General features: G+C 48.5%; 81 protein-coding genes, 1 pseudogene and 1 riboswitch. Of the genes and pseudogenes, 61 read left to right on the top strand and 21 right to left on the bottom strand.

Annotated elements, in window-relative coordinates; genetic code table 11:
• Window positions 1-194: PASTA domain-containing protein (locus ACFQI7_RS08760; protein ID WP_377516742.1), on the top strand; the 194-nt coding region annotated here is incomplete at its 5' end.
• A 375-nt stretch (window positions 195-569) separates the two neighbouring features.
• Complete coding sequence (locus ACFQI7_RS08755; RefSeq protein WP_218098898.1) at window positions 570-884, top strand: hypothetical protein; 315 nt, start codon at window positions 570-572, stop codon at window positions 882-884.
• Window positions 885-1104: 220 nt separating this feature from the next.
• Here the strand turns inward: ACFQI7_RS08755 and ACFQI7_RS08750 are convergent, their stop codons facing one another.
• On the bottom strand, window positions 1105-2481 hold the full coding sequence (locus ACFQI7_RS08750; RefSeq protein WP_218098897.1) for a DJ-1/PfpI family protein: 1377 nt from the start codon (window positions 2479-2481) through the stop codon (window positions 1105-1107).
• Window positions 2482-2995: 514 nt separating this feature from the next.
• On the opposite strand from ACFQI7_RS08750, the gene ACFQI7_RS08745 reads away from it, so the two are divergent.
• The 7 genes from ACFQI7_RS08745 (at window position 2996) to ACFQI7_RS08715 (ending at window position 14220) form a co-directional block, all read left to right on the top strand.
• A complete protein-coding gene (locus ACFQI7_RS08745; RefSeq protein ID WP_218098896.1) occupies window positions 2996-3595 on the top strand; it encodes a TetR/AcrR family transcriptional regulator in 600 nt (199 codons plus the stop codon).
• Window positions 3596-3658: 63 nt separating this feature from the next.
• Window positions 3659-4867, top strand: a complete 1209-nt coding sequence (locus ACFQI7_RS08740; protein ID WP_218098895.1) for an MFS transporter — start codon at window positions 3659-3661, stop codon at window positions 4865-4867.
• A 119-nt stretch (window positions 4868-4986) separates the two neighbouring features.
• The gene (locus ACFQI7_RS08735; protein ID WP_218098894.1) at window positions 4987-5907 is read left to right on the top strand and encodes an AraC family transcriptional regulator; all 921 of its coding nucleotides are present in this window, start codon (window positions 4987-4989) and stop codon (window positions 5905-5907) included.
• Window positions 5908-6605: 698 nt separating this feature from the next.
• The gene (locus ACFQI7_RS08730) at window positions 6606-9596 is read left to right on the top strand and encodes a fibronectin type III domain-containing protein (RefSeq protein WP_218098893.1); all 2991 of its coding nucleotides are present in this window, start codon (window positions 6606-6608) and stop codon (window positions 9594-9596) included.
• A gap of 200 nt (window positions 9597-9796) precedes the next feature.
• Window positions 9797-11233, top strand: a complete 1437-nt coding sequence (locus ACFQI7_RS08725) for a sulfatase family protein (RefSeq protein ID WP_218098892.1) — start codon at window positions 9797-9799, stop codon at window positions 11231-11233.
• Between the two features lie 104 nt (window positions 11234-11337).
• Entirely contained in the window at window positions 11338-12633 is a 1296-nt protein-coding gene (locus ACFQI7_RS08720; RefSeq protein WP_218098891.1) for an ABC transporter substrate-binding protein, read from the top strand.
• A 192-nt stretch (window positions 12634-12825) separates the two neighbouring features.
• Window positions 12826-14220, top strand: a complete 1395-nt coding sequence (locus ACFQI7_RS08715; protein ID WP_218098890.1) for a sulfatase — start codon at window positions 12826-12828, stop codon at window positions 14218-14220.
• 98 nt (window positions 14221-14318) lie between these two features.
• On the opposite strand, the gene ACFQI7_RS08710 is transcribed toward ACFQI7_RS08715, so the two are convergent.
• Window positions 14319-14498: a hypothetical protein gene (locus ACFQI7_RS08710; protein WP_218098889.1), complete on the bottom strand. Its 180-nt coding sequence runs from the start codon at window positions 14496-14498 to the stop codon at window positions 14319-14321.
• A 270-nt stretch (window positions 14499-14768) separates the two neighbouring features.
• On the opposite strand from ACFQI7_RS08710, the gene ACFQI7_RS08705 reads away from it, so the two are divergent.
• The 3 genes from ACFQI7_RS08705 (at window position 14769) to ACFQI7_RS08695 (ending at window position 16876) form a co-directional block, all read left to right on the top strand.
• A complete protein-coding gene (locus tag ACFQI7_RS08705) occupies window positions 14769-15356 on the top strand; it encodes a VOC family protein (protein ID WP_218098888.1) in 588 nt (195 codons plus the stop codon).
• Between the two features lie 368 nt (window positions 15357-15724).
• On the top strand, window positions 15725-16147 hold the full coding sequence (locus ACFQI7_RS08700; RefSeq protein WP_218098887.1) for a hypothetical protein: 423 nt from the start codon (window positions 15725-15727) through the stop codon (window positions 16145-16147).
• Window positions 16148-16300: 153 nt separating this feature from the next.
• Complete coding sequence (locus ACFQI7_RS08695) at window positions 16301-16876, top strand: dihydrofolate reductase family protein (RefSeq protein ID WP_218098886.1); 576 nt, start codon at window positions 16301-16303, stop codon at window positions 16874-16876.
• A 103-nt stretch (window positions 16877-16979) separates the two neighbouring features.
• On the opposite strand, the gene ACFQI7_RS08690 is transcribed toward ACFQI7_RS08695, so the two are convergent.
• Window positions 16980-17963, bottom strand: a complete 984-nt coding sequence (locus ACFQI7_RS08690) for an aldo/keto reductase (RefSeq protein WP_218098885.1) — start codon at window positions 17961-17963, stop codon at window positions 16980-16982.
• A 261-nt stretch (window positions 17964-18224) separates the two neighbouring features.
• Here ACFQI7_RS08690 and ACFQI7_RS08685 point away from each other — a divergent pair, with 261 nt between their 5' ends.
• From ACFQI7_RS08685 to ACFQI7_RS08650, 8 genes are all read left to right on the top strand, one after another.
• On the top strand, window positions 18225-19280 hold the full coding sequence (locus tag ACFQI7_RS08685; RefSeq protein WP_218098884.1) for a tartrate dehydrogenase: 1056 nt from the start codon (window positions 18225-18227) through the stop codon (window positions 19278-19280).
• 151 nt (window positions 19281-19431) lie between these two features.
• Window positions 19432-20439, top strand: coding sequence for a LacI family DNA-binding transcriptional regulator (locus ACFQI7_RS08680; protein ID WP_218098883.1), 1008 nt, complete (start codon window positions 19432-19434; stop codon window positions 20437-20439).
• Between the two features lie 139 nt (window positions 20440-20578).
• Complete coding sequence (locus ACFQI7_RS08675) at window positions 20579-21616, top strand: sugar phosphate isomerase/epimerase family protein (RefSeq protein WP_218098882.1); 1038 nt, start codon at window positions 20579-20581, stop codon at window positions 21614-21616.
• Between the two features lie 149 nt (window positions 21617-21765).
• Window positions 21766-23448 carry a TIM barrel protein gene (locus ACFQI7_RS08670; RefSeq protein ID WP_218098881.1) on the top strand — a complete coding sequence of 561 codons (1683 nt, stop codon included), beginning with the start codon at window positions 21766-21768 and terminating at the stop codon, window positions 23446-23448.
• 37 nt (window positions 23449-23485) lie between these two features.
• Window positions 23486-24214 (top strand): SDR family oxidoreductase, encoded by a 729-nt coding sequence (locus ACFQI7_RS08665; protein WP_218098880.1) that lies wholly within the window; start codon window positions 23486-23488, stop codon window positions 24212-24214.
• Window positions 24215-24253: 39 nt separating this feature from the next.
• Complete coding sequence (locus tag ACFQI7_RS08660) at window positions 24254-25330, top strand: Gfo/Idh/MocA family protein (RefSeq protein WP_218098879.1); 1077 nt, start codon at window positions 24254-24256, stop codon at window positions 25328-25330.
• A gap of 77 nt (window positions 25331-25407) precedes the next feature.
• Window positions 25408-26697: an ABC transporter substrate-binding protein gene (locus ACFQI7_RS08655; protein WP_218098878.1), complete on the top strand. Its 1290-nt coding sequence runs from the start codon at window positions 25408-25410 to the stop codon at window positions 26695-26697.
• 554 nt (window positions 26698-27251) lie between these two features.
• Window positions 27252-31229 carry an OmpL47-type beta-barrel domain-containing protein gene (locus tag ACFQI7_RS08650; RefSeq protein ID WP_218098877.1) on the top strand — a complete coding sequence of 1326 codons (3978 nt, stop codon included), beginning with the start codon at window positions 27252-27254 and terminating at the stop codon, window positions 31227-31229.
• A 168-nt stretch (window positions 31230-31397) separates the two neighbouring features.
• On the opposite strand, the gene ACFQI7_RS08645 is transcribed toward ACFQI7_RS08650, so the two are convergent.
• Entirely contained in the window at window positions 31398-32696 is a 1299-nt protein-coding gene (locus ACFQI7_RS08645; protein ID WP_218098876.1) for an ABC transporter substrate-binding protein, read from the bottom strand.
• Window positions 32697-32923: 227 nt separating this feature from the next.
• Here ACFQI7_RS08645 and ACFQI7_RS08640 point away from each other — a divergent pair, with 227 nt between their 5' ends.
• The 3 genes from ACFQI7_RS08640 (at window position 32924) to ACFQI7_RS08630 (ending at window position 36045) form a co-directional block, all read left to right on the top strand.
• Window positions 32924-33751, top strand: coding sequence for an AraC family transcriptional regulator (locus ACFQI7_RS08640; RefSeq protein ID WP_218098875.1), 828 nt, complete (start codon window positions 32924-32926; stop codon window positions 33749-33751).
• A 385-nt stretch (window positions 33752-34136) separates the two neighbouring features.
• The gene (locus ACFQI7_RS08635; protein WP_218098874.1) at window positions 34137-35009 is read left to right on the top strand and encodes an AraC family transcriptional regulator; all 873 of its coding nucleotides are present in this window, start codon (window positions 34137-34139) and stop codon (window positions 35007-35009) included.
• Window positions 35010-35061: 52 nt separating this feature from the next.
• Window positions 35062-36045: a phosphotransferase enzyme family protein gene (locus tag ACFQI7_RS08630; RefSeq protein ID WP_230414929.1), complete on the top strand. Its 984-nt coding sequence runs from the start codon at window positions 35062-35064 to the stop codon at window positions 36043-36045.
• Between the two features lie 237 nt (window positions 36046-36282).
• Here ACFQI7_RS08630 and ACFQI7_RS08625 read toward each other — a convergent pair whose 3' ends face one another.
• Complete coding sequence (locus ACFQI7_RS08625; RefSeq protein ID WP_218098873.1) at window positions 36283-36651, bottom strand: beta/gamma crystallin family protein; 369 nt, start codon at window positions 36649-36651, stop codon at window positions 36283-36285.
• Window positions 36652-37129: 478 nt separating this feature from the next.
• Window positions 37130-37594 (bottom strand): MarR family winged helix-turn-helix transcriptional regulator, encoded by a 465-nt coding sequence (locus ACFQI7_RS08620; RefSeq protein ID WP_218098872.1) that lies wholly within the window; start codon window positions 37592-37594, stop codon window positions 37130-37132.
• Window positions 37595-37710: 116 nt separating this feature from the next.
• Here ACFQI7_RS08620 and ACFQI7_RS08615 point away from each other — a divergent pair, with 116 nt between their 5' ends.
• Window positions 37711-38238, top strand: coding sequence for a hypothetical protein (locus tag ACFQI7_RS08615; RefSeq protein WP_218098871.1), 528 nt, complete (start codon window positions 37711-37713; stop codon window positions 38236-38238).
• A gap of 460 nt (window positions 38239-38698) precedes the next feature.
• On the opposite strand, the gene ACFQI7_RS08610 is transcribed toward ACFQI7_RS08615, so the two are convergent.
• The gene (locus tag ACFQI7_RS08610; RefSeq protein WP_218098870.1) at window positions 38699-39532 is read right to left on the bottom strand and encodes an AraC family transcriptional regulator; all 834 of its coding nucleotides are present in this window, start codon (window positions 39530-39532) and stop codon (window positions 38699-38701) included.
• 246 nt (window positions 39533-39778) lie between these two features.
• Here ACFQI7_RS08610 and ACFQI7_RS08605 point away from each other — a divergent pair, with 246 nt between their 5' ends.
• From ACFQI7_RS08605 to ACFQI7_RS08590, 4 genes are all read left to right on the top strand, one after another.
• A complete protein-coding gene (locus ACFQI7_RS08605; RefSeq protein WP_218099032.1) occupies window positions 39779-40096 on the top strand; it encodes a sulfatase-like hydrolase/transferase in 318 nt (105 codons plus the stop codon).
• 118 nt (window positions 40097-40214) lie between these two features.
• The gene (locus tag ACFQI7_RS08600) at window positions 40215-41708 is read left to right on the top strand and encodes a sulfatase family protein (protein ID WP_218098869.1); all 1494 of its coding nucleotides are present in this window, start codon (window positions 40215-40217) and stop codon (window positions 41706-41708) included.
• 373 nt (window positions 41709-42081) lie between these two features.
• Window positions 42082-43710: an ATP-binding protein gene (locus tag ACFQI7_RS08595; RefSeq protein ID WP_218098868.1), complete on the top strand. Its 1629-nt coding sequence runs from the start codon at window positions 42082-42084 to the stop codon at window positions 43708-43710.
• A gap of 373 nt (window positions 43711-44083) precedes the next feature.
• The gene (locus tag ACFQI7_RS08590; protein ID WP_218098867.1) at window positions 44084-44638 is read left to right on the top strand and encodes a DUF3231 family protein; all 555 of its coding nucleotides are present in this window, start codon (window positions 44084-44086) and stop codon (window positions 44636-44638) included.
• Window positions 44639-45111: 473 nt separating this feature from the next.
• On the opposite strand, the gene ACFQI7_RS08585 is transcribed toward ACFQI7_RS08590, so the two are convergent.
• From ACFQI7_RS08585 to ACFQI7_RS08575, 3 genes and pseudogenes are all read right to left on the bottom strand, one after another.
• Entirely contained in the window at window positions 45112-46023 is a 912-nt protein-coding gene (locus ACFQI7_RS08585; RefSeq protein ID WP_218098866.1) for an acetamidase/formamidase family protein, read from the bottom strand.
• A 58-nt stretch (window positions 46024-46081) separates the two neighbouring features.
• Window positions 46082-46294 (bottom strand): annotated as a pseudogene (locus ACFQI7_RS08580) (MFS transporter); the annotation flags it as partial.
• Between the two features lie 532 nt (window positions 46295-46826).
• On the bottom strand, window positions 46827-47831 hold the full coding sequence (locus ACFQI7_RS08575; protein ID WP_218098865.1) for an aminoglycoside phosphotransferase family protein: 1005 nt from the start codon (window positions 47829-47831) through the stop codon (window positions 46827-46829).
• Between the two features lie 236 nt (window positions 47832-48067).
• Here ACFQI7_RS08575 and ACFQI7_RS08570 point away from each other — a divergent pair, with 236 nt between their 5' ends.
• Together ACFQI7_RS08570 and ACFQI7_RS08565 are read left to right on the top strand one after the other, a co-directional pair.
• Window positions 48068-48535: a hypothetical protein gene (locus ACFQI7_RS08570; RefSeq protein WP_218098864.1), complete on the top strand. Its 468-nt coding sequence runs from the start codon at window positions 48068-48070 to the stop codon at window positions 48533-48535.
• Between the two features lie 156 nt (window positions 48536-48691).
• Window positions 48692-49114: a hypothetical protein gene (locus tag ACFQI7_RS08565; protein WP_218098863.1), complete on the top strand. Its 423-nt coding sequence runs from the start codon at window positions 48692-48694 to the stop codon at window positions 49112-49114.
• Window positions 49115-49185: 71 nt separating this feature from the next.
• Here the strand turns inward: ACFQI7_RS08565 and ACFQI7_RS08560 are convergent, their stop codons facing one another.
• Together ACFQI7_RS08560 and ACFQI7_RS08555 are read right to left on the bottom strand one after the other, a co-directional pair.
• Window positions 49186-49626 carry an RrF2 family transcriptional regulator gene (locus ACFQI7_RS08560; RefSeq protein ID WP_218098862.1) on the bottom strand — a complete coding sequence of 147 codons (441 nt, stop codon included), beginning with the start codon at window positions 49624-49626 and terminating at the stop codon, window positions 49186-49188.
• Window positions 49627-49769: 143 nt separating this feature from the next.
• A complete protein-coding gene (locus tag ACFQI7_RS08555; protein ID WP_218098861.1) occupies window positions 49770-50423 on the bottom strand; it encodes a nitroreductase family protein in 654 nt (217 codons plus the stop codon).
• Window positions 50424-50676: 253 nt separating this feature from the next.
• On the opposite strand from ACFQI7_RS08555, the gene ACFQI7_RS08550 reads away from it, so the two are divergent.
• The 6 genes from ACFQI7_RS08550 (at window position 50677) to ACFQI7_RS08525 (ending at window position 59259) form a co-directional block, all read left to right on the top strand.
• Entirely contained in the window at window positions 50677-50838 is a 162-nt protein-coding gene (locus ACFQI7_RS08550) for a hypothetical protein (RefSeq protein ID WP_218098860.1), read from the top strand.
• 263 nt (window positions 50839-51101) lie between these two features.
• Window positions 51102-52295, top strand: a complete 1194-nt coding sequence (locus ACFQI7_RS08545) for an S-layer homology domain-containing protein (RefSeq protein ID WP_218098859.1) — start codon at window positions 51102-51104, stop codon at window positions 52293-52295.
• Window positions 52296-52486: 191 nt separating this feature from the next.
• A complete protein-coding gene (locus ACFQI7_RS08540; RefSeq protein WP_218098858.1) occupies window positions 52487-53638 on the top strand; it encodes an NADH-dependent flavin oxidoreductase in 1152 nt (383 codons plus the stop codon).
• Between the two features lie 220 nt (window positions 53639-53858).
• Entirely contained in the window at window positions 53859-54443 is a 585-nt protein-coding gene (locus tag ACFQI7_RS08535) for a class I SAM-dependent methyltransferase (protein ID WP_218098857.1), read from the top strand.
• Window positions 54444-54613: 170 nt separating this feature from the next.
• Entirely contained in the window at window positions 54614-58594 is a 3981-nt protein-coding gene (locus tag ACFQI7_RS08530; RefSeq protein ID WP_377516739.1) for a X2-like carbohydrate binding domain-containing protein, read from the top strand.
• A 173-nt stretch (window positions 58595-58767) separates the two neighbouring features.
• Window positions 58768-59259, top strand: coding sequence for a hypothetical protein (locus ACFQI7_RS08525; protein WP_218098855.1), 492 nt, complete (start codon window positions 58768-58770; stop codon window positions 59257-59259).
• 72 nt (window positions 59260-59331) lie between these two features.
• Here the strand turns inward: ACFQI7_RS08525 and ACFQI7_RS08520 are convergent, their stop codons facing one another.
• Entirely contained in the window at window positions 59332-59745 is a 414-nt protein-coding gene (locus ACFQI7_RS08520) for an Lrp/AsnC family transcriptional regulator (protein ID WP_218098854.1), read from the bottom strand.
• A 123-nt stretch (window positions 59746-59868) separates the two neighbouring features.
• Between ACFQI7_RS08520 and ACFQI7_RS08515 the strand changes: the two genes are divergently transcribed.
• The 3 genes from ACFQI7_RS08515 (at window position 59869) to ACFQI7_RS08505 (ending at window position 62303) form a co-directional block, all read left to right on the top strand.
• On the top strand, window positions 59869-60624 hold the full coding sequence (locus tag ACFQI7_RS08515) for an MBL fold metallo-hydrolase (protein WP_218098853.1): 756 nt from the start codon (window positions 59869-59871) through the stop codon (window positions 60622-60624).
• 61 nt (window positions 60625-60685) lie between these two features.
• The gene (locus ACFQI7_RS08510; RefSeq protein ID WP_218098852.1) at window positions 60686-61666 is read left to right on the top strand and encodes an EamA family transporter; all 981 of its coding nucleotides are present in this window, start codon (window positions 60686-60688) and stop codon (window positions 61664-61666) included.
• A 136-nt stretch (window positions 61667-61802) separates the two neighbouring features.
• Entirely contained in the window at window positions 61803-62303 is a 501-nt protein-coding gene (locus ACFQI7_RS08505) for an NUDIX domain-containing protein (RefSeq protein WP_218098851.1), read from the top strand.
• Window positions 62304-62446: 143 nt separating this feature from the next.
• Here the strand turns inward: ACFQI7_RS08505 and ACFQI7_RS08500 are convergent, their stop codons facing one another.
• The gene (locus ACFQI7_RS08500) at window positions 62447-62872 is read right to left on the bottom strand and encodes a YkvA family protein (RefSeq protein WP_218098850.1); all 426 of its coding nucleotides are present in this window, start codon (window positions 62870-62872) and stop codon (window positions 62447-62449) included.
• A 110-nt stretch (window positions 62873-62982) separates the two neighbouring features.
• Here ACFQI7_RS08500 and ACFQI7_RS08495 point away from each other — a divergent pair, with 110 nt between their 5' ends.
• From ACFQI7_RS08495 to ACFQI7_RS08485, 3 genes are all read left to right on the top strand, one after another.
• On the top strand, window positions 62983-63564 hold the full coding sequence (locus tag ACFQI7_RS08495) for a Chromate resistance protein ChrB (RefSeq protein WP_218098849.1): 582 nt from the start codon (window positions 62983-62985) through the stop codon (window positions 63562-63564).
• A 6-nt stretch (window positions 63565-63570) separates the two neighbouring features.
• A complete protein-coding gene (locus tag ACFQI7_RS08490) occupies window positions 63571-64104 on the top strand; it encodes a cysteine hydrolase family protein (protein ID WP_218098848.1) in 534 nt (177 codons plus the stop codon).
• Window positions 64105-64187: 83 nt separating this feature from the next.
• Window positions 64188-64700: a YdcF family protein gene (locus tag ACFQI7_RS08485; RefSeq protein ID WP_218098847.1), complete on the top strand. Its 513-nt coding sequence runs from the start codon at window positions 64188-64190 to the stop codon at window positions 64698-64700.
• 102 nt (window positions 64701-64802) lie between these two features.
• Here the strand turns inward: ACFQI7_RS08485 and ACFQI7_RS08480 are convergent, their stop codons facing one another.
• Window positions 64803-66143, bottom strand: a complete 1341-nt coding sequence (locus tag ACFQI7_RS08480; RefSeq protein WP_218098846.1) for a sensor histidine kinase — start codon at window positions 66141-66143, stop codon at window positions 64803-64805.
• Window positions 66140-66826, bottom strand: a complete 687-nt coding sequence (locus ACFQI7_RS08475) for a response regulator transcription factor (protein WP_218098845.1) — start codon at window positions 66824-66826, stop codon at window positions 66140-66142. The genes ACFQI7_RS08480 and ACFQI7_RS08475 overlap by 4 nt, the downstream gene beginning before the upstream one ends.
• A gap of 209 nt (window positions 66827-67035) precedes the next feature.
• Here ACFQI7_RS08475 and ACFQI7_RS08470 point away from each other — a divergent pair, with 209 nt between their 5' ends.
• The 3 genes from ACFQI7_RS08470 (at window position 67036) to ACFQI7_RS08460 (ending at window position 68801) form a co-directional block, all read left to right on the top strand.
• Window positions 67036-67485: a DUF6220 domain-containing protein gene (locus tag ACFQI7_RS08470; protein ID WP_218098844.1), complete on the top strand. Its 450-nt coding sequence runs from the start codon at window positions 67036-67038 to the stop codon at window positions 67483-67485.
• A gap of 186 nt (window positions 67486-67671) precedes the next feature.
• Complete coding sequence (locus ACFQI7_RS08465; protein WP_218098843.1) at window positions 67672-68055, top strand: VOC family protein; 384 nt, start codon at window positions 67672-67674, stop codon at window positions 68053-68055.
• A gap of 137 nt (window positions 68056-68192) precedes the next feature.
• Window positions 68193-68801 carry a DUF6223 family protein gene (locus ACFQI7_RS08460; RefSeq protein ID WP_230414911.1) on the top strand — a complete coding sequence of 203 codons (609 nt, stop codon included), beginning with the start codon at window positions 68193-68195 and terminating at the stop codon, window positions 68799-68801.
• Window positions 68802-68968: 167 nt separating this feature from the next.
• On the opposite strand, the gene ACFQI7_RS08455 is transcribed toward ACFQI7_RS08460, so the two are convergent.
• Window positions 68969-69505 (bottom strand): hypothetical protein, encoded by a 537-nt coding sequence (locus ACFQI7_RS08455; protein WP_218098842.1) that lies wholly within the window; start codon window positions 69503-69505, stop codon window positions 68969-68971.
• Window positions 69506-69623: 118 nt separating this feature from the next.
• A riboswitch (ZMP/ZTP riboswitch) is annotated at window positions 69624-69704 on the bottom strand.
• Window positions 69705-69927: 223 nt separating this feature from the next.
• Between ACFQI7_RS08455 and ACFQI7_RS08450 the strand changes: the two genes are divergently transcribed.
• The 6 genes from ACFQI7_RS08450 to ACFQI7_RS08425 all read left to right on the top strand — a co-directional run bounded on the left by ACFQI7_RS08450 (window position 69928) and on the right by ACFQI7_RS08425 (window position 75133).
• Entirely contained in the window at window positions 69928-71670 is a 1743-nt protein-coding gene (locus tag ACFQI7_RS08450) for a LamG domain-containing protein (protein ID WP_218098841.1), read from the top strand.
• Window positions 71671-71991: 321 nt separating this feature from the next.
• Entirely contained in the window at window positions 71992-72666 is a 675-nt protein-coding gene (locus tag ACFQI7_RS08445; RefSeq protein ID WP_218098840.1) for an RNA polymerase sigma factor, read from the top strand.
• A gap of 17 nt (window positions 72667-72683) precedes the next feature.
• Window positions 72684-73679 carry a hypothetical protein gene (locus tag ACFQI7_RS08440; RefSeq protein ID WP_218098839.1) on the top strand — a complete coding sequence of 332 codons (996 nt, stop codon included), beginning with the start codon at window positions 72684-72686 and terminating at the stop codon, window positions 73677-73679.
• 26 nt (window positions 73680-73705) lie between these two features.
• Entirely contained in the window at window positions 73706-74071 is a 366-nt protein-coding gene (locus ACFQI7_RS08435; protein WP_218098838.1) for a VOC family protein, read from the top strand.
• A gap of 73 nt (window positions 74072-74144) precedes the next feature.
• On the top strand, window positions 74145-74429 hold the full coding sequence (locus tag ACFQI7_RS08430; protein ID WP_218098837.1) for a hypothetical protein: 285 nt from the start codon (window positions 74145-74147) through the stop codon (window positions 74427-74429).
• A complete protein-coding gene (locus ACFQI7_RS08425) occupies window positions 74354-75133 on the top strand; it encodes a S41 family peptidase (protein ID WP_218098836.1) in 780 nt (259 codons plus the stop codon). The genes ACFQI7_RS08430 and ACFQI7_RS08425 overlap by 76 nt, the downstream gene beginning before the upstream one ends.
• 128 nt (window positions 75134-75261) lie before the next feature.
• Here the strand turns inward: ACFQI7_RS08425 and ACFQI7_RS08420 are convergent, their stop codons facing one another.
• On the bottom strand, window positions 75262-76539 hold the full coding sequence (locus ACFQI7_RS08420) for a sensor histidine kinase (protein ID WP_218098835.1): 1278 nt from the start codon (window positions 76537-76539) through the stop codon (window positions 75262-75264).
• Entirely contained in the window at window positions 76539-77216 is a 678-nt protein-coding gene (locus tag ACFQI7_RS08415) for a response regulator transcription factor (RefSeq protein WP_218098834.1), read from the bottom strand. Before ACFQI7_RS08415 ends, ACFQI7_RS08420 begins: the two co-directional genes overlap by 1 nt.
• 336 nt (window positions 77217-77552) lie before the next feature.
• Between ACFQI7_RS08415 and ACFQI7_RS08410 the strand changes: the two genes are divergently transcribed.
• The 6 genes from ACFQI7_RS08410 to ACFQI7_RS08385 all read left to right on the top strand — a co-directional run bounded on the left by ACFQI7_RS08410 (window position 77553) and on the right by ACFQI7_RS08385 (window position 82620).
• Window positions 77553-78299: a polyphosphate polymerase domain-containing protein gene (locus ACFQI7_RS08410; protein ID WP_218098833.1), complete on the top strand. Its 747-nt coding sequence runs from the start codon at window positions 77553-77555 to the stop codon at window positions 78297-78299.
• Complete coding sequence (locus ACFQI7_RS08405; RefSeq protein WP_218098832.1) at window positions 78296-78976, top strand: DUF4956 domain-containing protein; 681 nt, start codon at window positions 78296-78298, stop codon at window positions 78974-78976. Before ACFQI7_RS08410 ends, ACFQI7_RS08405 begins: the two co-directional genes overlap by 4 nt.
• A gap of 18 nt (window positions 78977-78994) precedes the next feature.
• Window positions 78995-80965 carry a carbohydrate-binding domain-containing protein gene (locus ACFQI7_RS08400; protein ID WP_218098831.1) on the top strand — a complete coding sequence of 657 codons (1971 nt, stop codon included), beginning with the start codon at window positions 78995-78997 and terminating at the stop codon, window positions 80963-80965.
• A 121-nt stretch (window positions 80966-81086) separates the two neighbouring features.
• Window positions 81087-81389 (top strand): PepSY domain-containing protein, encoded by a 303-nt coding sequence (locus ACFQI7_RS08395; RefSeq protein ID WP_230414908.1) that lies wholly within the window; start codon window positions 81087-81089, stop codon window positions 81387-81389.
• Window positions 81390-81771: 382 nt separating this feature from the next.
• On the top strand, window positions 81772-82230 hold the full coding sequence (locus ACFQI7_RS08390; RefSeq protein WP_218099030.1) for an NUDIX hydrolase: 459 nt from the start codon (window positions 81772-81774) through the stop codon (window positions 82228-82230).
• A 30-nt stretch (window positions 82231-82260) separates the two neighbouring features.
• On the top strand, window positions 82261-82620 hold the full coding sequence (locus tag ACFQI7_RS08385) for a winged helix-turn-helix transcriptional regulator (RefSeq protein WP_218098830.1): 360 nt from the start codon (window positions 82261-82263) through the stop codon (window positions 82618-82620).
• A gap of 72 nt (window positions 82621-82692) precedes the next feature.
• On the opposite strand, the gene ACFQI7_RS08380 is transcribed toward ACFQI7_RS08385, so the two are convergent.
• The gene (locus ACFQI7_RS08380) at window positions 82693-83256 is read right to left on the bottom strand and encodes an NAD(P)H-dependent oxidoreductase (RefSeq protein ID WP_218098829.1); all 564 of its coding nucleotides are present in this window, start codon (window positions 83254-83256) and stop codon (window positions 82693-82695) included.
• Between the two features lie 238 nt (window positions 83257-83494).
• Here ACFQI7_RS08380 and ACFQI7_RS08375 point away from each other — a divergent pair, with 238 nt between their 5' ends.
• From ACFQI7_RS08375 to ACFQI7_RS08360, 4 genes are all read left to right on the top strand, one after another.
• Window positions 83495-84577, top strand: a complete 1083-nt coding sequence (locus ACFQI7_RS08375; RefSeq protein WP_218098828.1) for an endospore germination permease — start codon at window positions 83495-83497, stop codon at window positions 84575-84577.
• Window positions 84574-85977 carry a spore germination protein gene (locus tag ACFQI7_RS08370; protein WP_218098827.1) on the top strand — a complete coding sequence of 468 codons (1404 nt, stop codon included), beginning with the start codon at window positions 84574-84576 and terminating at the stop codon, window positions 85975-85977. Before ACFQI7_RS08375 ends, ACFQI7_RS08370 begins: the two co-directional genes overlap by 4 nt.
• Window positions 85974-87080 carry a Ger(x)C family spore germination protein gene (locus tag ACFQI7_RS08365; protein ID WP_218098826.1) on the top strand — a complete coding sequence of 369 codons (1107 nt, stop codon included), beginning with the start codon at window positions 85974-85976 and terminating at the stop codon, window positions 87078-87080. The genes ACFQI7_RS08370 and ACFQI7_RS08365 overlap by 4 nt, the downstream gene beginning before the upstream one ends.
• A gap of 281 nt (window positions 87081-87361) precedes the next feature.
• Complete coding sequence (locus ACFQI7_RS08360) at window positions 87362-88345, top strand: SGNH/GDSL hydrolase family protein (RefSeq protein ID WP_218098825.1); 984 nt, start codon at window positions 87362-87364, stop codon at window positions 88343-88345.
• Window positions 88346-88689: 344 nt separating this feature from the next.
• Here the strand turns inward: ACFQI7_RS08360 and ACFQI7_RS08355 are convergent, their stop codons facing one another.
• On the bottom strand, window positions 88690-89679 hold the full coding sequence (locus ACFQI7_RS08355) for a helveticin J family class III bacteriocin (RefSeq protein WP_218098824.1): 990 nt from the start codon (window positions 89677-89679) through the stop codon (window positions 88690-88692).
• Window positions 89680-90253: the final 574 nt, after the last annotated feature.

Raw genomic sequence — 90253 nt, 5'->3', positions numbered from 1 at the left:
GTATTGTCCCGGATTTGGTCGCTCATACAAGGGAGGATGCCGAAAAGATAGCAATTGCCTCTGGGCTTCGATATCAGTTTTACCTGGAATCGAATGCCGCCGACAAAGGGGTCGTGTTCAAGCAAGATCTTACTCCCGGTAATGCCGTGAAAAATGGCGAACGCATCACGTTCTGGGTGAGCAAAGGAAAGTAGATCGGCGGCAAAAGGCGGCCATAAGGCTCGTAACACCACAGACAAAGAAAAAAATGCAGCACCTTGTTATATTAATTATTTGATACGCCTCCTAGGTGTGAGTTCAGAGGGCTACAACCCAGTACATACTCATCCTAGTGGTGCGTCTCTTTTTCTGCAAATGAATCTATTAACGCCTACAGGAGTTAACGGAGAACGTTAGCGCGGGACGACGGAACTGATCCATCGCTTTTTCTTAATATGGTGCACTTTGGAAAGCACTCATTAGTTATGCATATTATTCGTTGGCGCTAAAGCAGCCCGCTTGAGTATAAAAGCTTGTAGATGAAGGTATAATGTAAGCAGATTATGGCAGTGGAAGGGAGGGAAACCTTAATGTTCGATTTATCGGAGCTCGAGCATATTCATGCGGATATCCAAGCGGTGCTTGAGATCGTCTCGTCGTTTAAAGCTCGCATTGATGGTAAAGAAATTGGAATTCGAATTTTAAGAAACCGGATGGACGATTACTTTTATGAGCTCAGCCACTATTATCGGGGAGCAGATCAGGCTGATCCGGATTTTTCAGAGGAAAACCGCTTTCCTACCGTGGAAGCTGCAGTAAAAGGGGCCCTTCGATCGGCATCGATGTTCTACCGGAGTACGGACGAAGGAGGAGCCTGGGTAGCCAACGAGTCCTACATTCATTAATAGCACTAATAAGCTTAGACTAGGACCTCCTTTCGGTCCAGCTAAGCTTTTTTTTACAAAAAGTAACTAACAGAATACTGATCATTAACCTAACGGGATACAATAGCGCAGTAGCACATACTAATGGAGGCTGCTGGCTTGTCGGCAGCCTCCATTACGTTAACGGGCAGGAGAATGGGATACCGGATTCTACTTACTTCCACGTAAGTGAATATTCCTCCTATGAACGTGCTAATGATTGATGACGACCGCTCTTCACTTTTCGAATGAATCGTCTATCAATATAGGAAGCAATAAGCAATGCTGCTAAACTAAGCAAAACGGGTATACCGAAAGCTTCATAGGAAAACGGTTTGCCTTCTATGTTTAGATTGGTTGCACGGTATTCCAATCGCTTTGCGCCATATATAGCGGTTAGGACATCTTCTTGCTTGGCTAAATCCTCAAGCGGAGCATCAAAGATAAATCTGTCAGCGGAGCCGCTGTGAATGAACTCAGGCAACACGTTATTTCCCTTTTCGTTCCACTGTTTGACATCTGCCGCAGCGAAAGATTCCGCTTCCACTCCCGGAACGAACATTCGATCCAGCTTCGGCGCATTCGACATTTGATATCGGGTGACAAGGTTAAGATGATACTTCGTAACGATTGGCTGCTTGGCTTCTGAGATGGTGTAAACCTTTGTTGTTCCGGAAGCGGCATAGGTATCAAAAATCGTTGTAAGTGCTCCGTCATCCATCCCGTTATATAACAATACCCCTGCGCTTTTTTTGTTCCATTGGAATGCTTGGTTAAACATAAATATCAATTCGGTTCGATCTACATAATAAGGGTCTACCTTCGGATTCTTTACGAAATGATAGGAAGGGTAATTCATCTCTTTCGCTATTTTCTCCGCCATAGGTTCGCCTAATTGCTGTGAGATCACATAGAGGACGGCATCGATTCCTGAAGTGAGAGCTGCTGAAGCGACGATGTTCCCGTCTGCGACATAACGCACATCCCTTCTCCACTTTGTTTCAGGATATTTATCGATTTCATGATAATCAAAACTTTTCCAGTCGGTAGTTGCTTCTTTCCCTTTTAATAAACCTGTATCGGCCAGATTCAACCCTCCAGCGCAAATGCTTAACAACTTCGTATCAGAATGTTTTTGTATCCAATCCCGGACAGGTTTATACTTTGCTTCGTCTACCATTGGCATGGCCGGAATCACAATAAGGTCGGGACTTTTTCCTAATAATCGATCCAGTTCATCCAAAGAATAGTGCGGCATCAGATCCAAACCGCCAGAGAGTGTTTTCATGTTTTTGTCCGGGGCAACTGCGTATACGTTATAAGACTCAGTCATGGCGAACATTTCATACGGAACCATAAAATCGAACACTTCTGTCGTCGGATTGGATAAAAGGACAGCTACTGTAGGTTTTTTCGGATTATGTTCAGGGACGCTCACGTCTTGTAAGGCAGGCATTGGTGTTTGCCGAGTGGGAATCCAATATGCATGATTTGAGTGAATATACCCAAACGCACCGAACCCTCCGAAAAGTACAACGAAAGTCATTACATAGACAACGACACGTAATAATAACTTCATCTTAGAATTCTCCTCTGACCCATATTTTTGCTTTTTATGCCGCAGCGATGATGCTCCTTATCGCTATTATCGATATTCTCATCATAAGGTGGAATGCAGCTTTGCCGCGCGCAAATATCAGGTACAACCGCGCAAAGTTTTGCGTTCATCACGCAAAGTTCAGCAATTTAGCTTGCTGCTGTTGTCTTCAACATCATGGGGGTGAGCAGCCCTGACATGATGAATGCCATGATCGAGGGAGAGGAAGATCCGGAAAAGCTCGCAGCCTTCGCGCGACGGACACTCAAGAAAAAGAAAGAAGAACTGGAATTGGCCTTACGCGGTAACATGAGTGCCCACCAGCGAAGGCGATGTGGATCAATGTGATGATTATCAAAAGGGTGCGATAGAGCGGCGATGGATCTAAGGTTTGCAAAGACTTCACTCATCGCCTATAATACTGAATATATGTTCAGTATTGTAAGTGGATTTTCATCTTAAAGAATCTATCGGCCAGAAAGTGGTGAATTTTTGCGTGAATAAAAAGAAGCAGCAAACCGAGCAAACGAAGAAGAAGATCGCTGATTCAGCAAGATCTTTATTTGCTCAAAAGGGCTATAAAGCAACTTCCATTGAAGACATTGTTAAAGCGACCGGGTGCAGTGCCGGTAACATTTATTATCATTTTAAGAACAAAGAAGGACTTTTTTTATATTTACTTGAAGACTGGAACAGGGAATGGGATAAGACATGGCTGGCCAAGGAAAAGCTGTACGCTACCACAACCGAGAAATTATATGGCATGGCCGAATATTTGGCGCTCGATCAACTGAGTCATCCGCTGACGAAGGCCGCTGATGAGTTTTTCAACAATTCAGAGAAAGCCCCGGAGGTGGAGGAGCGAATCAACGAAATGGTAAAAGGATACATTGACTTTAATCGGCAGCTGCTGCAGAGGGGAATCGATCATGATGAATTCGAAATTGCGAATGTTACCGGGCTCGCCATTATTTTGGACGGTCTGATGCTCGGGCTAAACCAACATAGCCGGAGAATGGATCGAGAGGAAGCGCTGGCAGCGTATCGGTTGGCTATGGATGTGTTTCTGCTCGGCATTGCCAAGCGGACCCGCTAGCCCCTTTTTTTTGGTATTATCCTGAATGAATATTCAGTATTTGTGATTATGGAGGAATTACGAATGGCATTATTGACAAAACATCGGGGAGCCTTACTGATTCTCATGTTCAATCTACTTCTGGTTTTCTCGGGGATCGGCCTTGTCATCCCCATTATGCCTAAATTCATGGAGAGTCTGGGCATTACCGGGGGGATCCTCGGCCTAATGGTTGCCGCTTTTTCGCTAACGCAGCTTCTTTGTTCGCCATTGGCCGGCCGGTTGGCCGATTCCTTCGGCAGAAAAAGGATGATTGTTATCGGCATGATCGTTTTCGCCTGCTCTGAGGGGCTGTTCGGGTTAGCCAGTTCACCGACTCTGCTCTTTGTTTCGAGGATGCTCGGTGGTATCAGTGCCGCTTTGATTATGCCGGCCATTATGGCTTATGCGGCGGATATCACGACGCAAGAAGAACGCGCGGCGGGGATGGGGTACATTACCGCAGCAATTACAACAGGGTTTATAATCGGACCAGGAATTGGCGGTTATATTGCAGAATTTGGCATCCGCGTGCCCTTTTACGCCGCGGCTGCTGCGGGGATTTTTGCAGCATGTCTCACATTGTTGATACTTCGGGAATCGCTCTCCTCAAAAGAAAATATATCGGATACTGCACCTAACGCAGTGGAACGGAGAGGTCTTCTTTCACAATTGAGGTATTCCTATAGAGAGCCCTATTTTTTAAGCTTGATCATCGTTTTTGTTATGTCGTTCGGGCTTGCTAATTTTGAAACGGTCTTTGGACTGTTTGTGGATCAAAAATTCGGGTTTGAGCCAAAAGATATCGCCTTTATCATAACGTTCGGGTCCATAGCCGGCGCTGTGGTTCAGGTTACTGCCTTCAGCTGGATATTGAAGCGTTTAGGGGAGCAGCGGGTCATATCCCTGTGCCTTTTCTTTGCGGGTCTGTTTATTCTGATGACACTTTTCGTTCACCAATTCTGGATGATTTTTGCCGTTACCTTTATTGTATTTTTGGCGATCGATATCTTACGACCGGCGATCAGTACGCAAATGTCAATGCAGGCTAAGGATCAGCAAGGCTATGTTGCTGGCTTGAACTCTGCCTTTACCAGTCTTGGCAATATTGCAGGGCCTATTGCAGCAGGTTTTTTATTCGACTTGGATGTGAGTTACCCATATATGCTGGCGTGCCTAACCTTGTTTATTAGTTTAGTCTTATCGCTTAGAGGTAAAAAACGCAGCTTGCAGGATGCCCATACGGCCTCCTGATCGTTGCTGAAATGAGGGGTTTTGATGGAGCTAGGAGGCAGCATCCGGATCATCTGGTAGTCTTCTTGTGAAAACATTATAATAGAATGTAAATGTTGCTTCAAAAGAGGTGCCGGAATTTGGGACACATTCAAGCTGTAAGTTTTCTCAAAGAGCTCTCCTTGAGATTGAACTGGATTATTGAATGGAAATTCAGGCCGGATGAAGGTATCGGCAAAATCGCCTATCCTCACACGATCATTTGGCTCATATTGGGCGGCAGAAGGCATATTATGATTCGTGAGAAGACGTATGAAATCAAACGTGGCGATTTGGTCGTCATCCCTCCACATACGATACGCAACGTAGAGGCGGATGCGAACGACCGTGAGCTATTTCAGTATATTACAGTTTGCTGCGACCTGAGGCTTGGCTCGCTTGAATTTGTGGACATGCATAGGTTTCCGATCTCGACGGCCATTCAGGACCAGACTCGTTTCCAGGAGCTTGTCGATTTATCTTACTCGCTTCTGAAAGAGACGAATCACATTTTGTGCCAGTTGGGCATCAAGGACATCTCGGAGCTCGAAGCCCAGAAAAAAGCTGCAAACGTCAGTACGGAGGAGACCGAGGCGCTACTGTACGTACAAAGCTTGTTCGTCACCTGGTTTTATCAATTTTACAGGCTGATGCGTCCGTTGCTGCTCGAGCAGCCGGTGACGATCGATCCGAGACTTCAGGCGGCATGCAGCTATATTGAGAGACATATGAATCAAACTATGAAAATCGGAGATTTAGCGCGATACATCTATATTAGCGAGAGTCATCTGCGGCTACTGTTCCGCAAGACGTTCGGCATATCGCCTATGGAATATTTGCAGCAGGCCAGAATGAAGCGGACGAAGGAGTTACTCGTCAATACGCAAATTCCAATCCGCGACATTGCGGAAATGATCGGCTATCAGAACCAAAATATGTTCAGCCGATCGTTCCTCAAATTGGAGGGCTTGAGTGCTAGAGAGTACCGAAAACGGTACAGGGAGGAAGCTGATAAGCATTAACATATACAGCGGAAGAGAGAAGTGTTCGCATCCGAAAGCGTGAATGGACTGAAAGGTCAAATAATGGATTCGTCTCAAGAGGAGATTGGAGGTGGAAGCTTCTGCCGCTAAAGTAACGATTATTCATGAGACTGGGAAGAACCTGCGATATTCGATTTTCGCCAGGTTCTTCTTTTTTTACGCCGCAAAGTTAAAGTTCGCTTAAGAGTAAAAGCAACGAGAACTTTCTGCACGCAAGAACATTCATGTTTTTCCATCATACCTCCTGCATGATAGTTTGGGGCTTTATCATCACCAACACACTCCAATACTGATTCTGGCCAAATGTGTACAGTAAAGGCAGTTCTATAGCGTTCTAGCGTTCATTCGTGCATCTCAAACTTCACAGAAAAAGCCTCCGTTAAAGAATCGAACAAGCCCATAGCTATGCTGTACAGCACCTCCGGGGAACTTACTTGCATTAATCGATATAGAGAAATTAGTAATCGGAATTGTTATATCTTTCGATCGGGCAAGGTGGTACATTGATAAACAAATCTTGGCAGGGAGGTATTGTAAGCGGTAATAATAAGCGGACTCTAGCGGTCGGTTCATACATCGGCTCAACGGGAGCATGTCAGTCATGTTTAGGCGAATATGCCGCAAAGCCCGGCGGGAGCGCCGAGAAACTGTACGAAAATGACGGAGGTGTCACAGTAATGGACAAACGGAGCTTTTTTTCCTTTCGCATATTTCTGGCAAGGAGCAAGCTCGTATTTTATGTGTGCCTGACGGCAAGTCTCGTTGCCATAACGATGCCGACTGCGAGGGAACAGGTCGCCGATGCGGCAGGTTGCACGACGGCTCCCTGTGCCGTAACGATTAATGTCAATACGGGCAGCGAGGACCATTATGCATATGGCTACCGGGGGTTGAACAACGAGTTTCAGAAAGGAATTGTCGAATTTACCGACCAGAACGTCATTGATTGGACCAAGGCGCTTGATCTCGGCTGGATCCGTTGGCCGGGCGGCACGAACGTGAACTTTTTCAACTGGAAGACAGGTTTGACGGATACGGAATATTTGGCGCAATATTACCAGCACAACGAGCATGCCGAAGCGAACTACTACAAGTATATGGACTTCTATAAAATGCAGCGGTCTACGCAAATTCCGGAAAGGCTATCCGATTTCAAGGACTTTCTCCAAAAGGTAGGCGCGCGGACGGCCATAGCGATCAATCCGGCGATGGACCCGGTCAGCAAGGTATACGATTTGGCCAAGTTCGTCAAGGACAACAACATCCCGGTCCTTTACTGGGAGCTCGGCAACGAGCCGTTCTTCTACCAGAGCGACCCGAAAATATATGCGAACACCCCCGATTATTTGGCGAAAATGAAGCCTTATCGCGATACGATCAAGGATGTGCTGCCCGACGCTAAAGTACTCATCTCCTACCATAACACACCGGACTCCAATTGGAACAATGCGATCTACAACTATTCGAATCCATATTGGGACGGCATTAACTTCCATCGCTACAAGGGAGGCGTTGCAACTGATTTGAAGGACACCAATGAAGCGATTGCCACCCACGTTTCGGTTATTAATAATGGGTACATTGCCAGAATGCAAAATACGAGTCAACCGGCGTTTATCCCCGAGAACGGGGTCGATCTCGGTGGAAAAGTCGGCGAAACGGCCTACCACGGCATCTACAATGCAGAGACACTGCTGCGTACGCTGCTGCAGCGGTACGGGACGAACACGAGCTCCAATATTAAGTACATGGGCGGATTCCGGTTGTTTAACGGATACCTGCAGCCTGCCAACCGGTATATGAACGCGTCAATAGACCTATATCAGCGGGGGCAGAAGGCGGACGCGACCGGCTACGATTTCGACTTCTATTTCGCCGCTCCTGCCGTGTATACGCATATCATGGATTTGGCGGTGAACAACAGCTCGTCCTATTGGGGTACAACCGTTACGGGCGGGGCTGATGTAGACCGGCTGAACAGCGCCGCGATGCCGGCGATCTATGCGCAGGCGTTCCGCGGAAGCTACGGCAACAAGAACTATCTTGTCATTACGAACAAGTCGGACAAGGCTCATACGGCTGCTGTGCAACTGAATGGGACTCCTTACGGCGGTACGTTCACCAAGGTATACGCGGCGGCGCCGAACGGCAATCCGCTTGCCCGAAATTCTGCTGCGGCTCCGCAATTGGTGCAGGAGCAAACGGCGAGCGGCGCAGCCAATCCGATATCGATTCCGGCGTACGCGATCGTGCGTCTGGAATGGTCGCCGGCGAGCCCGCAAGCGGACAAGATGCCGCAAGAGCCGTGGATTACGCATGCTGACGCTGTGACAACTGGCGCAGCGAGCCTGAAATGGCTTCCGGCCGACGGAGCGAATTCTTACACGATCAAGTACGGCACGTCTCCGTCAAGCTTGACGAATATGATTCCGGAAATTTCCTCCTGTATATCTTCCTACGTGGTAACGGGCTTGTCGGCCAATACGACCTTTTACTTCAAAGTTGAGGCAGTTGGAACGAGCGGCACGACCGCTTCGGCAAACGTTCTGAGCTTGACGACGGCCGTGCCGGCGACTCCGCTGCTGCGTTCCGCTTACGTCGAAAGAAGCGGCGCCGTAGGTGTGGAGTGGCAGTCCGTTCCGGGAGCGACCGGATACAAGGTCCGCTACAAGCTGGACGGCGGAAGCTGCGGCTCGCCGATCGATGTCGACAACGCTGTAGGCACACTGGTTGAAGGATTAAATAACGGGCAAAAATATTGGTTCCAGGTTGCCGCTTACAACGCGTATGGAACGAGCGCGTACTCTGCGGAGGATCCCGCCTATCCGAACACGAACAATCCGTTCGCTCCGCATGACGTCAAAGTATCGGCCAAGACAGCTACGACCGCTACGTTAACATGGGAGCCTTCCTACGACGAAACGTTCATGGGCTTCTTCGAGGATGGAGACGGAACGTCGAGCGGATGGACGGTGCAGGCCGGATCGGCTTACACCGCCGTCAACCATCCTGATACGTCGAGAGCGACGAAGGTGTACAAGGCGACCGCGAGCGGCCAGCAAATCGTGACGCGCGGATCGGCTTCGTGGGACGACTACGAGATCGAAGCGAATATCGACGTCACGAGCTATGATAGTTCGGGAAAAGTCGGCGTAATTGGCCGGTTCCAGGACATTAACAATTACTATTATTTTACGTATGATAACAGCACCACATCGTTCCGGCTGGCCAAATATGTGAACGGCACGACCGTCCTGATCGCATCCAAGACGCTGACCGAGCTGTCGGCGCAGGGCGTCAAACCGAATGTGGCCGACATGAATGTGAGGCTCGTTTTGGAAGGAACTAGGCTTAAGGCGATGGTCAACGACAAATTGATCATCGATGTGACAGACAGCTCGATCGGGTCCGGCGAGGCCGGGCTGTGGGCGAACCAGGACACTTATTTCGACGAGGTCATCATCCGGGTACCGAACGCAACGAGCTTCAAGGTGTACAGAAGCACCCAGCCCGATACCGGGTATACCCAGGTGGCCAATAATGTGACCGGCACATCGTGGACGGATACCAATCTTCAATCGGGCGTCACCTATTATTACAAACTGAAAGGGGAGAACGGCAGCGGAGATGCGAGCGTAGGCTTTTCGAATATAGCTCCCAAGCCATAACCGGGAGCCCGCCTTTGAAGGAAGGGCTTGTCTCTGCAGATTGGATGTCCGGGGGCAAGCCCTTCCTTCGGTTCATTGTCAAGCGTTAATCCGTTAATCGAAAATGAAACATATGTAATCGATTGGGTTATATAATGCCGGACGAATCAATGATATAGTTTGACACATAATCGTTTACAACATTTATGGAGGTACATTGCATGAGCGACAAACCAAATATACTATGGATTTGCACCGACCAGCAGCGGTTCGATTCACTTGGCTGCTACGGCAACCGATACGTTAACACGCCGAATATCGACAGGCTTGCTTCAAACGGCGTGTTGTTTGAAAGCGCATACAGTCAATCGACGGTTTGCGCGCCGAGCAGGGGAAGCTTCCTGACCGGCCGTTATCCGCGCACGGTCCGGCTGCGCAAGAACGGGCAGAACATTCCGGACAGCGAGGTGCTCGTGACCAAGCTGCTGCACGATGCAGGCTACACGTGCGGACTGTCCGGCAAGCTGCATCTGTCCGCCTGCTTCCCGAGGGTATCTCACGGAACTGAGCGCAGAATCGACGACGGATACGATATGTTCCATTGGTCTCACCATCCGAAGGATGATTGGGCGACGAACGAATACAGCCAGTGGCTGCGGGCCAAGGGCAAGAAGTTTGCCGCACGGCCGGTGGAAGGCTGCGAATATGTGGCGTACGGTCCGGACGCGGAGGATCATCAAGCGGCCTGGTGCGCGGAGAAAGCGATCGATTTCATCAAAGCCCACGAGGGGAAGCAGCAGCCGTGGGTGTTCTCGGTCAACATCTTTGCTCCTCACCATCCGTTCGATCCGCCGGAAAGCTACCTGAAGCGGTATCTGGACATGCTTGACGAGCTGCCGCTGCCGAACTATTACGAGGGCGAGCCGGAGTCGAAAACGAGCGGCCAGAGAAGAGACCATCAAGGTGCTTACGCCAATCCGAAGCTGTACCCGTTCAACAAAATGGCCGATTCCGATCACCGGTATTTGACGGCGGCATACTACGCGATGGTCGAATTGATCGACGACCAGGTCGGCCGTATGCTCGAGGCGCTGGAGCGTACCGGACAGCTGGACAATACGATCGTCGTGTTCATGTCGGACCACGGAGAGCTGCTCGGCGATCACGGCGTCTATTTGAAGGGGGCGCATTTCTATGAGCCTTCCGTACACGTGCCGCTGATCGTTTCGTGGCCTGCCGTCGTCAAGCAGCCTGTTCGCCTGTCCACTTTCGTCGAACTTGTCGATCTTGCTCCGACGTTCCTGGAGGCAGCCGGTATCGAGCGTTCCCCCGGCATGCAAGGGAAATCTCTGATGAAGCTGCTCAACGGCGAGACGGCGGAGCATCGCAGCGACGTGTATTGTGAAGCTTACGAAAGCAACAGGAAGCCGTACGGCATGGAGTACGCGATGATGGTACGAGACCGTACGCATAAGCTTGTAGTGTATCATACGCGTCAGGACGGCGAGCTTTACGATCTGGAGGCGGATCCGGGGGAAAGCCGGAATTTGTGGAGCTCGTCCGAGCATGCGATCGTCAAGCTTCGGATGATGGAGCTGCTTTGCCATCGTATGGCGGAGACGATCGATCCGCTGCCCGAGAAGATTGCGCCGTGGTGAGGGGAACACAATGATTTCCGATCATGAACGTGCGCTCATAGCTCTACTGGATATGCGGCTCCAACCATTTTCCATATACAAATATGAAACCGGGGGGAACACAGATGTTGAGAGAGAAATCCAAGGTACTAATGGCGTCTGCAATCGCAATGAGCTTGGCATTGACGGGCTGCAGCGGAGGAGAGTCGGAGCAGCCGGAGCCCGGCGCCAATGCCGTGCTGGACCAGACGCCGGTAACGCTTACGATGGCGACGCTCGGTTCGGGCATATCGGACGAGGAATTCAAAACGATGATCGCCGACCCGGTCAAGGCGAAATATCCGTTCATTACGGTCGAATATCGCAAATACCAGCAAGGGGAAAATTTCGAAAGCATGATCACGGCGGGGTTCATCCCGGATATGATCTATTCGGGCATACTCGACGTGCCGGTGCTGCAAAAGCTGGATATGCAGCTTGATTTGAACCCGTTGATCAAAAAGTACGATGTCAACCTGAACGATTTCGAATCGTCCACCATCGAGATGATCAAGCGTTACGGGGACAAAGGCCAAATTTACTCGATGCCGTTCTCTCTCGGCTTCCCGATTCTGCTCTATAACAAGGATATATTCGATCGCTTCGGCATCGCTTATCCGAAGGACGGCATGACGTGGCCGGAGACGATCGAGCTGGCGCGCAAGGTGACGAAGACGGTGGATGGCATCTCGTACAAAGGCATCGGCGCGATGGTTGCGTCGCGGCTTTCGTTGACGATGCTGCAGGAGAAGTACGATGCATCCGGCAAGGCGAAGCTGACGACCGAAAGCTGGAAGCAGGCGATGGATATTTACAGGCAGCTGCGCATGATTCCGGGCAACGAAGGCAACCCGTCCGAAAAGATGTTCCGCGACAACAAGAATGTAGCCATGATGGCAACCTTTAACGGCGGGCTGGGGCTTCTGGAAGAAAATTATAAAGCCGGCGACGTGTTTAATTGGGATATGGTCACCTTCCCTTCGATGCCGGGCAAACCGCTTGAGGTGGACACGCCGCTGCAAATTATGACAATCTCCGCTCAAAGCAAATATTCGGACCAGGCATTCCTTGCGCTGAAAGCGATTACGAGCAAGGAGAACCAGATGGCGATGTCCAAGGCAGCCCGTCCGGCTGTATTGAAGGATGACGCGATCAAGAAGGCGTTCGGTCAAGACTATGCATCGCTGAAGGGCAAAAATATTGCCGCGCCGTTCAAACACAAGCATCAGCCGATCAATCGCGGCAACGTATACGACAACCTCGTTAACCCGGAAATTAACAAGGCGGCCGACGAAATTGTGAAGGGTGAGAAGGATATCAATACGGCGCTTAGGGAAGCAGAGGAGCGCGCGAACAAGTCGATTGCGTCTTACAGCAAATAATAAAAACCTATAAAGAGTTTCCTTCGGTTGAAAGATTGGGAGGAACAGCATTTTTTTCGACTGGATGAGGTGAATATAAAAACGTTCCTTCCGGATGTGGGAGGAACGCAATACCTATTTTTATTATTAAATAGTAATATGTTGGAGCTTGAAGCACCATATTCAACTAAACAAGCGGAGGGAACAGAAGTCATGAGTCAGAATAAGCCGAACGTCATCTTTATTTTGGTGGATGATTTAGGATGGGGAGAGCTGGGCTGCTACGGAAACACCTTTAATGAAACACCGAATATAGACGCACTTGCCGCGGGCGGCATACGGTTCACGACAGCGTATGCGAGCTCAACCGTGTGCAGTCCGTCCAGAGCCGCGTTAATGACGGGTCAAGCTCCTCCGCGCAACGGAATTACGGACTATTTAAGACCGGATACGGAGTGGCATTTGCCGCTGAATCCGAATTCGTTCGCGGACAACGAGCTGCCGGAGGATACCGATTTCCGGTTCGATCCGAATATGGTCACACTGGCGGATATGTTCAAGCAGCAATCCTACCATACCGGGATTATTGGGAAATGGCATCTTTCCGGCTACGATCAGAATGGCGTGAAATTCGGTCCTACGAAATACGGGTTTAACGAATCCATCGTTTCCGAGCAGGTCGGAATCGGCAATGGCAGTTATTTTTGGCCGTACAAGCTGGTCGACCCTGCCATTCAGCCGCTTGACGGCAAAAAAGAGGAGTACTTGGTGGATCGGATGAACGAAGAAGCCGTCCGGTTCATTCGCCGGAATGCGGATCGTCCGTTCTTCTTGTACTTAAGTCATTATGCCGTTCATACCACTTTGGTCGGGAAAACTGAGGATGTCCGATATTTTGCGGAAAAAGCAGGCTTAAACAGCTCCGATGATCTGGCTTGGATCAAGCACCATAATCCGATCCTGGCCGCCATGCTTAAAAGCGTCGACGACGGAGTAGGCATGATTCGGAAAACGCTTGAGGAGCTTGGATTGGATCAGAATACGCTGATTATTTTTACTAGTGATAACGGAGGCGAGACGAGGGTTACAAGGAACGGTCACCTTCGCGGGGGCAAGTCGACGACCTATGAAGGCGGCTTGCGGATCCCGCTGGCGATGAGCTGGCCGCAAAGGGTGGCCAAGGGAACGGAATGCCGCGTACCAACGATTAATATGGATTTTTATCCAACCTTTGCCGAAATACTGGGCTACCAAATTCCGAAGCATCATATCGTGGACGGCGTATCGATAACTTCTCTGATGTACGGGCTGGAGGAAGGTGCCGAAATACCGGCTGATCTCGTTGATCGCTCATTTTACTGGCACTATCCACTGGAAAAACCGCATTTCCTGGGAGGACGGTCATCGGCGGCTAATCGTACAGGCGATTGGAAGATTATTTCGTTCTTCGATGATGAGAGCAAGGAGCTGTACAACCTGAGCAATGATGAAGCCGAATCTGTCAATCTGAGCCGGAGCGAGCCGGAGCTTACGCATAAGCTGGACGAGAACCTAAAGTCATGGCTTGAGAGCGTAAATGCGGAAATTCCTGCAACCCGGAAACAGTAACCGGCGGCTTAAGCTATTCTCTTGACGAGTTCGACTACGACTACTTCGGCGAGGGCCAAGGAGGCTATGATCCGCTCAACATGTATACCCAGTGTGGTTCAATCCGGACTGTGCGCAAAGGCGATTGGAAACTTGATCTTAACTCCGAGGGAAGCGGCCAGCTCTATGATCACCGGAACGATCCGCTCGAAACGGACAACCTTTACGGTCAGCCGGCGCATCGAGATAAGGAGCACGAGCTGCTGCAGGAGCTTGCCTTGTGGATGATTCGCCTTCAAGCTCCGCATCCTTACCCGGTCGGCAAGTTCGCATGAAGGTTGATCCGCGCAATTGTTGGACGCAGCCTGCCGAATAAACGAAACCTCCCTTGTGACTCGCAATCCTTGATTCGGCGAGTCATAATGGAGGTTTTTGACAAGTAAGGCTTCCGACGGATCACTGCTACTGGATAAAGATGGCTATCTTAATCTCGGGCACGTCAGTTGCTGATTGAAATAATCTAGCAATTCACAACGAAAAATAGATATTTAAAAAAGGAGAATATATATATGTTAAACAAAAAAACGAATGGTGCAGATGTGATTGGTTACTGCTGCATGAGATTTCCAGTCACAAATTTGAAAAAATCGGTGGATTTTTATTGTGATGTGTTGGGCTATGAATTGATTTCAGCAGATTATTCGTTTGGAGAGGCGCATGTTGCATTGAAAAATGGAAACGGTCCGGGTATTTTTTTGATGGAAACCAAACCGGAAGATGTCACACAATTGAAGTTTGTATTTCCTCGTTCATTCTTTATCACAAGCAGCACGGGGCACGTGACGATGGTGGAGTTATTAACGAATGATTTGCTTGCTTTGCATGAACGGATTAAACAAGCTGGAGCCCATATTGATAAAGAACCTGTATTTACTAATGATTTCGGTTATTTCACCTTTTATGATCCGGACGGGCACTATATTCGGGCGGTCGAAGAAAGAGGCGTGTATTTCGACTTGAAACAAAGAATGAGTTCAACACTTAAACGGGATCTGACTGAGCATGAGAATCAATTGCTACGGGGGCTATGTGAAAAAGCTAGTTTTGAACAGCAAAAGTTTCTCGGCTCCATCATCTCGGAAATTCGAGGTTCTTGAGCAGGAGTCGCAAAACAATCAGGCATACAATCGGAGCCGGGTGAATCCAAGAGGAAGGAACTTACGGGAATACCGGTGCGAACCTTCCGCCTCGGTTCTTAATTGTGATGTCTTTAAATGGAATCTGGCAGCAAAAAGCATTGAGTTAACGGAGAACGATAGTTGAATAATTTGAAGCAAGAGCTGCCAAACGCGGCTCTTTTTTATCGAGATTTGAAGCATTTCTTTGCCGCTGCTTCATTCTTACCAGTTTAGAGAAGCCTTTTATTTTGAAATGAACACGGCAGGGCATTAGAAGGAATTGTTAGCCAACCGGCAAATAAGTTAATTAGGCTTTATTTTTCTAACATGGATAGGAGGGGACATGTATGGAAGAAAATCAAAATGAAACGATTTTGCGGCTAGGCAACACCTTGTTAAATGATGACCAGATATCCTTCAGAGCCAGGGGACTTTTTTTGTACATGATCTTCTCTAGCAGGAAAAAGGGCTTTTCGATAGAGATGCTTTCAAAGGCGAGCAAAACGGATAGCAAACGTGCAATAGAAATGGCAATCAATGAACTTGAAACGAACGGTTACCTTGTTAAACGTCAGCTTAAACAGGGCGGGATCCGTTGGAACTGTAATTTAGAACGAAATATAAAAGTGGAGAAAAGGGTTCCGGTCACCAAAACAAAAGAAAAGCAAACTACGCAAGCGAAAAAGCCCCAAGAGAAAAGCCGTTCAAGAGGACGAGTAACCGCCAAAAAAACCAGCGCATGGCGCAGTTTTCTTAAAGAATTTTTTTAATACGGACCGTAGGAGGTCTGGATATAACTTAAACACTGATTATATAGCAATCGGTAAGAAACGTAACATATAAAACATTGCTATATTGGAATAGGATCCTGCGAGTGTACCTTCGGAATTAAATGTCATTTTAACAACGGGAGGATGAGCTTGATGCGGAAAGTAATCGCCTCTGAAATGTTATCGGTAGAAGGCTTCATGGAGGAGGAAAGGGGGCAACTGGATTGGTTCGTTCAAGATGAAGAACTGAATGACTACGCAATGAAACTGCTTGATTCGGTGGATACCATTATTTACGGCCGGATTACCTATGAAGTGATGGCCGGCTTTTGGCCGTATGCTCAAGGCAGTTTTGCGGCACGAACAAATGAATTGCAGAAATATGTAGTCACCGGGACGTTGAAAGAAACGCCTTGGGGAACATGGAATAACGCCCGTCCGCTAAGTGGAAATCTGGCGGTGGAGATTGAACGACTGAAGAAGCAACCGGGAAAAGACATGGTCATTTACGGCAGCGGCAGTATCGTCCGGAATTTGACGGAACACGAGCTCATCGATGAGTATAGACTTATCGTGAATCCGGTTTTGCTGGGGAAGGGCAAACCGCTTTTCGGGGTGTTTTCAGGCCAGATTCACTTGAAACTGAATGAGGCTAAAGTATTTCCTTCGGGCGGTATTGCATTGACCTACGTGATATCCAATTCATCCCGAAGGCTTGAAAAAGGCTAGCGAGTGGTCAACGGACGATACTTTGAATTGTGACGCATTAAGTCCCATCATCCGGGAGGACGCTCTAAAAAAAACGACGCAGAATGTTCTGCGCCGCTTTTCGTTAATTCAAGCCGCCCATAACCGGATGAGGAACATACGGCTCCTCGAGGCTGGCGATTTCTTCAGGCGTAAGCTTCAGTGAAACGGCTGAAGCTGCATCCTCAAGATGGTTTGGCTTCGTCGCGCCTATAATCGGCGCCGTGACCGGCGATTTTTGAAGCACCCAAGCTAGCGCCACCTGCGCGAGCGGAATGCCTCGGCCGGCTGCAACCTCATGGACGCGTTCCACCACTTTGCGGTCGGCTTCGGCTGTTACCGCGTAGAGACGCTTTCCGAACTCATCCGTCAGGGAACGTTCGCTCGTCTCATCCCAACTGCGGGTCAATCTTCCGCGGGCAAGTGGGCTCCATGGGATAACGGCGATCTGTTCCGCTTTGCATAACGGAAGCATTTCCCGTTCCTCTTCGCGGTAAAGGAGGTTTAAATAATTTTGCATCGATACAAATCTAGTCCATCCATTACGTTCCGAGATATGCAGCGCCTTAAGAAACTGCCAGGCATACATGGAGGAAGCGCCTATGTACCGGGCCTTCCCGGCTTTTACTACGTCATGAAGCGCCTCCATCGTTTCTTCAATCGGTGTCCGATCGTCCCAACGGTGTATCTGGTATAAATCGACATAGTCGGTTCCGAGCCTTTTCAAGCTTTTATCGATCTCACTGAGGATTGCTTTACGGGAAAGTCCTGCGCCGTTCGGACCCGGCCGCGTTCTGCCATGCACTTTGGTGGCGATGACGATCTCGTCCCGATTGGCCAAATCTTTCAATGCGCGTCCGACAATTTCTTCGCTGGTGCCGTCGGAATACACGTTGGCCGTATCGAAAAAATTAATGCCGAGTTCAAGCGCTTTTTTGATGAAGGGACGGCTCTGCTCCTCGTTCAAGGTCCAAGGGTGGGTCCCTCTTGCCGGATCGCCATAGCTCATACATCCCAAACAAAGACGCGATACGTCCATCCCCGTACGTCCCAACTTCACGTATTCCATAGCATATCTCCTTCTTTTTTTTCAGGTTATGTGGCGCTTACATCATTATACCGCGAATGGATATAACTCTGAAACCAGTAGGGGTTCGTTTCTTAGACTACCATCATCCGGCATTGTCGTTGAACGACACAAATCTGCATACATTGTAACGAACTTATTTGAGGGATCGTCTTTTATCGCGTATATTTAAAATGTATAAATCGTAAGCGGTTGCAAATCGCTGCAGCCACACAACCTACTAAATAAGGAGTGGAGTATGGCATGAAGCACTACGAAATCGCAGTTATTCCCGGTGATGGCATAGGAAAAGAGGTTGTGCCCGCCGCACTGGATGTGCTGGATGCGATTGCAGAAGTACATGGAGGGATTTCGTTCAAGTACACAAACTTTCCATGGAGCTGTGATTATTTTGAGCAGCATGGAAAAATGATGCCGGATAACGGGTTGGAGACACTGCAAAACTTTGAAGCTATATTTCTTGGTGCCGTCGGCGATCCTCAGCGTGTGCCGGATCATGTCTCGTTGTGGGGACTGTTGATTAAAATTAGGCGTGAGTTCGAACAGGTGATCAATATTCGTCCAGCTAAATATTTCCGCGGGCTCGATACTCCGCTCAAAGGCCCCAACGATTTTGATCTCTTAGTGGTCAGGGAGAATAGTGAAGGGGAGTATAGCGAAATCGGCGGACGCATACACAGAGGGGATGACGAGATCGCAATTCAAAACGCGGTGTTTACGCGAAAAGGAACGGAGCGAGCCATCCGGTATGCGTTCGAATTAGCTCAGAAACGGAGAGGTCACGTTACCAGTGCTACCAAGTCCAACGGGATCGTGTACTCCATGCCGTTCTGGGACCAAGTTTTCAAGGATGTGAGTCAAGACTATCCGGGCGTGCAAACGACATCTGTTCACATTGATGCGCTGTCAGCATTTTTTGTCAGCAAACCTCATGTGTTTGATGTGGTAGTCGCCAGTAATTTATTCGGAGATATTCTAACCGATATTGGAGCCGTTATCATGGGCAGTATCGGAGTTGCTCCGGCAGCTAATATCAACCTAAACGGCAAATATCCTTCCATGTTCGAACCGGTTCATGGCTCTGCGCCGGATATCGCCGGACAGGGCATTGCCAATCCGATCGGGCAAATCTGGACCGCGAAGATGATGCTTGACCATTTGGGTCATCAGGAGATAGGACAGCATCTCTTGAAGGTAGTGGAGGATGTGACGCAATCAGGAGTTAAGACAACAGATATTGGCGGTACGGGAACAACGAAGCAAGTAACGCACGAGATCATATGCAGATTGAAAAGGTGACGATGATTGAGCGGGCCGCTTTAAAATGCGGCTTAATGCAGCAATTCATGGAGTTGTGTTTACAAAAATGTATACCTAAAATATAATTAGCATATTATCGTTAATATTCAGGTCTTACTGCATATACTTCAATTATAAAGGGTTTGTTCGCATGAATTCCAAAAGCATTCGTCAAAAAGAAATCGCTGAAAAAACCGGGTTTTCAATTAACACGGTTTCACTGGCCCTTAAAGGAAGCCCACGTATAAGTGAGGAAACCAGATCTATCATCATGGAGTGCGCCAAACAGTTAAATTATATTCCTAATGTAGTAGCAAGATCATTGGTGCAAAAGAAGACGAATACGATAGGAATTATTTTGACGGAGCTGATGAACCCGATCCTTACGGAAACCGCTCAAGAGATTGAGCAGATTCTCAAGAAATCCGGTTACAATATGATGCTTATGATTACCAACTCCAGCCCTGAGCAAGAGGCCGAGGCACTGGATGTGCTTGTCTCTCGCCAGGTGGACGGGATTCTTATGTATCCCGTATTTACGGCCAATTTTGCTAAAATCAAATTGCTGCGGGACAACAAATTTCCGATTATCTTGCTGGCAGGCGGTGATTATGAGCTGCCAACGGATGCCGTTTACGTGAACCGGAGAGAGGGAGCATATAAAGCGGCAACTCATTTTATTCAAGCCGGACATAAGCGAATCGGCTTTTTAGGCGGCGGCAACTATAGCGATAAAGAGAAACAGAACGGCTACTTCGCTGCATTGCAGGACAACCATATCCCCTTTGATCCAAGTTTGGTAGGGAGGGTTCAAAGCGATGGATATGACGCCGGTTATGCATCCATTGAGGAGCTATACAAGAACGCTATGCCGACAGCCGTCATTTGTACAAGAGATTATATTGCGCTTGGGGCTATGCGATGGTGTCGGGAACGTGGGATAAGAATTCCCGAGGAATTATCCTTCATTGGTTTTGACGACACCGCAGCCGCCAGTTTTGCAGAAATCCCCCTTACGTCGGTTAAGTATGATGTAAAAGCCGTAACCGAGAAGGCGACAGAATTGTTGTTTCAAAGAATTGATGAAAAAGACAAGTCGGTTGCCATGTCGATACAAAAGATTTCAATTCAACCTAGGTTGGTTATCCGCCAATCCTAGGATTTTTTTGTCATACAATAATAAAATTCATATTGACACACGCTTTTATAACGATTACCATAAAATTACTGGGGCGTATTAACGTTAATACAACGTCGGTAACTTAGTACAAATGGATTATCTTAAGGAGGATTATCGAATGAACAGCCTGCAAACAAAGGGAGAAGATGATTCTGCTTCACGCGTGTACAATCAAATAAGCACAAGCCATTACCTTAGTGGAAGCAGAGAGAACTACTATACGGGTGATTTTAAGTTAGGTCTTAACTTCTACAGCTTTAGTCATAACTTGAATTCGTGGCTCAGTGGCGATCCGGAAGGCGCGCCTCCAATGGATACGCTGGATGTTATCCGATTTGCCAAAGAGGCCGGCTTCGATGCGGTGGATATAACAGCTTATTATATTCCCGGGTACCATAACCTTACGATGCCCACGAAATCAAATGAAGAAATTTATGCTTATGCCGAAAGAGTGAGAGACCTATGCTCTGAGCTCGGCATCGCGATTAGCGGTACGGGTATCAAAAACGACTTTGCCGATCCGAATGCCGAGAGGCGCGAACTGGATGTAAAACGTGCAAAGTATTGGATCGATGTCGCTAGCTTCATGGGGGCTCCCGTTATCCGTCTGTTTACAGGTGAGATACCTAAAGATATTGTGAATTCAACCTGGGAAACGATTGCAAAGGAAAGAATTGTTCCTGCGTTAAGGGAATGTGCCGAGTATGCAGCAGATAAGGGAGTCGTCATCGGCATGCAAAACCACGGAGACATGGCGTCTACGGCCGACCAGGTGATTCGATTACTGAATTGGGTCGATCATCCAAACATCGGATTAGTTAACGATACGGGATTTTTCAAGGAATTCCAAGCGCCTAACGGTATAGGCTATGACTGGTATTCGGACATCGAAGCCGTTCTGCCGTATACGGTGAACTTTCAAGTCAAGAAGAAATCGGCCGGAGCGAATACAGATGTTTTCATTGATCTTGAAGAACTGTTCACTCGAATTCGTTACAGCAACTACCGCGGCTATATCCCACTGGAGACGCTGTGGGTGGCCGGTGATGCAGACCATCCCAAAAAGCTTTCGGCTCCACCGTATGAACAAGTTCTTGATTTTCTTCTTAAGATCAAAGCAGCGATGGAAAGCACTAGGAACGTTCCAAAGAAATAACTTTTCCAACAAAAGGTCATCGTCCTAAACCAATTTTATATTAACGTTAATATTGAACTGCTTTCAATCATATCTTATTAGCGTAATCGTAAACCGCACTTGTGTGTTTGCAAAACGGAGGAGCGTTGAAAGGAGCATGAACATTGAACATGAATAGATTACAAAATAATTTAGAGGGTCATCCGTTACCGATAAGCCTCATCTTATCCCCCGAAGGTGGCGGGGTGAAAGACGCCGTCGACGCAGAGGGAACCGCCTATGATGCGATCCGGATGGTTTGCGTTATCGCGGGTACCTTGAATGCGGAAGACTGCATTTGGATTAACCGGAACTTGGTTAATCTGATCTCAATTGAAGTTACTGGTACAGCAAATTTTGAAAACGCTTTTGTACCGAACAGCGCTTTTAACGAAAATAAAATGATTCAATTCATCAAGTTCGACAAAGCAACAGGTGTTGGCCGTATGGCATTTAACGAATGCTCTGCGTTAATAAGGGTAGAGCTGCCGGAGGTAACTACTATCGACAGCCATACCTTTACGAACTGCAAAGCGCTTCAATATGCCAGCTTGCCGAAGCTGCAGTCCATGGAAAGCAGGGCGTTTTACGGGTGTGCAGGCCTCGAGTCCCTTATACTTGGGGAAGAGCCGCCCGAGCCGATCGGGAGAGGCTATTGGTTCAAGCATGTGTATACGGCAAAAATCTATGTCCCGGTAGAGGAGTCTATCCAAAAGTATAAAAGTACTTACGAATTTGCAGACTTCCGAATCAAGGTGCTCGGCGATGAAAGTGCCGACGACGACCCCGGTGAAGATCCTTTCGCCCATGTATACGAGCAGGTCGGCACCTCCCATTATTTGAAGGATCATCGTAAAGGCCCGTATTACACCGGCGATTATAAGATCGGCCTCAACCTGTACAGCTTCAGCCATAATTTGGGCGCTTGGCTGAAGGGCGGCACGAAAGGAGCGCCGCCGATCGATACGATGCAGGCGATCCGTTTTGCCAAGGAGGCCGGTTTCGATGCGGTCGATGTAACGGCGTACTATATCCCCGGTTACGACAATCATACGATGCCGACAAAATCCGACGAAGAGATTTATGCGTATGCGCGAAAGATCAGGGCACTCTGTGAAGAGCTTGACATCACCATCAGCGGAACGGGTGTTCAGAACGACTTTGCCGACCCCAACGATGCTAGACGCACGCTTGATCTTGAGCGGATTAAATATTGGATCGATGTCGCAGCCGTAATGGGAGCACCTGTGATGCGCGTATTCTCCGGTTTGGTACCGAGGGATATATTGAAATCCGATTGGGAGACAATCGCAAGAGAACGGATAGCGCCTGCTTTAAGGGGTTGTGCCGAGTATGGTGCGAAAAAAGGGGTCATGATCGGTTTGCAAAACCACGGCGATATGACCGCAACGGCAGACCAGGTGATCAGGCTTCTGGGGTGGGTGGATCACCCGAATATCGGTGTGGTAAACGACACCGGCTATTTCCGCAAGTTCCGCGAGCCGCTCGGATTAGGATATGACTGGTATTCCGACATCGAAGCCGTGCTTCCTTATACGGTAAACTTTCAAGTGAAGAAAAAGCCGGCTGGTCAGGAGACGGATATTCCGATCGATTTGGCGAAGCTGTTTACCGGAATCCGGTACAGCAGCTACCGTGGATATATTCCGATTGAGCTGCTGTGGGTAAACGGGGAGATGAGGCATCCCAAAGATCTTTCCGAGCCGCCTTATGAAGAAATTCGTTATTTTCTATCTCTGGTTAAAGCGGCTGCGGAATATTCGAAAAAAACGGGGCCAGCGATAGTCAGATAAGTGCCGGGATCATAATAAGAAGGGGAGATGCTGCATAATGGAGTTGAATGGAACAGTAGCCGTTGTCACAGGGGCGAGTTCCGGTATCGGACTGGCGGCCATGAGGGCTTTGCTGGGCAAGGGCGCTTATGTTGCAGCTTTGGCTAGAGACGCTGATCGACTGAGTCATGCAATTGAATCGCTTCCCCCGGAGCTGAAACGCAACGTAACTGGAATCCCCGCTGATGTGAGGAATGAATCTGCGGTACGGTTTGCCATGGACGAGGCGGTGTCGGTATACGGCAAAATCGATATCCTGCTGAATGCAGCCGGCGTCAGCATGCGCGAGAAGCAATTGGTGCAAGAAATTGATCTTGCCGAATGGAATCGGATCATGGAGACGAATTTGACGGGGACGTTTCTGATGTGCCGCGAGGCTCTTCTCCGGATGTCGGAGCGCAATTCCGGGTACATCATCAATATATTATCGACGGCGGCTTTTCAAGCTTCTGGAGGAGACAGCATCTATTCGGCCTCCAAATACGGCGCAAGGGCTTTAACGGAGGCGATGATCTCGGCCAACCGCCATACGGGCATCCGCGTCACATCCATCAGTCCGGGGGCGGTCGATACCAACATATGGTCTCATAAAACAAAGCCAGTCTCCGCGGAGAAAAAAGCAACGATGCTAAAAGCGGAACATATCGCGGATATCGTTTTGTTCCTAATATCGAGGCCTCCTTCCGTTCATATTGAAAACATTACGGTTACTCCTTGGAACAGATAAGGCTGGAAAAGAAATTGGAAAAATGCAGGAGGAATGGAAATGGGCAAGCAGCATTATGGGTTTGCAATTATTGGCGCAGGCGTGATCGGTAAATCGCATGCCGAGCGATTGCAAAGCGTAGCCAAAGGAAAGCTGGTCGCCGTTTGCGACAAAAACGAACAAAGCGGACGGCAGCTGGCGGGCCAATTCGGCTGCGACTGGTCCGGCGACATACACGAAGTATTGGAACGCGAGGACGTGGACATCGTCAACATTTGTTTGCCGAGCGGTATGCATGCGGAATATACCGTTTTGGCTGCCCGGGCAGGCAAGCATGTCATTACGGAAAAGCCGATCGACATTACTGCGGCCAACGCTTTGAAGATGATTGAAGAATGCCGAAAGGCGGGCGTGAAACTGGCCGTCATCTCGCAGCATCGCTTGCAGTCCTCGACGCAGCGAGTAAAGAAAGCGATGGAAGACGGCAAATTCGGCAGGCTGATTATTGGAGCGGGTGCGATCCATTGGTACCGTTCGCAGGAATATTACGACAGTGGGGCCTGGCGCGGAACTTGGGCCTTTGACGGGGGCGGAGCCTTGATGAACCAGGGCGTGCATACCGTCGACGTTCTGCAATATTTGATGGGACCGGTGGAAAGCGTCTATGCCCACTGCGAGACGCTCGGACATGAACGGATCGAAGTGGAGGACGCGGCCGTCGTGACATTGCGGTTTCGCAGCGGAGCGGTAGGGACGCTCGTTGCGACCACTTGCGCCTACCCGGGACTGACGGCGAGAATCGAAATTTTCGGAAAAAGTGGAAGCGCTATCATTGAAGGGGACGAACTCGTATACACCAAGTTTGAATCGGATGAGGAACACCAAACGAATGAGAACGGCCCGGCTTTCAAAGCGGCGAACGGCAACGGATCGACAGCTGCCGACCCGACCGCAATTAATGGGGAAGGCCACATCCTGCAGATGAACGATATGATCGCCGCCATTGAAGAAAACCGTGAACCGATTATCAACGGGGAGGAAGGATTCAAGCCGCTCGAAATTATTTTAGCTGTGTATGAATCGGCACGTACAGGCCGTGCGGTCACGATCGGAGACCGAAGCGCATCGGCGGTTTAACCGAGCACACGGAATATGTACATCACGACAGCATAAGCCGAGTTTGATTCTTATGAAAGAAGATGGGGGGATCGAACATGAATGGAAAGCGCTTACTTATAGGATTTAACATATTGCTTGCCTTTGGAATGGTTGCCGGCTGCAGCAAAGATTCGGGTCAACAAGAGCAAGGCAAGACCGAATCGAACGACCCGGTCACTCTGTTGATTTATCTGCAAGCCGCCGTTAGCGATGAAGATTTCAAGCTATTGTTTACCGATCCGGTCAAGAAAAAGTATCCGCATATTACGCTGGAGATTCTTCGCCCGAAAACCGGCACGAGGCTTGAAGATTTGATTACGGCAGGCACCATTCCGGATATGGTTGCGGCAACCAACCAGGATATCATGGGTTTGATCAGCAAGGACATGATCTCCGATATAACGCCGCTGGTGCAAAAGCACAAATTGGATGTGAATCGTTTCGAGCAAGCAGCCCTCGATTCGGTGAAGTCAAGCAAGGGCGAACTGTGGGCAATCCCGTATGCAATGGAGTTCATGACAATGTATTACAATAAAGACCTGTTCGATAAATTCGGTATGAGTTATCCGAAGGACGGCATGAACTGGGATGAGACCATTGAGCTAGGGAAAAAACTGATCAAGAACGAAGACGGCACTCCATACCGCGGATTGGAAGTCATCAACAGCAATTTGATGACCTATCCGCTTGCACTGACCTATGTGGACGGAAAAACAAACAAAGCCAGCATCAACAATGACCAGTGGAGGACCGTATTCGAGCTGACCAAACGCATCCAGACGCTTCCAGGGAACGAGCCTCCGACACCGGAAAGCAGCACTTCAGCGGTAGCCGGATTATTCACGAAGGAGCGAAACATCGCCATGGTCGTCGGCCCGAATATGATGAAATATTTCGGCGATTCCGCCGTCGGGCTCACCTGGGATATCGCCCAATACCCGAGCTACAAGGAAAAGCCGAATATATCCGGTAAAGTGGACTCGCATAATCTGACAATTGTCAAAACAAGCAAGCATCAGGACGATGCAATGAGAGTGATCGAGGTCGTGACCTCCGACGAAGTGCAGCTGTTGAACGCGAAAAAAACATCGCGTATCTCCCCTCTGAAAAATCCGGAGATGCAGAAGCAATACGGCGCGGATTTGCCATTCCTTAAAGGGAAAAACATCCAGGCCATTTTCAAAAGCAAGGTCGTTGCGCCTCCGGTGTACTCGTTATACGAAAGCGACGGCAAAAAGATCGGGCAGCAGAAGTACAAGGATTACTTGTCGGGAGCGATTGACGTCAATACCGCTTTGCGGCAGGCGGAGGATGAAATGAATAAGATGCTGCTGAGCAAGCAATAAAACGCCCGAATACGGATGCGGTTGCGAATGCGTTGTACATGTTTGCCGCATATTGGTCATTCTGAAACAATGAGTACGGTGGTAGACGGCAGACAAGAGATGATTCCTGCATTCAACAGGGGTCATCCTCCTGCTTTGCCAGCCAGACCAGATGCAAAGCTTAAGGATATACCAATTGGTGCGGTTGGCGCATTGGGCGCATCATCGACCCGTTTGGCCACCATTGGGAGTTCGGCAGGCTGCTATGAACCGCATCTATGTGTATGAGCGAGCAATGGCGGGTATTCCGCCGCAAGCTGCCGTATTTAAGCCGTAAAACATTTCATGAAATGCCGCATAAATAGCGGCATTTTTAGTGCCGTTGCATTCAGAAATGAAGCGCAACAGGAAAGCAAAAAATCGAATCTTGATCGTAAATTTACACATGTCCCCAAACCTATTTATCCCATATAATGAAAAATCATAGATTCATGGAAAGGAGGTGCGACAACTGCAATTGTAAGCGGTTCCGGGACATGTATCAGTCAACGAGTAGTGGAAAGGGGACGGTGGCAATGTTATTCAAACGCTTTCGAAAATGGACTTCTTTGATCGCGGTATTTTTTATCGTATTCAGTTCCTTGAATGGTATCGTAACGGCGGCGGACAGCGCGTCCTCCGCAGACTTGCTTGATCCGGATTTTATCGGCAGCCATGGCGGCAACATCGTATCTGCAACTCCGGATCCGAACAAGTCTCCGTTTACCGTGTTGGGTGAAGCTTTTGGCACGGATAACCCCGTTGAGGGCGCCACTAAAACCGCAAGAGAAATACTCGGGGCTGCCGTTGAAAGACATGTGGAAAATGTTTATGATACCGCTTTAAGCAAATACGTTTGGAAAGTGGAAGTGAATGGAAACGACTGCATGACCTGTTATTTGCACGGTACAACCTACGATAGCGCTACCGGCACGTTTAAGGGGGGGAATGACGACAGGCAACGAATCGAAATCCGGCCGGGGGAAGGCAACAGAAACCTGATCGGTTTGGAAAACGATATTACCGCTTACAACTGGAAGCTTAAAATCGATAAAGATATTACGAAGCCCGACGGTTTTTTTCATATTTTTCAGTATAAAGCAGTAAATGCGTATGGTACGGTCGGAAACAAATTGCCGCTTCATGACGCGGCCAATTACCCGAACTTTTCGAGTGACGAGGATGGGAATCCGATCCTTACACTGACGATTTCTTCGTCCGCTGTTCAAAATCTCGAATTCCGCTATGCGGATATCGGTTCGGAGGCGGGACAAGAAACGCTTGCCAGCATTCCGCTCAATGCCGTAAAGGACAAATGGGTCGACATTACCGTTAAGATACTTAACTCGGAGTCCGGTTGGGTTACGATGACCATGAAGGATGTGCAGACCGGCGAAATATTGATGGAATATAACGATCCTAACCGGATTCTGGATATGTGGAGACGTCCGGAGGTGAAGTATAACGGCAAAACGTTTGAGGGGCCGTATCCTGCAATCAGCGATATGCTGAACCGTCCGAAATGGGGAATTTACCGGAAGGCTGATAAATCGAATCCGAACGTCAAGGACGCCAAAATCTACTTGGCCGACATGAAGCTGTATAAATCGGTGGTCGGCGCTTCGCCTGTGAACCTTGCTTACGGAAAAAAAGCATATAATACCGGTGCCCAAAGCGGCAATGCATTTCAGTTGGCGAACGCCAAGGCGGAACGATTAACGGACGGCGTGCAAACCGACCCGGTGAAGTATACGAATTTGAACGTGCCTCAGAATAATTATTCCGCCCTTGGCGACTTGAGCTGGATCGGTACGGAAAGCTCCAAAAAGGGAAATGTCATTATCGATTTAGGCAAAGTCATGGATTTCAATCAAATTAAGCTGTTTGCTAAAACGTTAAGATTGAAATATGTTAACGTCTCGGTGTCGGACGCAACAGCTGCGTACTCCGAAGCGGAAGTAGGCAACATTGCGTTTACGCCCGTAGATTCTTTGTACACGGATGGCGGCAAACCATGGACCTACTTTAATGCGGCTAACAGCGGCGGAGACGACGCGGCGGATAAAGAATACTTAATCGATCTTGGGAAAACGTATACATCCAGATACGTGAAGCTTTATTTCGAAAATGGTTCCGGCTCCAACAGCTCCGGAGTAACCGGCGGTATCCCCACTTTCACAATGACGGGTCCTCCGCGTTTAACGGAACTAGAGATTTACAATGCGCCGCTGAAACCAAAGAACGTAACCATCAATTACTCCAGCGGTTCGGAGGCAACGATTTCCTGGGATCCGGTACCGGCGGACCGTTTCATCATTTACGATAACGGCAAGGCGCTGGACGAGGCTGCTTCCAATATACACAAGCTGACGAATTTAGACCCCGGAGCCGTCTACAATCTTTCTGTCAAAACTGCGTATACGGATCCTTATTCGTTCAAACCGATGCTTTCGGCAGAAAGCGAAGTGGAAGTTTTACGCACCGACGGAGATCCGATCATTCCTAATCCTCCGCCGTCGGTAACGGCGGCGGCCGTCTCGGAGAAATCCATCAACGTGAGCTGGGAGGCCGCTCCGGAAGCCCAGAGCTACAGGGTTGCGCTTGTTTCCGACGCGAATGAAAGAATCGTGGCGGATGATGTGAAAAGCACCTCCTACACGATTAGGGATCTGTCGCCCGGAGTCTCATACAAAGTCAAAGTATACGCTATAAGAAGAGGCACCGTGTCTACCGCCGCAGCGGAAGGCCGCGCGGATACCCCGGGCATTAAGAACGCTTCCGATAATCTTTTATTTAATAAAGAAGTTCAGTACTCGCGAGTGTGGAACGATGATTTAAACAGCTATGGCGCTCATAAAGCACTCGATAACGATGCGGCGGACGGCTCCAGGTGGGTGGCGCTGAAAGGCTCCTCATCGGCATGGATGATGGTTGATATAGGAGAGACAACGCCGGTAAACGCGGTTGAATACTACAGCTTCCAGAATAAATTGAAAAAAGTTTCTTTCTATTACGCAACGGATGGCGAGGCATTTACAAATCCGAATAGCGATAAGTGGGTTAAAATCGTTACCGACGACCGCGTTGCTCAAGGCAAATACGGAAATCCCGGCATTACAAAAATTGCCGAGCGTATTACACTTGCTGCGCCTGTAAATGCAAGGTTCATCAAATTTACAGTCGATGAAGTCGACGGCGATATTAACGTCAATGAAATTAAGGCTTTCGGACCGATTTCGTTCGTCGGGAATTCGGCTTTACGGGCCGGCGACAAAACAAGCACCGGCATTGAACTTAACTGGTCCGGCTCCAGTACGAACATCCCGGTTTCAAGCTACGAAATTTATAACGGTACGACGAAAATTGCAACCGTAGCGGCGAGCGTGTATAAATATAATGCCGCGGATCTTAAGCCAGGTACGGAGTATACTTTCCGGGTTAGGGGCGTTAGCGAGCCGTTGAATGGCTCCGTTTTTACTACCTTTGGCGGATTGACGTTAAAAGCCGCAACTTTGGCGGATACGCAGCCGCCGACAACTACGGATGATGCGCCGAAGGAGTGGGTTAACCGGGATACAAAGGTCAGCTTCCAAGCGATCGACACTGAATCCGTGGTAGCGGCTACTTATTTCACGGTGGACGGAGGCGCGCAGCAAACGGGGAACACGGTGACGTTGAGCACGGAGGGAACGCATACGTTAGCCTATTGGAGCGTAGATGCCGCAGGCAACGTGGAACAGCCGCATACCGTAACGGTACGCATTGATAAAACAACTCCGGTGACTGAAGCGTCGACTACCCCCGCTCAACCGGAAGGATTAAACGGCTGGTACGTTCATCCGGTGACCGTTTCCCTGAACGTTTACGATCATTTGTCCGGAGTGACGAGCACAGAGTACAGCTTGGATGGCGGAAGCAAATGGATGAGCTACTCAGGTGCCTTAACGATCGATCAGGACGGCTTGTACGGGCTTGCCTACAGATCGAAAGATGGGGCGGGTAACGCAGAAGTGGAGAAGAAAACGAACTTGAAGCTGGATTTCACGGGACCGGAAATTACCGTAACCGGATTCGTGTACGGAACATACAGCGATGCCTCGGAGATCCTACCGACGGTGGCCGTGAACGATCGGCTCTCGGGTGCGGATGAAGGCAAGACACTAGTACTGCTTGACGGCAAGCCTTACCAGCCGGGAGAAACGATTCAGCTTTACACGCTGCCTCTTGGTGCTCATTCCTTTACGGTAAAAGCAAGCGACTTGGCAGGCAATGCAAAGAGCGAAACCGTAATTTTCCAGACGGCAGCAAGTCTGAAAGGCTTGGAACAATTGGTGAATCATTTTGCAGCCAAGCAATGGATTCGTAATGCAGGAATAACCAATAGTCTTCTTAAAAAGCTGGAGCATGGCGATTTGCAGTCTTTCATCAATGAGGTTCAGGCCCAAAGCGGTAAACAAATCAATGGCGAGGCGGCGGGCTGCTTGCTGCGCGATGCGCGAGCATTATTGCAATAATTAATTGTAAACTCCTGCTTGTTAAAAGCGGGAGTTTTTCTTGTCAAACGCAGGATATCATGAAATGGTTTTTATCTTATTTGAATAAAATCGTTGTTCACATTGGGGTAAAAACTGCAGCTGCCAAGGCAAGGAGAGACCTTGCTATGGCAGCTGCATGATGTCGGGTTATTTCGCCTTCTCCAGCTGAATCGCTTTCTCAGCCTCCTCGTTCGCGGTTCGGAGCAGCGTGTTGATGTCGGAATTGCCGCTTACCAGCATATCGTAAGCTTTATACAGCTCCTTTTGCACGACGGCGTCGAAATCGCTGATGTTGCGCATCGGCGCCGCTTTCGTCTTGAAGATGGCTCCAATATTTTTACCTTTCAGAATGCTAACGTTCGATCCGAATACCTTTTGCATTTCGGGATCTTGAATGCCCGGCTGCTTGCCGTTTCTGCTCAGCTCCATCTGTACCTCTTTCGAAGTTAAATAGGCGAGCACCTGGAAGGCTGCGTCTTTGTTTTTGCCTGTGGAAGTGACGGCGATGTTGTGCGAGTCGATGCCGTGACCGACGCCGGGGGTGTTCTTGAACGTCGGGAACGATACCATATCCCAGTTCATCGGATTGCCATCCTTCTCCAGCTGTTCGAAATTTTGCGTGTTATCATAGGTAATATATGTTGCGAGAGTCCGGTCTTTTATAAACAGATCGCGGAACTTGCTGTCGTGTTTGTTGCCGGGTATAGAGTTAAACGACTGAATAACCTGGAAAGCTTTGACCCATCCGTCGGACGTCAGCACAGGCTTGCCCGTTTTCGGATCGACGTAGTCAAGCGCCATCGGGGCTCCGCCTCTCAGCGCGTACGGATCGACACCGGAAAACGGTACGCCTTCGGAGACACGGGTCAGCTTGCGGCTCAGCTCCAAGTAATCGTCCCAAGTCATATCGTCCTTCGGGTACGGAACGCCGAACTTGTCGAATATGTCCTTGTTGTAATACGTAACCGCATAGTTCATCGAGAACGGAAGCGCATACAATTGCGGACCGGCCGCCTGCTTTTTGATCGCATCCACCGCCTCGGGGTAAAATCGGCTCATATCGACATTGTATTTTTTCACGAGGCTGCTTAGATCTTCGAGCAAGTCGAGCTTCTTCAGCTCGGAAACGTACGGCGTGCTGAGAAAGATCAGATCGGGGAACGTTCCTGCGGCGATCAGGTCGTTGACGTTCGTGCCTTTCTCATTCTTGACGATGTCGATCGTCACGTTCGGGAACTTCTTCTGAACCGGATCGATGATGTATTTCTTTACGCTGTCGTCCGGGTAAGAAACCCGCATAAATAAGCTAAGCTTAATCGGCTCGGACCCAAGAGACGGTTCCTTCGATCCCGTTGCGGCCGGAGCTTCCGGCTTGCTGCATCCGGCGAGCATGGCTATTGCCATTATCGCGGTAATGGCCCGTTTCATTTTTTTTCTTTGAGACATGTGTAACTCCCCCTGAATGATATTGGCCTGACGGATTCGAATAGGATGTAATCGTTTGCATCCGTACGGTCTTTTCGTCAAGCCGTCATCTTTGTGAAACGCTATACTTGATTATAAGAAGCATGTGCGTCATCTCCAATGTTGTATCGTTACTTTTTTCATGTAAATTATTCACTATTATGCCAAGGCCGGTGTGCTAACTGAGAGAGAGTCGGAGGGGATATTTCGTGAATGAAAGCCACAAGAAAATCGTCGGCAGCTACTTGGCCAATTTGCAAATGGAGCTTCTGATGGCCAAATTCCGCAAGCTCACTTCTACATGGTCGGCAGAAGGGCGCGTCGATTCATTTTGCCGTTTGTACTATATCGTGAACGGAGAGGGATCGCTCAAAATCGAAGACCGTGAATACGATCCGAAACCAGGTCAAATGTTTTTAATTCCGGGAGATACCCGGTTATCCTACGCCAACATAAGCGATAACACGTTCACCAAATTTTGGTGCCACTTCAACGTTAAGGTCGGGAGCCATCAACTGTTTCAGCTGCTGAAGCTGCCTTACCGCATTGAAGTAGACAATCCGGCTTATGTAATTCATCTGTTCTCGGAGTTGGTCGATGCGCATGAACGGAACGAGAGGATGACTGCGCCGATTAAAGCGAGGGCTATGATGTTCGGCCTGTTCACGTATTATTTGGACAAGACTGCCGAGCAGGCGGTTCTTCGATCTTCTTCTTCGTCCAAAACGCAGTTCGACGAAATTTTGCAGTATATCGAAGAGCATTTGGCCGAGCCTCTGACGCTAGAACGGCTAGGCAAAGTGTTTAACTATAACCCGAACTATTTTATCCGCTATTTCAAATCGATGTTCAATATGTCGCCTAACCACTACATCGGCATGGCCCGGATAGAAAAGGCGAAGAAGCTGTTAGTGCATACGGACATGCCGCTGCAGGAAGTGGCGTCGGAAGTCGGACTGGAGCGATATTATTTCTCAAAGCTGTTCAAGCAATCCACGATGTATTCGCCCAGCGAGTATCGGAGAATAAATCGATAATATGCGTTAAACCGAAGTGGTTACACCTATGCAGCCGGCCAGTCCAATCGGCTGCTTTTGTCATTGAAGTAACTGGCAGATTAATCTAGTTATAGTGATTTTCTCCCAGAAATACCATGCGGGTTATGTTATGCTTGCCAATAAGAACGTAGGTAATCCGAAAGTGCCAAATTGAACGGGTACGATAGCTCAACACAATCATCATGATGCCGCTGCAGGTGATCGGGCGGCCTCATTAAAAAGGGCAGTAGAGCGTGGTGAAAGGAGTCGTATTATCACCTGCTCAAACCTGCGTTTAGATACTGGCAAACATGATATTTTTGTGCATAGATTGCAAGGCTTCATTCTCAGCACTTCATATAATGAATTGTGAAAGGATATCTGCATGGATTGGCTAAAACGTATGAACAACGCAATGGAGTACATAGAAACACACCTGTCTGAAGCGATCGACTTCGACAAAGTGGCTAGAATCGCTTGTTGCTCGACTTACCATTTTCAGCGGATGTTTTCGTTCATCACCAATGTTCCGCTGTCGGAGTATATTCGGCGCAGGCGGCTTACCCTTGCCGCATTTGAACTGCAAAGTAGTGGTATAAAGGTCATCGACGTGGCATTCAAGTACGATTACGAATCGCCTGAGGCATTTTCCAGGGCGTTCAAAAAAATGCACGGCGTGATGCCAATGTCAGCGCGCGACAAAGGCGTTTCACTCAAGGCCTACCCTCGGTTATCCTTTCATATTTCGATTCGAGGAGATGTGGAGATTAATTATAAAATCGAGGAAAAACAAGAATTTGAAATGTTCGGCGTTTCAACTCTGGTCAATGCCGATGGCGAAAGTCCGTTTATCGAAATACCTAAGTTTTGGGAGAAGTGCATTTCTGACGGAGCCGTAAAACGAATTCGTGCCGCAGCAGGTTTGGGGGAACATGGCCAGATCCATGCGGTTTTATACAACAACCAAGGCGGGAGACTCTCCTACATGATCGGTTATTTCCTGCCTCGGAGTGGCTTGCCGCAAGGGTTTGAAAAGCTTCAAATCCCCCCGCAAACGTATGCTATTTTTTCAACTGGCATAAACCCCGACGGACAAAACGACATTCATGGTTTGTGGAGACGTATTTGGGGAGAATGGTTTCCGACCTGTGATTATAATTTCGCAAATGGCCCTGAGTTTGAAATGACCTATGATAGAGGCAACGGCATGTACGAAATGGAAGTTTGGATCCCTGTCGTTAAAAAAAGCGAGTCGTAGGCGTAGTACCATATCATTACCTTAGTGTTAGGGGCGATTTCCTTTGGAAGGTGTGAAAAGAATGGATAATGCAATCATTGCGCAACATGCGCTGACGCAGTACGATATTAACGTAGTATCCGTATCGCCAATAGCTCAAAGCGGTGCCGCGGTTTTCAAAATTGAAGATAATCGTGGATTGTTATACAGCTTGCGTGTTCACAAATCTAAAATCAGTACGCTTGAAATGATGTGGACGCGCCCAGATGTGCTGGTTTCTGAGTTGGTATGGCTGGATGCACTTAATCGCGATACTAGTCTCACCCTCCCTGTACCAAAACGCAATCAGCAAGGGTCATATGTTACACAAGTGGACGATATAAATTGCACGATGCTCAGTTGGGTGGAAGGCGAGCAAAAACAATACTTTACCAGCGAGCAAGAATTGAAATCCACCGCTGAAATGACGGCAGCTTTGCACCATCATGCCAGTAAGTGGCAGCCCCCTTCATCTTTTGTCCGTCCAACGGTTAATCGTGCACGCATACAGAATGCTCTGGACTTGCTCAAGCAGCAGGTGCGGGAAGGGTTATTAGATGCATACGATGTTCAGATCCTGGAAGCCGCTGGGGAAAAAGCGATGGCCCTGCTCGACACTCTCCCTAAAAATAAGTTGACTTGGGGCGTATTGCACGGTGACATCGTTCCTCCCAATATCGTGTTTGTAGATGGGGTTGCAAATCCCATTGACTTTGGCGCGTGTGGATTCGGTCCTTTTCTCACTGACATAGCCATCACATTTACCTTTATTCATCCCAATGCCAGACAGCAATACATTGATTGGTATGGAAAGCACTTTCCGCTGCCAAATGATTATGTGGTTCAAATAGAAGCATTATTTATTTCGCTAGTGCTAATCGGGATGAGGAACGCTCTTGGTATGCCTGAATCGAACAATTGGCTGCCGACGCATGTGAAAAAGTCTGCATCTCGTGAATTTGGCAGGTATGCAAATGGGGAAAGCTTTTTATTTACTGGTACACCATTTTGGAAATAAGGGGAAATTTTACTCATAAAAATAGTCCAAGATTTCAGGAAAATGATAACTTGATTACACTGTCGGTCCCGACTTCGGCCAGAATTTGTTCTGTGCATTACCGTTTCTCGACACAAACATATGCGCATAATCGCGGAGAATATGATGTGTTAGGGATCAAGTTCTTTCAACGGAAAACATGAAATGTCGTGTAAACATGCCCGTCGGCATAAAACGCCGACGGGCACGGAGTATTGGTTATTGCTGGATGACCACTATGTCTTGTGGCGGGCGATTGTTGTTGGTGATGCTGTCAATCTGGGCGTTCGTCAGCCGGCGTCCAACAACGATGAAGGAGGACATGCGGTTGTCGAAACTTCCAAGGTCGTTAACGTTCATATTTCCGCGGAATACGCGCCTAGTGCCGCGGAAGTTCGTCTGTGACCACAACACTAACGTGACTTCGCGGCTATCCACAACATTTTGCAGACGGAAGCTGGAGAGCACCCCATTAAAACCGAGCGCTCTTGCGTCCCGAACAGCCGCCCCCCCTCTGCTGAAACGAATGCGGCGTCCCTCGAAGTCTGTGTCCGCGAAAAGCGAAATTCTGACATCCCGATTAGCCATTATAAATAACCCTCTTTCCCTGCGTGATAGTTCAGCATATGTAAGATGGTCAGGGAGGGCGTGGACTGATCCCCATAAAAAACGTTCTGAGCTGACGGATGACAAGAACTTTATGACATTCCCGACGGATCGTTGCAACTGAATAAGGATGGTCGGGAACGCCAGCTACTGTTAGAGCTAAGGGTAGAATACTTCAATATCCATAGGGCATACTACCATAAAAGAGAAAATGAGCGAATATGGATATGTGGAGATTTTTGATATTCACAATGTTTTTCTTTTCACTTACTAGTGGAATAAATTATGAGCAAGTAATCGCATCAGACAAAATGGTATTACCCTCGGACGATAGTAACATGGAGTATAAGCTGTATTTGGTGCGAACCAAGTTTATTTACCTGAACTTCGTAAATTTGCAAAACATGTTATATCAAAGCACACCAAAGATGATTAAACTCATTGGAATCATGGTAACGTTTTATTTTTTTAGCTTCAAAGTCTCGTTTCGGAGAATATCCCGGCTCCTTTCGAAAAAGTCAAAGAGGAACTTCATTTGTTCGTTATCATACTGCTCGAGCATCGCTTCCATCGACTGTCCAAACGATTGTAAATGTGACATGATATTGCTCTCCGCCTTTTTTGTGTGAACGCGGATCATCACTTTTCTGCGATCTTCCGGATCCTTTTCGCGGAACACATAATCCGCTTTTTCGAGGCGGTCTATAACTCCCGTAATCGTTCCTGTCGTCAGCCCCGTCAAATTCGAAAGCTCCCCCGCCGTTATCGGTTGATTCCTCAATATCATGTCCAAGCATTTATGGTCCGTCGAGTTTAATCCGAGCCTTTCGGCCACCGCTTGATGAAATAAAATGGTATCCGTACTAAAATGCCGCAGCTGATCATTGAAAATGCGGAGCAGATTTTCCCTTTCGTTTGTTGACACCAGTAGATCCCTCCATTTATAATTATCTTATCTCGCGAGATAAATTGTTTATTTGGGGAGATAAGTTCAATTCATTATAACATTTTTCGGCCGGCCGGAAAAAAGGAGCGTAGGGCATGTCCAAAAAATTATCGCAAAATCAAAAAAGCTGGTGGCTCATTACCCACCTGCTATTTACTGCGATGTGGATCGGAGGCGGCTTTACACAAATCATAATGATTGTTTTGATTCACCTGACGTCGAGCGGAGAGTTCCTGTACGTGGCTCATTCTTTCATGCATATTTTTGACCTGGCTCTTATTATTCCAGGCGCTTTGGGGGTCGTGATTACGGGGATTGTTTTGTCCGCGCGTACACATTGGGGGTTAACGAAATATTATTGGATTATTTCTAAAGAAGCGATCGCATTAATACTTATCGCATCAGGAGGTGTGCTCAACATTTGGGTACAGGACGCAATTCAAATTACGCTAACCGAACGTCTGAATGCTCTTAACAACACTGCTTATTTGCATGACCGGTTTATGCTTGGTCTTTTCGGTGCAGGCCAATTGATTTTATTGGTAAGCGTAGTATGGATTTCGGTCAAAAAACCTTGGGGTAAGCGGAAAAGCAAAAGGTTCGCCGAAGCAGCGGGCCAATAATAAATTGTTTTGTGGACAAAGCAGATTGAGCTACCCCGAAAATTTCACATAGCATAGATCTAAAAATGGCAATACGAAACTTAGTGTTTTTTAAAAACCGGAGAACGATAGCCAAATAGAGGAAGCAGTCTAAATTAAATCGTTTAGACTGCTTCCTTTTTTCAACTAAGTCTTGCAGGACTTACTACAGCCTCTCTTTTATATGCGCTCGCTGCTCTTGTATGCGTTCTATTGTTACTGCCATTGGTTCAGGGGCGCAAATGGGGGAATCGGCTGAAAACATTGATGGAGATGTCGGCTGGCGACGCCTAAGACTCTCGTCTGCTCTCCTAAGCTCATTGGCCTTCTCGCTGAGCGCTTCCAGAATACGCAAGCGAAGATCGCTGGAAAGCGCCTTCGCTGTATCGAGCAGAAGCGGGGAGGGTACCTGTTTTACAGAATGGGCTCTCACTCATGTAATTTACACTCTTTGATCATGGACTCTACTTTCTTCCCTATATTCGGTGGGCGTGCTGCCTGTTTTCTTCTTGAACACATTGGAAAAATAATGCGGATCCGCATATCCGATCCTGTAGGCGATTTCACCCACAGCCATCGACGTATCCTGCAGCAGCATTTTGGCGGTGTCTATTTTTTTACCAAGCAGGTAATTGTAGACGGTTGTGCCTGTCTCTTTTTTAAACAGCCGGTTGATTTGCTTGAATGACATGGCAAAATGCCTGCTCATGGAGCTGGAGTGGAAGGGCTCCGTCTCCAGCCGTTTCAAATACTGCTTCATTCTTTGTACTTCAACGGAAACCTTCGTTTGGCGATTCTCCACAAGTCCGGACAGCTGGGCGATAATTTCGGTGCACGTCAAGAGAAGTTCCATCTGAAGCCGCTCATGGTTCTCCCCGTATTGCTCCACCAGCTGAAAGCCTTTGCGGAACAAGCCTTCGAACGGGGTATCCGGAATATGGAAGGCCGATTGAAGCTGGAACGATTCAAACAGCTGCAGAACATTACCTCGGATATTGAACCATAAGTAGGTCCAATAATCCTCTTGGTCCGGATCAGCGGTCACCTTATGATAGCAGTCCTTCGGCAGAATGAAGACGTCTCCGGCTTTGGGGCGGAATGATAGAGAGTCGATGGTCACATTGCCCTGTCCCTTCAGCACGTAGGCAAGCACGGTGATCGTGGAACTATTGCGCACATTGAGGTAACTGGAATAGCAGTAATTAATGCCGAACATTCCGACGTAAATCGGCAACTTATGAACGAAGGGAACGATGTGCAAATCGCCGTGTTTCATAGGGTCCCCCCTGTCATTTTAGTTTCATTGTACCACAGACGAGCCTTCGAAGGCTCACGAAAAGATGTCCCTATTGCACACCGAATATTCCTTTTTTTATATTCTTTAAAGCTATAGGGCGAATTAAGATGAGAATAGAGCCACCATCCACCAACGAGGAGTGATCCATTTGAAACCTAACTTGGTCTATGTATTTGCTGATCGATTACGCCTGTCTTCCTTGGCTATGCCAGCGACAGCTAGGCCATAACGCAGCACAATATCGACAGACTGGCGACGGAGAGCCTGAGCTTCTCGAACGCGATCTCGGGACATCCGGTGTGCGCCCCGTATAGGGCATCGTTGTTTACGGGTAAATATACGACGAGCACGAGCATGGTGAGCAATGAAATCCGCATGAATCCGAACCATCACAGCATTGCATACGTCCTCCTTGAAGAAGGCTATGACACCGCATACATTAACAAAATGGCATTAAGCAATGCTGAACAAAAGATGAGGGAGGGCCCCTCGGGGCCGCTGTACAGGCGGAGGCTTCAAACCACCTTAAGCTGCTGCGGTTAAAAGCCGTCGGTGGTTAGCGTTAAGGAAAAGGCAGAGCGAAACTCTGTCAAGTGAGTGCAGTGGAGACGAAAATAAGTCAAGATGCGGCGTTCTAATGAACAATGAGGAGAGGTTATGGATGAATTTAAATAATGAAAAAACGAATGTCATCGTAATTATGACCGATCAACAGCGGGCCGATGCCCGCGGTTTGGAGGGATATCCCCTCGATCCGACTCCGTTTCTCGACAGTTTGGCACAGAGGGGAACCTGGTTCAATAAAGCGTATACGACCATGCCAGTATGCGGTCCCGCCCGCACCAGTTTGTTGACAGGCTGCTGGCCCAGTGCCCACAGAGTAAGCGGGAATTTTTGCCTGAACCAAGCCGTATACTCGAAAGATCTGTTTGATGTGGCCGGAGAGCAGGGGTATGCAACGGCACTGATCGGTAAAAATCACAGCTATATGAAACCGGAACAAAAAACGGACTTTCACCTGCTTCAGGGTCATTGGGGCGGTTTCGGCCCGGAACGGACAGTGGAAGAACAAGCCTATGACCAATGGCTGAAGACGTTATCCCAGGTCAGCCTGGAGCCCACCCCTTTTCCGCTCAAATGCCAGCTTCCTTACCGGGCCGTAACCGCGGCGCAGCAATGGGTGAAGCAAGTGAAAGATCGTCCGTTTTTCATGTGGCTCAGCTTTCCCGAACCGCACAATCCTTACCAGGTGCCGGAGCCGTATTATTCCATGTTCACGCCGGAACAATTGCCTCCTTTGCAGGCCGATGTACAGCAGCGTATTGCCAAAGGGGATAAGTGGAAGTTCTATGGCGAGCAAATCGCCCATTTTCTTCCTGATTATCGGGAGCGAATTCCCAGAGCCCGTTCCAATTACTTGGGAATGCTTCGGCTGATTGATGACCAGATCCGGCGTTTTGTTGAATTTCTGGAAGCGGAAGCGCTAATGGAACGGACTTTGATTGTGTTTATGTCCGATCACGGTGATTTTTTGGGCGAGTACGAATTATTGAAAAAAGGTCCCGAGGCCCCGGAAATTTTGGCCCGTATACCCTTACAATTTCACGGACCCGGCGTGGCAGCCAGCCGTTCACCGCACCCTGCCCATGTATCCCTTGCGGATGTGATGCCAACGCTTTGTGAAGTGATGGGAAGCCCAATTCCGGCAGGAGTACAGGGCCGCAGTCTTTGGCCCCTGCTCACAGGACAGGATTATCCGCAACAGGAGTTTGCCAGTGTGTTTGTCGAGCACGGATATGGCGGACTGTATCATCTTGATGGCAATCCTCCGGAATTTAATTTGATCGGCAGTGTTACGAACGACGTGGTCGAGTTTAACGAATTGAACAGGTACACGCAGTCCGGCTGGTTGCGCACTGTTCGCAAAGGGGAATGGAAACTGAATATGGATATGAAGGGAAAGGGGGAGCTGTACCGGGTTTCAAACGATCCTCTGGAGCTGGATAATTTATACGGACAGGCAGAACACAGCGGCATCGAACGGGAAATGCTGGCCGAGCTTTGTGCCTGGATGATCCGCAGCCAGGCTCCCACGCTCCCGGATACGAAATTGTATCCGCTGAAAACCGGCACGCGAAATTATTTGCATGGATAAATAAAGGGGAAGGTTACTTTATGAAAAGCCAAATATTTTACTTTTTACTACAGATACGCAAAGGTGGGATACTTTGCAATGCGTAGGTTCTGCCTTTGTCTAGCGACACAAACATATGCGCTTAAAAAGGTTCCCATTATTTTTGTCTGACAACAGCTTCAATGAAACGGTTAAGACCCTCAGCCTTTGGATGGGGGTCTATTTATGTAATGGAAGGAGTCAATTCACTATAAAATAAATTTTCCAAAAAAGTAAAAATATCAGTTAAAATAATTAAAAGAGAAGTTAATATAAGCTTAGACAATATGTTTCACTTTCTCTAACATTCTAAAAGGGCCATTCAAGTGAATTACTACTAGTGAGGGTGAACGTATTGATACTTTTTGATTATTTAGTTAATCTCTCCATTTTTTCATTATTGGTCAGTACACCTTTAATCATCCGATCATTCATTAAGCAAACCCCATTAAAAAAGGTGCAAATCTGGGTTGGTGTTTATGCAGGGATTGTTTCCATTATCTTAATATTGTTGGCGGTCAAGCAGCAGGGATATTCTTATGATATAAGATATGCCCCTGTGATTCTGGTTTTTGCCTATTTAGGGCCTATTCCGGGAATAGTAACAGGTATCTTATCCTTACTTACAAGGTTGGGTTCAAATGGAAATTGGTTGCCAGCAATAATAGGTTGGGCAGTCATCATGTTTGTTTTCACTATCCTGCATATATATTTGAGACGCATCGCTCCCCTCATAAGATGCGTTGCCTTTTTTGGTACCTATATCGTTCTCTATATGTGTACGGTATTCACTTTTCATATATTGTTGAATCAACCGCTTTTCCACTTCCAATATCTGTTGTTTGTGATGTTAGGGGTAATCGTAGGAGGTTTGCTGATTGAATCTAATGAACGGCTCCGTAGAATTGTTACAGAAAGAAAGTATATGGAGAGAACACTTGAAGAAAGTGAATTGAAATATCGATTGATCGCTGAGAATACATCAGACTTGATCATGGTATTGGATGGCGACTGTACCGTTAGTTATTTTTCTCCTTCTCATCAGTACGTATTAGGGTATCAAGCCTATGAATTGGAGCATATGGGCTTAAGGGAGCTACTACATCCAGAGGATGAAGGGATTTACATGATTGCGGTGGAGAGGATGTTTGAAAGTAAGGAATCTCGTTCCGTAACCATGGAGTTTCGATTGAAACATAAAGACGGTCCTTGGATCGAATTTGAGTCCCATTGCAAGCCGGTTAAAGGGGAAGTAAACCGAATCGAGCACATCGTTATTATCAGCCGCGATATCTCCGAACGAAGAAAAGCAGAAGAAATTTTACTGCAATCTGAAAAGCTTTCCTTTGCCGGGCAGCTGGCGGCAGGCGTGGCTCATGAAATTCGAAATCCCCTCACTACCATAAAAGGGTTTCTATCGCTCTACAAAAAGGAGCACGCTAGTCTAAAATATAGCGATTTGCTGCTGAGTGAGCTGGAACGAATCGAAATTATTACCAGTGAACTTCTCTCATTGGCTAAACCTCAAGCTGTTCAACTTACTCGAACGGATGTAAAAGAGTTGCTTGAATATATAGTTGAGTTATTATCTCCACAGGCTCACATGAATAATATTCAATTTATAAAAGTGTATGGAGAATCCTGTTTCCCTATCACCTGCGAACAAACCCGGCTAAAGCAGGTATTCCTCAATATATTAAAGAACGCAATAGAGTCCATGCCTGAAGGCGGGCTGATCCAAATTAGCTTACATAAAGAAGCAGAAGAGGAGTGTCTGGTGACTATTAAAGATCAAGGTTGCGGGATCCCAGAGGAACTTTTGGCTAAATTGGGGCAGCCTTTTTATAGTTTAAAAGAAAAAGGAACTGGGCTTGGCCTTATGATTAGTCATAGGATTATTGAACAACACAACGGTAGTATTAACTACCAGAGCAAGGTGAATGAAGGTACCTTGATCGAGATTAGGTTGCCGTTGGCTGAATAATCTGTATGAAGACTATCCGTTGATTTTGGGCATCACTTTGCTTAAACATCATATTTAGAGCGTCTTCCGAGATCGGAATGTTAGCGCTATTGACCCTGTGCACAATTCCATCTTACGGGGAGCTTTTCTTTTTACAAAGCCAAAAATTAACACTCCATAGGATGCTTCGTCAAATTTAACTAAGGTAACGGGATACGAGAGTGAAAAATAAACTGCTTCTAAACGACGAAGAGCTGCCGCGCAGCTCCCTTTTAACATCCTCACAAAATAACTGATTAGGTACATATGTGGTTAGTTGCATTTTTATATTTTGAATAAACAAAATTTCCTCTGCAAACAATATTCATGTTAATTCAAGAACAGGAGGAAGCACATGGTAAACATATTGGAATCAGCAATCGATACTATTAAATCAATGACAGATCAGGATGAAGACCAACCTCTTCATGTTGGAGAGGTGATGGGATGTTGGTTGTACTTGGCAGGTCTTGAATTAGCCAAAGCAACCGTTCAGGCCGCAATAAACACCACGACTGATCATGAATTAAAAGCATTGCTTGAAGAGGATTTAATGCTCGGGACCAGTCAACGGAAAAGACTCCATGAATTCATAATTAAAGAAGGCATTACCTTGCCGCATGCTCCCGAAGATATGCCTACCTCGGATCCAAGCAATATTCCGCTTGGGGTCAAATTAACGGATGATGTGCTCGCCAACGAATTATCTCTTAAAATCGCCAGTTTGATTGTCCGTGCCTCCGCTATTGCTGCCGAATCGATCCGCGCAGATGTCGGTATTTTATTTACTCAGTTCCAAGGCGAAAAATTAGCTTTTGCAGCCAGATTGAAATACTCGATGCGTAAACGCGGCTGGCTTCGAGTACCGCCATTCTACGTTCCGCCCGGCTCCCCATATTCGGTAAGGTAACACCTTTAATTGATAATAATCATATAAAATTTGTTGAACAGATAATTGATTCGTCATTAGATATTTAACATTGAACATTCCCCTAAGAATCTCATCCTGCATGATTAACAGCTTCCCATTGAGATGATTAAAAATCCCTGTTTGTATTCCTTCTTCGTAGAAAGCCAATACCTTCTCTTCTCGCTGGTTCATGGCTTCATCAAATCGATCATACCAATCCGGGTAACTGGTTTCGAGGTCCTGTAAGAAGATATCCGAGAAATATACGACAATCTCTGTATAAGAACTTTGTTCTTATATTTAAGAACGGCATGTCGTAAACCGAGGATTTTCCTTGATCAAGCGGATATTAACGAAACTAAAGTCTTCAATTAGCGCCCCAGTTCGATACGAGACTTGCCAGAACAAAATGGCGATCGCCCCCTGGTTCGATACCGTAGAGCGATCGCCATTTTATCAGATAAACAGTTCTTTTATAGCATGGACAGAACGGCCTTTGGAACTTTACAAACGACGCTGTAAGCAGGGTTGAACACATTCGCCACTTCGTATTCCACAGCCTGGCCCAGAAGCAGACTCGCTTCCGAGGCAGTCAGACCGAAGTCTTTCGTCAGCAAAGACAGCATTTCCGTCGTTGCGTGTTGCAGAGCCTGGTCAAGCGGCCTGGCGTTACCGATGCAGAACCAATGCGTGTCCGATTCGCCTCGCGGCCAACCGATCGTTTTCCCCTTCAATACCCGAACGGTGAAACGGACATCGAGCGATATTTCCACTCCGGTGCCTACAATTTCCCCACAGCCTTGAACGGCATGCCCGTCCCCGAGAAAGAAAAGCGCCCCCTCCGCAAAAACCGGAAAATAGACGGTAACACCGGCTACAAGACCTTTATAGTCCATATTCCCGCCGTATTCCCCGCTCGTCGCCGTTGAAATCGCCTGATCTTTCGGAGGAGCCACGCCAAAGCAGCCCAGAAACGGGCGCGCTTCCAGCTTCAATCCGGCCAAACCGGGCGTCGGCTTTTCCAAAGCAACCAAAGCTTGCTCAGTGCCCACAGACCAACGCACGATTTCGGGCGGTGGCAAGGCTGCGGCAGCATTGGGATCGACGACGTTCGGCGCCAGCACGTTGAACGTCCAGCCCCAAGCCCGGCTAGGTACCATCGATTCAAGCCGTACGGCAAGCGTATCGCCGGGCTGCGCCCCTTCCACATAGAAAGGTCCCGTCATCGGATTGCCGCGCCCGGCCGCGCTTTCTCCCCGATGGTCCCAGCCCCTGGCGTCTACTGTAGATGTCACGACGGTATCGCCGTCGGCAATTTTGAGTACGGGCTCGTGAGCCCCTATGGTGTTGTGGTAATGCTCGGGTTGAAAATGGTGTACGGCCATCGTTTCGCCTCCTTTAGATCGAGGAATTTTCCCTAGCTTTCACATTGCTTGAGAGCATCTACAATTTCGGTATTTTCAGTATTAGCACAACCGGTAACAGCATACAACCGTTGATAGCGAACACAATCGTGATTGACATTTGCGAAGCCAAGAAGCCGCCAATTAACGGTCCGAGCAGCAGCCCCAATTGGTTGGCGGTCCAGTTGAGGGCGAACGCGCGGCTGCGAAAGCCGGAGTCCGTATGTTTGGCTATGAACGCGTTAAGCGCCGGGAATACTGGGCCAAGAAGTCACGTTTAAGCGCATGCGGGAACATAAGGTGTCAACAAAATTTACAACATCTTCCATTACAAAATGTACTGCACACCTCTCTCCACAAGGTCCTTGGGATTCACTCTACCAAATCTCGACGGGTCTATGCCCTCACATTCCTTCGTCCTATCTATCCAAGGTGTGGAGTCCGATCAACGTACGATGCCGGTTTCAAAGTAACAGAGCCAGAACTTGTATTGCAATAGTATATGGCGACGCAACTATATCAAGGCCCTTTGAATGATAAACTTCTAAGCAACGAAGTCAGAGATGTAATCGCGCCGACATTTCTTAAATTGACTAAAGAGATGATGCAATCCTTCAGGGGCGGAATAACGATTTCAAAGCCTGTTGCGGCATTTATTTGCAAACATTAAAAAAGCCTTTGAATGCCTAAAGGGTAACGATAGCACCATGCGCATGGCTGCTGTCGCACCGGCACCGGCAGCCATTATTGAAGTAACTGGCAGGTGAAAGCACGGTGCGGCCGCTTTATCCGACGCCATACTTGGCGAGATACAGCGGATACGAGTGAAGATGAACCGCCCTGGCTTTGCGCTGGGCCTCATCCCGATGCTCAGGCACCTGCTCCGCCTCGACATAATCGGCCAGCACGTCGATGACGTCGTCAAGCAACTTCGCCCGAAAATACAGTTCCAACCGCTCTCCGGCCGCAGCCCCTGCTCCTTCCAGAGCCTTCTCCCTCCAGATCGGCCATGACGGATCATGCGTTAGTGGCCAAAGCAGTACCGAGTAGTCCATCGCCGCATCGCCCTGGCCGGACAGGTCGTCCCAGTCGATGATCCGGAAGCCGTTCCTGCCGCACGTCAGCACGTTGTTGCCGTTCAGGTCGTTATGAACAACATCGCCCGCAGGGAGTAGAAACGCAGGTGTCTGCCGGACGGTTTCCCTCAACCTCCCGATCTCTTCCCCGAACCACGAAATCGTCTCGTCCGATACGAAATCCCTGAGCAGCTCGCGCGACCCACGGATTCCGTCGAGATCCTCCGTAAACCGGGAAATGTACTCGTCTTCGAATGCCTCCGCATAAGTGCGCGTCTCCGCCTTAGGCAGCATTCCGCGAAGACGATCGTCGCGATGGAGCTTCGCGGCGGTCTCCATGACACCCGTCAGTGCGGCCTCGGGATTCCGCGTTTCCGCAAGCGGGGTCGCATCCTCGATATATTCGAAAACAAGTCCGTATGGATACCCCGGAACGATCTCGCGGTCAATCGTATGGACCAGCCTAGGCGCGGCGTAGTGCTCGGCAAGATAATCGCTGACGCCGGCCCACTGCCGCAGCCGTGCGGCTTTGATAGGTGGAGCCAACTTGACGTGAAGCCGTGTACGGCCGTCCGTCAGACGGATAGACAAGTTGCCGAAGCCTCCGGGATTATATATATATGACGCCCGGATCTTATTCGGGCCTATGCCAAGCGCATCGGCGTTCGCCGATGCCCACTCTGCAATCATTCGTTCTGCTAGCCGTACTTCCATATCTACACATTGCCTCCTCGCCATATTCCGGTCTATATCGGATATTTTAGCATGGAACCGATCATTGATGCAGGTAAGGGACGGTTATAAATCGAATTGTAATTTACATTATTTGTTATCCGAAGAGGAGATAATGGAATAAAATGAGAATTATGTAGCGGCTGGGCGAGTAATGAAACGAAATGCGTCAACAATCGTTATAAAGATTAAATGATGATACGGAGGTGCTTTTAGATATGGATATTCTGAAAGGTATTGGGAAGATGGCCGGCGATGTGACAGGTAAAATACTTGGAGGATCTGTGCGTGTTGCGGGGGAGCTTGTTCATAGCGATTACATTAAAGAAATAGGCAATGATGTGGAGAGAGTGACGGCGAAGACGGGTCAAATCGCAGGTCAAGCAGCGAGCGGCATATGGGATGCTGGCGCAGGCTGCCTAACGGCGGATACGCAACAGGCGAAGGCGGGACTCGATGAGCTTGGAAATGCCGTATCAACAACAGTAAAAGGTGTTGGCCAGGGGATCGAGTATATGGTCAAAAGCGGGAAAGATGTGGTCACAGGCATGAAGGAAAACGATAAGGAGTTGCTTAAAGACGGCGTTAAGAAGCTGGGGAAAGCAGCAGCGATCACTTTGCTTGCTGTCGGCTTGGTAGATCTTGCCGATGGCCCGGATGGAACGGATACGTCAGACACAGCTTAAGGCAACAACATATAACCGGAGCATGCTGATTTACAAATAGAGCATGACTCCGGTTTTTTCTTTCCGAATAGCATTACTTACGTTGCTTCTAAAAATGATTGGAACCGACGCTTTAACTCCTTTTGGTTTATTGAATTTTATAAAAACGTTCACAGAATGTTCACGCCTATTATTATGGGATTGGAACGTGGCTTCAGTAAAGAAGTGTACTTAGATAGTTTAAAAGTTATTCCTCTTATGTGGTTAATCGTCATTTTATCAGTAAGGCTGATTGCGGGACCGATTGTTGGTAAGCTGATGCCAAAATTCGTGGGACAGACAGATGGATTTAATGCCAGAATATTATTAAATACGGTATTAAATGTAACGGTATTATCTCTTTGGCTGTCCATTATAGGAACTTGGGTTGGTACGAACCAAATAAGCGTAGAACCGTTTGAAAATTTCCTTCATATTTGGCCTAGAAACTTTGGTGTAGCATTTTGGATTGAATTGTTAATTGCACAGCCTATAGCAAGGTTTGCAATGAAAAAATTACATGCAAGACAGGCGAGTAAAGCCGAACGTGTAAATTCGTAACACTTCAAATAAACATGCCCGAAAATAAAAAATCCGTGCAGCGCACGGATGTATCGGGACATACAATTCAACTATTTATTATCGCATAAAGGGATGCGCGTCAACATATCGGCAATCGTAAATTGACGAAGATATTCTATCGTTTGCTGCTCCGCATCGAATAATATAGTGACGAGCATAGAATCTAACTGCTTGTCGGCCTCGCTGCAATTGTCGTTGTCATCCAGCTCCGCGCACTCGGCTTTGAGCGCGACGTAGACGTCAGCCAACGTAATTTCGCCGGCCGATTTGCCGAGTGCGTAACCGCCGTCTCTGCCCTCTCTTGCTTCTACCATCCCTGCCTGAGTTAGCACCTGAAGAACTCTCCGCAAAAAAGTCGCATGTGAATTGACCTGGCAAGCGATCGCCGAGCTGGGCAGTAGCTTTTCGCTTCGGGCCAGCCACACCAATGCATGTACAGCAATTACGAAACGGCGAGGTCCTATAGGAATCCCCCGATTCGTCATACCCATGTCGGTCACTCCTTATTATAAATCGCTCTACGATATCCTGGTGTGATGGTGTGTACTATTCATCCTGTTTCGTATGCTCATTATAATAGTTTTCGGGGAGTTGAACAACAAGCTGGACCAGCGATGAATTATTCGCCTAACGCTTATACTTCTTCTGGAATGGCATTCCAGAAGGTGACTTCCTCGACTGGAAGACGCACCGTCTTATGTGCCTCTTGAGCCGCTTTTCCGACTGCGATCAGCATGACGACGGAGTAGCGATCGGAAATATGAAATGCGCTTCTAAGCGATTTTTCATCGTATCCGCCCATCGGAACCGTATCGTAGCCTCTGGCTTTGGCCGAGAGCATAAATTGCATCGAGACGAGACTGCCGTCGATTAACGCTGCGCGTTTAACTACTTCAGACGCAGGATCCGCGTAAAATCCGCGCAAATTTTGCAGCATTTGTGCTTTGATCTGTTCGCTCATATACCCGGCTTCTACCGCCGCGCTGTAAATTTGCTCCGCTTTATCGATACCCCGCAAATCGCCCAGGATGGCAACAACCGCCGAAGCCTGGATCACTTGCTCCTGATTGTACGCGATCGGAAGCAGCTTTTTTTTAAGCTCTGGATCATCGATAACTAGGAACCGCCAAGGCTGCACGTTAGCTCCTGAAGGAGCGAGGGTAGCTTCCTGCAAAAGTTCCGTCATCTCTTCCTTGGAAATAGTCCAACTCGCATCATATTTTCTTACCGAATGACGATCCCTTACAACATCTGCAAATAAAGCCGCTTGCCCCACTTGAATAGACATATGGCACTCCATCCTTCCGAATATAATTATGCACTCTTTTATCAACGAACCGTCGGTTCACGTGCGGTTTGTTAACTGTGCATTTATAAGCACAGTATATGTTATAACTGCAATCATGTCAATCACAGTATATTTTTTGTAGAGATAAGAGACTGGAGACTTCGAATCATTTTTTGAAAGGAAATTCCAAATGTACGTCGAAGGTATTTACTTAATATCAGGTGTTAGTAGCGTATTTTATGAGAATGGAGTCATGGAAAAAAGAATGATTGACGTTGCACTGCGGCATGGTCTTAATGATTATATTGTACCGAAATGGAAGGCTACATTTGAAATAAAAAAATATTTTGAGGCTAAGATAGGAAAATCCATATACGATATATTGCCGGGAGTCGCTGAAAACACATTTAAATGATAATTATTGAGGTCTGCAGTAACACCACGAGGCTGCCGCAGATGAACTAGCGGCCCCGAAGCAGCCTCGGTAATGGCTATGTTCGGCAGTCGTCCAAACATGCAGGATTTCTACTGATTATAGCCCTGTTTTCCTTTTCGGAAACGGGGCTTTCGTTTGCAAAGAACACGACGTTCACCGGTTGCTTCAGCGATTAGGCAAAAAACGGAAATTACGTTCGAAGGGTATCAGGGAGCCCAAATGAATGGAGAGTGTGAACTATATTGAAAAAGAGAATCGTCAAAGCGATCATGATCATGGCATTATTCGGCTCATGTCATTTAAGCGGAATTTCCTATGCGGCTTCCGCCGTCTCTGTTTCCGGATGGACGTGGATGGGACGGGACCCGGCCGATCTGAAGGACCATTGGTCTGAAAAGGTTTTTCAATGGGCCGTCGGCAGGCATATCATCGACGGTTACCCGGACGGGACGTTTCGGCCGGATCAAGAGGTGACGGAGGCGGAGTTTTTAAAAATGTTGTACAGATCGTTTGGAGCGGCTCTACCGGAAATCGAAGGCGTTGACTGGACGGACGGACCGTACAGGCTTGCTTCGATGTGGAATCATCCGGCAGCAGGTGCCGACCGGAAGCAGGCAAGACATGAGCCGGTTGCTCGAGTCAAAGCCGCGGAAATTATATCGTCTGCGCGCGGCGTGAATTATGAAGGCGCGGATGCCGTCCGGTATTTGCTTATAAACCACCTTGCCCATGGTAAAACGGCAGCTGATGTTGAAGGCTTCGCAGGAAACGACTTGTTAACTAGAGCGGAAACCGTGCAATGGATTCGAACCTTAAAGCTGAAGGGAATGCTGAAAATAGAGAAACGTCCCAAAGAGCCCTCAGATCCCGGTATACTGAACAAAATGAGCGTTTCATCCACTCAGGAGCTGCCGGATTTTATGGTAATGCCGGGAGGAGAAGAAGATTTTAGCCTGGTCGACGACAAAACTGGAATTTCGTTTGCTAGAGCAACCAGTAAGGACTCCTTCGATAAGCAGTACGGGACACCTGAAACCATTTCGGTGGGCAGTTTCCAACGATACGGAGATTTGGCGATTCATTATGACGCGAACGGGCAAATGGAGGCTTGGAAAATTTCGGTGAATGAAACGAGCGATAAAGATATTTCATTCCGTACCTATAAAGGAATCAAAGTCAACGAGAGCTCGCTTTTTGATGTCCTTCAAGCTTATGGGACGGCAGGTTACGGCTATGACGGTGATCAGTTTGCAACGTATTTTTATGAAAAAAAGGACGGCCGTATTCAACCGCGGTTTTCCCGTTTTGATGTAGAGGATCCGGACCAAGCATTTGTCATTTCATTTATTTTCGACGAAAAAACGCTTAAAGTGAGATATATCTTCGTTTCATCGTATGCTTACGCTTATCCGAATAGAGTGACGCAGACCCGGTAGTATTCGCTAACTGCTATCGATAATCATAAAAATGACATGCGGTTATGTTTGCAGATAACCTCCGTGTAGGTCCATTTGAATGGACTAAGTCCAACGATTTTGTGTTCTTACCTCTTCGGTCAATCCATTCTATAATAACAACTACCTCCTCCGATGAAGACAATCGGAGCAGAGAAAGGAGAGAAACGTCAATGAAATCTACCGCGCAATCGTTGTTTCAACCTTATGAACTGCCCAGCGGCCTGACGCTCGCCAATCGAATTGTCATGGCCCCGATGACGCATCTGTCTTCCCAAGCCGACGGCACGGTATCGGACACCGAGATCGCTTATTACGCCCGACGGTCAGAAGGGCCTGGAATGATCATCACTGCCGCCACTTGGGTGCTTCCGAACGGCGGAATGCCTGGCGCCCCCGGGGCCGACGACGATAACAAAATTCCCGGGCTGCGCAGGCTCGCCGCCACGATCCGGGAGCGGGGGGCCAAGGCGATCCTGCAGCTGTTCCATACGGGACGCCAGGGCACGAGAACGGGAGATCTCGTCGCCCCCAGCGCCGTACCGGAAGCACGCGAAGGCGCTGCCGTGCCGCGCGCGCTGGAGGAGGGTGAGATTGCAGCGATTGTTCGCGCATTCGGTGAAGCCGCTCGCCGGGCCATCGCGGCGGGCTTCGATGGCGTGGAGATTCACGGGGCCAACGGCAACCTGACCCATCAATTTTTCTCGCCTCTTTCGAACCGGCGCCGGGATCGGTTCGGAGGCGATTTGGAGCGGCGAATGACGTTCAGTCTTGCGGTCGTCGATGAAGTGCTGCGAGCCGTCCGCGAACACGCTGACCAGCCGTTCGCAGTCGGTTACCGGCTGTCGCCCGAAGAGCGGGACATGCCTGGAAACGCGGCGGATTCCCCGGAACAACAAGAGATACCCGGAATTACGATGGAGGATACGCTGGAGTTCGTAGACGTACTTGCGTCTCGCGGACTCGATTACCTGCATATTTCTTTGACGGACTTCCGCAATCCGCCGCGCCGCGGTTCATGGGGGAGCAAATCGCGCTTAGCCATCTTGCAGGAGCGCGTTGGCCATCGGGTGCCGCTCGTCGGCGTCGGAGCCGTTCACACGGCAGAAGATGCGCTCGACGCAATAGAATCCGGCATTCCGCTCCTCGCACTAGGCCGCGAAATGCTCATGGAGCCCGATTGGGCTAACAAAGTCCGCGACGGGCGCAGCGCGGAAATCCGCACGACTTTATCGGCCTCCGACCGCGAGCGTCTGTTCATTCCCGAGCCGATGTGGCAGCTTCTCCTCAGCATTCCCGGATGGATGCCGTTCGAAGGCCAATAAACGACTTGTGCTTGGTATATGGCGTACCGGGTCTTCGTCTAACGAACAGCGATAATACGTATTTCATGGGATCTCTGCCTGCTGCGCAGACGATCCCATTTTATTTGCTCAAGGAACGGTGATGGTATTACAAAATTCCATATAAACCAGAGAAATTTCCATTTTATATTCTATTTAGCATGGTACATTCATTGTAAAAGCTGGCGGGAGGTTATTCGTAGTGGTTATTCCGAAAGAATTAAAAGTTGTCATAGGAGCAGGGTCATTCGCAAAAACGAACCCTCTTTTTACGGATTGGCTTCTGACGGAGGAAGAACAATTAAATCTATTGAAACGAACCGACTGGAAGGAGAAATTCGATCCTAATTCAATCGCAGCCATTTTGGCAGAGCATGTATGGGAGCATTTAACATTGAACGAAGGCATGGAAGCGGCACAAATTTGCTATGAATTTTTGAAGCCTGGCGGTTATGTTCGATGCGCTGTTCCCGACGGTTATTTTCCAAATGATGAGTACCAACACATGGTTCAAATAGGCGGACCGGGACCCACAGACCATCCTGCGGCTGGTCATAAAATGGTACATAACTATAAAACGATATCAACAATGTTTATAGCTGCCGGGTTTGAAGTGAATTTATTGGAGTATTGCGATGAAAATGGGATGTTTCGATGCCGGGAATGGGATGAAACACAAGGCTTCATCTATCGTTCCAAACGTTTCGACCACAGAAACAAGGGCGGACAATTGGGATTTGTTTCTCTCATCATTGACGCTACAAAACCAACCGCCCCATCATTTTAGCGATGAACGCTATGAAATCAAATAACAGCAAATCTATGAAAAGTATAAAAAACGTTCAACCTTATTCCGAAACTTATTATGGTAGAATAACTAAAATGAGGAGGTATTCGCCTACTAAGTTCGGTTGTTCACGGAGATAGAAAAGGAGAATAATGATGAAGAACAGGTTTGTGAGAAGTTGGATTGCCGCTATTCTGTGCATGGTTATAATGATTTGCCCTCTGATCCAACCGGTACAGGCGGATGCGGCGGGCTTGATGTTCACATCAATGTCATCGCAGAGGGACACGACTTTCGCGCTGGATGCGAACGGTCGTATTTGGGCATGGGGTTCGAACCTTTCCGGTCAGTTCGGAAACGGGATCACGCCCAGTTCCCATACCCCTATGCAAATCAAGGTGCTGGACAATGGGGCGCCGGTATCATTCAAGGAAATAAAGGGCGGCTATGACTTCGCTATCGCTCTGGACAGCAGCGGCCATTTGTGGGGAGCAGGCGATAACGGGGCAGGTCAGTTGGGGCTTGGGAGCGGTACGCTCAGCGCGCGCAACTGGACAAAGGCGAATGTAATGGACGGAGGCACCCCTGTTGTATTTAAAAAAATTGCCGCTTCACGTTCATCTTCTTTTGCCTTGGATAGTAACGGCAAGCTATGGATATGGGGGTTCAGAACGCTTACAGCCGATCCTTATGTTCCAACCAAACAAACGGTGGCTTACGGTAACGGGGATCCGGTTGTCTTTGATGCTCTGGAGGGGAATGATGAATTTGTGATCGCAATCGATTCTCAGCAGCATCTCTGGACCATTTTTCAACCCGCATATAATCCCTCGCCGTTTACTGTGATGGATGGCGGCGTAGAAGCCAAGTTCCAATCGATTTCTGCAGGATCCACTCTCGGAACGGGACCGTTTTTGGGATTGGCCATCGATACGAATGGGGATGTATGGTCTTGGGGAGGTAACGATCAAGGTCAGCTTGGCGATGGAGGTGTGTCGGGAACATTATGGGCCCCAAACAAAATCTCCATCACGGACAATGGAAATCCGGTGAAATTCGTCCGTGTCTCCGGAGGACTCAAGCATGTGCTGGCAATCGATGAGGCTGGGAGCATGTGGACATGGGGTCTAAACTCATCAGGTCAGCTGGGAGATGGCTCAACCGTCAATACTGCTCCGCATAAAGTGCCGGTTTCGGATAACGGAGCACCTTTCCAATTTGCCTCCGTCTGGAGCGGCTATGCGGTATCTTATGGACTCGATGCCGACGGACGTTTATGGTCGTGGGGCAGACAGGGCTTACTCGGTGACAATACGTCAGGGAACGGCCTGCAAACAACACCGAAAAAAATATTTTTCAAGCCGCAGCTCTCGTTAACCGCATCGGTGACAAACGCTACTTACCTTGAACCGGTTACGCTCACGGCGTCGGTTGCGGGGGATTTCGTCACGCCTTCGGGTACGGTGACGTTTAAAGAAGGCGACCAGCAGTTAGGCAGCGTGCCGCTGGATACCGGTGGCGATGCCCATCTGAACCTTCCTTCCCTGCCGACTGGCTCCCATACCTTGACTGCGCTCTATGAAGGAGACAACCTGTATTTGGCTGGGACGACGAACCCGGTTAGTGTCACGGTCACTATGCCGCTGGCGCCATCGGTCAAGATCACTCCATCGACGACGGCGCCGACGACCGAGCCTGTCACACTGACGGTGACGGCACAAACATACGGTACCTCGAATACGTTGTTCCGTCTGAAATGGCTTCCGGGAGACAATACAGCCGCTGCATTTGCAGATGCCGGAACGGATATTTTTACCGTCCGAAACTTTGCCGTTGCGGGGAATGGTACATATACGGTATATGCCAAAGATTTAGCGGGCAGTGAAACGGTGCAAAAAATCAATGTTACGAATATCGTGCCGCTGCCGAACAACAGCGCGATTGCCCCTGCGGCCGCCAGTTTTGACAAGAACGCCGGCTCAGCGGAGAACGCCGAAGTGACGACAACACTGACGCTCAACGGCAACACACTAAGCGGCATAGCCAATGGAGCAGCGCTGCTTACGCCGGGTACCGATTATACCGTATCGGGTAACACGATAACGATCTTGAAAGCTTATTTGAACGCACAACCGGTAGGCTTAACCCGCCTCACCTTCAAGTTCAGCGGCGGAGCGGACCAGACGATGACGATTTCGGTATCCGATTCGACGCCGAACAACAGCGCGATCGCCCCTGCGGCCGCCAGCTTTGACAAGTACGCCGGCTCAGCGGAGAACGCCGAAGTGACGACAACTCTGACGCTCAACGGCAACACACTAAGCGGTATAGCCAATGGAGCAGCGCTCCTTATGCCGGGTACCGATTATACCGTATCGGGTAACACGGTAACGATCTTGAACGCTTATTTGAACGCACAGCCGGTAGGCTTAACCCGCCTCACCTTCAAGTTCAGCGGGGGAGCGGATCAGACGATGACGATTTCGGTATCCGATTCGACGCCGAACAACAGTGCAATCGCCCCTGCTGCCGCCAGTTTTGACAAGTACGCCGGCTCAGCGGAGAACGCCGAAGTGACGACAACGCTGACGCTCAACGACAACACACTAAGCGGTATAACCAACGACGCCGAACCACTGACGCCAGGTACCGATTATACGTTGTCGGGTAACACGGTAACGATCTTGAAAGCATATTTGAACACACAACCGGTAGGCTTAACCCGCCTCACCTTCAAGTTCAGCGGCGGCACGGACCAAACGATGACAATCACCGTATCCGATTCGACTCCGCTGCCTTCAAACGAAGAACCCGAATCGGACTCCAGTTCGACTCCGATTACGGAACCGGTTACGGTAGCCGATCCGCCGAAATATCAAATCGCTTTGGACTCATCCGGTCATGTCGTCATTATCGTCGATTCGTCCTCATTCGTGACGGAGGAAGCGGGTGGGACACTTACACAAAAGCTGATTGTAACGGCGGATGTTCTCAATCAGGCACAGGAGCTGCTGAAGGACGCCTCGCAGCCGATCATACTGATCAAATTAAGCGACACGGAACCGTCCGTACAGGTACAGCTTCCCGGAGGCTCTCTGGAGACGATGGCAGATGCATACCCGAATGCCGCAATCGGCATCGAATTGAACGGTTCGAGCTTGGTGCTTCAAGCCAGCGTATTGGATTTGGACAGCTTGGCTAAGCGTCTAGGTGTCGCGGTAAGTGATGTAAACATCGTGACGTCGATGGAACGGGTAAGCGATGCCGTAGAAACGAAGCTGGAACAAATGGGCTCGAACCTCGGATTCCGTGTAGTAGGACATGCCGTAGATTTCAAGGTGAAAGCCGCGGCCAACGGGCAAACCGTAGAGCTGCACGACTTCGGCAGCAAGTATATGACCCGCGGCATTGTGTATACGAATCCGTCGGCGAGCGGCAACGTCATTGCGGTGCACTATGACCCTTTCGCGAGCACGGTTTCGTACATTCCGACGCACTTGGGCTCAAGGAGCGACGGAAAGAAAGAAGCCGTCATGCGGGCCACACATTACAGCATTTATGCTGCCATTGAAACCAAGGACCGATCGTTCGCCGACCTGTCCGCCCACTGGGCCAAGGAAGATGTGGAACATCTTGCATCGAGGCTCATTGTGACCGGCGTGTCGGCCGACCGGTTTGCACCGGACGAAAGCATTACGCGTGCGGAGTTCGCCGCTCTGCTCGTCCGATCGCTCGGACTGTCGACTGAACATGACCCAGCGTATAAAAGCTTTGAGGATGTGCCGGCATCCGCCTGGTACTCGGCCGTAGTGGAAGCGGCAGTAAAAGCCGGCCTGGTAGACGGTATGACCGCGGACAGCTTTGCGCCAAACGAACGGATCACTCGCGAGCAAATGGCAGTCATGCTGGCCAGAGCTCTGAGCTTGACGCCTGAAGGAAGAAGCATCCAAGAAAATAAACAAGCGCTTGCTGTGTTTCAGGATCAGGATGCCATCTCTACATGGTCGCAAGCTTTCGTATCCCGTACCGTGCAAGCGGGTATCATTACAGGAACAGACGATGGCAATTTTGCGCCGGCCCAGTATGCGACCCGCGCTCAAGCCGCTACAATGCTGAAACGTTTTCTACTCGCCGTTCATTTTATCGAGTAGCTGCATCGAACGACCCTACCTTCAATGACGAAACAAGACCCTTCCATAAGGAGGGTCTTGTTTCGTTTAGCGACTTTTGGCTGGCCGCCATGCGGCGAAATGTTCACAAACTTTTCACTTATGAGGAATTTTCATTATCTCTATAATAACAAGGGTAGAAAGGATGATGGAAATTGCCGAGAACGAAGAAAGAACATTTTTATTTTGGATTGATGACGTGCTTAGGGATGGTCGTATGCATGACATTTTACAATTTGCTTACAAACGGCTTGATTGCCACGATATCCTTGAAAGGAATACTGCTTCAACTGATTCAGATCTTTATTACCGCTGCCTTATTGGAATTATTTATTGTTGGTCCGGTAGCTAAGAGAATTGCATTATCTTTACCCTATGATAAATCGAAGAAGGTATACGTGATTTTATCTCTTGCATTTTTTATGGTGACTGGAATGGTGCTCTTTATGTCTCTTTATGGATTGGGGGCTGCTTACGTTTCCAACCGGCTGGTCGGAGAATCATTAATTGAAAGTTATTTTTCTTTAGTTTTCAAAAATTTTATTTTTGCTTTCCCTCTACAGCTGATCGTTGTGGGACCGCTAGTTCGGTATTTATTTAATAAATTCGTTAAAGATAAAAGAAGAATTGCGGAATCGATGAGCTAAAATACGGCAATAAAAAACAGCGGCTGTCTAGGCCTTCATTCTGCGTTGACCTAGCCGGCCGTTGTCTCTTTCTTAGATCTCGCTAATGACAACGGATATTTTATAATTGACATAGCGGGTTAATTGTTCCAGAAACTTGTCGAGCTCTTCGTTGGAAGGGAATCTGCATTCCAAGAGGTAGCACCCGTCTCCGCTAATTTTGAATTTATGAACGATGAAAGGCTGCTGCGTTTCTAAAAATGACAAAAACGGCTGGTGATCGAAGCTCTTCGTAAAAATAGTAATAAACGAGTGTACGACGAGTCCGGTCTTCTTATAATTTAGACGAACGGTATAGCCTTCAATGACTTGATCTTCCTCTAGTTTCACGACCCGGTTGGCTGCTGCTTGGCCGGTCAAATGGACTTTCTCGCCCAGGTTTTTCATCGAAATCCGGCCATCCTTGACCAGTTCCTCGAGAATACGTTTATCCGTATGATCCAGCATAACCTTATAACCTCTTTCAACATTCAAGTGTTATTGCCCATATTCTTGATTATCGTTATGTACACGATCTTAACGTAAATGTTAACCTAAAAGGGCGAAATAGGAAAGGGAGGCACTGAAACTATGAAGATCAGACAAATCCGGAATGCAACGATCGTGCTGGAATATGGCGGCATGACTTATTTGATCGATCCGTACTTGGGAGCGAAAGGGGCCTACCCGCCCGTGACGAATACGGCGAATCCGGTGAATAATCCGACGGTAGATTTGCCGGTTTCGGTGGAGGACATTATCCAGTCCGATGCCGTCATCGTCACCCACCTGCACCCCGACCACTTCGATGCGGCGGCGGTCAAGGCGCTTCCCAAGGATGCGAACATGATAGCGCAGTCAGATGAAGATGCCGAAACAATCAGGAAACAAGGATTTCGTAACGTACAAGCCTTGGATCGCATGAACCAAATGGGGGATGTCCGTCTGTCCCGCACGCGGGGGAGGCATGGCACAGGCGAAATCGGGCGGTTAATGGGGAACGTTTCCGGCGTTGTCTTTCGCCATCCGGATGAAAAAACGTTATATATTGCAGGCGATACGATTTGGTGCACCGAGGTAGAGGAGGCGATCCGCACTTATCGTCCGGAAGTGATCATCGTCAATGGAGGCGGCGCACAGTTTTTGCAAGGGGATCCCATTACGATGGGCAAGGAAGATATTGCTCGGACGTACTCGGCAGCTCCGCAATCAACGATCATCGTGTCCCACATGGAGGCGGTCAATCATTGCTTTTTGTCCAGGCGCGAGTTGAAACAATTTATAGAGGAAAAAGGCGCTAGCGCCCATATTATAGTGCCTGTCGATGGCGAAACGATGATTTGTTAGGCGGTGAATTGGTCAAGTGCGTTGCGGTGTCTGACGGACGTTGGCCGCAGAAAGGAATGTAATGATGACGAAAAACGCATTGCCGTCGCACCAAGAAGGCTCCCCTTCCGGCCTGCGCTTTGCTGCAGCGCTCGTATCGTTATGGCTGCTTTGGGGCTCCGTTTTCCTGGCGCTGAAGGTCGTTATAACGGAAATTCCACCGTATTTGACCGGCTTTCGCTTCATCATATGCGGGGCGTTATTGCTGCTCTGGTGTTTGTGGCGCATGCCTGCCGCAGCTTATCCGACGGGTAAACAATGGGGGAACGCGGCGCTCGTCGGCGCGCTCCTCATCGCCGGCGGCCAGGGAATGGTTATCGCGGGCGCGCAAACTTTGTCCTCGGGTGTTACGAGTCTGCTTGTATCTACGATGCCGCTGTGGACGGCTTTGCTGGATTGGGGCATGTTCCGCAACCGTCCGAAGGCCAAGGCATCGGTCGGCCTGCTGCTTGGATTTGTCGGCCTCGTCATTCTCATTGCTCCATCGGGGCAAGCGGCGCTAAACCCGCTTGGAGTCGGATGCACTCTGTCCGCTTCGCTTCTGACCGCCGTCGGCACGATTGCATTGCGGCGCACCGTGCAGCCCGGCGTCACGTTCAGCACCGCAATCCAGATGACGACGGGCGGTATGGTGATTATGATGGTCAGTCTAACCAGAGGAGAATTCGCCCAGTTTTCTCTCTCCGCTTTGTCGGGAACGATGCTGATCGCTACTATTTATCTTTTGTTTGTAACCGTAACCGGCTTTCTGCTGTACTCCTGGCTGCAGCGGAACAGCGTTACTGCGACGCTGCCGAACACCGTCTCATACATCAGTCCGGTCGTTGCCGTTCTGCTGGGGTGTACTGTGCTTGGGGAGCCGCTTTCGCTGCGGATGATCGGCGCAATCGCCATCATTTTGTCTGGCGTGGCCGTTATATTGCTGGCGTCCGGGAAAACGGGCAGTCGCCCGGCATCTCACGCGCGTGAGGAAAGATTCATCAATTCCTCTACTTCGAAGTAAGCTCCTGAGTCATCGATGAATATTGGAACATGGTTCATATCAATATGAGAACGATTCCATCTAAATGATATCATTTTAATGATAGGGTTTAACCGTTATTATATTCTCATCCAAAATAATCCAAAGGATGAGGCAGATGAGCGGCAGTTGGCACGATTCTTATTTAGGAAAACTTCGCAAACTAATTGGCACACAAAAGATCATCGTAAACTCCGTACGGGCAATCTTGCTTGACGGCGAAGGCCGCGCTTTGTTTATAAAGCGCAGAGGTGACAACAAATGGGGCATGCCCGCAGGAGCTATGGAACTGGATGAATCCGTGTTTGATGCGATGAAGCGTGAAGTCAAAGAAGAAACAGGACTTGACGTTATTGAGGCAACATTAATTGCTATATATTCTTCTCCCAACACGCAGACGTTCACGGACCGTTGGGGAAACGAGCACCATATTATTGAATATTTGTTCCGGGTGGATCAGTGGACGGGTACTGTTGAAAAAGAAACGGATGAAAGTGTAAATGCCGAATTTTACCCGATGGATCGTCTTCCCGAAGCTTCAAGCGAGCTGTTTGCAAGACATCACGAAAGAGTATGTAAAGATTATAAAAAGTTCGACGGAACCTTAATTTTAGAGTAATCGGGCTTTAGGCAAGCACATAAGAGCAGCGGCGAGCGCTTTCGCGGAATTTTCGATGCAGTGAAAGCGGCAGGCTGCACCGTGCTGACCCATATGCACTATGACAAAAAGAGAGCCCGCAAGCTCTCTTTAAACATGAATCTTCAATAAAACAGCTTATACAAGTACATAGACGCCGCTACCGCCAAACAGAGCCATAATCCGATAATCAATGCCCCCGTAAACCAATTTATCGGTTTTCCTAATTTTCTGCGTTCCTCCGCCGCGGCGCGGTATTCCTCAAGCACTTCAGGCGGAATCAAACGCAGCGTAATGTACACCCCCAGAGGGACAATGATTACATCGTCCAAATACCCGAGAACCGGTATGAAATCGGGAATGAGATCGACCGGGCTGAATGCATAGGCAACCACGCAAACGGCAAAAATTTTCGCAAACAAAGACACCCTCGGATCGCGGTAAGCCAAGTAAATCGTCATCAGATTTTGTTTTAGCTTCTTGGCCATCGTTTTTAATCGATGCAGAAGCGATTCCGGTTTCTTTTCCTCCGGCTTCACGTTTACGTCCATATGATTTACCTTTCGATTCAGTAATGGTATTTTTAAATTAGCATCTCTAAATAATAAGTGCAACAGTTGTTTCAACTTTTTTTTGGATTGGAAGTCAGGAGGAGAGCTTGTTGAATGCCGATGTGAAATGGATCATTTTATCGTATAAAGTCCCCGCGGAGCCCTCAACGCTGCGGGTGCGCGTTTGGCGGACGCTGAAGGCCTTAGGCGTCGTCTACATTCAGCAATCGGTCTGTGTGGCGCCCAAAACGCCGGAAGTAGCAAAGAAAATCGAGGCGTTAAAAAGAATGATTGAAACGAATTCCGGAGAGGCGCTGCTGCTTGAGGTCGAGCGGTTTGCGAATGGGACCGAGCAGGAGCTCAGGGATTTATTCAACAAACAGCGAACGTTGGAGTTGGAAGAATTTTTGGGCGGTTGTCAACTGTTTTTGCAAGAAATCGAATCCGAAACTGCAAAAGGGAATTTCAGTTATCGCGAAGTGGAAGAAAACGAAGCGGAGCTTGCCAAGTTACAAAGATGGCACAAAAAAATTGCAAAAAGAGATTTCTTCGGCTGTCCGATCCTCGGTGAGTCCAAACGGCGGCTTGAGCAATGTGATCAAACGTTTAACGTGTTTATGCATAAAGTGTACGCCACGGAAGGGTCGGCCGAAGGCAAAATCCATTTGGATGGAATGATAAGGACGGAGTGAGGACGAATGAAAGCTGATACTGCCCTGTTGGTCATTGATATGCAGAACGGTATGTTTATGGAACCATACCCGGTATACGATAGTCAAGGTCTGCTGGAACGCATCAGCGGACTGATCCAAAAAGCCCGTGCGTCTCATATACCTGTGATATATGTCCAGCATAATGAAGGCGAAGGTGGGCCGCTGGAAACGAATAGCGAGGGTTGGAATATACACCCCTTGATGGCTCCTACCAGCAGAGACATCATCATTCAAAAGCATACGCCAGACTCGTTCCATGAAACGGATCTCCACGCGGAATTAACGAATCTCGGGATTACAAAAGTGGTTGCGGCCGGTGTTCAAACCGATCTGTGTATCGATGCGACTTGCCGTCAGGCTAATGAATTGGGCTACCGAGTGACGGTGATCAAAGACGGTCATAGTACCTGGAGCCAAGGCAATCAAAGCGCGCCGCAAATTATTGCGAGCTACAACGATCGCTTTCAGTCATTCGCGGACACTGTTGTAGCGTCGGATGTAGAATTTTGCCCTGTTTAAAATGAATGGATCAAGCCCTCAGAACGATGGGCAAGTCCGGATTTAGCTGCAAGAGAACATTTTAACTAAAGGAGAAGGTAACGATGTCCAATCCTTTCGATTGCATTACCGATTTTATATTCGTCGAAACGGAAGTTGCTCCGGCCGATGTAATTGTAGTTCCTGGTGCAAGCCATCCTCAGCTCATGGAAAAAGCGGCTTCCTTGTACAAACAGGGATTGGCGCCATTCATTCTTCCATCCGGCGGCGTGAACCCGGTTTTAGAAACGACGGAATGGGAATTTTTACGGAATGTCGGCATTGCGAACGGGGTGCCGGAAGAAGCGATTTTGAAGGAAGATCAAGCGCGAAATACGTTTGAAAATGCCCGTTTTTCGTTGGATGTTTTGCAAAAAGCCGGAATACACCCTGGCAAAGTGATCATGGCCTGTAAAGCCGGACATTCCCGCCGGGCATTATTAACGTATCAAACGGTGTTTCCAAAAGAAACCGAGTTTTTCGTCTCGCCCGTTATCGATAAGACTGGCATAAGCAAAGATAACTGGTTTTTGTCCGAAGACGGGATACGACGCATTATGACGGAAGTTGTATTTTAACGATATCGAAGGAAACCGGTATTTTGCCGCTGAGGATAAATAAAGTTGTTAGGGGGCGATTTGTACCCGACAAATCGCCTCGTCGATTAGATTCACAATTTGCTATGCACAAGGCAGGTCCACAGTAAACCGGGTCCCACGACCAACCTCACTTTGTACCGAAATGAAGCCTCGATGAGCCTCGACAAATTCTTTTGCAATTGCTAGTCCCAGACCCATGCCACCCGTATGACGGGAACGTGATTCTTCAACGCGATAAAAACGGTCGAACAGGAAGGGGAGTTGCTCCGCCGCGATACCGACTCCGGTGTCCGCAATCGAGACGGACGTAAAATGCGACTCATCATGGGAACTTTCCGTAATTCGGATCGAAATCCTTCCACCGGACGAGGTATACCGCATGGCATTGGTCAACAAATTATAGAATACTTGCGTAATCCTGTTAGGATCGACGAACGCATTCAATGTTTGTGCCGGATACGAGCGAACAATGTCGATATGTCGTTCTTCTGCTTCCGGCTTTAACATATCGATGATCCGATCCAAAAGGGGAACAAGATCGGTCGGGGAGCGGTCCAGCTGCAACTTGCCTGCTTCGGCCAGCGTTAACTGGTGGAGATCGTCGACAAGCTTGGACAAACGTATTACTTCATCCTGCATAGGCAATAAGGTTTCCGGAGGAATGTCCCGTCCTCCCTCTTGTATCATTTCCATATGACATTGAATTATGGAAAGCGGCGTCCTTAACTCGTGCGCCACATCGGCTGTCAAATGTTTTCGCGCCTCTTCTGTGCGAAATAGCTGCTGCGCCATATGATTGAGCGCTTCGGTTACTTTCCCGAATTCATCTCTTGTTGTCACGGGAACGCGAATATGAAGCTCTCCGGCTGCAATTTTTTGTATGGCGGGGATGAGACGGTTCAGGGGCTGCGTTAATTTCCTGGTTAACCATACGCCAAGAAGCAGTGCAACGATCCCGGTCAAGATCGGTACTCTGAAACTTGAGGTGCGCATGGAGTCTAGGATATACTTCTTTAATAGATAATCTTCGGTCGATTCCCACCTATCGATATAGATCGTGCCAACTGTCGTTCCGTTTATCGTGACGGCATTCCGTTTCCCCTGCTGTATCAACGACCCAGGATCGTCCGGCCCTCTAAAAAACAAGATGTTGCCATCAGGCGATAATAGAGCAATCTCGCGTTGATCCAGATTTCGCTGTACCAATTCGTCTGAAATTTTCATTTCCTTTATGCCTTCCCATGAATTGTTATGCTCCTTATAGTAGATTTCAAACCACTCTGTCGTTTTTGCTTTGAAGTAATCTTCAAAACGGTTCTTTAAGTATCCTTGGGTTGCCCCATAGTAGCCCACCGTAACAAAAAGAACCAGAATCGCCATCGCGCCAATCAATTTATCACCGATGCACCACCGCACGTTCATAATTTGTCACCGAATCGATAACCGAATCCGAACACGGTTTGAATGTATTTCGGGATCGCCGGATCGTTCTCGATCTTTTTCCGCAAGTTACTGATGTGGGAATCGATCGTACGCTCGTAGTTGACGAAATCATCTTCCATGACCGATTTCATTAGTTGAAGCCGGCTGAAAACAATACCGGGCTTGGCGGCTAAAGTAACCAGTAATTTGAATTCCGTAGGAGTAAGAACAATTTCCGCGCCATCTTTCATGACTTGGCATTTCGATTCGATAATCTCCAAGTTTCCCCTTTGCATCGTCTGAATTTCTTCGGATTTACCCTGAATGCGGCGTAATACGGAACGTATTCTCGCCGCTAACTCTCTCAAGCTATAAGGCTTTGTCATGTAATCGTCGGCTCCGATTTCCAAACCGATGATTTTATCCATTTCCTCCGTTTTTGCCGTCAACATAATGATTCCATAAGACCCCGTGTTCCGAAGTTCGCGGCAAACTTCAATTCCGCTCATTCCTGGAAGCATCCAGTCTAAAACAATCAAAGCCGGACGCTCCGTTTTGGCTATAGTCAGCGCATCCTTGCCCGTCGTGGCGCTCACAATCCGAAACCCTTCATTTTGTAAATAGGAAGCCATCGCCTCAAGCATTTTCACTTCATCGTCCACCAAAAGTAAAGTTGTTTCCATCTAAATCCCACTTCTTTCTGCTGTTTTTACTCGTATTATAGCTTTATTTTTAAGCGAAAATTGGATCACCATGAAAAAAGGATATGTTCTCCACAAGTTCTCAACATTGGCTTGATAAACTGTGTTTGAGCATGGGAGGAACGCGCTAGCAGGGTGTACTTAAATAGAAAATTCAACCTATTCGTTACCAAACGAAAGAGAGGCGAAAGATGAATAATCAAAGAATAAACCGTAGTGGTACGGGAGTTGGAGATCTTACGGAGGGTCTAGGGGTCAATTCTCCTCTCGTCCTCAGAGCACGTATCGTCTTTAAACTGCTGGCATGGATATTTGCCGTTTTCATTTTGATCCAAGTGTTTCTCGCCGGCCTCGCATTGTTTTGGAATTCAGACCAATGGGCAAGTCATGCGGGGTTTTCCAGATTTTTAATATTTCCCCCGATCCTGATGCTCGTCACTTCTTTCATCGCCCGACTGCCGGTCTCCATTCGTCTGTATAGTGCAGGTTTGATTGGCATGCTCATCCTGATCGTTGTCAGCGCCAATTTATCGTCGGAAATGGGATATTTATCGGCTATTCACCCGGTAATCGCTCTGATGTTGTTTTGGGGAACGATGTCCATCGCACGGAAGACCGATGCCCTCATTAAAGCAAAATAGCAAGAATGTAATTGTTCTATATGGAATGTCCGGTTTCCTTGTTCTCTTTATTTTTATTCCAAGACAATGATCAAAGACAGCAAGGAACTTTTGATTTAGCTGAGTTCTGCACAGTTATTGCTTACAGACGAGTGTTCTGATAGTTGGAACGTCTACGCCAGAAAAGAGAATCTAGGAGGAGAAAGAATGGCCCCTATCAAGGTACGTTACATTGTCGACGATGTAGATGCGACAATCGCATTCTACACACAGCATCTTGACTTCATTGTCAAAGCACATCCTGCACCCGGTTTTGCCGTTTTGCAGCGAGGTGACTTGAATCTTCTTGTGAATGCCAAAAATGGTCAAGGTGGAGCCGCTCAAGCCATGCCGGATGGGCGAAAACCGGAACCCGGCGGCTGGAATCGGATTCAAATCGAGGTCGATGACCTGGGCGGCTTTGTCGAGACCCTGCGTAAAGCAGGCCTACGCTTCCGCAATGATATTGTCACAGGTTTTGGTGGTAAGCAGATCTTACTAGATGACCCAGCAGGTAATCCTATCGAACTCTTCGAGCCTCCAAGCAAATGATGGAAGGAACATTATCTCATTTGTATCTAACTATCAATTAGAAGAACAAGAAGTGATTGCTCGTTTTTGTTTTTCTTATATGTATAAGCTGATATATATTCAGTTTGCAAAAAACAACAAAGAGGAGTAATTAACAAATGAAAAAGAAGCTAGTTTCATTCGTAATCCTTTGTACACTTCTACTTGTGCCAACTATTGCCTCTGCTGAAGTGACCAACGGTTATGTCGGATTCGGATTCACACCCGGGCGACTCGGGGCCATCGTGGCCGCGGTGTTGGGGCTGGTCAGCGTGGTCATCGGAGGGCTGTCGCTGGCCCGCTCCTCCGGTCGTTTCGGCACCGGCAACGGGCGAGCCGGGGCCATCGCGGCTGCGGTGGTGGGGCTGATCGGCATAGTCCTCGCTGGGCTGCATCTGGCCAACTCCACCGGTTGTTTCGGCACCGGCAACGGGCGAGCCGGGGCCTTCGTGGCCATAGAGGTGGGGTTGATCGGAATGGTCCTCGCTTGGCTAACTCTGGCCCGCTCCTCCGGTCGTTTCGGCACCGGGAATGGGCGAGCCGGGGCCATCGTGACCGTGGTGGTGGGGCTGATCGGCATAGTCCTCGCTGGGCTGTATCTGGCCAACTCCACCGGTTGTTTCGGAACCGGCAATGGTCAAGCCGTGGCCATCGTGGCCATAGAGGTGGGATTGACCGGCATGATCCTCGCTGGTCTAACCCTAGCCCGCTCCCGCCGCATCGGCTGACCCAACCATGGTGCCCCGTGTTGTGGTTCCTGCCCTTCCTTTTCCTGGGCGTATTCCGGTGGGCGCAGGGGCGATCCAATGTTAGCATATTTAGCCATGCGCTCACCCCATCCCTTTTTTTTCCTACAAACTATTCGGAATAAGAGATGGCGTGTGGTGCGAGAGAGTTATTCCGCTACCTGAGATTTTAGAGACTTGATTTCTTTCAAAATCTCATCAGGAAGCGGTTCATTCATCAGTATGTTTATTATGGCTTGATGGGAACCGACTTTCTTTAAATAAGAAAGCAATAGTTTCGCTTTTTCTTTCCTGTTCATAAGGGCATAAGCGACATACCATGCTTCAGGACTGCCGACGTGAATACCGTTCCATCGGGAAACGGGAAGAGACGGTATTCTGCAAAGGCCTTTGCGGGTATAGATTGAAAATCGTCCCGTTATTTCCAATTGGGGATCATCGTCATGAATCAATAGCTTATACTCGGAAGCAAATGGATAATCGCCACTTATGATTTCTTTGACTTCGAAATTTTGCAAAGCTTCCAAGACGCGGTCTTTAGGTGCTTCGGTCATAATGTCCCAGTCACGAACGATTCCGGTTAAACCAAGGCTATGAAGTAATCCGCTCCCGCCTAATGAGTATTCCAAGTGAAATTGTTCCAATTTTTCAATGACAACCGCTAAATTTTTAATATCCGGCAACATGGCTGCACCCTCCTAACCGTTGATGTGTGTTGATACAATCGAAAGATTTCCGAAACCGCGCCTGATTCTTGTCATCCTCTCCCATAAAATAATAAAAGTATTCAGTCAACAAGACCGAATACTTTGCCCAGGCGTACGGCATATGATCATATGTGCTTCCTCGTGGGACTCCACGTTTACGCCAGTCGCACACATCAGATTGTCCTAATAATCTACCAGAAGTTTCAGATGATTTCAATAATGATTTGAGAATAGTCTCAGCAATGAAGGACAAGCCTGTAGCGTGATCGCGTTCGTTCATAGCTTTGAAACGTATGATTGAAATTTATTTATCGGACTTGTTAAGTAACGCGTGTTGAATGGCATCTATATTATATGCTTGCTAGCGTTATTCAATAAGAGGAGGAATTGGTCTGAACAGTTTGCGACAAGGTCTAGTCGGTGAATACTTGTTTGACGGCAGCGCTGATGATACCAGCGGCAATGGTAACCATGGCAGGGTGGAGGGTGCGGTTTTAACCGCCAATCGTTTCGGGGAAGCCGGCCGGGCGTATGCTTTTTTCGGGAAGGGAGAATATATCGTTCTGGATCCGCCGCCTTCTCTTCACGCCCAAGCGTTCTCCATTTCCGTCTGGGTGAAGTACGACCAGAACGCAGTGATGGAATGGTGGAACAATGCTATCATTTCTCAAGACGATAACGGCCTTCTGACTGGTCATTCGCGCCGCGTATTTCAATTGAGCACAACAGGGGAGTTCGTTACCCTGCATCTCTTGATGCAAGCACCCGATGTGGCTGGCAAACAGCCTATTCAACGCGATGTTTGGTATCATATCGCCATGGTATATGACGGGTTTCACTACAAGCTGTACATGAATAACGAATTGCAGGATAAGCAAGCCGGATCGTTCAGACCAAACGCAGAAGAGCCGGTCTATTTCGGAAAAAAGAACTCCGACGAACCACGTTTTTGGTTTCATGGAGCACTGGATGATATTCGGATGTATAACAGAGCGCTCTCTAGGGAAGAAATTGCAGAGCTCTTTACCGAAGGCGGGTACAAGGGGGAGCCTGGATTGGCAGCGGCAGGAGCAGCGGCGGCGAAGAGGGAGACAAGCAACTTTTTGAGTAAAAAAACATTGGAGCGTGAACGGTTCAATTGGAATGATTGTTACAATTCATTTGCGCTAGCTTTGTATGGTGCGATGAGATACTCGAACAAGTCTATCCCATTGTCGCAGGCATTGGTATATACAGGACAGGCCTTCGCCATCAACACCGATTCGAACGTTATGCCAATGGATGTGTTCGGGGACGGGAGTCTGCTCAAAACCGCACTGCACAACCTGGGCTTCGACATGGAAGTGCTTGCGGCTAATATGTATGGCGGCGAGTGGGACGAACATACTCACGATAAGGCGCTGGATATGGTTCGCGAAAGTGTGGAGCGCGGTATCGCCGTTGTTGGATTTAACCTTGATAATTACGAGCACGGGCTCATTTACGGGTATGATGACGAGCGAAGAATCTTGAATATTCACGATATCAATGCACGGAATGGCGGAGAACTTTCTTACGATGATTTCGGGCAACGTTCAAGAAACGGTACGCCGATCGATCCGGAAATGTTTGTGCTGGCTCTCAAAGCGCGGGACGAAATTCCGCACTTGAACGTCACGCGATACACCGACAAAGAAGATGCTAGTTATCGGAAAACATTACATACGGCGCTCTCTCTTGTCATTCGCCATATCGAGGACGAGGGACAGAACGGAGAAGGGCGCAAGAACGGGATCGCTGCCATTGATGTGTGGATCAAGGCTTTTGAAGCGGGAACGGCACACCGGTTCTTCACGAGCTACAATTTGTTATGGATCACATCTTCACGACAGTACCTGGTTCCGTTCTTTACCCAATCGGCCATCACGCATTGTATGGGAATTCAAGATCGTACGCTGCAGCAAATGATGCTGAACGCCGCAGAAGTTTATTTGTCCAGCTACCGGGCGTGGGTCGGAATGCGTGAATTATTTCCATTCCCGAAAGGCGCAGATACGACGGATCTGCGGTTGAGGACCGAAGCCGTTAAACTGCTTGGTGAAGCGCGTGATGCCGAAGCGGCCGGTTTGGTTGTATTGCGCGATATAGTAGGGCACTTGTCATAGATGAGAAAGTACATGACCGAAAAGGATGCTTTGAATCTTTTCGGTCTTTTTTGTGATAAAACTCATTGCCGCAGGTTGTTCTGCTACTGTGGGGAGATTATACGTATTGCTGAGCAGGAGCTATGGATTGAACGAACGTATGATTGATGTGGAATGAATTGGAAGGATTGGAATGGGTTCTGTCGAATATTCAACGATGCTGCCTGGATGGTGCTGTCTCCTGACGAAATAAATATTTAAATACTTTTGTTAGCTTTTTGTTACGGCCGGCATCTATAAGTTGGAAGCGGACTTGATATAGAAGAGGGGAGGAAAAAGGGGATGAACGGCGGCAAAGGCTCGGTTCCATCGAGAAACTGGGATCGCATGACCGAGCGGGATATTGTCCGAAGCGCGCGCAGCGGCAATCGAGAGGCATTCGGGGAACTTGTGCGCCGCCATCGTTCGCAGGTGTATGGCTGGGCGAATGCGATGACGCGGGACGCTTACCTCGCCGATGATATCGTGCAGGATGCTTTCGTCGACGCTTTTGTACAGATGGGAAGCTTGATCGATGAGAACCGATTTGGCCCGTGGCTTCGCATGATCGTACGAAACCGCGCATATATGAGGCTGAGGCGCGGCGGACCGTATCGGCGCGAGTGTCCGTCGTCCGAAACGGTAATGTTCGAGCAGTTTGACGGCTTAACTCGAGAAGATGTCTCAACATCCATTATGTACAAGGAGCTGATCGTCAGCATAACCGACAAGTTCTCCTGCCTCAGCAATCGGGAACGGACGGTGCTGGAAGCCATAGTGCTTCGTCAGCGGACCGTTGATGAAATTGCTCGCGAGCTGGGAATCACGAAAGTAAACGTGTATAACTGTATGACGCGTGCAAGAGCCAAGCTCAAGCTGGAAACGCTGCGAGCGCATTTGGAGGCGCATAAACGTCGGCGCCGCGCTTTAGGCTTGCCCAAGCGTCAAGTGCTGCATCCAGGCTCAATCTATTTTTGACAAAGGGGGAGAATCGGTTGACCAAGCTGCAGTTGATCCCCCGGACAAGCTTTCAGCTTACTTCCAATACCGCAATTCAAGCCGTACATCGGGCGGCGAACTTTCTCCCCGGCTTCCAGGCCGATCTGATCGACATGATGGGGTACACCGGGCATGCGTTCCGCATTCAGGCGGATCCGCTGCGAGCAAGAGGGGCGGCCGTTACCGCTTATGATTGGGGACCGGTATTGACCGAAGGACTGAGAAATGTCGGTTTGCTTAGCCGATATAAAGGAGGTCCGGGCTGCGTAGATCCCTCGCCGGAGTTCGTCGTCGAGGCGGTCGATCTCGTGCAGCGAAGTATAGATCGCGGAGTACCGGCTATCGTATGGGACTTGTTTCTGCCGGAATTCGGGGTTCTGTACGGGTATGACGATGATCGTTCCAGCCTGTATGGCAAAGATTTGTACCAGAATGGCACGATAAAGTACGAGCAGCTAGGCGGCGGGCGTACGGGCGAGATGTTCGTTCTTGCCCTGATCGGCCTAATTCCGGTTCATCCGGCGGATGTGCTCCGAGACATGCTGCAGATGACCTTCGATCATCTGGAAGAGAGGGGTAACGGCAAACCGACTGATCCGTTTCGTGCCGGGCCTGCGGGCTATGCCGCATGGATCGAAGCGTTTCGATCGGGCAACGTGGAACCTAACGGGAACGCCTATCACATACACCAGCTGTATGACGCAAGGGAATTTGCAGTAGCGTTCCTATGCAGGCTGAACGGCAGCTGGGGAAACGATTCGTCTGGCCGGGATCGCAAAATTCGCGTGTTGGCTGGGGAAGCGGCCGAGTATTATGCAGAGGCCGTGAAGGCGCTGCGCAAACTGCGGGTGCTATTTCCAGATCCGTATGGCGGGGAGCCCAATCTTGCCAAAAACGCGCGTACCGCCATATGGGTGCTGCAATACGCGAAAGTGCAGGAAGAACAGGCTATAGAGCGTCTGCGCGGTATCGCCGATGTCTTGCAATCCTAAAATAACTATTCGATGAGGTGGAACCTATGACAGAGCAACTGAAAGAGAAATTGGTTGAACGAATTGACGCGGTATTTTTGCCAGTGCGTGAACTGGGGAAAGCGGTAGATTGGTATACCGACATTTTCGGGCTTGAGGTACGTTGGCAGAATAAGAGATTTGCAGGGTTACTCGTAGGTAAGAATGTCGGTTTTCATCTTGTCGAGGTAAAGGATTACATTGCGAATCAGAACTACTGCCCTTTTAACTTTGCGGTCAAGGATCTGGATTCGGTGCGGGCAAAGCTGAAGGAGCGCGGGGTCAAGATGACCGGTTATCGCGAGGGTGACCCGAGGCGGTTTGACTTTTTTGATCTTGACGGCAATATTTTAACGATAATCGAGATTGGTTAGGTAAGAATTTTACGCTTGCACGTTTTGTGCGGTTGAAAGGATAGGGAATGCAGCATTCACCGGAGGTACGTTGATGGATCAATCTTTTAAGGCAAAAACGATAAATGCACTGACCAAACTGCTAATGGATCATTATGTTTTTCCCGAAACGGCTGCAAACATGAGTCATGATGTTACCGGGCGGTTAAATAACAACGAATACGCCAGCATCAATGATTTTTCCTTATTCGCAGAAATCGTAACGGCGCAATTGCAGGGCATTCTCGGGATAAGCATTTACAAATGCGGCATCGAACGAAAGAACCGCAAGCCGAGAAAACGGAAGAGGATCGTAAGGTCGATCAAGATCATTACTTGACCATGCTAAAGCTGGATAACTATGGATTCACCAAAATCGAGCGGTTACCGGGAAATATTGGGTTGCTGGAATTTCAAGCTTTTGCACCGCCTGAACATGCCGGCGAAACGGCATCTGGTGCAATGATGTTTCTTGCCAACACAAATGGTATGATTATTGACTTACGGAATAATTTTGGCGGCTCTCCACATATGGTAGCATTTCTCTCGAGCTATTTGCTGGAGCCGTCACCGAGACTTCTGAACAATTTGTATTGGAGAAAAAATGAAGAAACCCATCAGTATTGGAGTTTGCCTTATGTTCCTGGAAAAAGATTCGGCGGGAGCAAGCCTCTCTATATATTAACGAGCCGGAAAACATTCTCCGCCGCGGAGGAGTTTGCTTACAATTTACAAACGATTGGTCGGGCTGTGGTTGTCGGGGAACGTACCGGAGGCGGGGCTCACCCGGGAAAAACGTACAGAATCAATAGGGAGTTTGAAGTGTTTATCCCTAATGGACGCGCAATAAATCCGGTGACTAAGGGCAATTGGGAGGGCGTAGGCGTTCTTCCCGATATAGAAGTTCCCCGAGAAAAAGCTTTCCATATGGCTTATACTACTCTTCTTGAAAGTGAACTGAAACGTCTCGCGGATAAGCCAACCGCAGGATATAAAAGAGTAGTGGATGAAATTAAAAAATCGCTTGAAAAAAATGAAATGTAGCGTGATACGACATTACGGTTTGCAGATTTCATCGAAAGCGCAACAAAAATAGCCGTCCCCAAGTGATGCGCCGGGACGGCCTTTTGTTGATCCCTACTGGAACGATTGGAGCAGCCTCGCTGACGCGGTTAGCGTTCGTTCAGCTGCACATAAAATGTCGTCGTCTCGTTCGGCACACTCCTTGCGTAGATTTTGCCTCGGTGCTGGGCGACAATCGACTTGGCGATAGCGAGCCCAAGGCCGTAGCCGCCGCTCTGCCGCGAACGCGAGGCATCAACGCGGTAAAAGCGGTCGAAAATTTTATCCAGATGCTCGGCGGGTATGCCCGGACCTGTGTTAGACACGGACAGCTGGATATGATTTTGATGCCTCTTCAGCACGAGAGAGATGGATCCCTTCGGATTGCAGTATTTGATCGCATTGTCCAGAAGAATCATGGCCACCTGCTTCATCTGCTCGCTGCTGCCGGTGACGGTAAGGTTGGGTTCGATGTCGTAGTCAAACGCGAGATCTTTCTCGAAGATGACAGCCTCCATTGTGAGGATGACGCTCTCGACGGCTTCGCTCAGGTCGAACGGGACGTGGATCATGCGCGATCTGGCGTCTTCCATCTCGGTGAGATACAGCAAATCTCTCGTGAGTATCTTCATGCGTTCCGTCTCCGACTTGATATGGTGTAACCACTTGGCCTGCTCGTTGATCGTGTCTGTGCCGTTGGCCAGCAGGACGTCGGCGTTGGTGTTGATAACGGCCAGCGGCGTCTTCAGTTCATGAGAAGCGTCGGCGATAAACCGCTTCTGTTTGTCGAACGCCTCCTTGACCGGTGCGATGGAGCGGTCGGCGAAGTAGCGGCTGGTCAAATAAATGATTCCCAGCATGACAAGCGCAACGACGGAAAACGTATAGATGAGAGTGGTTAAAATACGCTCCTGGGGCGTAACGTCCATAAAGACAATGAAATAGCCCGCTTGATTTTGCATCGCGCTGTACGCCCACCGTGTCCCATCGAGTGTGAACTTGCTGTATTGCGCAGGATTGGCGGCTGCCTTTTTGGCGACGGCTGCATAAAAATCACCGGTCATTTCAAAACGGGAATTCGTCTCCAGGATGTTTCCTTGCTCGTCGGTTTGCAGCGAGAAGGAGACCGAACGCGGGTGAGCCGGCCCTGTCATCTCTCCGCCTTTTTTGCCGGGGGGGCCGCCTCTTTTGCCCCCAGCCCCGTCCGGTTTGCCTATAGCCCCGCCAAGTTTTCCAAAAGAATCCACTTCATGCTGGAGATCCATCTGGACGTCTCTCCGCACATTCTGATACGTAATCGTATAGATGGTTGCGAAGGCGCCAAGCATAATAACCGAAATGATGACCATGTTCATCAGGAGGAGCCGGTTGCGCAGCTTATTAAACATCAGGAGGACGCCTCCAATACGTAGCCCACGCCGCGGATGGTATTGATGCGGACCGAGGATTGCAAGAAAGCGAGCTTTTTCCTAAGAAACGAAATGTACACTTCCACGTTATTATGCTCGGCGTCGGAGTCGAATCCCCACAGCTTCTCGATCATCTGCTCTTTAGACGTGACGGCCTGCTTCCTTGTCATCAAAAGCTCGAGCAGCTCGCTTTCTTTCAGAATCAGCTTCAGCTCCTTGCCCTTGCATGTAAGCTTGAGCGTTGACGTGTTCAGTTCAAGATCTTCGAACCGCAGCCCGTCCTCCGGCATAACCTCGCCTTTGCGCCGCAGTGCCGCCCGGATGCGCGCAAGCAGCTCCTCCGTGGAAAACGGTTTGGAGACATAGTCATCTGCTCCGTGATCGAGTCCGGCGATTTTGTCCGGAATCTCGCCTTTCGCCGTTAGCATTATGACCGGCGTATGGATACCTTGTGTGCGAATTATCCTCAATATCGAAAGGCCGTCCATCCCGGGAAGCATAATATCGAGCAGCAACAGGTCGTATATGCCGCTGAGCGCATTGTCCAGACCCGCCTGCCCGTCATGAACGACGTCTACGGAGTAATTTTGCTTCTTCAAAATCTGCGAGAGCGCCTCCGCTAAATTCACCTCGTCTTCTACGATCAAGATTCTCATGCAGTACAACCCCTTTATTTCGTCATGTCTTTATTATGATGTGAGAACCTTTAATCAACCTTAAGCCGGGTGAAGCTATCATCGCAAATCCGATATACTTTAAATTCTTCGGCCGGTGTAATAGTTGAATGGAATGGAACATGCGTTTTCCGCCCTATCCCTTTGTTTCCTTAAGCCTCGACTCTCTTTATTCCGTTTATATCATAGCATCGAATCCATTTTCGTAAAAAATTATTTTGCGCCGTTCTCCATTTAAGATTCGTTAAAGGTTCGCTCCCTAAGATACGACATATGGAAGGCGATGACGTCGCCAAGCAAGGAAAGGGGAGCAGGATCATGGCGATCGAAGTGTTCAATCGATACGAAAACAAATACCTGATGGATACCAAGGCTTTTTACAGTATCTATAACTGCCTGATGGAATACATGGAGCTGGATGCCTTCAACAAGGACGACAAGTTTTATTCCATCAGTAATCTGTACTACGACACCAAGCAGCATACTCTGGTGCGCAACAGCCTCTCGAAGCCGAAGTACAGGGAGAAGCTGCGGATCAGGGCCTACGGTGTACCCGCTCCGGATGCCAAGGTGTATTTGGAGCTAAAGAAGAAGGTATTCGGCCTGGTCAACAAGCGGCGGACGGCGCTGAAGCTTCATGAAGCGTACGAGTTCGTTCGGACCGGTCAAGCGCCGGATTACAGGAAAGGGATGAACGGGCAAGTCATCCAAGAGATTGATTATTTTCTGTCAAGATACGAGCTGCGGCCCATGGTGTATCTGGCGTACGACCGGATTGCGATGTTTTGCAAGGGCAATCGGGATCTGCGCATTACGTTCGATACGAACATCCGGTCGCGGCGGTACGATCTCAAGCTGGAGTCCGGCGATTATGGCGATCCATTATTGGAACGCGGCCAGTGGCTGATGGAAGTAAAGGCGGAGAAGACGATCCCGGTGTGGCTGGCCAAGCTGCTGGCGGAGCATCAGATGTACCGGACGAGCTTCTCCAAGTATGGCAATGAGTATAAAAAATCGATTCGGTATGCGAATCAGAATCAGGAAAGGAAGAGTGTAATCATATGATTGAATCTATTTTTACCTCAAGCACAGCCGTCACGGAATTGAATGTCGCCCATGCGTTGCTAACCTTTGCGGTCGCCATCCTCCTCGGCGGGTTGATTAGCTGGACTTACATAAAGACGCAGCCCGCCTATTCCCCGAGCTTCACGCTGACGATGATGATTTTGCCGACGATTGTTGCCATTATCATCTTGCTGATCGGCAGCAATATCGCCCGCGCCTTCAGTCTCGCCGGCGCTTTCTCTATCATCCGATTTAGAAGCGCCCCTGGCGACTCAAAGGATATATCGTACGTCTTGTTCTCCATGGCCGCCGGCCTGGCGTGCGGCGTCGGCGCTTATGGCTACGCGGTGCTGTTCACTGTGCTCCTGTGCCTACTTATGTTTATTCTGAAGGCCTTCAAATTCGGAACGAACAAGGAGCCGGTGAAGACGCTAAAGGTGACCATCCCGGAGAACCTCGGCTATGAGGAAGCGTTCGACGAAATCTTCAAAAAGTTCAACATCGATTACGAGCTGAAAAAGGTACGCACAACCGAGCTCGGCAGTTTGTACGAAATCGTGTACGCCGTGAAGCTTGGCCCGAACACGAATCAGAAGGAGCTGCTTGACGCCGTCCGCACGCGAAACGGCAATCTCGATATCACGCTGACCATGAATCCGGCTGCGCTGGAAAACTAATGAAGAGAGGGTTATGACATGATGAAACGTTCTAATAAAGCAAAGATGATGACTGCCGTGCTCTTAAGCACCTTATTGGCTGCAGGATGCAGCGCAAAGTCCACAGATACGACTACAGCAACCGCCAGTGCCTCCGAAACCGCCGTGTCCGCGGTACAGTCGGGCGGTTCGGCATCGGCTGCCGCGGTGCAGCTAGCCGGACTGAACGCGACAGAGAAGGCTGGCTTCAAAGATAACGACGCGCTGACGGCTTGGAGCAAGGACAGTTCCACCTCGATCAGCCTGAGCGCCTCCGGCGCCAGTGTCGAAGGCTCGGGCGCGAAGGCGGAAGGCGGCATCGTGACGATTACGGCGGCCGGCACCTATGTCGTGGCCGGCAAGCTATCCGATGGGCAGATTGTAGTCGATGCGCCGAAGGACGCCGACGTACATCTCGTGCTGAACGGGGCACAGATCAGCAAACAAGACGGTCCTGCCATTTATGTGAAAGAGGCGGACAAGACGATCGTCACGCTGCAGGACGGCACGGATAACGCCGTTTCCGACGGATCCGGTTATTCGGATACGTCCGAGGACGCGGCGATCGCAGCGATCTTCAGCAAGGGCGATCTGACGATTAACGGGTCCGGCAAATTGACCGTTCAAGGCAAAATGAACGACGGTATCGTCAGCAAGGACGATTTGAAGATGCTGGGCGGCACGATCGACGTGCAGGCGGTCGATGACGGCGTGATCGGACGCGATTTGTTCGCGGTACAGGACGGCTCCATTACGATCAAAGCGGGCGGAGACGGCGTCAAGACAACGAACGATACCGACGCGGATAAGGGCTTTGTCGCTATCAAAGGAGGGACGTTCAACATTACGTCCGCCGGCGATGGCATCCAGGCGGCGTCTTCGATCTTGATCGGCGGCGGCACGTTCGATATCGTATCCGGCGGCGGCAGCGCGGCCTCCACAAAGACGCATCAAGAGCAAGATCCGCGCGGCTTCGGCGGAGGGCCGCAAGCTCAGACAGCGACGGACGATGCGGAGTCCAGCAGCGGCAAAGCGTTGAAGGCGGGGGCGGACATCGCAATTGCGGACGGCAAGTTCCAGGTCGACGCGGCGGACGACACAATACACAGCAACGCCAATATTTCGATTGCAGGCGGACAGCTCGTGTTGGCCGCCGGCGATGACGGCATTCACGCGGACACGACACTTTCGATCTTGAACGGAACCATCGATATTACCACGAGCTATGAAGGCATCGAGAGCTTGGATATCGCAATCTCGGGAGGAAAGGTCCGTCTCGTCTCGAAAGACGACGGCGTGAATGTCAGCAGCGAGAGCAATAGCTCGGCCGCCGGCGGCAAAGGTATGACGAATACCGCAAGCGGCAAGCTGACGATCAGCGGCGGCTATATGGTTGTGGACGCCGCGGGCGACGGTCTCGATTCCAACGGCTCGATGGTCATGACCGGCGGAACCGTCATCGTGAATGGTCCGAGCGGCAACGGTAACGGCGCACTGGATTACGACGGGACCTTCGAGCAGTCCGGCGGCACGCTCATCGCGGCCGGTAGCTCGGGTATGGCTCAGGCGCCTTCGGATACTTCGTCGCAGCGAGCGGTTCATATGACCTTCCCGGGCACGCTTCAGGCCGGCACCTTGGTGACGTTGAAGGACGGCACGAGTAAGACGATCGCGACATTCGCGCCGGCGAAAACGTTCAGCAGCATCGTCATCTCCTCACCGGAACTGAAAGCCGGCACTGAGTACACCATTTCTACCGGCGGCAAGTCTACCGGTACTGCGACCGACGGTATGTACGCAGGCGGCGTGACTAGCGGCGGCACGAAGATCGTCACCTTTACGCTTGGAGACAAAGTGACCTATGTGAACGAATCGGGTGTGACCACAGCCAATACGTTCGGCGGTCCCGGCGGTGCTGGCGGTCGCGGTCCGGGAGGCGGCCGTGGCGGCCGTCCTGCCGGAATGAACTAAAGCATCGGGAGCTGGAGCTTCGTACGAGCCAAAGCGTAACCTAACGAACCGTGCCGCCTGCTTTGGCCGTAGGGAGCCGGATTTGAAAATAAAGCAGCATACAATAAGGAGTGTTAGGGCAATGAGAAAATTTCGTCAACTTCATCTATGGATCGGATTACTTACATCTATTCTTATTTTAGTCGAGTCCGTGACGGGGTTACTCCTTTCAGAGCCTTGGCTTATGGGGCAAACCTCCAAATCGGAAATGAGGATGCCGGTACAGGCGGCTGGAACGGCAGCTCCATATCGTCAAGACGCTGCTTCCACAGCACCGGCGGCTGAGGTAGGAAACGGCAATAATCAAGGGACGAACAACGGTACCAACGGGCAGCAAGGTAAACCCGCTAGAGGATCCGGACAGCAAGGGAGTTCTTTTTATTAGGATTCATTCATGGGATCTACGGACGTCAAATGGCTTGCCGATGTGACTGCCATTGGATTAATTATTTTGACGGTTACGGGAATTTCCTTATCGGTCCAAACGTTGCGAGCGCAAAGCAGAAGCAGGAAAAGAAGAATGGCAGCATAAAACTCAATAAGCACTATGTTCATTTAAACCAGAACGATCATAGTGCAAAAGGATATGACGGATCCCGACGGTATTGGCCTAGCCCAAAGTAGGAAATACGAAATATAATGGGATCCCTGCCTGCCGGGCAGCGGATCCCATCAATCACCATTTACATACAAACGTACATTCGGTATTCTTATATTGATATTTCCATATTTATCATAACAAAGATGTGTATGAGATGGGGAAGAGAATGACACAAACCGGGATGATTTTGGTTGTTAGCGTATCTATCATTCGAGCCGACAAAGTGTTGATTATCAAAGAAAACAAACCATCTGTCAGAAATAAATGGAATTTTCCTGGCGGAAGGATAGAACCTGGCGAAGATATTCTGGATGCTGCGCGTAGAGAAGTAAAAGAAGAAACCGGGTATGATGTCAAACTTACAGGTACAACCGGCATTTATAATTTTATTAGCAGCGAAACCGATCAAGTCATTTTGTTTCATTTTATAGGCGAAATTGCTGGAGGTTCCCTTCAATTACAAGATACTGAAATCAGTGATTGCAAGTGGGTCACGGCATCCGATTTATTGATTCCTAACCTATACGCAATTCGCGGGGAGGCTGTTATGAAACAAATTGTGGAAAACCTCATAGTTGGAACGAATCATTCATTATCTATGTACAATCATAAATTGGTCGTGTAGACGTACTATACCAAAAGGAGCGTGTGAATCGTGCGCGAAACCTGTGTTCCGAGTGGCGTGAAACTAAAAGATACCGGATTTGGGTACACATTGTCCTTAATAGGCGGTAAATATAAAATGATCATTATGTATTGGCTGGCCGAAAATAAGGCTATGCGGTTTAATGAACTGAAGCGATCGATCGGTACCATCACTTTTAAATCGTTAAGCATCATGTTAAAAGAGCTGGAGGCAGGCGGCCTTGTCGTACGCAAAGAATTTCCCCAAGTGCCTCCAAAAGTCGAATATTCCTTATCTGAACGTGGTCGATCCCTTATTCCATTGTTAAATATGATGTGCGAGTGGGGAGAGAAAAACAGTTCGCCAGCTCTGGAGAACGTACCGCAGTAGACATTGCTATATTGTTTTAAACGTAAAGAAGTATCTCCTGAACAAGGAAATACTTCTTTTTTTTGTGTGATTTTACAGACTGTCAACAAATTTCAAATAATCTTGTGCGCTTTTTTCCAATGCGCTTGCCGGTGGATCATTTTCTGTGCCAGGGATGTTTTCGCCGGGCTCGTTTTCTGAACCATACAACGCAAAAAACGAACGATAATCTGCATTGCAGTATAAGAAAGTAGTTTCAAAAGGAGATAATAGCTGATCAAGTGTATAACGGTATCTTCCCTTTTCACTATAATCTTCTTTTTTTATTCCGGCAGATACCGCTAGAGCAGCTTTGCGGTTCTTTAATTTATCGCCACCATTTGAACCATAAGCCCAGCCATATGCCAAAACGTCGTCAAGCCATTTTTTGAGGAGCGGCGGACAATTGAACCAATGTATGGGGAATTGCAAAACAAGAGCACCATGCGATTCAACCAATTGCTGTTCTTTTTCGACGTCAATGTTTCCATCCGGGTAAACCTTATGCAATTCGTGTACGGTATACTTTTCCGGATATTTGTTAAGCTCATCTACCCATCGCTTATTTATGATGGACGTTTCTATGTTTGGGTGAGTTACGATAACGAGAGTTTTCAACGATTTGTCCTCCTTTAGAGCTGATTGTTGTTTTCTTGAGTATAAAGACTGCTCTATCAAAATGTAAGTATGCACTTTTAGGATAGGTACTGTCCTAAAGGTGAGTGTTGCCCTGTTGGGCGGCGAATAGAAGGTACCTTTTTTCTCTTGTCAATCAAGTTGGTTTTTTTGTGTGAAAATCCCTTTTATGGAATAAAAAATAGTTTGCAGGAAAATATATGGACAGGTGGTGAGGTTGATGTCTTCGTTTTCCAATCCCAAAATCAATCCCTTGCATGGTTATATCCTGTGTATGAGCGGGACTTTTTCCTTGTCTCAGATTTCAGGTCCAATCATATTGATGGAACAGGCAAAACGTGATGCGTTCGTTAGCAGTATCCTCGGGTGCATTGCATATTGCTTATATGCTTTTTGGATTTGTCGTATATTAAACAATCAGGCGCCTAACCAATCCTTCCTCGATATTTTAGAACTAAAAATGGGGAGTTTTATCACTTGGGCGGTGAGATGCTGGATTGCCCTATACTTGTTGTCTGAACTGTTTGTCGTTCACAAAAATGTCGTCACGTGGGTTAAATCAATGATCATACCCGTTACGCCCATTTGGGCGATTTCATTGCCTTTACTGATCGTTTGCGCCTATTTAGCCGTCAAAGGAATCAAACCGATCGCCATTTCCTTTGCCATTTTATTTCCGGCCTTTTTGATACTGGGCATGTTTATGAATGTGTTAACTTTAAAATACAGACATTTTGACCTTCTACTCCCTCTGTTAAGTGAAGGAGCGCGGCCCATCTTAGAAGGCGCGGCAACCACGTTCAGAGTAGGCTTGGAATTGTTCCTGCTATTATTGATATCGCCTCATATTCAAGGCCATTTTAAATGGAAGCATTTTGTAGTGATCGTATCTATTATTTCGTTTTTTATAATCAGTACGGTTGTGAGTATGTTGACTACATTCGGCCCTTATGAAGCCTCTAAACAGCGATTCCCTGTCTATACTCAGTGGCGGTTAGCCAGTATCAGCAGTTTCATGGAGCATCTTGATTTTTTATCCATGTACCAGTGGCTTAGTAGTGCCGCTATTATAATTAGTTTGGGGTTGTTTGCTTTAGGGGATTTGCTGACTTCAAAGCAATTGCCGAAAAAAATAGCGATCCTGATATTGACGACGGCCTTATTTATCGGTGTGGAGTTTCAAATAAATGACAGCGATTTTTTAACATTCACTAAATACTACTTCTATCCTTTATCCACATTGTCCATTCTCTGTTGGACTGTATTTGCCTACATTACAACAAGGAAAAAAGGTGTGTCATGAACATCAAAAATGCAAAAGAAGAGGATTTCAGAGCGTTATTCGCTTCCTGTTACGATGTGAAAATCGAGAAGCGCGGCGGCGCACTGGTCATTCATTGCAAAGGCATGGCGGATACGAAGCAGTTAAATGAAAATGTACTCCCGCGAATTACAGAAATGATGCAAAACGAGGAGTTGAAGCTTTTAGATGAAAGTGTAGAGCTCAATCAAATTGAACAGAGTGTATTTTCGGGTAATGTGATTATTCTACATGTGCACGAGAATCGTTCAAAAGTATATGAAGCGGATATTTCCAACCCGCCAAAACGGCAGCCGGAAGAATCGACCAGCGAAGTATCGATTCGGGGATCGCGGGATGGGTTTACGGAAGAGGTGATCACTAACGTAGCCCTTATTCGCAAACGGTTGAAGACCGCTTCTCTTCAATACGAACACTGCATTGTCGGCAAAAGAGGAAACGTGCGTTTAGCCATACTGTATATCAAAGATATTATTAACCCAGAATATGTTGCTGAGGCGAAACGGCGGATTGCCGAAATCGATGTGGACACAGTGATTGGAAGTGCACAGCTTGAGGAATATTTAAGCGATTCGAGCGACTCCATCTTTCCGTTAGTGGATTACATAGGAAGACCTGATTTTGCCGTAGAGGTGCTGCTGCACGGCAGATTTATAATCTTAGCCGACGGATCTCCAATGGCGATCATCGGACCATCTAATATTATCGAGCAGTTAAAATCTCCCGAAGATGTTCACTCCCCTTACTATTACACGATTTTACAACGGTTTCTGCGTTTTGTCGGTTTAGTTGCCGCCATGTTTCTGCCTGGATTCTATATTTCATTGACCTGCTTCAATATCGACCAACTTCCGTTCCCGTTGCTGGCGTCCATTGCTGTTGCCCGTACGGGCATCCCCTACCCTGCTCCTCTGGAAATCCTGTTGATGTTTGGATTATTCGAATTGTTTCGGGAAGCCGGCGTTCGCCTGCCGAAAGCGGTCGGACAAACGGTAACTGTAGTTGGGGGTCTGATTATCGGGGATGCTGCTATCCGTTCCGGGCTTGCCTCTCCTTCTATGCTCATGGTTACTGCGGCGACGGCTGTTGCTTCCTTTACGTTGGTTAATCAATCCTTAACGGGCACCGTCACCATCGTTCGAATTTACATGCTGCTAATATCTTCCCTTTTGGGTATGTATGGATTTTTCATCGGGTTAATTTCAGTGGTGGGGTATACCTCTACTTTGACATCCTTCGGCATATCCTACTGGTCTCCGATGGCAGAACTCGATATTAGGTCTTCCATATTGGCGATATTCAATCAACCTTTCAAATCCAAAAATAAAAGGCCGAACATGTTGCATACGATAGATTCCAAGTCACAAGGGGAAAGACAATGAAACCGGTGCTGCTTCTATTCACGATCAGTTTTATGCTGTTCATTTCAGGCTGTTGGGATAATAAAAATATTCAAGAATTGCTTTACGCTACTGCTATAGGAGTTGATTATAAAAATAATCTTTATGAAGCGTATATTCAAACGGTATCCTTTACCCATGTAGCGAAGTCCCAAGATGGAGGGGGAGGGGGCGGACCGCAAGTGTATGTCGGCAAAGGGAAAGGGAAAACGCTCGCTCTGGCATTAAACAATATATACGATACGGCACAAAGAAGGCTATATTGGAGTCATGTTCGCACGTTTCTATTTACAGAAAGTGCGATTCAAGCCGGAGGCGACGATTACTTTGATAATTTAAAGAGGTATAGAGAATTTCGGTATACACCATGGATATTCGGCACGAGAGGATCCATCGAGGAAGTTTTTAAGACACCGTCTCTATTCCAAATGTCTCCGATAACCACCATTCTTGGCCAACCGGAAGAAAATTATCTTCAGAAATCATTCGTCAAGCCTCTACAGGCGCAAGAATATCAAATGAATCTCAATGAGCCTGGCGAGACGGCTTTAGTCCCCACCCTTACCATTGATAAAACCTCATGGCAGACCGAACAGAAAACCGATCCAAAATTGAAAATAAACGGTGTGTTTGTAGTTCGAAAAAACAACTTTCAAGGATGGATGGCAACCAATCAGCTTAACGGACTGCGATGGATGGATAAAGAGACATCAAGAACACCGATCGAGATCAAGTCCGGGACCATCTCGCTTGAAAAACCCAAACATAAGGTATCGGTAATGGAACAAGACGGGAACACGATTTTCAATATTGAGGTTAATGTCAAAGGTAACATTGTTGAATTAATTGACAGCGATCAATCAGAGCAAGAAATGGAGAAAGAAGCAGAGCAGCAGATTGAAAAAGAAATCCGATCAACCTATGAAGACGGATTACGCATTGGGGCCGATATTTACAACTTAAGAAATGTTATGTTTAAGAAAAGATTTAAAAACTGGCAGGATATAAAGCTTACTTCTTCATCGCTAAACCGAATCGAAGTCCATGTTTATTTTGAACATAGCGGAGAGCGAAAGAAAACATAGCCTGGATGAATACGATAGTGTGGGGCTGCCTCAAGGATAGCTCCTTTTTGATGTTCATTGAACAGGCAGGATCACGCAATACATGTGCACAGGAGTTGTGGTAAAATATTTCCAGTGAAATCTTGTCGACGGTGAAATAGCGGCTCTCGGAGTTATTGACGGTAGCGAACTGCTTCGGTTAATCTCTGCCTTTGGGAAGATCCCGCCCAAAAGGGATTGTCTGTCTCTTGCACGACATGCTATGGTGGAAGGGGAATCGATAATTGGAGGAGGGTAACAGAATGTCCGGCAATTTGCTGCTGCTTAAATCTCTTTTTACCGGCTGCTTGGATGTAGCCGAGACGGAGGAAGGTGTAGCTCCGATCCGGTTCACGGAACGGCAGCTGCGCGTATACGCTCCTAACGATGCTCAAAGTCTCCGGAGCCGCTGTCTGGCAGGATGCCGGCTGGAGATGCGGACGGACAGCGACTATATCCGCTTTGATTACATCCAGAAGGGTAGAGCCCGTAAATACATATATTTCGATATTTGGGTCGACGGCAGATGGGCGGCGGATATCGGGGAAGACAACCCGGAACGGCCGGAAGGAGCGTTCAGCTTTGAAATAAGCGGGAATCAAGGTGTGGTCAAACATATTTGCATCGATCTGCCGCATAGCGCGGAGATCGTATTCCACTCGTTCGAGTTGTCGCCGAACGCTGTATGCGAGCCTGTCGATCAGGCGCATGGCGGTTTGCTGTGCCTCGGCGACTCCATCACGCAAGGAATGGACGCCAAGCACCCGTCCAGCACGTATGCGGCTTTGCTGGCGAGGGCGCTCGATATGCCGCTGCTCAATCAAGGCGTTGGCGGGTACATATTCAACGCCGACAGCTTGGACGAGAACTTGCCATACAAGCCGCAAATCGTGACAGTCGCGTACGGGACGAACGATTGGGGCCGGTATGAAACGATGGCTCAGTTCCGCGACAAATGCGCGGCATACATCGATGCCGTCAGCAGGCAATATGCTTATGCCCGCATATACGTCATGACTCCGATATGGCGCAGCATCAGGAATGAACGTAAGCTGCTCGGCACGTTCGATGAACTCGTGCAGACAATAAAGGAGATATGCGCCGAGTACCCTGCGATACATGTAATAGACGGGGAAAGTCTCGTTGCTCATAGCGGCAGACTGTTTGCCGACGGCACTCATCCTACCGATGAAGGCTTCGTTCATATGGCATTGAATTTGTACAAGCAAATCCGGAATACGTTGTAATCATCATGAAGACAGAACCCGACACCATCAACGAGGTGCTCGCTCTTATTTGATACAATCCTAACTAAGAAAGCGCGTATGTTTGTGTCGCTACGCGACGACACAAACATACGCGCCTAATCGTTTTGGCACTAACATAGCTGCATAATCATAATAATGTATTCCGTTGATCAGACGAGTACAAGAGCTCAACGGGCAGATCCCCGAGGCGCGTCTGCTTATTCATTGGAGTAACGCACAGAGCTTTTCGCGAGTTTTGGAATTCCAGCAGTGGTGGAGCAGTATCGGCTATTCTAACTTTATTTTTGGTACAGTTTTGGGGGGCTGACTCGTATGGCGGTTACTTAAAATATGCTGTCAGGAACGTAATAAATTTTTTGCGTATTTGTTTTATTGACTGGGTCTGTAACGATAGTAAAATAAACGTTGCTATTTTTTGTTTGTACTCCCTCGATTTCATGGGTCCCCACATTTGTAATATTAACAAGAGTTTTGTATGCTCCCGTGTTAGACATCATAGCAATCTGCGGAGTATCGCCTTCCCCGCCGCCTGACGTATATATTTCCGTATTACTGAGCATATCAAGACCCTGGAAAGATCCGTTCGGTCTGACTATAGCGCTGCCCGACTGCGTAACGCTGGTAACGCAAGCGCTTATCGCCGCCGCGCTGTCCATGCGTACCTGTTCATTGCTGTCAAGAAGCTGGTTCAATGCGACCGTGTCATAAATCGACCAAGTTACCGTTCCTTCTGCTGTTTGTACGCGGAGTACGGTATGGGTGCTGTTGCCGCCGCCGTCAACACGGTATGTATCGCCCAATCTCGAACCGGTCTTATTGGCGTAATTCATATAGGTTAACCGATGAAGATCCGTATAATCCACTGTCGTGCCGGGCGAGTATTGAAGTCTTGCTACCTGGAGCGACCAGTTATACGTTGTTGAAGGATCCGCTTTTGAACTGAAATAAAAGTAATTTATACCGTTGTACGTATACATGTCGAGGGTTTGGCAATGACCGGCATTGGTGACGGTCATTTCATCAACGTACGTAGCGTCACTTCCGTTTATGAGCAATCTTGAAAGATAGCATGTTCCCCCAGACCGCTGAGTTACGTAAACATACGTCGAAGCGATGTAAGCTTTCTGGACAGCCACGTTGTGATTAAGTCCTTTGAGATTGTATGCGAGCGTTGCTGAAGCGTTTACCGTTTTCGCAGGGGTTGCCGCATATACGGGCAATACAGACATTCCCAAAATAAGAATTGCGAGAACAAAAGATGTGAGTAATTTAGATGGCCTTTTCATAAAGCTCAACGCTTGAACTTGAAACATAACGATACCTCCATTAAAAAAGATTTCTGTTAAAACTCTTTTGTACACTGAACGCTGTAACAATATCATTCGTGCATTTAACTCATGACAAAAATATATTCCTCCTCTCTTTAGGCAGGGTCAGCAAAATAACGATTCCCGGTTTTTCCGCCAAGTATAAAAATCTTTACCCATTTTCGCAGAACAATACGCAGGATTTTTATATTTGCCGATCCCTTTCGTTCTAGATTTGGATATCATAAGAAACCGGACAATCCACTTCAGTCAAAATTTACTACGACTGTCCGGTTTTCTCATACGTGTTTGAATACTGCGGATATCATTGCACGTCGCTGTCTGGCATTTTATGTAGAGGAAAGCTGGGACTGGTAAGTCGACATTATTCAACGATAGGCCATGAGACTCAATTTAGAACAGTTGCCGGTTCACTCGATCACGGACTAATTAATATTGAGGATGTAAGGAAATTAGAACGATGGAATTCAGAATGAGGCGGGGAATTTAAACTATACATTGTGTCTAAAGTGATGGATCAATCTGGTCAGAAAGAATTGCCAACGACACTTGAAGAGCG

The sequence above is a fragment of the Paenibacillus allorhizosphaerae genome, from assembly GCF_042659105.1.
In the GTDB taxonomy this organism is placed as follows: domain Bacteria; phylum Bacillota; class Bacilli; order Paenibacillales; family NBRC-103111; genus Paenibacillus_G; species Paenibacillus_G allorhizosphaerae.
Note: the sequence above shows the minus strand (reverse complement) of the source record. Positions and strands in the feature narration are given on the sequence as shown.

Bases quoted from the DNA above. Each gene is read 5' to 3' on its own strand.
- ACFQI7_RS08755 (WP_218098898.1), top strand. From the start codon at position 570: ATGTTCGATTTATCGGAGCTCGAGCATATTCATGCGGATATCCAAGCG.
- ACFQI7_RS08750 (WP_218098897.1), bottom strand. From the start codon at position 2,481: ATGAAGTTATTATTACGTGTCGTTGTCTATGTAATGACTTTCGTTGTA.
- ACFQI7_RS08740 (WP_218098895.1), top strand. From the start codon at position 3,659: ATGGCATTATTGACAAAACATCGGGGAGCCTTACTGATTCTCATGTTC.
- ACFQI7_RS08730 (WP_218098893.1), top strand. From the start codon at position 6,606: ATGGACAAACGGAGCTTTTTTTCCTTTCGCATATTTCTGGCAAGGAGC.
- ACFQI7_RS08725 (WP_218098892.1), top strand. From the start codon at position 9,797: ATGAGCGACAAACCAAATATACTATGGATTTGCACCGACCAGCAGCGG.
- ACFQI7_RS08720 (WP_218098891.1), top strand. From the start codon at position 11,338: ATGTTGAGAGAGAAATCCAAGGTACTAATGGCGTCTGCAATCGCAATG.
- ACFQI7_RS08715 (WP_218098890.1), top strand. From the start codon at position 12,826: ATGAGTCAGAATAAGCCGAACGTCATCTTTATTTTGGTGGATGATTTA.
- ACFQI7_RS08705 (WP_218098888.1), top strand. From the start codon at position 14,769: ATGTTAAACAAAAAAACGAATGGTGCAGATGTGATTGGTTACTGCTGC.
- ACFQI7_RS08700 (WP_218098887.1), top strand. From the start codon at position 15,725: ATGGAAGAAAATCAAAATGAAACGATTTTGCGGCTAGGCAACACCTTG.
- ACFQI7_RS08695 (WP_218098886.1), top strand. From the start codon at position 16,301: ATGCGGAAAGTAATCGCCTCTGAAATGTTATCGGTAGAAGGCTTCATG.
- ACFQI7_RS08690 (WP_218098885.1), bottom strand. From the start codon at position 17,963: ATGGAATACGTGAAGTTGGGACGTACGGGGATGGACGTATCGCGTCTT.
- ACFQI7_RS08685 (WP_218098884.1), top strand. From the start codon at position 18,225: ATGAAGCACTACGAAATCGCAGTTATTCCCGGTGATGGCATAGGAAAA.
- ACFQI7_RS08680 (WP_218098883.1), top strand. From the start codon at position 19,432: ATGAATTCCAAAAGCATTCGTCAAAAAGAAATCGCTGAAAAAACCGGG.
- ACFQI7_RS08675 (WP_218098882.1), top strand. From the start codon at position 20,579: ATGAACAGCCTGCAAACAAAGGGAGAAGATGATTCTGCTTCACGCGTG.
- ACFQI7_RS08670 (WP_218098881.1), top strand. From the start codon at position 21,766: ATGAATAGATTACAAAATAATTTAGAGGGTCATCCGTTACCGATAAGC.
- ACFQI7_RS08665 (WP_218098880.1), top strand. From the start codon at position 23,486: ATGGAGTTGAATGGAACAGTAGCCGTTGTCACAGGGGCGAGTTCCGGT.
- ACFQI7_RS08660 (WP_218098879.1), top strand. From the start codon at position 24,254: ATGGGCAAGCAGCATTATGGGTTTGCAATTATTGGCGCAGGCGTGATC.
- ACFQI7_RS08655 (WP_218098878.1), top strand. From the start codon at position 25,408: ATGAATGGAAAGCGCTTACTTATAGGATTTAACATATTGCTTGCCTTT.
- ACFQI7_RS08650 (WP_218098877.1), top strand. From the start codon at position 27,252: ATGTTATTCAAACGCTTTCGAAAATGGACTTCTTTGATCGCGGTATTT.
- ACFQI7_RS08645 (WP_218098876.1), bottom strand. From the start codon at position 32,696: ATGTCTCAAAGAAAAAAAATGAAACGGGCCATTACCGCGATAATGGCA.
- ACFQI7_RS08635 (WP_218098874.1), top strand. From the start codon at position 34,137: ATGGATTGGCTAAAACGTATGAACAACGCAATGGAGTACATAGAAACA.
- ACFQI7_RS08625 (WP_218098873.1), bottom strand. From the start codon at position 36,651: ATGGCTAATCGGGATGTCAGAATTTCGCTTTTCGCGGACACAGACTTC.
- ACFQI7_RS08615 (WP_218098871.1), top strand. From the start codon at position 37,711: ATGTCCAAAAAATTATCGCAAAATCAAAAAAGCTGGTGGCTCATTACC.
- ACFQI7_RS08610 (WP_218098870.1), bottom strand. From the start codon at position 39,532: ATGAAACACGGCGATTTGCACATCGTTCCCTTCGTTCATAAGTTGCCG.
- ACFQI7_RS08600 (WP_218098869.1), top strand. From the start codon at position 40,215: ATGAATTTAAATAATGAAAAAACGAATGTCATCGTAATTATGACCGAT.
- ACFQI7_RS08590 (WP_218098867.1), top strand. From the start codon at position 44,084: ATGGTAAACATATTGGAATCAGCAATCGATACTATTAAATCAATGACA.
- ACFQI7_RS08585 (WP_218098866.1), bottom strand. From the start codon at position 46,023: ATGGCCGTACACCATTTTCAACCCGAGCATTACCACAACACCATAGGG.
- ACFQI7_RS08575 (WP_218098865.1), bottom strand. From the start codon at position 47,831: ATGGAAGTACGGCTAGCAGAACGAATGATTGCAGAGTGGGCATCGGCG.
- ACFQI7_RS08570 (WP_218098864.1), top strand. From the start codon at position 48,068: ATGGATATTCTGAAAGGTATTGGGAAGATGGCCGGCGATGTGACAGGT.
- ACFQI7_RS08565 (WP_218098863.1), top strand. From the start codon at position 48,692: ATGTTCACGCCTATTATTATGGGATTGGAACGTGGCTTCAGTAAAGAA.
- ACFQI7_RS08560 (WP_218098862.1), bottom strand. From the start codon at position 49,626: ATGGGTATGACGAATCGGGGGATTCCTATAGGACCTCGCCGTTTCGTA.
- ACFQI7_RS08555 (WP_218098861.1), bottom strand. From the start codon at position 50,423: ATGTCTATTCAAGTGGGGCAAGCGGCTTTATTTGCAGATGTTGTAAGG.
- ACFQI7_RS08550 (WP_218098860.1), top strand. From the start codon at position 50,677: ATGGAAAAAAGAATGATTGACGTTGCACTGCGGCATGGTCTTAATGAT.
- ACFQI7_RS08540 (WP_218098858.1), top strand. From the start codon at position 52,487: ATGAAATCTACCGCGCAATCGTTGTTTCAACCTTATGAACTGCCCAGC.
- ACFQI7_RS08520 (WP_218098854.1), bottom strand. From the start codon at position 59,745: ATGCTGGATCATACGGATAAACGTATTCTCGAGGAACTGGTCAAGGAT.
- ACFQI7_RS08515 (WP_218098853.1), top strand. From the start codon at position 59,869: ATGAAGATCAGACAAATCCGGAATGCAACGATCGTGCTGGAATATGGC.
- ACFQI7_RS08510 (WP_218098852.1), top strand. From the start codon at position 60,686: ATGATGACGAAAAACGCATTGCCGTCGCACCAAGAAGGCTCCCCTTCC.
- ACFQI7_RS08505 (WP_218098851.1), top strand. From the start codon at position 61,803: ATGAGCGGCAGTTGGCACGATTCTTATTTAGGAAAACTTCGCAAACTA.
- ACFQI7_RS08500 (WP_218098850.1), bottom strand. From the start codon at position 62,872: ATGGACGTAAACGTGAAGCCGGAGGAAAAGAAACCGGAATCGCTTCTG.
- ACFQI7_RS08490 (WP_218098848.1), top strand. From the start codon at position 63,571: ATGAAAGCTGATACTGCCCTGTTGGTCATTGATATGCAGAACGGTATG.
- ACFQI7_RS08485 (WP_218098847.1), top strand. From the start codon at position 64,188: ATGTCCAATCCTTTCGATTGCATTACCGATTTTATATTCGTCGAAACG.
- ACFQI7_RS08480 (WP_218098846.1), bottom strand. From the start codon at position 66,143: ATGAACGTGCGGTGGTGCATCGGTGATAAATTGATTGGCGCGATGGCG.
- ACFQI7_RS08475 (WP_218098845.1), bottom strand. From the start codon at position 66,826: ATGGAAACAACTTTACTTTTGGTGGACGATGAAGTGAAAATGCTTGAG.
- ACFQI7_RS08470 (WP_218098844.1), top strand. From the start codon at position 67,036: ATGAATAATCAAAGAATAAACCGTAGTGGTACGGGAGTTGGAGATCTT.
- ACFQI7_RS08465 (WP_218098843.1), top strand. From the start codon at position 67,672: ATGGCCCCTATCAAGGTACGTTACATTGTCGACGATGTAGATGCGACA.
- ACFQI7_RS08460 (WP_230414911.1), top strand. From the start codon at position 68,193: ATGAAAAAGAAGCTAGTTTCATTCGTAATCCTTTGTACACTTCTACTT.
- ACFQI7_RS08455 (WP_218098842.1), bottom strand. From the start codon at position 69,505: ATGTTGCCGGATATTAAAAATTTAGCGGTTGTCATTGAAAAATTGGAA.
- ACFQI7_RS08445 (WP_218098840.1), top strand. From the start codon at position 71,992: ATGAACGGCGGCAAAGGCTCGGTTCCATCGAGAAACTGGGATCGCATG.
- ACFQI7_RS08435 (WP_218098838.1), top strand. From the start codon at position 73,706: ATGACAGAGCAACTGAAAGAGAAATTGGTTGAACGAATTGACGCGGTA.
- ACFQI7_RS08430 (WP_218098837.1), top strand. From the start codon at position 74,145: ATGGATCAATCTTTTAAGGCAAAAACGATAAATGCACTGACCAAACTG.
- ACFQI7_RS08425 (WP_218098836.1), top strand. From the start codon at position 74,354: ATGCGGCATCGAACGAAAGAACCGCAAGCCGAGAAAACGGAAGAGGAT.
- ACFQI7_RS08420 (WP_218098835.1), bottom strand. From the start codon at position 76,539: ATGTTTAATAAGCTGCGCAACCGGCTCCTCCTGATGAACATGGTCATC.
- ACFQI7_RS08415 (WP_218098834.1), bottom strand. From the start codon at position 77,216: ATGAGAATCTTGATCGTAGAAGACGAGGTGAATTTAGCGGAGGCGCTC.
- ACFQI7_RS08410 (WP_218098833.1), top strand. From the start codon at position 77,553: ATGGCGATCGAAGTGTTCAATCGATACGAAAACAAATACCTGATGGAT.
- ACFQI7_RS08405 (WP_218098832.1), top strand. From the start codon at position 78,296: ATGATTGAATCTATTTTTACCTCAAGCACAGCCGTCACGGAATTGAAT.
- ACFQI7_RS08400 (WP_218098831.1), top strand. From the start codon at position 78,995: ATGATGAAACGTTCTAATAAAGCAAAGATGATGACTGCCGTGCTCTTA.
- ACFQI7_RS08395 (WP_230414908.1), top strand. From the start codon at position 81,087: ATGAGAAAATTTCGTCAACTTCATCTATGGATCGGATTACTTACATCT.
- ACFQI7_RS08390 (WP_218099030.1), top strand. From the start codon at position 81,772: ATGACACAAACCGGGATGATTTTGGTTGTTAGCGTATCTATCATTCGA.
- ACFQI7_RS08375 (WP_218098828.1), top strand. From the start codon at position 83,495: ATGTCTTCGTTTTCCAATCCCAAAATCAATCCCTTGCATGGTTATATC.
- ACFQI7_RS08370 (WP_218098827.1), top strand. From the start codon at position 84,574: ATGAACATCAAAAATGCAAAAGAAGAGGATTTCAGAGCGTTATTCGCT.
- ACFQI7_RS08365 (WP_218098826.1), top strand. From the start codon at position 85,974: ATGAAACCGGTGCTGCTTCTATTCACGATCAGTTTTATGCTGTTCATT.
- ACFQI7_RS08360 (WP_218098825.1), top strand. From the start codon at position 87,362: ATGTCCGGCAATTTGCTGCTGCTTAAATCTCTTTTTACCGGCTGCTTG.
- ACFQI7_RS08355 (WP_218098824.1), bottom strand. From the start codon at position 89,679: ATGTTTCAAGTTCAAGCGTTGAGCTTTATGAAAAGGCCATCTAAATTA.